Source organism: Pseudomonas sp. P39-UII1 (genome assembly GCF_039672635.1).
Lineage (GTDB): Bacteria > Pseudomonadota > Gammaproteobacteria > Pseudomonadales > Pseudomonadaceae > Aquipseudomonas.
The window spans coordinates 110849-216154 of the sequence record NZ_JBDFPP010000008.1 but is presented as its reverse complement, the minus strand read 5'-3'; the positions used below and the strand labels follow the sequence as shown (position 1 = coordinate 216154).

97 protein-coding genes and 1 other RNA gene are annotated in these 105306 nt (G+C 63.2%); 31 read left to right on the top strand and 67 right to left on the bottom strand.

Annotated features, from left to right (window positions below):
• Positions 1 to 354: 354 nt before the first annotated feature.
• Entirely contained in the window at positions 355 to 636 is a 282-nt protein-coding gene (locus ABEH27_RS13480) for a hypothetical protein (protein ID WP_346614061.1), read from the bottom strand.
• A 462-nt stretch (positions 637 to 1098) separates the two neighbouring features.
• On the opposite strand from ABEH27_RS13480, the gene ABEH27_RS13475 reads away from it, so the two are divergent.
• Positions 1099 to 1293 carry a hypothetical protein gene (locus ABEH27_RS13475; RefSeq protein WP_346614060.1) on the top strand — a complete coding sequence of 65 codons (195 nt, stop codon included), beginning with the start codon at positions 1099 to 1101 and terminating at the stop codon, positions 1291 to 1293.
• A 286-nt stretch (positions 1294 to 1579) separates the two neighbouring features.
• Here ABEH27_RS13475 and ffs read toward each other — a convergent pair.
• From ffs to ABEH27_RS13450, 5 genes are all read right to left on the bottom strand, one after another.
• Positions 1580 to 1676: signal recognition particle sRNA small type (gene ffs, locus ABEH27_RS13470), an RNA gene on the bottom strand.
• A gap of 231 nt (positions 1677 to 1907) precedes the next feature.
• Positions 1908 to 4238, bottom strand: a complete 2331-nt coding sequence (ligA, locus tag ABEH27_RS13465) for an NAD-dependent DNA ligase LigA (protein ID WP_346614059.1) — start codon at positions 4236 to 4238, stop codon at positions 1908 to 1910.
• 100 nt (positions 4239 to 4338) lie between these two features.
• A complete protein-coding gene (gene zipA / locus ABEH27_RS13460) occupies positions 4339 to 5232 on the bottom strand; it encodes a cell division protein ZipA (RefSeq protein WP_346614058.1) in 894 nt (297 codons plus the stop codon).
• 204 nt (positions 5233 to 5436) lie between these two features.
• Positions 5437 to 8925 carry a chromosome segregation protein SMC gene (gene smc, locus ABEH27_RS13455; protein WP_346614057.1) on the bottom strand — a complete coding sequence of 1163 codons (3489 nt, stop codon included), beginning with the start codon at positions 8923 to 8925 and terminating at the stop codon, positions 5437 to 5439.
• A 3-nt stretch (positions 8926 to 8928) separates the two neighbouring features.
• A complete protein-coding gene (locus ABEH27_RS13450) occupies positions 8929 to 9588 on the bottom strand; it encodes a GntR family transcriptional regulator (protein ID WP_346614056.1) in 660 nt (219 codons plus the stop codon).
• Positions 9589 to 9856: 268 nt separating this feature from the next.
• Between ABEH27_RS13450 and xdhA the strand changes: the two genes are divergently transcribed.
• The 4 genes from xdhA to guaD all read left to right on the top strand — a co-directional run bounded on the left by xdhA (position 9857) and on the right by guaD (position 15982).
• A complete protein-coding gene (gene xdhA, locus ABEH27_RS13445; protein ID WP_346614055.1) occupies positions 9857 to 11311 on the top strand; it encodes a xanthine dehydrogenase small subunit in 1455 nt (484 codons plus the stop codon).
• Positions 11304 to 13700 (top strand): xanthine dehydrogenase molybdopterin binding subunit, encoded by a 2397-nt coding sequence (gene xdhB / locus ABEH27_RS13440; RefSeq protein ID WP_346614054.1) that lies wholly within the window; start codon positions 11304 to 11306, stop codon positions 13698 to 13700. Before xdhA ends, xdhB begins: the two co-directional genes overlap by 8 nt.
• Positions 13701 to 13821: 121 nt before the next feature.
• On the top strand, positions 13822 to 14667 hold the full coding sequence (gene xdhC / locus ABEH27_RS13435; RefSeq protein WP_346614053.1) for a xanthine dehydrogenase accessory protein XdhC: 846 nt from the start codon (positions 13822 to 13824) through the stop codon (positions 14665 to 14667).
• 10 nt (positions 14668 to 14677) lie between these two features.
• Positions 14678 to 15982 (top strand): guanine deaminase, encoded by a 1305-nt coding sequence (gene guaD / locus ABEH27_RS13430; RefSeq protein ID WP_346614052.1) that lies wholly within the window; start codon positions 14678 to 14680, stop codon positions 15980 to 15982.
• Here guaD and aqpZ read toward each other — a convergent pair.
• Complete coding sequence (aqpZ, locus tag ABEH27_RS13425; protein ID WP_346614051.1) at positions 15979 to 16677, bottom strand: aquaporin Z; 699 nt, start codon at positions 16675 to 16677, stop codon at positions 15979 to 15981. The two genes, guaD and aqpZ, sit on opposite strands and share 4 nt — an antisense overlap.
• A gap of 248 nt (positions 16678 to 16925) precedes the next feature.
• Complete coding sequence (locus ABEH27_RS13420) at positions 16926 to 17681, bottom strand: GntR family transcriptional regulator (RefSeq protein WP_054899986.1); 756 nt, start codon at positions 17679 to 17681, stop codon at positions 16926 to 16928.
• A 312-nt stretch (positions 17682 to 17993) separates the two neighbouring features.
• On the opposite strand from ABEH27_RS13420, the gene ABEH27_RS13415 reads away from it, so the two are divergent.
• Positions 17994 to 19313: an NCS2 family permease gene (locus ABEH27_RS13415; RefSeq protein WP_346614064.1), complete on the top strand. Its 1320-nt coding sequence runs from the start codon at positions 17994 to 17996 to the stop codon at positions 19311 to 19313.
• A 233-nt stretch (positions 19314 to 19546) separates the two neighbouring features.
• Here the strand turns inward: ABEH27_RS13415 and uraH are convergent, their stop codons facing one another.
• On the bottom strand, positions 19547 to 19900 hold the full coding sequence (gene uraH, locus ABEH27_RS13410; RefSeq protein ID WP_054884130.1) for a hydroxyisourate hydrolase: 354 nt from the start codon (positions 19898 to 19900) through the stop codon (positions 19547 to 19549).
• A gap of 376 nt (positions 19901 to 20276) precedes the next feature.
• Between uraH and puuE the strand changes: the two genes are divergently transcribed.
• The 7 genes from puuE to ABEH27_RS13375 all read left to right on the top strand — a co-directional run bounded on the left by puuE (position 20277) and on the right by ABEH27_RS13375 (position 27238).
• Entirely contained in the window at positions 20277 to 21203 is a 927-nt protein-coding gene (puuE, locus tag ABEH27_RS13405) for an allantoinase PuuE (RefSeq protein WP_346614050.1), read from the top strand.
• Entirely contained in the window at positions 21203 to 21718 is a 516-nt protein-coding gene (gene uraD, locus ABEH27_RS13400) for a 2-oxo-4-hydroxy-4-carboxy-5-ureidoimidazoline decarboxylase (protein WP_346614049.1), read from the top strand. Before puuE ends, uraD begins: the two co-directional genes overlap by 1 nt.
• A 57-nt stretch (positions 21719 to 21775) precedes the next feature.
• Positions 21776 to 22279, top strand: coding sequence for an ureidoglycolate lyase (locus ABEH27_RS13395; protein WP_346614048.1), 504 nt, complete (start codon positions 21776 to 21778; stop codon positions 22277 to 22279).
• A 43-nt stretch (positions 22280 to 22322) separates the two neighbouring features.
• The gene (locus ABEH27_RS13390; protein ID WP_346614047.1) at positions 22323 to 23648 is read left to right on the top strand and encodes a urate hydroxylase PuuD; all 1326 of its coding nucleotides are present in this window, start codon (positions 22323 to 22325) and stop codon (positions 23646 to 23648) included.
• Positions 23649 to 23821: 173 nt separating this feature from the next.
• On the top strand, positions 23822 to 25177 hold the full coding sequence (locus tag ABEH27_RS13385) for a nucleobase:cation symporter-2 family protein (RefSeq protein ID WP_346614046.1): 1356 nt from the start codon (positions 23822 to 23824) through the stop codon (positions 25175 to 25177).
• A gap of 138 nt (positions 25178 to 25315) precedes the next feature.
• On the top strand, positions 25316 to 26101 hold the full coding sequence (locus ABEH27_RS13380; protein ID WP_346614045.1) for an outer membrane protein OmpK: 786 nt from the start codon (positions 25316 to 25318) through the stop codon (positions 26099 to 26101).
• 354 nt (positions 26102 to 26455) lie between these two features.
• The gene (locus ABEH27_RS13375) at positions 26456 to 27238 is read left to right on the top strand and encodes an outer membrane protein OmpK (RefSeq protein ID WP_346614044.1); all 783 of its coding nucleotides are present in this window, start codon (positions 26456 to 26458) and stop codon (positions 27236 to 27238) included.
• A gap of 129 nt (positions 27239 to 27367) precedes the next feature.
• On the opposite strand, the gene ABEH27_RS13370 is transcribed toward ABEH27_RS13375, so the two are convergent.
• Complete coding sequence (locus ABEH27_RS13370; RefSeq protein ID WP_346614043.1) at positions 27368 to 28282, bottom strand: DUF808 domain-containing protein; 915 nt, start codon at positions 28280 to 28282, stop codon at positions 27368 to 27370.
• Between the two features lie 132 nt (positions 28283 to 28414).
• Here ABEH27_RS13370 and ABEH27_RS13365 point away from each other — a divergent pair, with 132 nt between their 5' ends.
• The gene (locus ABEH27_RS13365; protein ID WP_346614042.1) at positions 28415 to 29026 is read left to right on the top strand and encodes a TetR/AcrR family transcriptional regulator; all 612 of its coding nucleotides are present in this window, start codon (positions 28415 to 28417) and stop codon (positions 29024 to 29026) included.
• A 135-nt stretch (positions 29027 to 29161) separates the two neighbouring features.
• Here the strand turns inward: ABEH27_RS13365 and ABEH27_RS13360 are convergent, their stop codons facing one another.
• Positions 29162 to 29602 (bottom strand): heme-binding protein, encoded by a 441-nt coding sequence (locus ABEH27_RS13360; protein WP_346614041.1) that lies wholly within the window; start codon positions 29600 to 29602, stop codon positions 29162 to 29164.
• A 257-nt stretch (positions 29603 to 29859) separates the two neighbouring features.
• Here ABEH27_RS13360 and gcl point away from each other — a divergent pair, with 257 nt between their 5' ends.
• The 9 genes from gcl (at position 29860) to ABEH27_RS13315 (ending at position 41594) form a co-directional block, all read left to right on the top strand.
• Positions 29860 to 31635, top strand: a complete 1776-nt coding sequence (gene gcl / locus ABEH27_RS13355) for a glyoxylate carboligase (protein WP_346614040.1) — start codon at positions 29860 to 29862, stop codon at positions 31633 to 31635.
• Between the two features lie 54 nt (positions 31636 to 31689).
• On the top strand, positions 31690 to 32472 hold the full coding sequence (gene hyi / locus ABEH27_RS13350) for a hydroxypyruvate isomerase (protein WP_346614039.1): 783 nt from the start codon (positions 31690 to 31692) through the stop codon (positions 32470 to 32472).
• 139 nt (positions 32473 to 32611) lie between these two features.
• Positions 32612 to 33508: a 2-hydroxy-3-oxopropionate reductase gene (locus ABEH27_RS13345; protein WP_346614038.1), complete on the top strand. Its 897-nt coding sequence runs from the start codon at positions 32612 to 32614 to the stop codon at positions 33506 to 33508.
• A 124-nt stretch (positions 33509 to 33632) separates the two neighbouring features.
• Positions 33633 to 34907, top strand: a complete 1275-nt coding sequence (locus ABEH27_RS13340; protein ID WP_346614037.1) for a glycerate kinase — start codon at positions 33633 to 33635, stop codon at positions 34905 to 34907.
• Positions 34904 to 36319, top strand: a complete 1416-nt coding sequence (pyk, locus tag ABEH27_RS13335) for a pyruvate kinase (protein ID WP_346614036.1) — start codon at positions 34904 to 34906, stop codon at positions 36317 to 36319. The genes ABEH27_RS13340 and pyk overlap by 4 nt, the downstream gene beginning before the upstream one ends.
• A 208-nt stretch (positions 36320 to 36527) precedes the next feature.
• Entirely contained in the window at positions 36528 to 37403 is an 876-nt protein-coding gene (locus ABEH27_RS13330; protein ID WP_346614035.1) for an urea transporter, read from the top strand.
• A gap of 44 nt (positions 37404 to 37447) precedes the next feature.
• Positions 37448 to 38272 (top strand): ion transporter, encoded by an 825-nt coding sequence (locus ABEH27_RS13325; RefSeq protein WP_258713983.1) that lies wholly within the window; start codon positions 37448 to 37450, stop codon positions 38270 to 38272.
• 91 nt (positions 38273 to 38363) lie between these two features.
• Positions 38364 to 39362 carry a sulfate ABC transporter substrate-binding protein gene (locus ABEH27_RS13320; RefSeq protein WP_346614034.1) on the top strand — a complete coding sequence of 333 codons (999 nt, stop codon included), beginning with the start codon at positions 38364 to 38366 and terminating at the stop codon, positions 39360 to 39362.
• 207 nt (positions 39363 to 39569) lie between these two features.
• A complete protein-coding gene (locus tag ABEH27_RS13315; RefSeq protein ID WP_346614033.1) occupies positions 39570 to 41594 on the top strand; it encodes a mechanosensitive ion channel domain-containing protein in 2025 nt (674 codons plus the stop codon).
• A gap of 109 nt (positions 41595 to 41703) precedes the next feature.
• Here the strand turns inward: ABEH27_RS13315 and ABEH27_RS13310 are convergent, their stop codons facing one another.
• Both ABEH27_RS13310 and ABEH27_RS13305 read right to left on the bottom strand, forming a co-directional pair.
• Positions 41704 to 42630, bottom strand: a complete 927-nt coding sequence (locus tag ABEH27_RS13310) for a class I SAM-dependent methyltransferase (RefSeq protein WP_346614032.1) — start codon at positions 42628 to 42630, stop codon at positions 41704 to 41706.
• Positions 42631 to 42661: 31 nt separating this feature from the next.
• On the bottom strand, positions 42662 to 43558 hold the full coding sequence (locus tag ABEH27_RS13305) for a DMT family transporter (RefSeq protein WP_346614031.1): 897 nt from the start codon (positions 43556 to 43558) through the stop codon (positions 42662 to 42664).
• Positions 43559 to 43690: 132 nt separating this feature from the next.
• Here ABEH27_RS13305 and ABEH27_RS13300 point away from each other — a divergent pair, with 132 nt between their 5' ends.
• From ABEH27_RS13300 to ABEH27_RS13290, 3 genes are all read left to right on the top strand, one after another.
• Positions 43691 to 44149, top strand: a complete 459-nt coding sequence (locus ABEH27_RS13300) for an Lrp/AsnC family transcriptional regulator (RefSeq protein WP_346614030.1) — start codon at positions 43691 to 43693, stop codon at positions 44147 to 44149.
• 429 nt (positions 44150 to 44578) lie between these two features.
• Entirely contained in the window at positions 44579 to 46111 is a 1533-nt protein-coding gene (locus ABEH27_RS13295; RefSeq protein WP_346614029.1) for an NCS1 family nucleobase:cation symporter-1, read from the top strand.
• A gap of 16 nt (positions 46112 to 46127) precedes the next feature.
• Positions 46128 to 46856, top strand: a complete 729-nt coding sequence (locus ABEH27_RS13290; protein ID WP_346614028.1) for an aspartate/glutamate racemase family protein — start codon at positions 46128 to 46130, stop codon at positions 46854 to 46856.
• Between the two features lie 64 nt (positions 46857 to 46920).
• Here the strand turns inward: ABEH27_RS13290 and ABEH27_RS13285 are convergent, their stop codons facing one another.
• From ABEH27_RS13285 to ccmA, 16 genes are all read right to left on the bottom strand, one after another.
• Positions 46921 to 48114, bottom strand: coding sequence for a D-amino acid dehydrogenase (locus ABEH27_RS13285; protein WP_346614027.1), 1194 nt, complete (start codon positions 48112 to 48114; stop codon positions 46921 to 46923).
• A 45-nt stretch (positions 48115 to 48159) separates the two neighbouring features.
• The gene (locus tag ABEH27_RS13280; protein ID WP_346614026.1) at positions 48160 to 48822 is read right to left on the bottom strand and encodes a histidine phosphatase family protein; all 663 of its coding nucleotides are present in this window, start codon (positions 48820 to 48822) and stop codon (positions 48160 to 48162) included.
• Between the two features lie 233 nt (positions 48823 to 49055).
• Positions 49056 to 49571 (bottom strand): hypothetical protein, encoded by a 516-nt coding sequence (locus ABEH27_RS13275; RefSeq protein WP_346614025.1) that lies wholly within the window; start codon positions 49569 to 49571, stop codon positions 49056 to 49058.
• Positions 49572 to 49879: 308 nt separating this feature from the next.
• Entirely contained in the window at positions 49880 to 50218 is a 339-nt protein-coding gene (locus ABEH27_RS13270) for an FKBP-type peptidyl-prolyl cis-trans isomerase (RefSeq protein ID WP_346614024.1), read from the bottom strand.
• A 73-nt stretch (positions 50219 to 50291) separates the two neighbouring features.
• Entirely contained in the window at positions 50292 to 50699 is a 408-nt protein-coding gene (locus ABEH27_RS13265) for a GFA family protein (protein WP_346614023.1), read from the bottom strand.
• Positions 50700 to 50801: 102 nt separating this feature from the next.
• Positions 50802 to 51740, bottom strand: a complete 939-nt coding sequence (locus tag ABEH27_RS13260) for a 2-hydroxyacid dehydrogenase (RefSeq protein ID WP_346614022.1) — start codon at positions 51738 to 51740, stop codon at positions 50802 to 50804.
• A 156-nt stretch (positions 51741 to 51896) separates the two neighbouring features.
• Positions 51897 to 52319, bottom strand: coding sequence for a hypothetical protein (locus ABEH27_RS13255; protein WP_346614021.1), 423 nt, complete (start codon positions 52317 to 52319; stop codon positions 51897 to 51899).
• A gap of 12 nt (positions 52320 to 52331) precedes the next feature.
• Positions 52332 to 53522 (bottom strand): c-type cytochrome biogenesis protein CcmI, encoded by a 1191-nt coding sequence (gene ccmI / locus ABEH27_RS13250; RefSeq protein WP_346614020.1) that lies wholly within the window; start codon positions 53520 to 53522, stop codon positions 52332 to 52334.
• Complete coding sequence (locus ABEH27_RS13245; RefSeq protein ID WP_346614019.1) at positions 53515 to 53991, bottom strand: cytochrome c-type biogenesis protein; 477 nt, start codon at positions 53989 to 53991, stop codon at positions 53515 to 53517. The genes ccmI and ABEH27_RS13245 overlap by 8 nt, the downstream gene beginning before the upstream one ends.
• Positions 53988 to 54524, bottom strand: a complete 537-nt coding sequence (locus tag ABEH27_RS13240) for a DsbE family thiol:disulfide interchange protein (protein ID WP_346614018.1) — start codon at positions 54522 to 54524, stop codon at positions 53988 to 53990. Before ABEH27_RS13240 ends, ABEH27_RS13245 begins: the two co-directional genes overlap by 4 nt.
• Positions 54521 to 56509: a heme lyase CcmF/NrfE family subunit gene (locus tag ABEH27_RS13235; RefSeq protein ID WP_346614017.1), complete on the bottom strand. Its 1989-nt coding sequence runs from the start codon at positions 56507 to 56509 to the stop codon at positions 54521 to 54523. The genes ABEH27_RS13240 and ABEH27_RS13235 overlap by 4 nt, the downstream gene beginning before the upstream one ends.
• Positions 56506 to 56961 (bottom strand): cytochrome c maturation protein CcmE, encoded by a 456-nt coding sequence (gene ccmE, locus ABEH27_RS13230; protein ID WP_346614016.1) that lies wholly within the window; start codon positions 56959 to 56961, stop codon positions 56506 to 56508. The genes ABEH27_RS13235 and ccmE overlap by 4 nt, the downstream gene beginning before the upstream one ends.
• Positions 56958 to 57134, bottom strand: a complete 177-nt coding sequence (gene ccmD / locus ABEH27_RS13225) for a heme exporter protein CcmD (protein WP_346614015.1) — start codon at positions 57132 to 57134, stop codon at positions 56958 to 56960. The genes ccmE and ccmD overlap by 4 nt, the downstream gene beginning before the upstream one ends.
• Positions 57134 to 57898 (bottom strand): heme ABC transporter permease, encoded by a 765-nt coding sequence (locus ABEH27_RS13220; protein ID WP_346614014.1) that lies wholly within the window; start codon positions 57896 to 57898, stop codon positions 57134 to 57136. The genes ccmD and ABEH27_RS13220 overlap by 1 nt, the downstream gene beginning before the upstream one ends.
• A gap of 46 nt (positions 57899 to 57944) precedes the next feature.
• The gene (gene ccmB / locus ABEH27_RS13215; protein ID WP_012273477.1) at positions 57945 to 58613 is read right to left on the bottom strand and encodes a heme exporter protein CcmB; all 669 of its coding nucleotides are present in this window, start codon (positions 58611 to 58613) and stop codon (positions 57945 to 57947) included.
• On the bottom strand, positions 58610 to 59242 hold the full coding sequence (gene ccmA / locus ABEH27_RS13210; protein ID WP_346614013.1) for a cytochrome c biogenesis heme-transporting ATPase CcmA: 633 nt from the start codon (positions 59240 to 59242) through the stop codon (positions 58610 to 58612). Before ccmA ends, ccmB begins: the two co-directional genes overlap by 4 nt.
• A 269-nt stretch (positions 59243 to 59511) precedes the next feature.
• On the opposite strand from ccmA, the gene ABEH27_RS13205 reads away from it, so the two are divergent.
• The 4 genes from ABEH27_RS13205 (at position 59512) to ABEH27_RS13190 (ending at position 65939) form a co-directional block, all read left to right on the top strand.
• Entirely contained in the window at positions 59512 to 61104 is a 1593-nt protein-coding gene (locus tag ABEH27_RS13205; protein WP_346614012.1) for a hypothetical protein, read from the top strand.
• A 126-nt stretch (positions 61105 to 61230) separates the two neighbouring features.
• Positions 61231 to 62787, top strand: coding sequence for a flagellar hook-length control protein FliK (locus ABEH27_RS13200; RefSeq protein WP_346614011.1), 1557 nt, complete (start codon positions 61231 to 61233; stop codon positions 62785 to 62787).
• Positions 62784 to 63122: an EscU/YscU/HrcU family type III secretion system export apparatus switch protein gene (locus ABEH27_RS13195; RefSeq protein WP_346614010.1), complete on the top strand. Its 339-nt coding sequence runs from the start codon at positions 62784 to 62786 to the stop codon at positions 63120 to 63122. The genes ABEH27_RS13200 and ABEH27_RS13195 overlap by 4 nt, the downstream gene beginning before the upstream one ends.
• A gap of 66 nt (positions 63123 to 63188) precedes the next feature.
• Positions 63189 to 65939 carry a DUF6543 domain-containing protein gene (locus tag ABEH27_RS13190; protein ID WP_346614009.1) on the top strand — a complete coding sequence of 917 codons (2751 nt, stop codon included), beginning with the start codon at positions 63189 to 63191 and terminating at the stop codon, positions 65937 to 65939.
• A 177-nt stretch (positions 65940 to 66116) separates the two neighbouring features.
• Here the strand turns inward: ABEH27_RS13190 and ABEH27_RS13185 are convergent, their stop codons facing one another.
• The 38 genes from ABEH27_RS13185 to ABEH27_RS13000 all read right to left on the bottom strand — a co-directional run bounded on the left by ABEH27_RS13185 (position 66117) and on the right by ABEH27_RS13000 (position 104119).
• Positions 66117 to 66512, bottom strand: a complete 396-nt coding sequence (locus tag ABEH27_RS13185) for a DUF2802 domain-containing protein (RefSeq protein WP_346614008.1) — start codon at positions 66510 to 66512, stop codon at positions 66117 to 66119.
• Between the two features lies 1 nt (position 66513).
• On the bottom strand, positions 66514 to 66993 hold the full coding sequence (locus ABEH27_RS13180; RefSeq protein WP_003254393.1) for a chemotaxis protein CheW: 480 nt from the start codon (positions 66991 to 66993) through the stop codon (positions 66514 to 66516).
• Between the two features lie 42 nt (positions 66994 to 67035).
• Positions 67036 to 67905 (bottom strand): CheW domain-containing protein, encoded by an 870-nt coding sequence (locus tag ABEH27_RS13175; protein ID WP_346614007.1) that lies wholly within the window; start codon positions 67903 to 67905, stop codon positions 67036 to 67038.
• Positions 67902 to 68693 carry a ParA family protein gene (locus ABEH27_RS13170; RefSeq protein WP_346614006.1) on the bottom strand — a complete coding sequence of 264 codons (792 nt, stop codon included), beginning with the start codon at positions 68691 to 68693 and terminating at the stop codon, positions 67902 to 67904. Before ABEH27_RS13170 ends, ABEH27_RS13175 begins: the two co-directional genes overlap by 4 nt.
• Before the next feature lie 148 nt (positions 68694 to 68841).
• Positions 68842 to 69699: a flagellar motor protein MotD gene (gene motD, locus ABEH27_RS13165; RefSeq protein ID WP_346614005.1), complete on the bottom strand. Its 858-nt coding sequence runs from the start codon at positions 69697 to 69699 to the stop codon at positions 68842 to 68844.
• Positions 69700 to 69702: 3 nt separating this feature from the next.
• Positions 69703 to 70443 carry a flagellar motor protein gene (locus ABEH27_RS13160; protein WP_346614004.1) on the bottom strand — a complete coding sequence of 247 codons (741 nt, stop codon included), beginning with the start codon at positions 70441 to 70443 and terminating at the stop codon, positions 69703 to 69705.
• Positions 70443 to 71594, bottom strand: coding sequence for a chemotaxis response regulator protein-glutamate methylesterase (locus ABEH27_RS13155; RefSeq protein ID WP_346614003.1), 1152 nt, complete (start codon positions 71592 to 71594; stop codon positions 70443 to 70445). The genes ABEH27_RS13160 and ABEH27_RS13155 overlap by 1 nt, the downstream gene beginning before the upstream one ends.
• Positions 71595 to 71640: 46 nt before the next feature.
• On the bottom strand, positions 71641 to 73854 hold the full coding sequence (locus tag ABEH27_RS13150; RefSeq protein ID WP_346614002.1) for a chemotaxis protein CheA: 2214 nt from the start codon (positions 73852 to 73854) through the stop codon (positions 71641 to 71643).
• 12 nt (positions 73855 to 73866) lie between these two features.
• The gene (locus ABEH27_RS13145; RefSeq protein ID WP_346614001.1) at positions 73867 to 74655 is read right to left on the bottom strand and encodes a protein phosphatase CheZ; all 789 of its coding nucleotides are present in this window, start codon (positions 74653 to 74655) and stop codon (positions 73867 to 73869) included.
• Between the two features lie 18 nt (positions 74656 to 74673).
• Complete coding sequence (locus tag ABEH27_RS13140) at positions 74674 to 75048, bottom strand: chemotaxis response regulator CheY (protein WP_346614000.1); 375 nt, start codon at positions 75046 to 75048, stop codon at positions 74674 to 74676.
• Between the two features lie 104 nt (positions 75049 to 75152).
• Positions 75153 to 75893 (bottom strand): RNA polymerase sigma factor FliA, encoded by a 741-nt coding sequence (gene fliA / locus ABEH27_RS13135; protein ID WP_346613999.1) that lies wholly within the window; start codon positions 75891 to 75893, stop codon positions 75153 to 75155.
• Positions 75890 to 76723 (bottom strand): flagellar synthesis regulator FleN, encoded by an 834-nt coding sequence (gene fleN, locus ABEH27_RS13130; RefSeq protein WP_054900044.1) that lies wholly within the window; start codon positions 76721 to 76723, stop codon positions 75890 to 75892. The genes fliA and fleN overlap by 4 nt, the downstream gene beginning before the upstream one ends.
• A gap of 93 nt (positions 76724 to 76816) precedes the next feature.
• Positions 76817 to 78124, bottom strand: coding sequence for a flagellar biosynthesis protein FlhF (flhF, locus tag ABEH27_RS13125; RefSeq protein WP_346613998.1), 1308 nt, complete (start codon positions 78122 to 78124; stop codon positions 76817 to 76819).
• A gap of 11 nt (positions 78125 to 78135) precedes the next feature.
• Positions 78136 to 80265, bottom strand: coding sequence for a flagellar biosynthesis protein FlhA (gene flhA / locus ABEH27_RS13120; protein WP_346613997.1), 2130 nt, complete (start codon positions 80263 to 80265; stop codon positions 78136 to 78138).
• A gap of 153 nt (positions 80266 to 80418) precedes the next feature.
• Entirely contained in the window at positions 80419 to 81561 is a 1143-nt protein-coding gene (flhB, locus tag ABEH27_RS13115) for a flagellar biosynthesis protein FlhB (protein ID WP_346613996.1), read from the bottom strand.
• Between the two features lie 2 nt (positions 81562 to 81563).
• Entirely contained in the window at positions 81564 to 82340 is a 777-nt protein-coding gene (gene fliR / locus ABEH27_RS13110; RefSeq protein WP_346613995.1) for a flagellar biosynthetic protein FliR, read from the bottom strand.
• Positions 82341 to 82347: 7 nt separating this feature from the next.
• Positions 82348 to 82617, bottom strand: coding sequence for a flagellar biosynthesis protein FliQ (gene fliQ, locus ABEH27_RS13105; RefSeq protein ID WP_346613994.1), 270 nt, complete (start codon positions 82615 to 82617; stop codon positions 82348 to 82350).
• A gap of 21 nt (positions 82618 to 82638) precedes the next feature.
• On the bottom strand, positions 82639 to 83394 hold the full coding sequence (gene fliP / locus ABEH27_RS13100; RefSeq protein ID WP_346613993.1) for a flagellar type III secretion system pore protein FliP: 756 nt from the start codon (positions 83392 to 83394) through the stop codon (positions 82639 to 82641).
• A complete protein-coding gene (fliO, locus tag ABEH27_RS13095; RefSeq protein ID WP_346613992.1) occupies positions 83394 to 83837 on the bottom strand; it encodes a flagellar biosynthetic protein FliO in 444 nt (147 codons plus the stop codon). The genes fliP and fliO overlap by 1 nt, the downstream gene beginning before the upstream one ends.
• A gap of 12 nt (positions 83838 to 83849) precedes the next feature.
• A complete protein-coding gene (fliN, locus tag ABEH27_RS13090; RefSeq protein WP_346613991.1) occupies positions 83850 to 84314 on the bottom strand; it encodes a flagellar motor switch protein FliN in 465 nt (154 codons plus the stop codon).
• A gap of 47 nt (positions 84315 to 84361) precedes the next feature.
• Positions 84362 to 85330, bottom strand: coding sequence for a flagellar motor switch protein FliM (fliM, locus tag ABEH27_RS13085; RefSeq protein WP_054900051.1), 969 nt, complete (start codon positions 85328 to 85330; stop codon positions 84362 to 84364).
• Between the two features lie 9 nt (positions 85331 to 85339).
• Entirely contained in the window at positions 85340 to 85837 is a 498-nt protein-coding gene (gene fliL, locus ABEH27_RS13080) for a flagellar basal body-associated protein FliL (protein WP_346613990.1), read from the bottom strand.
• Between the two features lie 541 nt (positions 85838 to 86378).
• The gene (locus ABEH27_RS13075; protein WP_346613989.1) at positions 86379 to 87671 is read right to left on the bottom strand and encodes a flagellar hook-length control protein FliK; all 1293 of its coding nucleotides are present in this window, start codon (positions 87669 to 87671) and stop codon (positions 86379 to 86381) included.
• Positions 87672 to 87742: 71 nt separating this feature from the next.
• On the bottom strand, positions 87743 to 88090 hold the full coding sequence (locus tag ABEH27_RS13070) for an Hpt domain-containing protein (RefSeq protein ID WP_346613988.1): 348 nt from the start codon (positions 88088 to 88090) through the stop codon (positions 87743 to 87745).
• A gap of 60 nt (positions 88091 to 88150) precedes the next feature.
• Positions 88151 to 89842, bottom strand: coding sequence for a fused response regulator/phosphatase (locus tag ABEH27_RS13065; RefSeq protein WP_346613987.1), 1692 nt, complete (start codon positions 89840 to 89842; stop codon positions 88151 to 88153).
• An 8-nt stretch (positions 89843 to 89850) separates the two neighbouring features.
• Positions 89851 to 90156, bottom strand: coding sequence for an STAS domain-containing protein (locus ABEH27_RS13060; protein WP_346613986.1), 306 nt, complete (start codon positions 90154 to 90156; stop codon positions 89851 to 89853).
• Positions 90157 to 90233: 77 nt separating this feature from the next.
• Positions 90234 to 90686 (bottom strand): flagellar export protein FliJ, encoded by a 453-nt coding sequence (gene fliJ / locus ABEH27_RS13055; protein ID WP_346613985.1) that lies wholly within the window; start codon positions 90684 to 90686, stop codon positions 90234 to 90236.
• Positions 90687 to 90689: 3 nt separating this feature from the next.
• Complete coding sequence (gene fliI / locus ABEH27_RS13050) at positions 90690 to 92051, bottom strand: flagellar protein export ATPase FliI (RefSeq protein WP_346613984.1); 1362 nt, start codon at positions 92049 to 92051, stop codon at positions 90690 to 90692.
• Positions 92041 to 92805 (bottom strand): flagellar assembly protein FliH, encoded by a 765-nt coding sequence (gene fliH / locus ABEH27_RS13045; protein ID WP_346613983.1) that lies wholly within the window; start codon positions 92803 to 92805, stop codon positions 92041 to 92043. Before fliH ends, fliI begins: the two co-directional genes overlap by 11 nt.
• A 144-nt stretch (positions 92806 to 92949) precedes the next feature.
• Positions 92950 to 93969 carry a flagellar motor switch protein FliG gene (gene fliG, locus ABEH27_RS13040; RefSeq protein WP_346613982.1) on the bottom strand — a complete coding sequence of 340 codons (1020 nt, stop codon included), beginning with the start codon at positions 93967 to 93969 and terminating at the stop codon, positions 92950 to 92952.
• The gene (gene fliF, locus ABEH27_RS13035) at positions 93962 to 95740 is read right to left on the bottom strand and encodes a flagellar basal-body MS-ring/collar protein FliF (protein WP_346613981.1); all 1779 of its coding nucleotides are present in this window, start codon (positions 95738 to 95740) and stop codon (positions 93962 to 93964) included. Before fliF ends, fliG begins: the two co-directional genes overlap by 8 nt.
• A 15-nt stretch (positions 95741 to 95755) precedes the next feature.
• Complete coding sequence (gene fliE / locus ABEH27_RS13030; protein WP_346613980.1) at positions 95756 to 96088, bottom strand: flagellar hook-basal body complex protein FliE; 333 nt, start codon at positions 96086 to 96088, stop codon at positions 95756 to 95758.
• 106 nt (positions 96089 to 96194) lie between these two features.
• Positions 96195 to 97571 (bottom strand): sigma-54 dependent transcriptional regulator, encoded by a 1377-nt coding sequence (locus tag ABEH27_RS13025; protein WP_346613979.1) that lies wholly within the window; start codon positions 97569 to 97571, stop codon positions 96195 to 96197.
• Entirely contained in the window at positions 97571 to 98785 is a 1215-nt protein-coding gene (locus ABEH27_RS13020; protein ID WP_346613978.1) for an ATP-binding protein, read from the bottom strand. The genes ABEH27_RS13025 and ABEH27_RS13020 overlap by 1 nt, the downstream gene beginning before the upstream one ends.
• Positions 98786 to 99354: 569 nt before the next feature.
• Positions 99355 to 100215 (bottom strand): HlyD family secretion protein, encoded by an 861-nt coding sequence (locus ABEH27_RS13015; RefSeq protein ID WP_346613977.1) that lies wholly within the window; start codon positions 100213 to 100215, stop codon positions 99355 to 99357.
• A gap of 10 nt (positions 100216 to 100225) precedes the next feature.
• Positions 100226 to 100426 (bottom strand): DUF1656 domain-containing protein, encoded by a 201-nt coding sequence (locus ABEH27_RS13010; RefSeq protein ID WP_008097766.1) that lies wholly within the window; start codon positions 100424 to 100426, stop codon positions 100226 to 100228.
• Positions 100416 to 102593: an FUSC family protein gene (locus tag ABEH27_RS13005; RefSeq protein ID WP_346613976.1), complete on the bottom strand. Its 2178-nt coding sequence runs from the start codon at positions 102591 to 102593 to the stop codon at positions 100416 to 100418. The genes ABEH27_RS13010 and ABEH27_RS13005 overlap by 11 nt, the downstream gene beginning before the upstream one ends.
• Positions 102590 to 104119 (bottom strand): efflux transporter outer membrane subunit, encoded by a 1530-nt coding sequence (locus tag ABEH27_RS13000; protein ID WP_346613975.1) that lies wholly within the window; start codon positions 104117 to 104119, stop codon positions 102590 to 102592. Before ABEH27_RS13000 ends, ABEH27_RS13005 begins: the two co-directional genes overlap by 4 nt.
• Before the next feature lie 180 nt (positions 104120 to 104299).
• Between ABEH27_RS13000 and ABEH27_RS12995 the strand changes: the two genes are divergently transcribed.
• A complete protein-coding gene (locus ABEH27_RS12995; RefSeq protein ID WP_346613974.1) occupies positions 104300 to 105247 on the top strand; it encodes a LysR family transcriptional regulator in 948 nt (315 codons plus the stop codon).
• Positions 105248 to 105306: the final 59 nt, after the last annotated feature.

The following is a 105306-nucleotide window of genomic DNA, read 5'->3' as shown; positions in this document are numbered from 1 at the left end:
TTGCGCGGCGATGCGCAAGCTGCTGCACCTGGTTTACGGGGTGGTGAAGTCGGGGATACCGTTTGATCCCAAAATCGCTCTTGCAGGGTGAGGGTCAAGACGGTATCTACATTTGTTGCAACGTGCCGTTCCAGCCAGGCCATGGTTGTTCGCCTTGGCGCATGGCTGAAGACAGGTGAGGCGCCGGCAGCGTCAGCCGAAAAATCGCGGCGTGCCAACAAGGCTGACAACTATGGCCTATCAGGCCATGGCACGTTGCAACAAATGTAGGAGCGGCTTTAGCCGCGATGCGCCGCGCGGGCGGCGCTCGATCTTGAAAACGGCATACACCTCAAGGCAAGCGCCTGTCAGCCATTACGCTGATCCAACCTGCCGCTCAACCGCCATCGCCACCGCATCGGCCTGGCCCCAGGCAATCTGCATCGCTCGCAACCCATGCTCCAGCTGCTGCCGCGTCTCTTCATCTTCGATCCGCTCAAGCGCCCGCCGGCTGTCGCTGTAGGCGAACATCAGGTAATGGGTGACATTCATCATCACGAACTCAATCGGCACGATGCCGTCACTGATGGCGCGGGAGAGGGATTTGCCGGGAGGAAGTTCGAAAGCGTGTGGCGGATCAGGGACAATTTTTTTCATAACAGCTCCACGTTATCTGAGCTGCGCCCGCCTGCTTCCACGCATGAGGGGTGGCAGCTGTACACGGGGTGGAAGACCAGGCACGTGGGAAACCCAGCAGGTACGAATACCTCCCGCGCACAGCTGCCATAAACGACAACTGCCCGACGTGACCGCTTCCAGGCTTCCACACCCGATCGCTGAACCGACAGCGACCGCAAAAGGCTATAGGGCGAGGTTTCCAGAGACAATCAGAAGGGTGTCGACAGAGTACGTAGGATAATTCGTCAGCAAATGCATGGTTGTAGGAATGATCCTGTTTTTATGTAAGGGGCTCCCCATACACCCCTTCAAAGCCAAGATGGACCACTTGATGCACAGGCTGGGACTACGACTCCAACAGAAGTGAACGATTTCCATACGAGTACACAAGGCCCAGAATACCCGCACCAAGGCCTATGCCGTCACCCGGTAAGGTGGCTTATGCTTCAAGATGATCGAGAAAACCTGGAACTGGACAAGCTGCACCTGGAAAATCGCAAGCTCGTGGCAGAAGCTAATAAACTGAGCGCGGAGGCCCGCAAATTGGCACGAGAAACGCGCTGGTATCCCATAGTGGCAGGGTCAGCTATTGCTACAGCCGCCGGAGGCATCTTAGGCCTGATCATCAAGCTATGAGCGCTCTCCCGCCATCCAGACTAGAGGGGAAATCATGTCCGCTCCACACCAAGAAAACATCAAGCGAATACAGCGGGACATAATTGAGGCACTTGACGAAGATCTGCGTCGAACAAATAGCTCCTCTCTGTGGGAAGAGTTTCTACTATTTAGCCTTGGGGCAGGATTCACCATTGCCTTGCTGGTCGGCGGCATTCTGCTGCTAGGTTAGCATTGGCGCTGGGGAGATGAGACCAAGAGCCAAGCGCGTATGCACATGGTTTTCCGACCCCAGAAATGGAGGCGGCCCCACCAGCCACACCCCGGCACTCGATGTTCCCGCTATGGCTGCTCCCTTCCGGGCCTGACCAGGTTAACGGGTAATCAATGCGGGGGGACCGGTGGGGCCACCACTACGCGGCTCGCTGAACAGCGAGTGGCGCCATTGTACCGGTCTGGGGAGCAGATACAACCTCTGGGGGAGAAAAAGTCATCATTTCTCAATGACTTGTCCAAATCGAGGGTGTCTGGGCCGGCCTCTTCGCGGGCAAGCCCGCTCCCACAGGGACCTCACTGAGCCTGAGGGCAGTGCAATACCCGTGGGAGGCGGCTTGCCGGCGATGAGGCCGGAACTGTCAGACGCTGATGCCCTGCTCGCCCAGGAACACCACAAACGCATCCTCGTCAAGCACCTTCACCCCCAGCTCGCTCGCCTTCGCCAACTTGGAGCCGGCACCGGGCCCAGCGACTACGCAGTGGGTCTTGCCGGACACCGAACCGGCCACTTTTGCACCCAGGCCTTCCAGCTTCTCCTTGGCGATGTCGCGGCTCATGCGCTCCAGGGTGCCGGTCAGCACCCAGGTCTGGCCAGCCAGCGGCAAACCTTCAGCCACCTTCTTCTCGCTGTTCCAGTGCATGCCGAACGCCAGCAACTGCGCCTCGATATTACGGGCCAGCTGCTGGTTGGCCTCGTCCTTGAAGAACTCACGCACCGCATCAGCCTGCTTGGCCGCCAGGGCCTGGCGCAAGTCGATACCGTCGGCGGCGATGATCTTGTCCAGGCTGTCGAGCTTGGCGACCAGCTTTTGCGCACCGGTAGGCCCCACCGAGGCAATGTCGAGCTTGGCGATCATCCCGGCCAAGGTGGCACTGGCGGCAAATTCGGCGGCCAGCTCCCCCTCGTCCTGCAGCTGCATGCCGCTGGCCAACAACTGCTCGATCACCTGCTGGTTGTGCTCGTCTTCGAAGAAATTGTGGATCTCGTACGCCACTTCAAGGCCGATGTCCGGCAGGTAGGTCAGTACTTGCGGCAATGCCTGCTGCACCCGCGCCAGGCTGCCCAACGAGCGGGCCAGAACCTTGGCGGTCTCCTCGCCTACATCCGGGATACCCAGGGCGTAGATGAAACGCGCCAGGCTCGGGCGCTTGCTGGTTTCGATGGCATCCAGCAGCTTCTTGCTGGAGACTTCGGCAAAGCCTTCCAGGCCGACGATCTGATCGAATTCCAGCTTGTAGAGGTCCGCCGGCGAACGGATCAGGCCTTCGTCCACCAGTTGCTCGACGCTCTTCTCGCCCAGGCCGTCGATGTCCATGGCCCGGCGCGACACATAGTGGATGATCGCCTGCTTGAGTTGGGCGCCACAGGCCAGGCGGCCGACGCAGCGGTACATCGCGCCTTCGCTGGTGGTCTCCTTGCCCTTGCTGCGCTTGACCAGCTGGGTACGCTCGACCTGCGAGCCACACACCGGGCATTCGCTTGGCACCTGCACCGGGCGGGCCGCCTCAGGGCGGCGCTCGAGCACCACCTGCATCACCTGCGGGATCACGTCACCGGCCCGACGGATGATCACCGTATCGCCAATGCGCAGGCCCAGGCGGGCAATTTCGTCCATGTTGTGCAACGTGGCGTTGGACACGGTCACACCCGCCACCTTGACCGGCTTGAGGCGTGCCACCGGCGTTACCGCACCGGTGCGGCCGACCTGAAACTCGACGTCCAGCACCTCGGTGAGTTCTTCCATGGCCGGGAACTTGTGGGCGATGGCCCAGCGCGGTTCGCGGGCGCGGAAACCCAATTCGCGCTGGGCCGCCAGGCTGTTGACCTTGAACACCACGCCATCGATTTCGTACGGCAGGCTGTTACGCCGCTCGCCGATGTCACGGTAGTACTCCAGGCACTCTTCGATACCGGCGGCATGCCTGAGCTCGCGACTGATTGGCAGGCCCCACGCCTTGAGCTGTTCGAGAATACCGATGTGGCTTTCGCCGATGCTGGCCGAGACCTGCCCTACGCCGTAGCAGCAGAATTCCAGCGGGCGGCTGGCGGTAATCTTCGAGTCCAGCTGGCGCAAGCTGCCAGCTGCGGCGTTGCGCGGGTTGGCGAACGTCTTGCCACCGGCTGCGGCCTGGGAGGCGTTGAGGCGGTCGAAACCGGCCTTGCTCATGAATACTTCACCGCGCACTTCGAGCACCGCAGGCCAGCCCTCGCCTTGCAGCTTGAGCGGAATATTGCGCACGGTGCGCACGTTGGCGCTGATGTCTTCGCCGGTGGTGCCATCGCCACGGGTGGCGCCCTGCACCAACTGGCCATCGCGATACAGCAGGCTTACCGCCAGGCCGTCGAGCTTGGGCTCACAGCTGTAGTCCACCGCACCGGGTTGGTCGAGCCCCTCCACCACACGGCGGCCGAACTCGCGCAGGTCGGCTTCCTCGAAGGCGTTACCGAGGCTGAGCATGGGCACTTCGTGACGGACCTGGCTGAAGGCGGCCAAAGCGGCGCCGCCGACACGCTGGGTTGGCGAGTCTGGCGTCACCAGGTGCGGGTGCTCGGCTTCGAGGGCCTTGAGCTCGTTGAACAGGCGGTCGTATTCGGCGTCCGGCACACTCGGCTCGTCGAGCACGTAGTAGCGGTAGTTGTGCTGGTCGAGCTCAGCGCGCAAGGCGTGGATTCGGGATTCGGCGTTCATTCTTCAGGTTCTCTTGCAAAGCAAAAGAGCAGCCCTAGGCTGCTCTTGCGCTTGAAACGAAGCGAGCAGGACCGGGGCAAGGTCCGCTCGCTCAATGACATCAGCGTTTCTGGGTCAGCGCACGGCGCTCGAACTCAACGATGCGCTGGCGGTAATGCTCGATGGTCTGCGCGGTCAGCACGCTGCGCTGGTCGTCCTTGAGCTCGCCATTGAGCTCGTGCGCCAGTTTGCGTGCCGAGGCCACCATCACGTCGAAGGCCTGCTTCGGGTGACGCGGGCCTGGCAGGCCGAGGAAGAAGCTCACCGCACGGGTGCTGAAATGGTCGATGTCGTCCAGGTCGAAGATGCCCGGCTTGACCGCGTTGGCCATGGAGAACAGCACTTCGCCGTGGCCGGCCATGCTCTCGTGACGGTGGAAGATGTCCATCTCACCGAAACGCAAGCCGCTTTCAAGAATGTTCTGCAGCAGCGCTGGGCCCTTGAAACCACCTTCGTCGCGAGAAATGACGCTGATCACCAGCACTTCCTCGACCGGCGGCAGCTCTTTGGCGGCGGCATTGCCATTGGCCGTGAACCCGTTGTTGCGGTTGTTGTCGGCGGCAAAGTCTTCGTCGCTGTCAGCGAACAGGTCTGGCTCACGCTGCTCGGCCACCAGGTCCAGGTCGCCCTGCGGCTGCACTTCGGCGGCGCGCTTGGCTCGCTTGCTGGCTTTGGCCGGCTTTTGCTCGCGCTCGCGCTCGCGTTCACGCGCCGGTGCACTGAGCGACGGCAGATCGCTTTCGTCCAGCTCTGGCTCCTTGTGGTTATCCAGCACCCGCGACGGGCCGAGCACTTCAGCGCTGCCCTCTTCGTCGGGCACGTTGGCGTAGCTGCGGTCCAGACGGAATTTCAACTTGCCTTTCCCGCCGCGCATGCGGCGCCAGCCGTCGAAAAGAATACCGGCAATGACAATGATGCCGATGAGGATCAGCCACTCGCGCAGACCGATTTCCATGTAATCCCGTGCCTCTATAAAAATATGCTTGAAAACAAAGGCTTCAAAGCCCTTTAACACGTGGCGCCAACTCTATGTTCTGACAGGCGTTTTACCCACGCAAAAAACGAGTGACATTAAGCTAGCACGACCAAAGACAACTTTACACCGTCTGTCGCACATGACGGGGGCATTTACCTACAGAATCCGCCCAATCTTCCTTCATCAGGCATCAACCATGGCCAGGGCCTCCTCCACATCAACTGCAACAAGACGTGAGCAACCGGGCTCGTGCATGGTCACCCCCATCAACTGATCCGCCATCTCCATGGCGATCTTGTTATGGGTGATGTAGATGAACTGCACCGTTTCACTCATTTCCTTCACCAGCCGCGCGTAACGCCCGACGTTGGCATCGTCCAGCGGAGCATCGACCTCGTCGAGCATGCAGAACGGTGCGGGGTTCAGCTTGAAGATGGCAAACACCAGCGCCAGGGCGGTCAGTGCTTTCTCGCCGCCGGACAGCAAATGGATGGTGCTGTTCTTCTTGCCCGGCGGGCGCGCCATGATCGTCACCCCTGTATCGAGTAGATCTTCGCCCGTCAGTTCCAGATAAGCGCTGCCACCACCGAAAACTTTTGGGAAAAGTGCCTGTAATCCGGCATTTATCTGATCAAAGGTATCCTTGAAGCGGTTTCGGGTTTCCTTGTCGATCTTGCGGATGACGTTTTCAAGGGTGTCCAGCGCCTCCACCAGGTCGGCATCCTGAGCGTCGAGGTAGCGCTTGCGCTCGGACTGCTGTTCGTATTCCTCGATCGCCGCCAGGTTGATAGCACCGAGGCGCTGGATGCGCGCATCGATCTGCTCCAGTTCCTGCTCGGTGCCCTGCTCGCTGGCATCGGGCTCGACAGTGGCGAGTACCCCTTGCAAATCGTAGCCGTCGGCCAGCAATTGTTCCTGCAGGGTTTTACGTCGCACATCCAGCCCCTGGTTTTCCAGGCGCAGCTGCTCCAGTTGCCCGCGCAGCAGTTGCGCCTGTTGCTCGGCCTGGGTGCGGCGCTTTTCGGCCTCGCGCAGCGCGCGGTCGGCTTCGTCCATGTGCAGGCGGGCCAGGCGCATTTCCTCGTCGACGCTCATGCGCCGCTCCAGCAGTTCTTCAAGCTTCAGGCGCAGTTCTTCTTGCGGCGCCTCGCCCTCTTCCAGGTTCAGGCTCAGTTGCTCCTGACGCTCGCTCAGGCGCGCGGCCTGTTGCTCCAGGCGCTCCAGGGCCTGGCGCGTGGAGTCGTGCTGGGCGCGCAGCGAGCCCAGGCGCACGGCCAACTGGTGGGCGTGGTCCTTGTGCTGGCGAGCTTCCTGGCGGATGCGGTCGAGGCCTTCGCGCAACGTGTCGCGCCGGGCCATCAACTGCTCGCGCTGCTCGGTGTCCTGGGCCATCAGGTCCAGGGCGTCCTGCAATATCAGGCGCGCCTCGCCCAGCTGTTCATGCTCCAGGGCGCGCTGTTCCTGGAGTTCGCTCAATTCTTCATGCAGGCGGCGACGGCGCAGCTCGACCTGCTCGGCGCGGGCACGGCTGGCACTGAGGCTGGCCTTGAGTTCGCCATGCTGACGGCTTTCGTCCTGGGTGCGCCGGCGCAGCTGTTCGCGCTGCTCTTCAAGGCCCGACTGCTGCTCGCGCAGTACCTGCAGCTGTTGCTCCAGCTGCTCCAGCGCGGCCTCCAGCTCCAGCTGCTCCTGGCCAAGACGCTCGATTTCCTGCCCGCGGGCCAGCACGCCGCCCTGGGCGTCGCCACCACGGCTAACGCGCAGGAAATGCCGGCCCACCCAATAGCCGTCACGGCTGACCAGGCTCTGCCCATCGGCGAGGGCGGCGCGCAGGGCCAGCGCCTGGGCGAGGTCTTCGACCGGTTTTACCTGGGCCAGCCACGGCGCCAGGTCGACAGGCCCCTCGACCTTGTCGAGCAGGCTGCCCGCCTGGCGCGGCCCTTCCCCGCCGGCCAGCAGCAAGCGCAATTCCCCCTGTTCCAGGCCGGCAAAGTCGAGACTGTCGAGTTCATCCAGCAGCACGGCCTGCAGGTCGGCGCCCAGCACCGTTTCCACTGCCAGCTCCCAACCCGGCTCCACCCGCAACCCTTCGGCCAGCCGCGGCCGTTGCTCCAGGCCTTGCCCGCGCAGCCAGTCGGCGGTCCCTGCGCCTGGCTCCAGCGCGGCTTGCTGCAGTGCCTCCAGCGAGGCCAGGCGGCCACCGAGGCGCTGCAGGTCGCCCTGCTGTTGCTGTTGCGCGTGGACCGCCTGCTGCAGCTGCGCGCGCAGGCCTTCAAGGCCCTCGACCACCTGTTCCTCCGACAGCTGCAACGCCTCCAGCTGCATCTCGCTGGCGGCCAACTGCTCGGAGAGCTCGAGCATCGCGTCACCCTGCGGGTCGGCGCCGAGCTGGTCGCGCTCCTCGCCAAGCTTGCGCTGGCGCTCGGCCATGCGCTCTAGGCTGGCTTCAAGTTGCTGCAGGCGCGATTGCTGCACTTCGGCCTGGCGGCGCGGCTCGGCGGAGCGGGTGTTGAAGCTGTCCCATTGCTCTTGCCAGCCGTGCATGCCCAGTTCCGCTTCCTCGAGGGTGGCAGCGGCCTCTTCTGCAGCGGCCAAGGTCATTTCCTGCTCCGGCTCGAGCATGGCCAGCTCTTCGCCAAGGGTGGCCAGCAGGGTACGGTCGTGCCCCAGGTGCGACTCGGTCTCGAGGCGCGTGCGTTCGGCTTCCTTGAGGTCATCCTGCAACTGGCGCAGGCGCTGCTGGCCGTGCTGGATGCTCTGCTCGACGCGCGCGATATCACCGGCCACCGAATAGAAGCGGCCTTGAACCTGGTTGAAACGTTCGGACAGTTCGTGATGGCCATCACGCAGGCGCTCGATGCTGGCATCGGCATTGCGTTGCTCGGCGACCAGCGCCTCATGGGCGACATCCTGGTCGCCGATCACCGACTCGCGTTGACGCACGCGCTCATCCAGGTCGCGCCAGCGCAGGGCCGACAAGCGCGCCTTCAGCTGGCGCTCCAGAGCCTTGTACTCACGGTATTTTTCGGCAGCCTGGGCCTGGCGGTGCAGGCGTTCGAGCTGGCGCTCCAGCTCTTCGCGCAGGTCGGTCAGGCGCGCCAGGTTCTCCTGGGTACGGCGGATGCGGTTCTCGGTCTCGCGGCGGCGCTCCTTGTACTTGGAGATACCCGCCGCCTCTTCGATGAAGTTGCGCAGTTCTTCGGGCTTGGCTTCGATCAGCTTGGAGATCATGCCCTGTTCGATGATCGAGTAGCTGCGCGGCCCCAGGCCGGTGCCGAGGAAGATGTCGGTGATGTCACGCCGGCGGCACTTGGTGCCGTTGAGGTAATAGGTGTTCTGCCCGTCGCGGGTGACCTTGCGCCGGATGGAAATTTCCGCGTAGGCGGCGTATTCGCCCAGCAGCGTCGTTTCGCTGTTGTCGAAGACCAGCTCGATGCTGGCCTGGCTCACGGGCTTGCGGCTGGTAGAACCGTTGAAGATGACGTCGGTCATCGACTCGCCGCGCAGGTTTTTGGCCGAGCTTTCGCCCATCACCCAGCGCACGGCATCGATGATGTTGGACTTGCCACAGCCATTGGGGCCGACCACGGCCGCCATGTTGCTGGGGAAGTTGACCGTGGTGGGGTCGACGAACGACTTGAACCCAGCCAGGCGAATGCACTTGAGGCGCATCGGTCAGCCTCGGGCCAGCGCCGCCAGCACCAGCTCGCAACTGCGCTGGCAATAGGCGGTGAGTACCTCGCGGATGCGCGGCAGGTCACGGGCGACCACGGCGTCGAGCAGGCGGGCGAACAGGTCCAGGTAATCGAGCATGTTGGCCTGGCGCTGGTCCAGGGCCAGGTAGTAGGCACGGCTCATGGCCGGCTGCAGGTTTTCGACGGTCTCCTGCAGGTAGGGGTTGTCGGCGAACGGATAGGCGGCGCGCATCACCGCAAAACTGTCGCCGACAAACGCCTTGATGTCGCCCAGCTCGCGGGCCTGCTGAAGGCGCTGCTGGATGTCCAGGAACGGGCGCAGGTCGTTGTCGGTGCGCCATTTTTGCGCAACGGCATTGCCCAATAGAATGTAGAACTCGCCCATCAGGGTGCACAGGCTGCGCACGCTGCGTTCGTCCAGCTTGGTCACATGGGCGCCACGGCGCGGCAAGATCGCGACCAGATGGCGACGTTCGAGGATCAACAGCGCCTCGCGCACCGAGCCACGGCTGACGTTCAGCGCCTGGGTGACCTTCTGCTCCTGGATGCGCTCACCCGGCACGAGCTCGCCGCGGATGATGCGTTCGGCCAGGTAGTCGGCAATTTGCTCGGAGAGGCTGTCCGGCGCCTTGAACGTCATGGTTTTCCTTCAAAATCATTGAACTGGGCACAAGTTGGCGATTGTAGCGCACTTGGTCAGCCCACGCGCAGAGGGGCAGCAGGCTTTATTTGACTCGCCAGATAGCCGCGTGCGCGGCCCGATCTATGCTTTGAATATGGGCAACCTGGGCGGCCAGATTCTCCTGCGGAGAATTTCTTGACCCTTAAGTCAGAAAATTATTGACCAGCGTGTCAGCTCTGCTTATTGTCCGCCCAACAACAATAAAACCATTGCGAGGCCATCCCCCGTGATCCAGTTTCTCGTCAACCAGGAGCTGCGTAACGAGCACGCCCTGGACCCGAACATGACGGTGCTGCAGTACCTGCGCGAGCACCTGGGCAAACCCGGCACCAAAGAAGGCTGCGCCAGCGGCGACTGCGGCGCCTGCACCGTGGTGGTCGGCGAGCTGACCCAGGATGACGACGGCCAGGACAGCTTGCGTTATCGCAGCCTCAACTCCTGCCTGACCTTCGTCTCGTCACTGCACGGCAAGCAACTGATCAGCGTCGAGGGCCTCAAGCACCAGGGCGCACTGCACAGCGTGCAACAAGCCATGGCTGACTGCCACGGCTCCCAATGCGGGTTCTGCACGCCAGGTTTCGTCATGTCGCTGTTCGCCCTGCAGAAGAACAGCCAGGGCCACGACCTGCACCAGGCCCAGGAAGCCCTTGCTGGCAACCTGTGCCGCTGCACCGGCTACCGGCCGATCCTCGATGCCGCCGAACAGAGCTGCCGCCTGCCCTGCCGCGACCAGTTCGACGCCCAGCAGGCGCAGACCATCAGCCGCCTGAAGGCTATCGCACCGACCCAAACCGGCGAACTCAACAGCGGTGACAAGCGCTGCCTGGTACCACTGACCGTCGCCGACCTGGCCGACCTGTACAGCTCGCACCCCGAGGCACGCCTGCTGGCCGGGGGCACTGACCTGGCGCTGGAAGTCACGCAGTTCCACAAGACCTTGCCGGTGATGATCTATGTCGGCCATGTGGCAGAACTCAAGCGCATCGACAAGACCGCCAACCACCTGGAAATCGGCGCTGCCACCCCGCTGACCGACTGCTACGGCGCACTGAACGAGGAATACCCCGACTTCGGCGACCTGCTGCACCGCTTCGCCTCGCTGCAGATCCGCAACCAGGGCACCCTGGGCGGCAACATCGGCAACGCCTCGCCGATCGGCGACTCGCCACCCTTGCTGATCGCACTGGATGCGCAGATTGTCCTGCGCCAAGGTGACCGCCAGCGCAGCATGGCGCTGGAGGATTACTTCATCGACTACCGCATCACTGCCCGCCAGGACAGCGAGTTCATCGAGAAGATCATCGTGCCACGTGCCAGCAACGACTGGGCCTTCCGCGCCTACAAGGTGTCCAAACGCCTGGATGACGACATTTCGGCGGTATGTGCAGCCTTCAACCTGAGCATCGAAGACGGCGTGGTCAGCGGCGTGCGCATCGCCTTCGGCGGCATGGCCGCCATCCCCAAACGTGCCCGCGCCTGTGAAGCGGCCCTGCGCGGCAAACCGTGGAACCAGGCCAGCATCGAGCGTGCCTGCCAGGCCTTGGCCGAAGACTTCACGCCACTCAGCGACTTCCGCGCCAGCAAGGAATACCGCCTGCTGACCGCGCAGAACCTGCTGCGCAAGTACTTCATCGAACTGCAAACGCCGCACATCGAAACCCGGGTGACCGACTATGTCTAACCATCACGCCGTCAAGAGCCAGGCCGAGATGGCCGCACTGTTCAGCCAGGACCTGACCACCGGGGTCGGCCGCAGCGTCAAGCACGACAGCGCCGACAAGCACGTGGCCGGTGAGGCCGTGTACATCGACGACCGCCTGGATTTCCCCAACCAGCTGCATGTCTACGCGCGTACCGCCGACCGCGCCCACGCGCGCATTTTGCGCATCGACACCACGCCATGCTATGCCTTCGAAGGTGTGCGTATCGCCATCACCCACGAAGACATCCCAGGCCTGAAAGACATCGGCCCAGTGGTCGCCGGTGATCCGCTGCTGGCCATCGACAAGGTCGAGTTCTTCGGCCAGCCAGTGCTCGCCGTGGCCGCTCGCGACCTCGACACCGCACGCCGTGCGGCGATGGCCGCAATCGTCGAATACGAAGACCTGGAGCCGGTACTGGACGTGGTCGAGGCGTTGCGCAAGAAGCACTTCGTGCTCGACAGCCACACCCACCAGCGGGGTGATTCCGCTGCAGCGCTGGCCAGCGCCCCACACCGGCTGCAAGGCACCTTGCACATCGGTGGCCAGGAGCACTTCTACCTGGAGACGCAGATCTCCTCGGTGATGCCCACCGAAGATGGCGGCATGATCGTCTTCTGTTCCACGCAAAACCCCACTGAAGTGCAGAAGCTGGTCGCCGAGGTGCTCGACGTGCCGATGAACAAGGTGGTGCTGGACATGCGCCGCATGGGCGGCGGTTTTGGTGGCAAGGAAACCCAGGCCGCAAGCCCTGCCTGCCTGTGCGCGGTGGTTGCCCGCCTGACCGGCCAGCCGACCAAGATGCGCCTGCCGCGTGTCGAAGACATGATGATGACCGGCAAGCGTCACCCGTTCTATGTCGAGTACGACGTTGGCTTCGATGACACGGGCCGCCTGCACGGCATCAACTTCGACCTGGCCGGCAACTGCGGCTACTCGCCCGACCTGTCGGGTTCGATCGTCGACCGCGCCATGTTCCACTCCGACAACGCCTACTACCTGGGCGATGCCACCGTGCATGGCCACCGCTGCAAGACCAATACCGCTTCCAACACCGCCTACCGTGGCTTTGGCGGCCCGCAGGGCATGGTCGCCATCGAGCAGGTCATGGACCACATCGCCCGCCACCTGGGCCGTGACCCGCTGGCTGTGCGCAAGGCCAACTACTACGGCAAGACCGAGCGCAACGTCACCCACTACTACCAGACCGTCGAGCACAACATGCTCGACGAAATGACCGCAGACCTGGAAGTTAGCAGCGACTACGCCGAGCGCCGTGAGTCGATCCGCCGCTTCAACGCCAACAGCCCGGTGCTCAAGAAGGGCCTGGCGCTGACCCCGGTCAAGTTCGGCATTTCGTTCACCGCCACCTTCCTCAACCAGGCCGGTGCGCTGATCCATATCTACACCGACGGCAGCATTCACCTGAACCATGGCGGCACCGAAATGGGCCAAGGCCTGAACACCAAGGTCGCGCAGGTGGTGGCGCAGGTATTTCAGGTCGACTTCAACCGCATCCAGATTACCGCCACCAATACTGACAAGGTACCCAACACCTCGCCAACGGCGGCGTCCAGCGGTGCCGACCTGAACGGCAAGGCCGCGCAAAATGCTGCCGAGATTCTCAAGAAGCGCCTCACCGAGTTCGCCGCGCGGCACTATCAGGTGACTGAAGAAGACGTCGAATTCCGCAACGGCCATGTGCGCGTGCGCGACCAGATCGTAAGCTTCGAGCAGTTGGTGCAGCAGGCGTATTTTGCCCAGGTGTCGCTGTCGACCACCGGCTTCTACCGCACGCCGAAGATCTTCTACGACCGTAGCCAGGCACGTGGCCGGCCGTTCTACTACTACGCATTCGGCGCCGCCTGCGTGGAAGTGATCGTCGACACCCTGACCGGCGAGTACAAGATGCTGCGCGCCGATATCCTGCATGACGTTGGCGACTCGCTGAACCCAGCCATCGACATCGGCCAGGTGGAAGGCGGCTTCATTCAGGGCATGGGTTGGCTGACCACCGAAGAGCTGGTGTGGAACGCCAAGGGCAAGCTGATGACCAACGGCCCGGCCAGCTACAAGATCCCGGCCGTGGCCGACATGCCGCTGGACCTGCGGGTGAAGCTGGTGGAAAACCGCAAGAACCCGGAAGACACCGTGTTCCACTCCAAGGCCGTCGGCGAGCCGCCGTTCATGCTCGGCATCGCTGCCTGGTGTGCAATCAAGGACGCCGTGGCCAGCATTGCCGACTACCGCGTGCAGCCGAACATCGATGCCCCGGCGACGCCGGAGCGGGTGTTGTGGGGGTGTGAGCAGATGCGCAAGGACGTGGCCGCGGCGCAGCCGGCACAGGAACTGGAAACCGTCACTCACTGACACTGTATTACCCTGTGGGAGCGGGCTTGCCCCGCGAATACGATGGTGCGGCCACTGCCGCATTCGCGGGACAAGCCCGCTCCCACAGGAGACGGAGTCAGCCTTCAAGAGAGGTTGAATCATGCACCAATGGATCAACGCCCTCGCCGACCACCAGGCCCGCGGCGAACCCTGCGTGCTGGTGACCATCATCGAGGAACGCGGCTCGACGCCGCGTAACGCCGGCTCGAAAATGGTCGTCAGCACCAGCGGCCTGTACGACACCATCGGCGGTGGCCACCTGGAGTTCAAGGCGCTGCACATCGCCAGGCAGATGCTGGAAGAACACCGCACCACCCCACACCTGGAGCGCTTCAGCCTCGGGGCCAGCCTGGGCCAGTGCTGTGGCGGCGTGACCGTGCTGCTGTTCGAGTCGATGACTGCCGTGCAGGCACAGATCGCAGTGTTCGGCGCGGGCCATGTCGGCCGGGCTCTGGTACCCTTGCTCGCCGCGCTGCCCTGCCGGGTGCGCTGGATCGATTCGCGTGAACAGGAATTCCCCGAGCTCATCCCCAACGGGGTGACCAAGGTGGTCAGCGAGGAGCCGGTCGACGAAGTGGCCGAGCTGCCTGCCGGTTGCTACTGCATCGTCATGACCCACAACCACCAGCTCGATCTGGAGCTGACCGCCGCCATTCTCAAGCGCAACGATTTCACCTGGTTCGGCCTGATCGGCTCGAAGACCAAACGGGTCAAGTTCGAGCACCGCCTGCGCGAGCGCGGTTTCGATGACGCCGTGATGGCGCGCATGCGCTGCCCGATGGGCCTCGCCGAGGTCAAGGGCAAGCTGCCGATCGAGATCGCCGTGTCCATCGCCGCCGAAATCATCGCCACCTACAACGCCTGCTTCGGCCAGCACGACGCTGGCGTCAATGCCGGCCCCATTGCCCAGTTGCTGCCGCCTTCCCGGCGCAGCCAAGCCATTTGACGAGTGAGTTATGACTGTTACCCGCAAAGCCTACCGTGCCGCCATCCTGCACAGCATCGCCGACCCGGCCGAGGTGGGCCTGGACGCTTCCCATGAGTACTACGAGGACGGCCTGCTGGTGATCGACAATGGCCGCATCAGCGCCCTTGGCCACGCCAGCGAGCTGCTGCCGACCCTCGATGCCGACATTGAGGTGGTGCATTATCAGGACGCCCTGATCACCCCAGGCTTCATCGACACCCACATCCACTTCCCGCAAACCGGCATGATCGGTTCCTACGGCGAACAGCTGCTGGATTGGCTCAATACCTACACCTTCCCCTGCGAAAAGCAGTTCGCTGACAAGGATCACGCCGACAAGGTGGCGAAGATCTTCCTGCAGGAACTGCTGCGCAACGGCACCACCACTGCGCTGGTGTTCGGCAGCGTGCACCCGCAGTCGGTCAATGCCTTGTTCGAAGAGGCCGAGCGCCTGGACCTGCGCCTGATCGCCGGCAAGGTGATGATGGACCGCAACGCACCGGACTACCTGACCGATACTGCCGAAACCTCTTACACCGAGAGCAAGGCGCTGATCGAGCGCTGGCACGGCAAGGGCCGGTTGCACTATGCGGTAACCCCACGCTTCGCGCCGACCAGCACCCCGGAGCAACTGGCACTGGCCGGCCAACTGCTCAAAGAGCACCCGGGCGTGTACATGCACACCCACCTGTCCGAGAACCTCAAGGAAATCGACTGGGTCAAGGAGCTGTTCCCCGAGCAGAAGGGTTACCTGGACGTGTACGACCACTTCGAGCTGCTCGGTGAGCGCTCGGTGTTCGCCCACGGCGTGCACCTGTGTGACGACGAATGCCAGCGCCTGTCGGAAACCGGCTCGGCCATTGCCTTCTGCCCTACCTCCAACCTGTTCCTCGGCAGCGGCCTGTTCAACCTGCCGCAAGCCGAGAAATTCAAGGTCAATGTGGGCCTGGGCACCGACGTGGGGGCCGGCACCAGCTTCTCGCTGCTCAACACCCTGAACGAAGCGTACAAGGTGATGCAATTGCAGGGCGCACGCCTGCACCCGTACAAGTCACTGTACCTGGCCACCCTCGGTGGCGCCCGTGCGCTGCGCCTGGACGACCGCATCGGCAGCCTGCGCCCTGGTAACGATGCCGACTTCGTGGTCCTCGACTACAAGGCGACGCCGCTGCTGGACTACCGCATCCAGCAGTCCAGCAGCATCGAAGAGACCCTGTTCGTGCTGACCACCCTGGGCGACGACCGCACAGTGCGTGAAACCTACGCTGCCGGGCGTTGCGTGCACCAGCGCTAAGGCTGTTTCGCCAGGCCGCGGTACAGCGCGCCGCCGATCGCCGCCCCGATCAGCGGCGCCAGCCAGAATAGCCACAGCTGCTGCAACGCCCAGCCACCGACAAACACTGCCGGCCCCGTGCTGCGCGCGGGGTTGACCGAGGTGTTGGTCACCGGGATCGAGATCAGGTGGATCAGCGTCAGCGCCAGGCCAATGGCGATTGGCGCGAAGCCTGCCGGGGCACGGGCGTCGGTGGCGCCCATGATCACTACCAGGAACATCGCCGTCATCACCACTTCGCTGACAAAGCCGGCGCCCAGCGAATAGCCCCCGGGGGAATGGTCGGCATAGCCGTTGGACGCCAACCCTGCCGACAACTCGAAACCCGCCTTGCCGCTGGCGATGAAGTAAATCACCGCTGCGGCAATGACCGCGCCGATCAGTTGAGCGATGACATAAGGGAGTAATTCTTTGGCGGGGAAGCGCCCACCCACCACCAACCCGAAGGAAACCGCAGGGTTGAGATGGCAGCCGGAGATATGGCCGATGGCGAATGCCATGGTCAGCACAGTGAGGCCGAAAGCGAAAGCGACACCGAGAACGCCGATGCCGAGCGGGGAACTGGCTGCGATTACCGCACTGCCACAGCCGCCAAGTACCAACCAGAAGGTGCCGACCAGTTCGGCACCCATGCGCACACCCAAAGACGTCGACATGAACCTTTCCTCATGTAGTTGAACGCAGGGGACTGCGCAAGCCCAACTACTTGATGAAGGTTTGCCCACAAGAATTTAGCAGACCCGGGAACAATGGCCAGTAATAAAGAAGGGCCGCTTCGCGCCCCATCGCCGGCAAGCCGGCTCCCACAGGGACAGCGCCAGCCTCATGGGCTGCGCGGTACTTGTGGGAGCCGGCTTGTCGGCGATGGGGCGCGAAGCGGCCCCTTGTTCAGCCAGGCAAACGATCAACCCTTGGCCGACACCTTCGGCTTTTTCAGCAGGTGCGAGAACACCGCATGCAGGTCGTCCGAGGCGCTCTCCTCGTCCAGGTTCAGCTTGCTGTCGATGTGGTCCATGTGGTGCATCATCAGGCTCACCGCCTGCTCGGCGTCACGCGCCTCGATGGCATCGATCAATTGCATGTGCTCGTCGTACGAGCAGTGCGAGCGGTTGCCGCTTTCGTACTGGGCAATGATCAGTGACGTTTGCGAGACCAGGCTGCGCTGGAAGCTGACCAGCGGTGCATTGCCAGCCGCCTCGGCGAGCTTCAGGTGGAACTCGCCGGAAAGCCGGATGCCAGCGCCGCGGTCGCCACGCGAGAAGCTGTCGCGCTCTTCACGCACCATCTGCCGCAGTTCGTTGAGCTGCTCCAAGGTGGCGTGCTGCACGGCCAGCTCGGTGATGGCGCGCTCGACCATACGCCGCGAGAAAAACACCTGGCGCGCCTCTTCGACCGTGGGGCTTGCCACCACCGCACCGCGATTGGGCCGCAGCAGCACCACGCTTTCATGGGCCAGGCGCGACAAAGCACGACGAATGATGGTGCGGCTGACGCCAAAGATCTCGCCCAGCGCTTCCTCGCTCAACTTGGTGCCCGGCGCGAGGCGCTGCTCGAGTATCGCCTCGAAGATATGCGCATAGACGATGTCGTCCTGGGTACCACTGCGGCCAGCCTTGCCGACGCGTGCAGGTTTCTTCAGAGGTTGCAGCTGTTCGTTCATGAGCTCTCGAAGCACGAAGGAAAGTATGGCGCCATTGTACACAGGCTGAGCCGTTTCTGCAGGTGGGCTTTTACCTATATAGCCGATGCGCGGCGGATTGTGCGCACAAAACATAAAACATTATTTGCTTTCTTTGTACACAAAAGCATAATCCATCGGGCAACATCTTGACCCGTGAGTCAACAAACGCGTCAGACGTCTGCCATCCCTCGCGGAGCCACCAAGTGCATTGCGCAGGTCACTGGCTCCAAGAACAACAAGAAAGACTTGAGGAGTATCGCTGTGGAAAGCCGCAAATCCGACGCACCTACGCTGGATCTCGCTCCACCGCTCGAAACGAGTTGGCTGGAACGGATTTTCAAACTCAAGCAACACGGCAGCACGGTCAAAACCGAACTGATTGCCGGGGTGACCACCTTCATCACCATGGCCTACATCATCTTCGTCAACCCCAACATCATGGCCGACGCCGGCATCGATCACGGTGCGGCGTTCGTCGCCACCTGCATCGCCGCCGCGCTCGGCTGCCTGCTGATGGGCCTGTACGCCAACTGGCCGGTGGGCCTGGCGCCGGGCATGGGGCTGAACGCCTTCTTCACCTATACCGTGGTCGGCACCATGGGCTACAACTGGGAAACAGCCCTGGGCGCGGTGTTCGTCTCGGGCGTGCTGTTCATGTTCCTGACCTTGTCGAAAGTGCGCGAATGGCTGCTCAACAGCATTCCAGTCAGCCTGCGCCATGCAATGGGGGCTGGCGTCGGATTGTTTCTCGGGCTGATCGGCCTGAAGACTGCTGGCATCATCGTCGACAGCCCGGCCACGCTGATCAAGCTGGGCTCGCTGCACGAGCCCGGCCCGTTGCTGGCAGCGGTGTGCTTCCTGCTGATCGCCATCCTCAGCTACAAGCGCGTGTTTGGCGCGATCCTGATCAGCATCATCGGCGTCACTCTGGCGGGCTGGGGCCTGGGCCTGGTGAAGTTTGGCGGGGTGATGTCGATGCCGCCGAGCCTGGCACCGACCTGGATGGCGATGGACGTGGCAGGCGTGTTCAACGTCAGCATGATCAGTGTGGTGCTGGCGTTCCTCTTCGTGCACATGTTCGACACTGCCGGCACCCTGATGGGTGTGGCGCAGCGAGCCAACCTGGTGGCGCCGGATGGGCGTATCGAGGGCTTGTCGCGCGCGTTGAAGGCTGACAGTGCTTCCAGCGTATTCGGCGCCGTGGTTGGCGTGCCGCCGGTTACCAGCTATGTAGAGAGCGCCGCGGGTGTGGCCGCTGGCGGGCGTACCGGCCTTACGGCAGTAGTGGTCGGCTTGCTGTTTGTCGCAGCGATGTTCTTCGCCCCGCTGGCCGGGATGATTCCGGCCTATGCCACTGCGGGTGCATTGATCTACGTGGCCATGCTGATGATGGGCAGCATGGCGCACATCCACTGGGACGAAGCCACCGACAGCATTCCGGCGATCGTCACGGTGATCATGATGCCGCTGACCTTCTCGGTGGCCGATGGTATTGCCCTGGGCTTTATCAGTTATGTGGCATTGAAGGCGGGTACCGGCAAGTACAAGGAAATCTCGGCCAGCCTGTGGGTACTGTGCGCGATCTTCATTGCCAAGTTCGTGTTCCTCTGACACCCACTTGCACCAACAAAGGGCGCCTCGGCGCCCTTTTGTCTTTTGTGGTGCCTGTAGTGGCCCTATCGCCGGCAAGCCGGCTCCCACAATGTCCAACGTCGCTGCGGTACCTGTGGGAGCCGGCTTGCCGGCGATAGGGCCAGCACAGGCAACACAAAAAGAGCAGACGAAAAAAAGCCCGCCAGTGTGAGAGCGGGCCAAGGACCTACGAAGATTCTTCTAGCGACCAACTAGCTCCCGCGATAGGTCGAATAGCTGTACGGCGAGATCAGCAGGGGCACGTGGTAGTGCTCCTGCTTCTCGTCGATGCCAAAGCGCAGCACAACAACATCCAGAAACGCCGTGTCGGGCAGCTGTACGCCGCGAGCACGGTAGTAGGCGCCAGCACTGAACTGCAGCTGGTAAACGCCGGTACGGTAGTCATCGCCCTGCAGCAGCGGCGCGTCGACGCGGCCATCGCTGTTGGTCAGGGCAGTGTTCACCAGCTCCAGCTGCTGGCCTTCGACACGGTACAGCTCGACTTTGATCGAGCTGCCCGGGCAGCCGTGAGCAGCATCCAGTACGTGTGTAGTCAAACGTCCCATTGCTTGTCGCCTCTTGTTCAATCTGTGGGCAAAAAATACACAGCCATCGGCACGGCAAAGGGCCTGCGATGGGCGGGAATGGCGTTATTAAGACATTTCAGCTCAGGATTGTACACAATTTTTTAAGCCCATCTGTCGCGGCCCTGCAATCGATGCACGTTGCCGCCAAATCAGGCCCTGTGCAGACCCTCGTCGCATTAACTGACCAACTAGGCAGGTTTCTTGCAACCGATTCTCAGGCGACAAAAGGGAAGAAATGCGGAAAAACAGGCTTACAAAAGATTTCAGAAGTTGTATACAATCAGCCCATCCGGTGGTGCGACATCCCGACGCGGCCCGCCCACCCCCGCACAAACGCACAAGAAGGAAGACTGCAGTGAGCGCTGACTACCCTCGCGACCTGATCGGTTACGGCAACAACCCTCCTCACCCGCAATGGCCGGGCAACGCTCGCATCGCGCTGTCCTTCGTGCTGAATTACGAGGAAGGTGGCGAGCGCAACATCCTGCACGGTGACAAAGAGTCCGAAGCGTTCCTGTCCGAGATGGTCGCCGCCCAGCCGCTGCAGGGCCAGCGCAACATGAGCATGGAGTCGCTGTACGAGTACGGCAGCCGCGCCGGTGTGTGGCGCCTGCTCAAGCTGTTCAAGGACAGTGGCGTCCCCCTCACCGTGTTTGCCGTGGCCATGGCCGCACAGCGCCACCCGGATGTGATCCGCGCCATGGTCGAAGCCGGCCATGAGATCTGCAGCCACGGCTACCGCTGGATCGACTACCAGAACATGGACGAGGCCCAGGAGCGCGAGCACATGCTCGAGGCCATCCGCATCCTCACCGAACTGACCGGCGAGCGCCCGGTAGGCTGGTACACCGGCCGCACCGGCCCGAACACCCGCCGCCTGGTCATGGAGGAAGGCGGCTTCCTCTATGACAGCGACACCTACGACGACGACCTGCCCTACTGGGAGCCGAACAACCCGACCGGCAAGCCGCACCTGGTGATCCCGTACACCCTCGACACCAACGACATGCGCTTCACCCAGGTGCAGGGCTTCAACTGCGGCGAGCAGTTCTTCCAGTACCTCAAAGACGCCTTCGACGTGCTGTACGAAGAAGGCGCCGAGGCACCGAAAATGCTCTCCATCGGCCTGCACTGCCGCCTGGTCGGCCGCCCGGCGCGCCTGGCCGCGCTGAAGCGCTTCGTCGACTACGCCAAGAGCCACGACCAGGTCTGGTTCGCCCGTCGTGCGGACATCGCCCGCCACTGGCACGCCACCCACCCGTACAAGAAAGAGAACGCCTGATGACCGCCTTCAAGACCCTCAAGCCATCGACCCTGGACCGTGACGCCTTCGTCAAGGCCTTCGCTGACATCTACGAGCACTCGCCGTGGGTCGCCGAAAAAGCCTATGACCTCGGTCAACTGGGCGAGCTGGACGAGATCGAGGCGCTGCACCAGCGCATGAGCGACATCCTGCTCAGCGCCAACCACGCAGACCAGCTGGCACTGATCAACGCTCACCCGGACCTGGCCGGCAAAGCCGCCGTGCAGGGCGAGCTGACCGAATCGAGCACCAACGAGCAGGCCGGCGCCGGTATTCACCAGTGCACCGCCGAAGAGTTCGCCCGGTTCACCGAGCTGAACGATGCCTACAAGGCCAAGTTCCAGTTCCCGTTCATCATGGCGGTCAAGGGCAGCAACCGGCACCAGATCCTCGCCGCTTTCGAAAAACGCATTCACAACGACGCGGATGCCGAGTTCAAGGAAGCCCTGGCGCAGATCAACCTGATCGCCCTGTTCCGCTTGCTGCAGCTGTAATCGCCACAGCAACGAAAGAGCCTTATCCAGAATAACGAACATAGAAGAGATAACCGCATGCGCACCCTGATGATCGAGCCCCTGACCAAAGAAGCCTTCGCCGCCTTCGGTGACGTTATCGAAACCGATGGCAGTGACCACTTCATGATCAACAATGGCTCGACCATGCGCTTTCACAAGCTCGCCACGGTCGAGACCGCCGAGCCTGAAGACAACGCGATCATCAGCATCTTCCGCGCCGACGCGCAGGACATGCCGCTGACCGTGCGCATGCTGGAACGCCATCCGCTGGGCAGCCAGGCTTTCATCCCGCTGCTCGGCAACCCCTTTCTGATCGTGGTCGCGCCGGTTGGCGATGCACCTGTATCAGGCTTGGTCCGTGCCTTCCGCAGTAATGGCAGGCAGGGCGTCAATTACCATCGCGGCGTTTGGCACCACCCGGTGCTTACGATCGAAAAGCGGGATGATTTCCTGGTGGTTGATCGCAGTGGTTCTGGCAACAACTGCGATGAGCATTACTTCACCGAGGAACAGATGCTGATCCTCAATCCCCACCAATAAGAAAAGGTCGGTCATCGTTTGGTGACTGGCAGAGGTACATACTGTGGAAGCACACCTTCACGAATGGCTGAACCTGAGCATTCGCTGGGTTCACATGATCACCGGGGTCGCCTGGATCGGTGCATCGTTCTACTTCGTCTGGCTGGAAAACAACCTGAACCGGAGCAATCCGCGTGACGGGCTGTCGGGTGACCTCTGGGCCATCCACGGCGGTGGTATCTACCACCTCGAGAAATACAAGCTGGCGCCGCCGAAGATGCCCGAGAACCTGCACTGGTTCAAATGGGAAGCCTACTTCACCTGGATGTCTGGTATCGCGCTGCTGTGCGTGGTGTTCTACTGGAACCCGACCCTGTACCTGCTGGCCCCTGGCAGCACCCTGAGCGGTGCCGAGGGCGTGGCCATCGGTATCGGTTCGCTGGTGGCCGGCTGGTTCATCTACGACCTGCTCTGCGATTCGCCATTGGGCAAACGCCCGGCGCTGCTTGGCGGCGTGCTGTTCGTACTGATCATCGCCGCGTGCTGGGGCTTCAGCCAAGTGTTCAGCGGCCGTGGCGCGTACCTGCACACCGGCGCCATCATCGGCACCATCATGGTCGGTAACGTGTTCCGCATCATCATGCCTGCCCAGCGCCAGCTGGTAGCCGCGATCGAAGCCAACACCACCCCCGACCCACGCCTGCCGGCCAAGGGCCTGCTGCGTTCGCGTCACAACAACTACTTCACCCTGCCGGTGCTGTTCATCATGATCAGCAACCACTTCCCGAGCACCTACGGTAGCCAGTACAACTGGCTGATCCTGGCCGGCATTGCTGTAGCTGCGGTACTGATCCGCCACTACTTCAACACCCGCCACGACAGCGCCAAGTACGCCTGGACCCTGCCTGTCGGTGCCCTGGCGATGATCTGCCTGGCTTACGTCACCGGCCCCAAGCCGATGGCTGTTGCACCTGAGCAGGCGGCGGCGAAGGTTGAGTACCAACCACTGCCGGCGACCGCCGTGGGTGGCAAGACCGCTGCCGAGCAGCGCGCCGAGGACGCTGCCAAGGCAGCTCAAGCCCCAGCAGCAACCGAGGCTCCGGCCCAGGCCACTGCCCAGGTAGGCGGCGATGCCTTCGACAAGATCCACACTGTCATCCAGGAACGCTGCACCGTGTGCCACTCGTCCAAACCGACCAGCCCACTGTTCAGCGCCGCACCTGCCGGCGTGATGTTCGACACCCCGCAACAGATCCAGGCCCAGGCCGCGCGCATTCAGGCGCAAGCGGTTGCCAGCCAGATCATGCCGCTGGGCAACATCACCCAGATGACCGCCGAAGAGCGCAAGCTCGTCGGTGACTGGATCGCCAAAGGCGCTCAAGTCAACTGATACACCTCTCCTGCCGGGCGTCCGCGCGCCCTGGCAGGGGCGGCCTTGCGCCGCAAACAGGGCCGGCACTGCCGGCCCGAATTACAAGCAATACGCAACAAGCAAGCATCGAGCGCCCAGGCCAACCGCCTGGCGCTTGGATCCGAGAATAAAAACAAAACTCGAGGTGCTGCATGTCCGAGTCACGCAAGGCGTACATTCCTGTTGCGCCGCCGCGAGAGCCTCTGCCCCTGTTCCAACTGATCCTGGTTGGCCTGCAACACGTTCTGCTGATGTACGGAGGGGCGATTGCCGTGCCTTTGATCATTGGCCAGGCTGCCGGATTGTCCCGTGAAGAAGTCGCTTTCCTGATCAACGCCGACCTGCTGGTCGCAGGCGTCGCCACCATCATCCAGTCGTTCGGTATCGGCCCGGTAGGGATCCGCATGCCGGTGATGATGGGCGCCAGTTTCGCTGCCGTCGGCAGCATGGTGGCCATGGCTGGCATGCCTGGCGTGGGCCTGCAGGGGATCTTCGGGGCGACCATCGCCGCCGGGTTCTTCGGCATGCTCATCGCGCCGTTCATGTCCAAGGTCGTACGCTTCTTCCCACCGCTGGTCACCGGCACCGTCATTACCTCGATCGGCCTCTCGCTGTTCCCGGTTGCGGTCAACTGGGCCGGTGGCGGCCATGAGGCAGAAGCCTTCGGCTCGCCGATCTACCTGATGGTGGCGGGCCTGGTGCTGGCCGTGATCCTGCTGATCAACCGCTTCATGCGTGGCTTCTGGGTCAACGTGTCGGTGCTGGTGGGCATGGGCCTGGGCTACATCCTGGCGGGCTCCATCGGCATGGTTGACCTGTCCGGCCTGAACGAAGCACCGTGGCTGCAAGTGGTCACGCCACTGCACTTCGGCATGCCGACCTTCAGCCTGGCACCGATCCTGTCGATGTGCCTGGTGGTGGTGATCATCTTCGTCGAGTCCACCGGCATGTTCCTCGCCCTGGGCAAGGTGACCGATCGTGAAGTCACCCCTGGCATGCTTCGCCGTGGCCTGCTGTGCGACGCCGGTGCGTCGTTCATTGCCGGGTTCTTCAACACCTTCACCCACTCCTCCTTTGCGCAGAACATCGGCCTGGTGCAGATGACCGGGGTACGTTGCCGCTTCGTCACCATCGTGGCTGGCGGGCTGCTGATCCTGCTCAGCCTGCTGCCCAAGGCCGCCTTCCTGATTGCCTCGATCCCGCCTGCGGTACTGGGCGGCGCGTCCATCGCCATGTTCGGCATGGTCACCGCCACCGGGATCAAGATCCTCCAGGAAGCGGACATCGGCGACCGTCGCAACCAGCTGCTGGTTGCGGTCAGTGTGGGCTTCGGCCTGATCCCTGTGGTGCGCCCGGAGTTCTTCGCGCAGATGCCGCAATGGATGGAACCCATCACCCACAGTGGCATCGCCATGGCCACGGTCAGTGCCTTGGTGCTGAACGTGCTGTTCAACATCCTCGGTGGCGCTGATCGCGCGGCGCATAACGACGCCTGCCACCAGCATTGAGTTGCAGGGCGGCGCAATGCCGCCCTTTCTCGTCTTTCGCTACAACCGCTGTGCCGTCGGCCCGCCGGAATGGGCTGCCCGGGGCGCCTGCGCGCCGAAAACACCGCCAACAAAAACAATAAGTCCGGGAATCACAACATGAAGCGCATCGCATCAAGCCTGTTGCTGGGCAGCAGCCTGCTGGCCACCCTCCCCGCGCACGCAGGCGAATGGCTGCTGTGGCATGGCGAAAGCCTGACCTATCTGTACGGCAAGGACTTCAAGGTCAACCCTGATATCCAGCAGACCATCACGTTCGAGCACGCCAACAAATGGAAGTACGGCGACACCTTCCTGTTCGTCGACAAGATCTTCTACAACGGCAAGCCCGACGCCAGCAAAGGCGTGACCACCTACTACGGTGAATTCAGCCCGCGCCTGTCGTTCGGCAAGATCTTCGACCAGAAGCTGGCCTTCGGCCCGGTCAAGGACGTGTTGCTGGCCATGACCTACGAGCGCGGCGAAGGCGACAACGAGGCCTACCTGATCGGCCCCGGCTTCGACCTGGACATTCCCGGCTTCAACTATTTCACCCTGAACTTCTACGTGCGCAACACCGAAGGCGGCCGCCCCGGTGACAACGTCTGGCAGATCACGCCCGGCTGGTCCTACACCATCCCCGTCGGCCGGTCGGACATTCTGATCGACGGCTACATGGACTGGGTACCCGACAACGACCAGAACCGCCGCGGCACCTACCACGCCAACCTGCACTTCAACCCGCAGGTCAAATACGACCTGGGCAAGGCGCTTAACCTGGGCGCCAAGCAGCTGTATGTCGGCTTCGAATACAGCTACTGGAAGGACAAATATGGCATCGACAGCCGCGGCAACCTGGAGAGCAACCAGAGCGTTGCCAGTGCACTGATCAAGGTGCATTTCTGAAAACTTGATCAAACGCCCAAGTTTGATTCACTGTGCTCCAGGACGGAGCACTTGAGGCCCGGCGCGCAAGCCAGTAATCTGCGCGCCCCCTCGATCAGGGCAGGACGGATCCTGCCCGCGTTTGCTGACCGCTCAGTCAATGAATTCGGGCGGTTAGCCAACGTGTTGCCAGCCTGAAATACCCATTTTCAACCGTTCGGAACGAGTCGAGCAGGAAGGTTGTAGCTAACCCGGGAAAGTTGGCGCAGCTCTTGCCAAATAGCTGTGGCCTATCGAAAAAAGCTGACTCAAAAGACAAAAACAGCGCCACCACCGAGCGCTGACAACAGATCAATCAAGGGAGCGACATCTGCAATGCGTACCATCAACAGCCTGATTCTCGCGGGCGGCCTGCTGGCCTGCGGCACCACCTATGCCGACGACCTGCTGCAGTGGCAGAACAACAGCCTGACCTACCTGTGGGGCAAGAACTTCAAGGTCAACCCGGCAATCCAGCAAACCGTGACCTTCGAGCACGCCGATGGCTGGAAGTACGGCGACAACTTCATCTTCGTCGACAAGATTTTCTACAACGGCAAGAAGGACGCCGGTAACGGCGACAACACCTATTACGGCGAGATCAGCCCGCGCTTGTCGTTCGGCAAGATCTTCGACCAGAAGCTGGCCTTCGGCCCGGTCAAGGACGTGCTGCTGGCGATGACCTACGAGTTCGGCGAAGGTGATACCGAGTCCTACCTGATCGGCCCGGGCTTCGACCTGGATATCCCAGGCTTCGACTACTTCCAGCTGAACTTCTACCAGCGCACTACCGATGGCAGCCGCGCCGGTGACAATGTCTGGCAGATCACCCCGGTGTGGTCCTACACCATCCCTGTAGGCTCGTCCGACATCCTCATCGACGGTTTCATGGACTGGGTGGTCGACAACGACGAGAACCGCCGTGGCGAATACCACGCCAACCTGCACTTCAACCCGCAGGTCAAATATGACCTGGGCAAGGCGTTGCACCTGGGTGACAAGCAGCTGTACGTGGGTTTCGAGTATGACTACTGGAAGAACAAGTACGGTATCAAGGATTCCGACGGGTTCACCACCGACCAGAACACGGCGAGCTTCCTGGTCAAGGTTCACTTCTGATAACCGGGCTGCTCTGCAGCCCATCGCCGGCAAGCCGGCTCCTACAGAGACAGCGCCGCGCCTGAGACAGGTGGGGTACCTGTGGGAGCCGGCTTGCCGGCGATCCGGGGCCTGCCCCGGCCATACGCATCAGGTGGCTGGCTTTACCGCCCGCCACAGCTTGCCGGCCAGCGCTACGACAGCAAGCACCGCGGCACCCGCAACAATCCCCACACCGCCGTTGAGCAACGCCCCGGTCAACGCCCCGCCCCGCCCTTCACTGAACGCCTCGATGGCATGATGCAGCGGCGCAACCCCGTGCACCAGAATCCCGCCACCGACCAAAAACATCGCCGCAGTGCCGATCACCGACAGGCTCTTCATCATGTACGGCGCGGCCCGCAGGATGCCGTTACCCACCGCTTGGGCCACCCTGGAAGCCTTCTGGGTCATCCACAAGCCCAGGTCATCGAGCTTGACGATACCGCCTACCAGCCCATACACACCCACGGTCATGACAATAGCGATGCCCGACAGCACGATGATCTGCTGGGTCAGCGGCGCGTCGGCCACCGTGCCCAGGGTAATGGCGATGATTTCGGCCGAGAGAATGAAGTCGGTGCGCACCGCGCCCTTGATCTTGGTTTTCTCATAAGCCACCAGGTCAACGTTCGGGTCTGCCACCGCCTCACTGTGCGAGCTGTGCTGCTCGGCGTCTTCCTTCTTGCTATGCAGGAACTTGTGCGCGAGCTTTTCAAAGCCCTCGAAACACAGGTATGCGCCACCGATCATCAGCAACGGGGTCACTGCCCAAGGGATGAACGCGCTGATCAGCAGCGCCGCTGGCACCAGGATCGCCTTGTTGACGAACGAGCCCTTGGCTACCGCCCACACCACCGGGATCTCACGCTCGGCACGCACGCCGGTTACCTGCTGGGCATTGAGCGCCAGGTCGTCGCCCAGCACGCCCGCGGTTTTCTTCGCCGCGACCTTGGTCATCAGCGAAACGTCATCGAGCACCGTGGCGATGTCGTCGATCAGTACCAGTAGACTGCTTCCTGCCATGTTTGCCTGTTTCCCGTGAAGTGAGTGGGCCGGAGTCTAGCCGAAAGTCGCTGCCTTGAGCGCCCCTCGGGCCCGGTGCTACCATGCCCGATCCCTCTTAGAGGTGGCCAGACACGAGGAAGATCCCTGACCATGAGCACCATTCGCGAGCGCAACAAGGAACTGATCCTGCGCGCGGCCAGCGAGGAATTCGCCGACAAGGGCTTCGCCGCCACCAAGACCAGCGATATCGCGGCCAAGGCCGGCCTGCCCAAGCCCAACGTGTACTACTACTTCAAATCCAAGGACAACCTCTACCGCGAGGTCCTGGAGAGCATCATCGCGCCGATCATGCAGGCGTCGACGCCGTTCAATGCCGACGGTGACCCCAAGGAAGTATTGAGTGCGTACATCCGCTCGAAGATACGCATCTCGCGCGACTTGCCCCATGCCTCCAAGGTTTTCGCCAGCGAGATCATGCACGGCGCACCGCACCTTTCGCCCAACCAGGTGGAGCAGCTCAACGAGCAGGCACGCCATAACATCGAATGCATCCAGCGCTGGATCGAGCGTGGGCAAATTGCCAAAGTCGATGCGCACCATCTGATGTTCAGCATCTGGGCGGCGACCCAGACCTATGCGGATTTCGACTGGCAGATTTCCGTGATCACCGGCAAGGCCAAGCTGGCCGACAGTGATTATGAAGCAGCAGCCGAGACCATCATTCGGCTTGTGCTCAAGGGCTGTGAGCCCGAGGCCGCCTGACAGGGCCCAAGGGGCTGCTCTGCAGCCCTATCGCCGGCAAGCCAGCTGCCACAGGTACTCCACACTATCTGGTAGCGGTGGTGTACCTGTGGGAGCCGGCTTGCCGGCGATGAGGCCAATACAACCTATAGAGATTTAGGCCGCTACACCCGCATCCGCCTTCAACCCCACCTCTTCGATCGCACTGATCGCACACTGCTCGTCGATATCCGACGTATCCCCGCTGATCCCCACCGCACCCAGCACTTTACCGTCCTGATCGCGAACCAGCACGCCACCCGGCGCTGGCACCACCGGCCGTTCACCCAAACCATTCAACGCCGCGAAAAACGCCGGCCGCTGCTGCGCATCCAGCGCCAGCAGCCGCGAGCCCTTGCCCAGGGCAATCGCCCCCCAGGCCTTGCCTGTGGCCACTTCAGGGCGGATCAGGCTGGCGCCATCTTCGCGCTGCAAAGCCAGCACATGCCCACCGGCATCCAGCACCACCACGGTCAACGGCGCTGCATTGATCTTGCGGCCTGCCGCCAGTGCGGCGTTTACCAGGCTGACAGCGACTTTGAGGTTCAAAACGTTCATGGAAAGGTCCTCTTCTTGTTGTGAGAAGCCCTGAGGGCAGTTGAAAATCGATCAACCAAATAGAACACAACTGCAATGACTTTTGTATACAATAAATTGAAACGATCGTATGCGATGACGCAAATCGCCGTTTTCCTGGGCGCTCGGACGAAAGCAACCTCCCCCGATGAAAACCCATTGACCTGAACCGCCAGGCGTGAATACACTCTGGCACAAAGCAAGTTGTATACAATTACAAAATCGATGAGGCACAACCCATGAGCAAAATGAGAGCAATCGATGCAGCCGTTCTGGTCATGCGCCGTGAAGGTGTAGATACCGCGTTCGGCATCCCAGGGGCTGCCATCAACCCGTTGTACTCGGCCCTGAAGAAAGTCGGTGGCATCGATCACGTCCTCGCTCGTCACGTTGAAGGCGCCTCGCACATGGCCGAGGGTTACACCCGCGCCAACCCAGGCAACATCGGCGTGTGCATCGGCACCTCCGGCCCAGCCGGCACCGACATGGTCACCGGCCTGTACAGTGCATCGGCCGACTCCATCCCGATTCTCTGCATCACCGGCCAGGCCCCGCGTGCACGCCTGCACAAGGAAGACTTCCAGGCGGTCGATATCACCAGCATCGTCAAGCCGGTGACCAAGTGGGCGACCACTGTTCTGGAGCCAGGCCAGGTGCCTTACGCCTTCCAGAAGGCCTTCTATGAAATGCGCACCGGCCGCCCAGGCCCTGTGCTGATCGACCTGCCATTCGACGTGCAGATGGCCGAAATCGAATTCGACATCGACGCCTACGAGCCGCTGGCCGTCAACAAGCCATCCGCTACCCGCGTGCAGGCTGAAAAAGCCCTGGCCCTGCTCAACGACGCCGAGCGCCCACTGCTGGTGGCCGGTGGCGGCATCATCAACGCCGACGCCAGCGACAAGCTGGTCGAGTTCGCCGAACTGACCGGCGTACCGGTTATCCCGACCCTGATGGGCTGGGGCACCATCCCGGACGACCATGAACTGATGGTCGGCATGGTCGGCCTGCAGACTTCGCACCGCTATGGCAACGCCACCCTGCTGAAATCCGACCTGGTGTTCGGTATCGGTAACCGCTGGGCCAACCGCCACACCGGTTCGGTAGATGTCTACACCGAAGGCCGCAAGTTCGTGCACGTCGACATCGAACCGACCCAGATCGGCCGCGTGTTCACCCCGGACCTGGGTATCGTTTCGGACGCTGGCAAGGCGCTGGACGTGTTCCTCGAAGTGGCCCGCGAGTGGAAAGCCGCCGGCAAACTGAAGTGCCGCAAGGCGTGGCTGCAAGACTGCCAGGAACGCAAGTCGAGCCTGCAGCGCAAGACCCACTTCGACAATGTGCCGGTCAAGCCGCAGCGCGTGTACGAAGAGATGAACCAAGTGTTCGGCAAGGACACCACCTACGTCAGCACCATCGGCCTGTCGCAGATCGCCGGTGCGCAGTTCCTGCACGTGTACAAGCCACGTCACTGGATCAACTGCGGCCAGGCCGGCCCGCTGGGCTGGACCATCCCTGCAGCGCTGGGTGTGGTCAAGGCCGACCCGAAACGCAAGGTCGTCGCACTGTCGGGTGACTACGACTTCCAGTTCATGATCGAAGAGCTGGCCGTGGGCGCGCAGTTCAACCTGCCGTATGTCCATGTACTGGTGAACAACGCCTACCTGGGCCTGATCCGCCAGGCGCAGCGTGGCTTCGACATGGATTACTGTGTACAACTGGCGTTCGAGAACATCAACTCCACCGACGCCGCCACCTACGGTGTCGACCATGTCGCCGTGGTCGAAGGCCTGGGCTGTAAGGCCATCCGCGTGTTCGAGCCTGGCCAGATCGCCCCTGCCCTGCTCAAGGCACAGAAAATGGCCGAAGAGTTCCGCGTGCCGGTGGTGGTCGAAGTGATTCTCGAGCGTGTGACCAACATTTCCATGGGCACCGAGATCAACGCGGTCAACGAGTTCGAAGACCTGGCCCTGGTCGGTAACGACGCGCCAACCGCCATCTCGCTGCTGGACTGATCGCCTGACGCCCCCAGGCACGCCCTGGGGGCCTTCAACGCAAGGAGACAACTCATGCCTCGCTTCGCTGCCAACCTGTCCATGCTGTTCACCGAACAGGACTTCCTGGCCCGCTTCAAGGCTGCCGCCGATGCTGGTTTCAGCGGCGTCGAATACCTCTTCCCGTATGACTTCAGCGCGGCTGAAATCAAACAGCAGCTCGATGCGCACGGCCTGACCCAGGTGCTGTTCAACCTGCCGGCCGGCGACTGGGCCAAAGGCGAGCGTGGCATCACCTGCCACCCCGACCGCGTGGAAGAGTTCCGCGCCGGTGTCGACAAGGCCATCGAATACGCCAAGGTGCTGGGCAACACCCAGGTCAACGCCCTGGCCGGTATCCGCCCGCAAGGCTTGCAGTGCGCCGACGTACGCAAGACCTTCGTCGACAACCTGAAGTTTGCCGCCGAAAAATTGAAAGCCGCAGGGATCCGCCTGGTCATGGAAATGATCAACACCCGCGACATCCCAGGCTTCTACCTGAACACCACCCAACAGGCGCTGGAAATCCAGGCCGAAGTCGGCAGTGACAACCTGTTCCTGCAGTACGACATCTACCACATGCAGATCATGGAAGGTGACCTGGCGCGCACCATGGAAGCCAACCTGCAGCTGATCAACCACATCCAGCTGGCCGACAACCCGGGCCGCAACGAACCGGGTACCGGCGAGATCAACTACCGCTTCCTGTTCGAGCACCTGGACCGCATCGGTTACCAGGGCTGGATTGGCGCGGAGTACAAGCCGCTGACCACGACCGAAGCCGGTCTGGGCTGGCTGAAAACCCATAACGCAATCTAAAGGCTAGAACATCGAACCTGTGGGAGCGGGCTTGCCCGCGAATGCAGTAGTGGCTTCACAGCCGCTTTCGCGGGCAAGCCCGCTCCCACAAGGTCCGGGTTGCACTTGAGATTCAATAATTACAAAGAGGCAAATTCTCATGGCTAAAATCGGTTTCCTCGGCACCGGCATCATGGGCAAACCCATGGCCCAGAACCTGCAAAAAGCAGGTCACAGCATCTTCGTTTCCACCCACCACGACGCCGCCCCGGCAGACCTGATCGCCGCTGGCGCAGTGGCCCTGGCCAACCCGAAAGAGGTTGCCCAGGAAGCCGAGTTCATCATCATCATGGTCCCGGACACCCCGCAGGTCGAAAGCGTCCTGTTCGGCGAAAACGGCGTGGCCGAAGGTGTCGGCCCGAACAAGGTGGTGATCGACATGAGCTCGATCTCGCCGACCGCCACCAAGGCCTTCGCCGAGAAGGTCAAGGCCACTGGCGCCGCCTACCTGGACGCCCCGGTGTCCGGCGGCGAAGTCGGTGCCAAGGCCGCGACCCTGAGCATCATGGTCGGTGGCTGCCCGAAAGCCTTCGAGCGCGCCCTGCCGCTGTTCGAAGCCATGGGCAAGAACATCACCCGCGTCGGCGGCAACGGCGACGGCCAGACTGCCAAGGTGGCCAACCAGATCATCGTCGCCCTGAACATCCAGGCCGTCAGTGAAGCCCTGCTGTTCGCCGCCAAGAACGGCGCCGACCCAGCCAAGGTCCGTGAAGCACTGATGGGCGGCTTCGCCTCGTCGAAAATCCTCGAAGTGCATGCCGAGCGCATGATCAAAGGCACCTTCGACCCAGGCTTCCGCATCAACCTGCATCAGAAGGACCTCAACCTGGCCCTGCAAGGCGCCAAGGAACTGGGCATCAACCTGCCCAACACCTCCAACGCCCAGCAAGTGTTCAGCACCTGCGTGGCACTGGGCGGCGGCAACTGGGACCACTCGGCGCTGATCAAAGGCCTGGAACACATGGCCAACTTCTCGATCCGCGGCGAAGGCAAATAAGCTGAATTCGGGGGCTGTTGCGCAGCCCCCGCACCGAGCAACACCCGCCCCTGGTTCGGCCTGCACGGAGGCAGTTCCAGGGGCGTTTTCGATTCTGCAGAACAACAATAATTGGGAGCCTGCCATGTCGGTCGATCCGCAAAAACTTCTCCGCGACCTGTTCGACACAGCCATCGCCGCCGCCCACCCACGCCAAGTCCTCGAACCCTACCTGCCCGCCGACCGTAGCGGCCGGGTCATCGTCATCGGCGCCGGCAAGGCCGCAGCCGCCATGGCCGAAGTGGTCGAAAAAAGCTGGCAGGGCGAAGTCTCCGGGCTGGTGGTCACCCGTTACGGTCATGGCGCCAACTGCCAGAAGATCGAAGTGGTCGAAGCCGCCCACCCGGTCCCTGATGCCGCCGGGCTGGCCGTGGCCAAGCGCGTGCTGGAACTGGTCAGCAACCTCAACGAAGACGACCGCGTCATCTTCCTGCTTTCCGGCGGTGGTTCCGCCCTGCTGGCGTTGCCAGCCGAAGGCCTGACCCTGGCCGACAAGCAACACATCAACAAGGCGCTGCTCAAGTCCGGCGCCACCATCGGCGAGATGAACTGCGTGCGCAAGCACCTCTCGGCGATCAAGGGCGGCCGCCTGGCCAAGGCCTGCTGGCCGGCCACCGTCTACACCTATGCCATTTCCGATGTGCCTGGCGACCTGGCCACAGTCATCGCATCCGGCCCCACCGTGGCCGACCCGAGCACCTCGGCTGACGCCCTGGCGATCCTCAAGCGCTACAACATCGAAGCGCCCAGGGCGGTCATCGACTGGCTCAACAACCCGGCCTCGGAAACCGTCAAGGCCGACGACCCGGCCCTGGCCCGCAGCCATTTCCAGCTGATCGCCAAGCCCCAGCAATCGCTCGAGGCCGCCGCGGTAAAAGCCCGCCAGGCCGGCTTCAGCCCGCTGATCCTCGGTGACCTGGAAGGCGAATCGCGCGAAGTGGCCAAAGTGCATGCCGGCATCGCCCGGCAGATCGTCCTGCACGGCCAGCCGCTCAAGGCGCCTTGCGTAATCCTGTCTGGCGGCGAAACCACCGTCACCGTGCGCGGCAATGGCCGTGGCGGGCGCAACGCCGAGTTTTTGCTCAGCCTCACCGAAAGCCTCAAGGGCCTGCCGGGCGTGTATGCCCTGGCCGGTGACACCGACGGCATCGACGGCTCGGAAGAGAACGCCGGCGCCTTCATGACGCCCTGCAGCTACGCCCGCGCCCAAGCCCTGGGCCTGTCGGCCAGCGATGAGCTGGACAACAACAACGGCTACGGCTACTTCGCCGCGCTCGATGCGCTGATCGTCACCGAACCGACCCGCACCAACGTCAACGACTTCCGCGCCATCCTGATCCTCGAGACTGCACAATCATGACGCCTGATAAAAAAGTCAAAATCCTCGCCACCCTCGGCCCTGCGATCAATGGCATCGATGACATCCGCCAGCTGGTCGAAGCCGGGGTGAACATCTTCCGCCTCAACTTCAGCCACGGCGAACACGCCGACCACGCCCTGCGCTACCAGTGGATCCGCGAAGTCGAGCAGCAGCTGAATTACCCGCTGGGCATTCTGATGGACCTGCAGGGGCCGAAACTGCGCGTTGGCCGCCTGGCCGAAGGCAAGGTGCAACTGCAGCGCGGCCAGTCACTGCGCCTGGACCTGGACGCGACGCCCGGCAACAACGAGCGGGTCAACCTGCCCCACCCGGAAATCATTGCCGCGCTGCAGCCCGGCATGGACCTGCTGGTGGACGACGGCCGCCTGCGCCTGCGGGTGACCGCCAAGCACGCCGACGCTATCGATACCACCGTGCTGAACGGCGGTGAGTTGTCCGACCGCAAGGGCGTCAACGTGCCGCAAGCGGTGCTGGACCTCTCCCCGCTCACCGAAAAGGACCGCCGCGACCTGGCCTTCGGCCTGGAGCTGGGCGTGGACTGGGTGGCACTGTCGTTCGTGCAGCGCCCGGAAGACATCCTTGAGGCGCGCCAGCTGATCGGCGACCGCGCCTACCTGATGGCCAAGATCGAGAAGCCATCGGCGGTCGAGCAGCTGCAGGCCATCGCCGAGCTGTCCGACGCCATCATGGTGGCGCGGGGCGACCTGGGCGTGGAAGTACCGGCCGAGAGCGTGCCGCACATCCAGAAAAGTATCATCGGCACCTGCCGCCAGCTGGGTAAACCGGTAGTGGTCGCCACGCAGATGCTCGAGTCGATGCGCTTCTCGCCGGCACCCACCCGTGCCGAAGTCACCGACGTGGCCAACGCCGTGGCCGAAGGCGCCGATGCGGTGATGCTGTCGGCCGAAACGGCCTCGGGTGACTACCCGCTGGAAGCCGTGCAGATGATGAGCAAGATCATCCGCCAGGTGGAAAATGGCCCGGACTACCAGGCCCAGCTCGACGTTGGCCGGCCGAAGGCCGAGGCCACCGTGTCGGACGCCATCAGCTGCGCGATCCGCCGTATCAGCGGCATTCTGCCGGTAGCCGTGCTGGTCAACTACAGCGAGTCGGGCGCCTCGACCCTGCGCGCTGCACGCGAGCGGCCACGCGCACCGATCCTCAACCTGACGCCAAACCTGATCACCGCCCGCCGCCTGAGCGTGGCCTGGGGCGTGCACTCGGTGGTCAACGACCGCCTGCGCCAGGTCGACGAAATCTGCTCGACCGCGCTGGAGATCGCCCAGGCACAAGGCATGGCCAGCCGTGGCGACACGCTGCTGATCACCGCCGGCGTGCCTTTCGGCAAGCCGGGTTCGACTAATACGCTGCGGATCGAGACCTTGGTCTGAGATTGTTGGGGGCGCTCTGCGCCCCTTTCGCCGGCAAGCCGGCTCCCACCGGTACTCTGCTGCTCTTGAAAGCGCCGCTGTACCTGTGGGAGCTGGCTTGCCAGCGAATGGAGGGCAAAAGCCCTCACCTTGTACCCATTACAAAACCCTGCGGAAAACCGAGGCCCAAAGAGGCCCACCGCTCATCAATCAACCTTACCGACTGCCCATGTACAGCAAAAATTTCGTCAACCCGTGCCCCGACTGGGCCACGGCGCTGCTCAACGGTTTCAGCCAGGTGCTGCTGCTGCGCAACCCCCTGTGCGGCCTGTGCTGCCTGCTGGCCATCCTGCTGACCGCTCCCAACCTGGTCGGCGGCGCCCTGCTCGGTGCCCTCGCCGGCTTGCTGACGGCCCAGCGCCGCGGCTACGACCGCGCCGACCGCCAGGCCGGGCTGTACTGCTACAACGGCGTACTGATCGGCATCCTGGTCAGCGCGGTGCTGCCGTGGTCGGCAATCATGCCGCCGCTGATCATCGCGGCCGGCGGCCTGTCCAGCATCATCACCCACCAATGGCGCAAGCGCGGCGGCAAGTTGCTGATCGCTTATACCGCGCCGTTCGTGCTACTGGGCTGGGGCACCCTGCTGATCGCTGCACCCTCGACTGCCATGTTTGCCGAGCCAGACCCGCTGTACGCCCTGGCGCGCGGTGTCGGCCAGATTTTCCTGCTTGATAATCCATTGGCCGGGCTGCTGATTATCGTCGGCATGTTCATTGCCAACCCCTATGCGGCCATGTGGGCCGTGATCGGCTCGGCCATCGGCGGCGGCGTGGCGTTGCTGGCTGAGCAGACACAGGCTGCCTGGATGGGGCTGTACGGGTTCAACGCGGCGCTGGCGGCGCTGGCGTTCAGCCGGCAAGGCGAACGGCCATGGGTCACCCTGCTGGCCATCGCTCTGGCGCTTGTGCTGCAGCCGCTGTTCAAACTGCTGCCTGTCGCCGGGCTGACCGCACCCTTCGTGGTAGCCTGCTGGCTGATGCACTTTGGCAATCATCTGGCGTCGCTCAATCAGCGCGGCGACGCAAGCCGCTTGCACAGCTGAAAGCCAGCCCCTAGGCTCAGCCCATCGCCCTGTGGACCGAGCCCATGAACAACCCAGCGAGCCTGCGCGAAAGGCTCTACATCATCGTCTTCCAGACCGACACCGTAGCCGGCCGCCGCTTCGACAAGACCCTGCTGCTGATCATCCTGGCCAGCCTGGTCACGGTGATCCTCGACAGCATCGACGCGGTGCACCAGGGCTACGCAGGCCTTCTGGCCGGGATCGAGTGGGGCTTCACCGCAATTTTCCTGGCCGAATACCTGACACGCCTGTACTGCTCGCCAAAGCCGCTGCGTTACGCCTTCAGCTTTTACGGCCTGGTCGACCTGCTGGCGATCGTCCCGGGGGTCATCGCCATTTACTACAGCGACGCGCAGTACCTGCTGATCATCCGTGTCATCCGCATGCTGCGAATCTTCCGCGTGCTCAAGCTCGGCCAGTACCTCAAGCAGGCCAACTACCTGATGGCGGCGCTGCGCGGCAGCAAGCAGAAGATCATCGTCTTTCTGGTCACCGTATCCACCCTGGTGACCGTGTTCGGCACCTTGATGTACGTCATCGAAGGCCCGGAGCACGGGTTTACCAGCATTCCCAAAGGCATCTACTGGGCGATCGTCACCCTGACCACGGTGGGCTTTGGCGATATCGTGCCGAAGACCCCGCTCGGCCAGGTGCTGTCGTCGCTGGTGATGATCACCGGTTACTCGATCATCGCTGTGCCCACCGGGATTTTTACCGCAGAGCTGGCCAACGCCATGCGCGGGGAACAGTTGCAGCATGACTGCCCAACCTGCCGCAAAAACAGCCACGAACATGGCGCGGCCTTCTGCTCGCGGTGTGGCAATGCGCTGTTTCCCAAGCGGGAATAACCAAAGCGTTTTTTGTTCTTTAAACAGCTGCAGGGCACCCGCTATAGTCGCTGGCACTCTGCCCATAACTGTTCAAGAACAAGGAAGCATCGTGAAAAAACTCTTCAGCGCCTCGCTGCTCGCCGCAGGCCTCGCCCTGGGCAACCTCGCCCAAGCCGCCCCGACCCTGCTCAACGTTTCCTACGATGTGATGCGCGACTTCTACAAGGACTACAACTCGGCGTTCCAGAAGCACTGGGAAACCGAACACAACGAGAAGGTCAACGTGCAGATGTCCTTCGGCGGTTCGAGCAAGCAAGCGCGTGCGGTGATCGATGGCCTGCCGGCCGATGTCATCACCATGAACATGGCCACCGACATCAACGCCTTGGCCGACAACGGCAAGCTGGTGCCGGACAACTGGGTGACGCGCCTGCCGAACAACAGCGCGCCGTTCACCTCGGCCACCGTGTTCATCGTGCGCAAGGGCAACCCCAAGGCGCTGAAGGACTGGCCGGACTTGCTCAAGGAGGGCGTGCAAGTGATCGTGCCCAACCCGAAAACCTCGGGTAACGGCCGCTATACCTACCTCTCGGCATGGGGCTATGTGCTCAAGCAAGGCGGTGACGAGGCCAAGGCCCGTGATTTCGTCGGCAAGCTGTTCAAGCAGGCACCGGTGCTGGATACCGGTGGCCGCGCCGCCACCACCACCTTCATGACCAACCAGATCGGCGACGTGCTGGTAACGTTCGAGAACGAAGCCGAGATGATCGCCCGCGAGTTCGGCCGCGACCAGTTCGAAGTGATCTACCCAAGCGTATCGGCCGAAGCCGAGCCGCCGGTGAGCGTGGTCGACAAGGTCGTGGCCAAAAAGGGCACCCAGGCCGTGGCCGAGGAATACCTGAAGTACCTGTGGTCGCCGGCAGCCCAGGAAATCGCCGCGCAGAACTACCTGCGCCCGCGCGATGCAACCGTGCTGGCCAAGTACACCGACCGCTTCCCGAAAGTCGACTTCCTGTCGGTTGAGAAGACCTTTGGTGACTGGCGCACCGTACAGAAAACCCACTTCAATGACGGTGGCGTGTTCGACCAGATCTATACCGGCCAGTAATCGATCCAGGCAGTACCGGCCCTATCGCCGGCAAGCCGGCTCCCACTGGATGACCACAGGCCCGGGCGTTGCTCGGGCCCAGTGGGAGCCGGCTTGCCGGCGATGGGGCCCGCGCCGACAACACACCGCATCGAACTTTTTACCCCCCTCACCCCTCAGTTCCTTGAGTAACCCTGCACCGCTCATCCCGGCCCAAGGAGTACTCCAGTGCTGCGCTACCTCTCCACCCTGTTGCTCGGCTGCCTGCTGAGCACCCACCTGCTCGCCGCAGACCCCGCCCCCGCCGACGAACAACCCGCCGAACCGGAACCGGTCCTGCAAGGTGGCTTGCTCGGCGCCCTGGCCGACGGCCTGGACAGCGCGGCCCAGGAGCTGGACCTCGACGCCCATCTGGTCGACGCCTGGCGCCTGCGCACCGACCGCGCCGCCAAGGAAATGGAACGCCTGGTCGATCGCCACTCGGCCAGTGATTCGCTGCAACTGGCTGGCAACTTCATCCTGCTGACGCTGACCTGGGCCGCGAGCTTCGCCGTGCTGACCAGTCTCGGCCGCTGGTGCAGCAAGCGCGCCACCGCCACACCCTGGCTGCGCCAGCGGCAACGCGCCAGCAGCCTGCTCGGCTACCTGCTGCCGTATACCTTGCCCGCGCTGGCCAGCCTGCCATTGACGCTTTACGTCAGCCGCTTTCTCGACCCATCGATCGCTCGCGCACTGGGGCTGAGCCTGGCCTACGCCACCAGCAGCGGCCTGTTCTCCACCTCGATCATCCTGTGCCTGGTCACCGTGTTCGATGCCGGCCACAAGCGCCCCGCCGTGGCCGTGATCAAGCGCCTGGCGCCGCGACCGCTGTTTCTCATCGGCTTCCTGGCGGCCTGGAGCGATGCCTTGACCAGCCCGCAGATCGCCCGCCAGCTGGGCGGCAACATCACTGCCAGCGTCGCAGTGTTCACCGGCCTTGCCGCCACGATCATCTTTGCCAGCCTGGTGATCCGCCTGCGCCGCCCGGTGGCGCACCTGATCCGTAACCGCGCCTTCAAGGACCGCGTGCAACACCGCGCCGTCCAGGAAACCCTGCGGATCTTTTCGGTGGTGTGGTACTTGCCGATCCTGCTGATGATCCTGGTCTCGGCCATCCACCTGATCGGTGCCGGCGAAGAAAGCCAGAAGGCCCTGCAGAACGCACTGCTGACTACAGTATTGCTGGTCAGCACGGTGTTTCTCAGCACCTTGCTGCAACACCTGCTGGCACCGCGCGAAGCCGACCCCGGGCAACGGGTGCGGCCCTACAAGGAGCTGCTGCGCAGCCTCGCCCACGCACTGCTGCGCATTGCCATGGCGGTGGCCTTCATCGAGCTGCTGGGGCGCATCTGGGGCGTCTCGGTGATCGGCTTCGCGTTGAGCAACAGCCTGGGGCAGGCCATCAGCAACTCGCTGTCGAGCATCGGCCTGATCCTGCTGGTCACCTGGCTGCTGTGGGTGGTGCTCGACACCGCCATCCAGGAGGCCCTCAAACCTCCCGCCGGGCGGCGCGCCGCGCGCCAGCCCAGTACCCGGGTGCGGACCATCCTGCCCATGCTGCGCAACGCCATCAAAGTCATCCTGGTGGTCATCTGCACCATTACCACCATGGCCAACCTGGGCATCAACGTCGCGCCCCTGCTGGCCGGTGCCGGGGTGATCGGCCTGGCCATCGGTTTTGGCTCGCAGCAACTGGTGCAGGATGTGATCACCGGGCTGTTCATCCTGATCGAGGACACCATCTCGATCGGCGACTGGGTAGTGCTCGACTCCGGCCACGCCGGCACCGTCGAGAGCCTGACCATCCGCACTTTGCGCCTGCGTGATGGCAAGGGCTTCGTGCACTCGGTACCGTTCGGGCAGATCAAGGCGGTCACCAACCAGTCACGGCAATTCGCCTATGCGTTCTTCTCGGTGCAGTTCACCTATGACAGCGATGTGGATGAATCGCTGGCGTTGATTCATGAGGTGGGGCAGTCGATCAGCGACGACCCCATGCTGCGCATCAACCTGCAGGGGCCACTGCAGGTGTTCGGGGTGGATCGCATGGACTTGAACGGGTTTGTGCTGACGGCGCAGTTCCGCACCATTTCCGGCGGGCAGTATGCGGTGAGCCGGGCGTTCAACGAGCGGCTGAAAAAGCGTGTGGACCAGACCGAAAATGTGTTTTTTGCTCAGGTGTATCCGCTGCCCGTGCGTGGGGTTACAGCTTGATGCAGGCAGGTCCGGCCCTATCGCCGGCAAGCCGGCTCCCACAGGGTTATGCAGCGCGGCAGTCAATGTGGGAGCCGGCTTGCCGGCGATGGGGCCAGTGGGAACAGCATCAACCCTGGCGGAATACCAAAGCCTTCAAGCCCCCCGCCGGGTCCGCATCAGGAAACTCCGGCGGGTTTTTCAATCGCTCGATGAAGGCCAACGTTGGCGCCTGCTCCGCCATCCCCTCGATCAGAAACTCCGGCCCAATCCCCGGATCATTAACACACGCCAGCACCGTCCCCCCCTCGCTCAACAATTCCGGCAACCGCCGCAAGATCTTCGCGTAATCCTGGGTCAGCACGAAACTGCCCTTCTGGAAGGTCGGTGGGTCGATGATGATCAGGTCATACGGCCCATACTTGCGCACCTTGCCCCACGACTTGAACAGCTCATGGCCCAGGTACGCCACCCGCGAGGCGTCGTGGCCATTGAGCCGATGGTTGTCGCGGCCACGCGACAGTGCCGACTTGGCCATGTCCAGGTTGACCACCTGTTCGGCGCCGCCCGCGATGGCCGCCACCGAAAAACCACAGGTATAGGCAAACAGGTTGAGCACCCGCTTGCCCACTGCCTGCTCGCGCACCCAGCGCCGGCCATAGCGCATGTCCAGGAACAGGCCGTTGTTCTGCCGCACGCCGAGGTCGAGCAGGTAGGTCAGGCCATCTTCGATCACCTCGCGCTGCTGGCACGGCTCGCCCCACAGCCACTGGCCCGGGCTGTCCGGCAGGTAGCGGTGCTGAATGAGGATGGCTTGGCCACCCCATAGCGGGCGCTCGGCCAGGTTACGCAGCATGGCCTCCAGCTCCGCCAACTGACCTTGCGGCGGTTCGCGAAACAGCGCCACCGACAACACGCCTTGCAGCCAGTCGACGGTGACCTGCTCCAGCCCCGGCCAGCAGCGACCGCGCCCATGGAACAGGCGGCGGGTTTCCTGCGGGGCGGGGTCGAGGGCGGTGAGCAGGTGCTGTTCGAGGGTCTGAATCGGCGAAGTCATGGCGGGTCGCAAGCAGATAAAAGGGAGCATTCTACCCTTTGGCTGCAAGCTGCGCCGAGCGGAACCACCAACCCTGCTGCATCCCCGCCGCTGCCAGCAGGATCAGGGCAACGCCGAGCCACTGCAATGGCACCAGTCGGTGGCCGAACGCCACCCAGTCGACCAGAATCGCAGCGATCGGGTAGATGAACGACAGCGCACCGGTCAGCGCTGTGGGCAGCCGCTGAATGGCGCTGTACAGCAGCACGTACATCAACCCGGTGTGGACCATGCCCAGAGTCAACAAGCTGGCCAGTGCTGACGGCTCGCCAGGCAGCCCGCCAAGCTTGACCCAAGGCGCCAGCAACAGCACGCCGGTGGCTACCTGGACCAAGGCAATCAGGTGCGGGGGTGTGCCTTTCAGGCGCTTGATGATGAGTGCGGCGATGGCATACAAGAGCGCCGCGCCCAGGGCCAGGCCGATGCCCAGCAGGTAGTCCTCACCGCTGCCCTGCCCCGCACCATGGGCGCTGACAATCGCCAACATGCCGAGGAAGGCCACGCTCAACCAGGTGACCTTGGACGCCGTGATCTTCTCGCCCAGAAAGATCGCCGCCAGCCCCACCAGCATGAACGGTTGAACGTTGTACACCGCCGTACCGATGGCAATCGATGCCCGCGAATAAGAGGCGAACAGCAACACCCAGTTGCCGACGATGGCTACACCGCTGACGATGGCCAGCAGAAAGGCAGTACGGCTGATCATGCCCGGCTTGAGGAAGCCGAAGGCGGCGCAGATCACCAGCAACGTGCCAGTACCGAACACGCAGCGCCAGAACACCACCTCCAGCACCGGCTGCCCGGACACCAGCACGAACCAGCCGATAGTTCCAGAAATCAACATGGCAGCCACCATTTCCAGCGAGCCGCGGCGCAATGAACTGTCCATCCCACACCTCCCATTGACGATGGCCACAGTATGAAAGGGGCGCGCAGCAGTCTCCAGCGGATAACCAAGGCCATTTGCCGAACTAGCCTTTACTATCAAGGCAGACCACTGGTTCTACCTGACGAGGCGAAAATGACCGATACGATCGACCAATTGCTGATCAATGCCTTGATGGAAGACTCCCGCCGCTCGCTCAAAGCGCTGGCGCAGATTAGCGGGCTGTCGGCCCCCAGCGTCAGCGAGCGCCTGCGCCGCCTGGAGGAGCGCGGTGTGCTGCGCGGTTACACCGTGGATGTCGACCCCCGCAGTTTCGGCTACCAACTGCAGGCCATCGTGCGCATCCGCCCGCTGCCTGGGCAATTGCAGGAGGTGGAACGGCAAATCGTCGCCATCCCGGAATTCACCGAGTGCGACAAGGTAACGGGCGAGGACTGCTTCATCGCCCGCCTGCATGTGCGTTCGATGGAGCAGCTCGACACCCTGCTTGACCGCATCAATGTACTGGCCGAAACCAACACGGCGATCATCAAGAAAAGCCCGGTCAAGCGGCGCCTGCCACCTATGAACGAAGGGCCAGGAAAACCTGACTAATTTTTGTACACACGAATGTCACCTTAGGTGCCATTTTTGTGTGCACAAGTGCTAGCAATGCCCCAATACGTTACACCACTTTCGCAACTAATTTTGACCAAATGATCAACTAATTCATCCACTGAAAATTTAAACCTGTTCATTTGGTCAACTTATACTTCATTTATTTCATTCACTTATGTTTCAGCTCTATAGATTCAAAATAGTGGCTAGCTGAGCACTGGTTTATGCCTGGCATGGAACTCGCTTTTGTGTGTTCGTGTTTTGTATACACGTTAAACAAAACATAAATACACAAGAACCCGCGACGCCGGCCCAACCCCGGCCGCCGCGCCCAGAACCCAGTGATGCCAACGCTGCACCGACGAGATGGCGAGCCCGTGCGCATGCCCGCTCATCGCAGTCCACGTGCATCAGGAGCCTGCCGGAATGCGTACCAGCCTCGAACTCGCGCCTGAACAATCCGTCGCAAGCAGCACCCCCTCATCCACCCTCGCCGGCCATGCGCCCCCACTTGAACTGAGCCCCCGCCTGCACAACCGCGACCTCGCACCGACCCGCCTGGAGGGCCGGCGCTGGGGGCGCTACAGCATCTTCGCGTTGTGGACCAATGACGTTCACAACATCGCCAACTACTCCTTCGCCATGGGCTTGTTCGCCCTGGGTCTGGGTGGCTGGCAGATATTGATGTCATTGGCGATCGGCGCAGCGCTGGTGTACTTCTTCATGAACTTGTCCGGCTACATGGGGCAGAAGACCGGGGTGCCGTTCCCGGTCATCAGCCGCATTGCCTTTGGTATCCATGGCGCGCAGATCCCGGCGCTGATCCGCGCCGTCATCGCCATCGCCTGGTTCGGTATCCAGACCTACCTGGCCTCGGTGGTGCTGCGGGTGCTGCTCACGGCTGTGTGGCCGCAACTGGCCAGCTATGACCACAACAGTATCCTGGGGCTTTCGAGCCTGGGCTGGGTGTGCTTCGTGGCCATCTGGCTGGTGCAACTGGTGATCCTCGCCTACGGCATGGAGATGGTGCGCCGTTACGAGGCCTTCGCCGGCCCGGTGATCCTGCTGACCGTGGCCAGCCTGGCGCTGTTCATGTACTTCAAGGCCGATGCGCGCATTGCCTGGTCGGTGGCCGAACCGCTGACCGGTTACGAGATGTGGCGCAATATCTTCGCCGGTGGCGCGCTGTGGCTGGCGATCTACGGCACCCTGGTGCTCAACTTCTGCGACTTCGCCCGCTCCTCGCCCTGCCGCAAGACCATCCGGGTCGGTAACTTCTGGGGCCTGCCAGTGAACATTCTGGTGTTCGCCATGATCACCGTGGTGCTGTGCGGCGCGCAGTTCAAGATCAACGGCCAGATCATCGACAGCCCGACGCAGATCGTTGCCAGCATCCCCAGCACCGCATTCCTGGTCCTGGGTTGCCTGGCGTTCCTGATCGTCACCGTGGCGGTGAACATCATGGCCAACTTCGTCGCCCCGGCGTTCGTGCTCAGCAACCTGGCGCCGCGCCACCTGAACTTCCGCCGCGCCGGCCTGATCAGCGCCACCCTGGCGGTGCTGATCCTGCCTTGGAACCTCTATAACAGCCCGGTGGTGATCGTGTACTTCCTGTCCGGCCTGGGTGCCCTGCTCGGCCCGCTGTACGGGGTGATCATGGCCGACTACTGGCTGCTGCGAAAAGGCTGCATCAACGTGCCGGAGCTGTACAGCGAACACCCGGCCGGAGCCTATCACTACAGCAAAGGCATCAACCTGCGCGCTGTCGCCGCCTTCGTGCCTGCAGCGCTGTTGGCCATCGTCCTGGCACTGGTGCCCAACTTCCATGCCATCGCGCCGTTTTCCTGGCTGATCGGCGCTGGCATCGCTGCGGCGGTGTACCTGCTGATCGCCCCGCGCAACCGTCAATACGCTGATGTCAGCGGCGAGTGCATCGCCGTCGACCACAGCAGCCACTGATCAAGGAGCAGTACCCATGCGTATTCTGATCGCCAACGTGAACACCACCGAAGCCATTACCGAAGCCATCGCCGAACAGGCGCGCAGCGTGGCCTCGCCCGGCACCGAAATCGTCGGCCTGACCCCCTGGTTCGGCGCCGAATCGGTGGAAGGCAACTTCGAGAGCTACCTGGCCGCCATCGCCGTGATGGACCGTGTACTCGCCTACGAAGGCCCGTACGATGCGGTCATCCAGGCCGGTTACGGCGAACATGGCCGCGAAGGCCTGCAGGAGCTGCTGAACGTGCCGGTGGTGGACATCACCGACGCCGCAGCCAGCACCGCGATGTACCTGGGCCACGCCTACTCGGTAGTGACCACGCTCGACCGAACCGTGCCGCTGATCGAGGACCGCCTGAAACTGTCGGGCTTGTATGAACGATGTGCCTCGGTACGCGCCAGCGGCCTGGCCGTGCTGGAGCTCGAGGCCGACCCGCAGCGTGCCGTGCAGGCCATCGTCGAACAGGCCGAACGCGCGGTGCGCGATGACAAGGCAGAAGTGATCTGCCTGGGTTGTGGCGGCATGGCCGGGTTGGATGAGCAGATCCGCCAGCGCACCGGGGTGCCGGTGGTAGATGGTGTAAGTGCAGCGGTGACCATTGCCGAGTCGCTGGTGCGAATGGGGTTGAGCACGTCGAAAGTGCGGACCTATGCCACGCCGCGGGCGAAGAAGGTGGTGGGCTGGCCGATGCAGTTCGGGCGCTAGGTCAAGATCGGCCTCATCGCCCTACCCTGTAGGAGCCGGCTTGCCGGCGATGAGGCCGGTGCAGTCAACCCATCATCCTGGCCAACCGCTGCGCACTGCCACAGGCCAAGGTAAACCCCAATGCGCCATGCCCCACGTTCAGCCAAAGGTTTCGGTAGGCCGTAGCGCCGATAATCGGCACCCCGGTAGGCGTGGCCGGCCGCATCCCCGCCCACTCCACCGCCTGCCCATAATCCGCCGCGTCCGGCAACGTATCGCGCGCCAACCGGCGCATGCTTTCAAGCCGGCGCGCATCCACCGACTCGTCGAAACCGACGATATCGACCATCGCCGCCACCCGCAGTTGCCGATCCAGGCGCGCATAGACGATTTTGCGCTCGTAATCGGTAATGCTGACCTCAGGCGCCCGATGCTCCGCGCCGATCGGCGCAGACAGGCTGTAGCCCTTCAAAGGATAAACCGGCAGTTTCAGGCCCGGCAGCGCCAGGCCGGCACTGCGATGACCTGCGCACACTACCAGGCGCTGCACATCGATCCGCTCACCTCCCAGCTGCAGCGCGACGATCTGGTCCTGGTGCTTGTGCAGCTGAGTCACTGGCTTGCCTAGCAAGAACCGACACTGCCCAGATGCCTGCAGGTGCGCGGCCAGGCGTTCACAGAAGCGGTGACAGTCGGCGACTTCCTCATCGGGCGTCAATACGCCCCCCACGAACGGCACCTCGGCCAAGGCGGGCTCCAGGCTCCTGAGTTCGTTGGCATCGAGCACCCGTTGGCCCTGCGGGTCAAGCAAACGCTCACGCCCATGGGCGAACGCCCGTGCACTGCGGAAGGCGACCAATTTGCCGTTACGTCGCCAGGCAAAATCGGTGATGCCATCGTCCTCGCGCCAGCGGGCTAACGTGGCCTGGCTTTGCAGTGCCAGCGCGAGCAACTGTGCGCCGTTGCGACGGTTGACGCTGCTGCGGCAGGCGAGCATGAACCCCATCAACCAGCGCCACTGCGCCGGGTCCATGCGCAAGCGCAAACGCAGCGGTGAATCCCCCTGCAGCATCCAGCCCAATGCCTGCCACGGCACACCGGCATCGGCCAAGGGCGCGACATAGCGGTATGACAGCTGCCCGCCATTGGCGAAACTGGTGGCAGACGCCAGGCTGTCGCGCGCCTCGACCAGGTCTACCGACATCCCCTCGCGCACCAGCGCATAAGCGGTTGCCAGGCCAATCACCCCACCACCAATGACCGTCACGTGCTGCTTCATGCATTGCCCCTGTTTCGGCTTCCGTACCTAGACAGTAACAGTGGATCAGGTCGGGCAGCTATGCTCGCCGCCATTCAAGCCCTGGCGCACGTTACGGCTCAGCAGGCTGGCCTTGCCGTCGTGCCAGGTCAGGGTCAGCACATACAGGGTGTCGAAGTCATCGCCGTTCCAGTCCTCGGTGATCACCCGCTCATCGCCCAGCGCCTTGCCGGCCACGGTATTGATGAGTTCGGGCAGGTAGCCATGGGACCAGGCCGTGTAGACGGTGGCGTTGCGGTATTTTTCGCTAAGCAGTTCGTCTGCAAGATCATCCGTGTCGTTGGCGCCGTAATCGATGTTCACCGGCAAGCCCAGACGGATGGCGCTGGGGGTGATGGTCATCAACGGGCGGATGTAGCTGTAACTCTGGTCGGTACTGCCTTCTTCGACATGCCGCGTGGGGTTGGCAGCAAACACGTAATCGGCCTTGCCGAAACGCTCAGGCAGCAGCGTGGCCAGGTCCAGCGCTCGATTCAACCCTTGGCAGTTCAACTGCCCCAACCCTTCACCGGGCTTTTCGGCATGGCGCAGAAACACCAGCGTCTGGGTACCGTCCACCGGTTCAGCGCGGCTTTCGACCACCTCCAGTGCCAGTGGCACGGCCGCAGCGACGAGGGCCAGGCTCAGCAGCAGGTGGCGTCGACGTCGAAGGAAAGTTGGCAACTTCATGTAAGCAGGCTCTTGTGGCGATGAGTATCGGGTTGACCCGCCACATTGCCCATGGCTGAAGCGCCCAGGCGTCCCTGTAGTGAATGCCATCCCTGGCAACGAGTAGGGGTCAGAGTGCCCTCAACCCGTTTGGTTCCTCCTTGAGCGTGAATGCCGTTCCGTGGGCAACGCTTAAACTAAGGCATGGGTGTTGCTGAATTATTTCTGGAAAGGTGAATATCCGGACCTCGTTTTCATTGCAGCGAGGGTAGCTGGGCGGAGTCTTGCGTGGAAACGGTATTGATGATGGTCACGTCGAAAACCTGCTCGATCACCTGTTTCGGGCCTTGATTCAGGCTCCAGGTGAAAAACACAAGGAAGCCGAGCATGAACACGAACAGAACAGAACCCACGAGGCTCTGTGCCACCCCAAGCCAAAAGCCCGGTTTGGCATTCCTGATCTCACTGCTGGCCTTGTCGGAATAGTACTGTTGGAGCTCCATCGCCTGTGTAGAGATAGATGCATCGAGAAAGCCCTGAGCTAGCTGGCTGGCCTGGTTACGGTAGCTTTCAAGTTGGGTTTCACTATTGCTCACATCGTGGAACGGCGTCAGGTCGTCGTCCTTTGGCTCCCTGCCGTACTTGACCTTGAATGTTTTGATGTATTCGATCTTCTGCCGTTTATACAACGAATACGCAATGACCCCCAATGTGTCCTGCTCATTCTCTACAAGGACCGAATAAATGTGGTTGTAACAACCGTCGGCCATCAGGCTGTTACCCCTTTTGTATCCGAGAGTAGGCGGCCTCGAACGCAGCCTTCAACTCCGAGCGTGTTTTTCTCGTGCTGCTGACAATGCCTGTCAATTCTCGCGGCAGCTCAATTTCCATTCGTGCCCCCGACGCGACCAGCAAAGCGTTTGCCTCACGCACTGCGCGCGAGGAAAAATACGATTTCATGGATTTACCCCTTCACTTAACCTGTTTGCAAGGGTAGCCATACCGGATTCACCTCTCAATCAGACGCGGGTCAACAGGGCATGTAGTACTTTTCGACCTTGCGCAGGAAGTGGACTACTCAATCATCCCGCGTCAGCACTTCCAGCAGCTGGATCTCGAACGTCAGGTCCGAATTCGGCGGTATCGCCCCCACGCTGCGCTCGCCATAGCCCAGGTGCGCTGGCACCTGCAGTTTGCGCTTGCCACCCACGCGCATCCCCATCAGGCCCTGGTCCCAGCCCTTGATCACGCGGCCGGTGCCGATCACGCACTGGAAAGGTTTGCCGCGCGACCAGGAGGAATCGAACTCGCTGCCATCGGCCAGCCAGCCGGTGTACTGCGTGGTGATGAGGGCACCTTTGACGGCGGCTTTACCCTCGCCTTCGACGAGGTCGGTGATCTGCAGTTCGCTGCTCATGGGCATCCTCCAACGGTGAAATTCAAGGCCGCCCTTTTCTCAGGAATCCACGTTTTTGGCAAGCAGGCGCCGCTCAACCCAGCTGCTCGAACGCCTGCTCGCCGGTCAGCTCGGTGGTCTGGTTGGCGAAGCAGTACCAGGCGGGTTTCTGTTCGACGAAGATCTGCAAGTCGAAATCCCAGGCTTCATCGCCGTCGAGCAGGCCCACCGGCACCGCATAGGCGTCATTGGCCTTGAGCCGGTAATAAAGATGAGTACCGCAGCGCCCGCAGAAGCCGCGCTGGGCCCAGTCGGAGGAGTCATAGACGCTGGGCGTGCGCCCCTCGACCTGCGGCGCCTGGCTGCAATGGACGACCAGCAACGGCCCACCGGTCCATTTGCGGCACATGCTGCAATGGCAGGCACTGATGCGGGTGTTGTCGACAGTGACGTGCATCCGAGTGTCGCCGCAGAGGCAACTGCCGTGCTTTTCCAAGGTCATGGTGGGGCTCCTCGCATTGGCTGGGAGGGCAAGTATAGATCGCCCCCGCACAATGGCTCACAGCCCCAGCGGGCCAGCGCCGGCCTGGGTCAAAAGCGAGGGTTACGATTTGACTGGGGTGAGCACCGGCTCGCCGGCAAAAAAGGCCTGCAGGTTGCGCAGCACCAGGGCGACCGTGTCACGCGCAGCCTCCGGCGACTGGCCGGCGACATGGGGCGTGAGCACGGTGTTGTCGAGGGCCTTGAGGGCATCGGGAACGGCCGGTTCGTCATCGAACACGTCCAGCGCCGCGCCGGCGATCTGGCCACGCTCCACTGCCTCGACCAGCGCCTGGGTGTCCACCACGCTGGCGCGGGCGATATTCACCAGGTAGCCCTGGGTACCCAACGCTTGCAGCACCTGCGCATCGACCAGATGACGCGTATTGGCACCGCCAGGGGTGGCCACAACCAGGATGTCGACGGCGCCAGCCAGCTGCACAGGGCTCTCGCACCAGGTGTAAGGCACGTCCTGGCGTGGTGTTCGGCTGTGGTAACTGACGGTCATGTCGAAGCCGAGATTGGCACGTTTGGCAATGGCCAGGCCCACTGCGCCCAGGCCGAGAATGCCGAGGCGCTTGCCGCTCACAGAGGGGCTGATCACCCGGTTCCACTCGCCCCGCCGTGTGCTGGCATCGGCACGCGGGATGTCGCGCAGCAGCGCCAGCAGCATGGCCAGGGTGTGATCAGCCACAGCCGCGGCATTGGCGCCGGCGCCGTTGGTAACGGTGATGCCGCGGGCAGCGGCGGCGGCCAGGTCTACTTGTTCGTAACCGGCGCCGATCACGCAGATGATCTGCAGCTTGGGCAAGGCTTCGATTTCGGCAGCGGTCAGGCCCAATGGGCCGCGAGTGAGCACGGCATCGATTTCGGCGGCGTGGCGCTGGATGGCGTCGGCGCGCAGTTGCGGGGACGGGGCGCGGATCAGGCGGTAGCCGGCCTGCTCCAGCAGGGGCAGGTAATCGTCGACGGTCTCCACCAGTACCAGGACTGTTTTCCTCATGCTCACCCTCCGGCTCGAATTCGAAGGGGCATTATGGGGAGTCTGTGAGCGCTTGCCGATGTTTTTGTGTGGCCCTTGAGATCCAGCGCCGCCCGCGCGGCGCTCGATCTCAAGGGCCACACAAAAACATCGACGAGCACTTACAAGCCCACACGTTTACTGCGCGAACGCCCGCCCAAGCCCGCCCGGCACGCCACTGCTGTCGGTTTCCTGCCACGGGCCATCCGGGCTCAGCGACCAGCTCCAGCCACTGTTTTCATAGCGGTAATAGGTGCGCTGCCGGTAGAAGGTGTTGGGCTTTTTCTCCAGCACATACACACCCAGCTTAGGGTCCCAGTGGCTGGCCCCACCCGGTGGCGGGGCAAAGCTTGCGGACGTGCGCGGCATCGGTTTGGGGATCGCCGCAGGCTTGCTCGGCTGGGTGGAAGGCTGGCTGCCCGGCAACGGCTTGACCACCGGCCCCTTTTGCGGCGGCACCGTCTCGATCGGCGGTGCCGGCTGCTCGTACGGCTCACGCACCGTACACGCGGACAAACCCAAGGCCAGGGTAATCAGGGTCAGGCGGACGGCGTTTCGCATGGCAGTGTTCTCTTACAGGTCGGGGCTGTCGATGGTCAGGTGCTGAAGGGCCTGGGTAGTGTTGGCCAGCGGTGCGCCCTGGCCGATCCACTCGCCATGGGTGGGCTGGCCCGCGCGCGATACGCGTCCAACCAGTTGGACTTCGGCAAAGTCGGACAGTTTCATCTGCGGCATCATCGCATCGGCGTCGGACAACTCGACTTCCAGTGGCAACTGCGCCACGGTCACTCGCTTGGCCGCCAGCGGCATGGGCGGGCCGTTGCTGGCACGGGCGAAGATGAACACGGTGTCGTCGGGTTTGACCTTGTCCTTCAGGGCGGCTGCCAGTTCAACCCGCACTTTCAGGCGCGCAGCCACCGCTACCGAAGGCTTGGCACCGGTGCTGCCCAGGCGTTCAGCCGCGCGGTCGATGCCGCCTTGCAGCGCTGCCCGCGAGGCATCGCCTTCAGGCAGTTGCGCCAGCAGGCGCTTCCAGTAATCGATGGCCTCCTGATAACGCTCGCCCTCGAATGCGGCGATGCCACGCAGGCCAAGGCTGGTGACTTCGTTCGGGTCGGCCTTGAGCGCCTCGTCGGTCAGCGCCTGCACCTGCGGGCTCCATTGCTTGTTGGCGGCAAAGTACTGAGCCTGGGCCCACTGGCCCAGCAACTCGGGCTGGCGGCCGGCCAGGGCCACGGCGCGCTCGTAGGCCTTGGCGGCATCTGCCGGGCGCTGCTCGGCCATGTAGGCGCGGCCAAGGAAGTACAGGCCCTCGGCGGAGTCCGGCTGGGCCTGAACGGCGCGCTCCAGGCGCGTGGTCATCTCTTCCATCGACTTAGGCGCTGCGGCGAACTCCTGCGTCAGCTCGACCTTGTCAGCGGCGCCAAAGTGCAGGTACAAGCCAAGCGCCATGGCTGGCACCAGCACCGCGGCCAACAGGGGCAGCACCTTGCCCAGGTGGCCCTGGCGAGGCGCCTCGGCACCCTCGGTGTCGGCCAGCAGCTCACGCGCAGCTTCATCGCGGCCGTTGGCCAGTTGCGTTGCGTCCAGTACACCAGCGGCCTGCTGGGCCGCCAATTCGGCGACACGCTCCTGATATAGGGCAACGTTCAATGCGGTGCGGTCTTCTTCCTGCTGGCGGCTCCGGCCACGCAGGATCGGGATCAGCAGAAAGCCGAGGGCGGCGAGCAGCAAGAGGCCCGCGCTTAGCCAGAATTCAGTCATGGTTCTGTTCTTTATCCAGCAGTTTGGCGAGACGCTCGCGTTCTTCGACGGACAGCTCATGCGAGCCTTGGGCAGCCGGCACGCGACGCCGACGGACAATGACCGCCAGCGCCACGAAGCCCCCCACCAGCAGAATGCCCGGGCCGAACCAGAGCAACCAGGTACGGCCACTGAGCGCCGGCTTGTAGCGCACGAAGTCGCCATAGCGGTCGACCATGAAGTCGACGATCTGCTGGTTGCTCTTGCCTTCCCCAAGCATGCGGAAGATCTCGCGGCGCAGGTCGGCGGCTATCGGCGCGTTGGAATCGGCGATGTCCTGGTTCTGGCATTTGGGGCAGCGCAGTTCCTTGGTCAGTTGCTGATAGCGCTCGCGCTCGGCGTCGTCGCGGAACTGGTAGGTATCGATGGCCGCCCTGGCCATGCCAGCCACACTCAGGCCGAGCACGGCAGCAGCAAGCCAGCGCTTCATGGCTTGGCCTCGTCCACCAGGCCCTGGTACAGCGGCGCCAACTGCTCGCGCCACACCGTGGCATCGACGATGCCGACGTGCTTGTAGCGGATGATGCCCTTGGCGTCGATCAGGAAGGTTTCCGGCGCACCGTATACCCCCAGGTCCAGGCCCAGGCCGCCCTGCTCGTCGCGGATGTCCAGCTGGTACGGGTTGTGGAACTCGGCCAGCCACTTCACGGCGGCGGCGTTGTCGTCCTTGTAGTTGATGCCATGGATCACCACGCCCTGCTGGGCCAGTTGATTCAGGTACGGGTGCTCGACCTTGCACGACGGGCACCAGGTGGCCCATACGTTGACCAGCGCCGGGCGGCCGAGAAGGTCGGCCTGGGTCAGGTTGCGATCGCCTTGAGTCGAGGCGAGGGAGAACGCCGGGAACGGCTTGCCGATCATTGCCGACGGCAACTCATCCGGCTTGAGAAACAGCCCTTTGTAGAGGAAAACCGCCATCAGCAGGAATACTGCCAGTGGCACCACCATGATCCAACGCTTCATGCAGCTGCTCCAGACACGCCCAGGACATCACGCACCCGGGTCTTGACCTTGACGCGGTAGCGCCGGTCGAAGGCCGCCAGCAAACCGCCCAGGCCGGTCAGCAGACCACCCAGCCAGATCCAGCGGACATAAGGCTTGATATGCACACGTACGGCCCAGGCGCCGTTTTCAAGCGGCTCGCCAAGGGCGACGTACAGGTCACGGGTGAAGCCGGCATCGATGCCCGCCTCGGTCATCATCGACTGCTGCACGGTGTACAGGCGCTTTTCAGGGTGCAGCGTGGTCACTTCACGGCCGTCACGGCTGACTACAACGGTGCCCTTGTCGGAGATGAAGTTCGGGCCTTCGAAGTGCTTGGCCCCCTGGAACAGGAACTGGTAACCACCCAGCTCGACGCTTTCGCCCGGTGCCAGGCGCAGGTCACGCTCGGCACTGTTGTTGCTCGACAGCACCACGCCCAAGGCGCACACCGCCAGGCCCAGGTGCGCCAGCTGCATGCCCCAGTAGCTGCGGGTAAGGCCACGCACGCCCTTGGCCAGGCCCTTGTGGCGGGTTTTGTCGAGCACGTCGCGCAGCCCGCTGAGCACCACCCAGGCCGCCAGGGCGAAGGCGGTCAGGGTCGGCCAGTCGAAGTCATCGACGATGAAGCCTGCCACGGGCGCCAGCACGGCGCTGCCGATCAGCACCGGGGTCAGCATGCTGGCCAGCCATTTGCCGGGGGTGTCCTTCCAGCGCACCACCACACCCACGCCGAGCACGATCATCAGCAACGCCATCAGCGGCAGGAACAGCGCGTTGAAGTACGGCGGCCCCACCGACAGCTTGGCGCCGGTGAGCGCATCGAGCACCAACGGGTAGAGGGTGCCGAGCAGGATCATCGAAGCCGCCACCACCAGCACCAGGTTGTTGGCCAGCAGCAGCGTTTCGCGGGACCACAGGGCAAAGCCGACCTGGCTTTTCACCACCGGGGCGCGCAGGGCGAACAGGGTCAGCGAGCCGCCGACCACAAACAGCAGGAAAATCAGGATGAACACGCCGCGCGACGGGTCGGCAGCAAACGCATGCACCGAGGTCAGCACGCCGGAGCGCACCAGGAAGGTGCCCAGCAGGCTCAACGAGAACGCGGCAATCGCCAGCAGCACGGTCCAGCTCTTGAACACGCCGCGCTTTTCCGTCACCGCCAGCGAGTGGATCAGCGCCGTGCCCACCAGCCAGGGCATGAACGAGGCGTTTTCCACCGGGTCCCAGAACCACCAGCCGCCCCAGCCCAGCTCGTAATAGGCCCACCAGGAGCCCAAGGTGATGCCCACGCCGAGGAACGCCCAGGCGACGATGGTCCACGGCCGCGACCAGCGGGCCCAGGCCGCATCCAGGCGCCCGCCCAGCAAGGCGGCGATGGCGAAGGCGAAGGCGACGGAAAAACCCACGTAGCCCATGTACAGCATCGGCGGGTGGACGATCAGGCCGAAGTCCTGCAGCAATGGGTTGAGGTCGCGGCCATCGGTCGGCACTTGCGGCAACAGGCGCTGAAAGGGGTTGGAGGTGATGATCAGAAAGCTCAGGAACCCCACGCTGATCATGCCCATCACCGCCAGCACCCGCGCCAGCATCACTTGCGGCAACTGGCGCGAGAACACCGAGACGGCGAAGGTCCAGCCACCCAGGATCAACGCCCAGAGCAGCAACGACCCCTCGTGCGCGCCCCACACGGCGCTGAACTTGTAGTACCAGGGCAAGGCGCTGTTGGAGTTGCTGGCCACATAGGCGACCGAGAAGTTGTCGGTCATGAAGGCGTGGGTGAGGCAGGCGAAGGCAAACGCCAGGAAGGCAAATTGCCCCCAGGCGGCCGGGCGTGCCAGGCTCATCCACAGGCTGTCGCCACGCCATGCGCCGAGCAACGGCACCGTGGCCTGAACCACGGCAAAGCAGATGGCCAGAATCATCGCCAACTGGCCGAGTTCAGGGATTACCAGCGCTGCGTTCATGGCTTGGCCTCCGTACCGGTGGCCGCCTGGCCGCTTTCCTTCAGGGCTTTGGTGACTTCCGGCGGCATGTACTTTTCATCGTGCTTGGCCAGCACTTCATCGGCCACCACCACGCCCTCGGCATTCAGCTTGCCCAGCGCGACGATGCCCTGCCCTTCGCGGAACAGGTCGGGGAGGATACCGCGGTAAGTGATCGGCACCGACTTGTTGAAGTCGGTGACCACGAAGCGCACATCGAGCGAATCGGCCGAGCGCTCAAGCGAGCCCTTCTCGACCATGCCACCGGCGCGAATGCGCGTGTCCAGCGGCGCTTCGCCATTGGCGATTTGCGTCGGGGTATAGAACAGGTTGATATTCTGCTGCAGGGCGCTCAAGGCAAAGCCGACGGCAACCGCGACCCCGACCAACAGGCCGAGAATCAGGAACAGGCGTTTCTTGCGCTGCGGATTCACTGGTTGTTCTCCCGGCGCAAACGGCGCGCCTCTTCTTGCAGATAGCGACGGCGGGCCAGCAATGGCGCGGCGACATTGAGCGCCAGCACCGCCAGGCAGATGCCGTAGGCCGACCAGACGTACAGGCCATGGTGGCCCATGGCGAGAAAATCGCCGAATGAAGAAAAGCTCATCACGCGGCCCTCCGACCCAGGCTGTTCAACACCTCTTCCCTGACCCAGCTGGCGCGCGCTTCGCGCTTGAGCACTTCAAGGCGCATGCGCAGCAGCAGCACGGCGCCGAAGAAGCAATAGAAGCCCAGCGCCGTGCACAACAACGGCAGCCACATCTCGGCGGGCATGGCGGGCTTTTCGGTCAGGGTGAAGGTGGCGCCCTGGTGCAGGGTGTTCCACCATTCAACCGAATACTTGATGATCGGAATGTTGATCACCCCGACGATGGCCAGCACCGCGCAGGCCTTGGCCGCGCTGTCACGGTTACTGATCGCCTGGCCCAGGGCGATGATGCCGAAGTACAGGAACAACAGGATCAGCATCGACGTCAGCCGCGCATCCCACACCCACCAGCTGCCCCAGGTCGGCTTGCCCCAGATGGCCCCCGTGACCAGCGCCACGGCGGTCATCCAGGCGCCAATGGGCGCAGCGCACTGCAGGGCAACATCGGCCAGCTTCATCTTCCACACCAGCCCCACCACCCCGGCGACCGCCAGCAGCACGTAGCAGGACTGCGCCAGCATGGCGGCCGGCACGTGGATATAGATGATGCGGAAACTGTTGCCCTGCTGGTAATCCTCAGGGGCAAACGCAAGGCCCCAGACCACCCCGGTGGCCAGCAGCAGGATGGCGGAGACGGTCAGCCACGGCAGCATGCGGCCGCTGATGGCATAGAACCATTTGGGGGAGCCCAGTTTGTGGAACCACGTCCAGCTCATTTTCATCAGGGTACATCCAGGGTATTAGCCGGGCTTGAGAGCCCGGGACTCGTTATTCACCGACGCTGATCTTCAGGCCGGCCGCTATCGCAAAGGGTGCCAGTGTGACTGCCAGGGCCGTGAGGCTGGCCAGCCAGAGCAGATGGCCGGTGGCCGGCATATTCTGCAATGCCGCCTGCAACGCACCACTGCCCAGGATCAACACAGGGATATATAACGGCAGAATCAGCAACGCCAGCAGCAACCCGCCGCGCTTCAGGCCCACCGTCAACGCCGCACCAACCGCGCCCAGCAGGCTCAACACCGGCGTGCCCAGCAGCAGCGAGCCGAGCAACACCGGCAGGCAATGGCTCGGCAGCCCCAGCATCAATGCCAGCAGTGGCGCCAACAATACCAGCGCCAGCCCGGAAAAGATCCAGTGTGCCAGGACCTTGGCCAGCACCAGCAGCGCCAGCGGGTGCGGTGACAACACCCATTGCTCCAGTGAGCCGTCCTCGAAATCGCTGCGGAATAGCCCGTCCAACGACAGCAGCACGGCCAGCAAGGCCGCGACCCAGACCAAGCCTGGCGACAAGGTTTGCAACAATTGGCTTTCCGGGCCAACCGCCAGCGGGAACAGCGCCACCACGATGGCGAAGAACACCAGTGGGTTGGCCAGCTCTGCCGGCCGGCGGAACAACAGCCGCGCTTCGCGGCGCAGCAACAGAATGAATACGCTCATGCCGCCCATTGCCCCAGGTTCAATTCGCGGTAGCCGGAAGGCTTGCGATCGAGACTGTGATGGGTGGTCAGCACCACGGTGCCGCCCTGCTCGCAATGGGCCGCCAGGTGCGCTTCGAGCTGAGCCACGCCCTGCTTGTCGAGGGCCGTGAACGGCTCGTCGAGAATCCACAGTGGCGGGCTGTCCAGGTACAGCCGGGCCAATGCCACCCGGCGCTGCTGGCCGGCAGACAGGGTATGGCAGGGTACGTCTTCGAAACCGCGCAGGCCGACGGCCGCCAGCGCAGCCCAGATCACCTCGGTGCTGGCCGGCTGGTGCAGCGCGCACAACCACGCCAGGTTTTCCTCGGCGGTGAGCAGGTCCTTGATGCCCGCAGCATGGCCGATCCACAGCAGGATACTGGCCAAGGCATGCCGTTGTTCGGCCAATGGCTTGCCGCCCAGCAGGATCTGCCCGGCGGTCGGCTGCATCAGCCCGGCCAACAGGCGCAGCAGGCTGGTCTTGCCGCTGCCGTTGGGGCCACTGATCTGCAGCATGTCGCCCGGGCGCAACTCGAAATCGAGGTGCTCGAACAGCAGGCGCCAGTCGCGCTCGCAGGCCAGGCCTGCGGCTTGGAGGTGAAGGGTCACGGATTCGCCTTATGCAAATTGAACGAACGGTCGATGCATTTACCTGCGCTTGCTTCTGGGCTGAGAAGGGCAGCACGCATTATTACATCCATGGCAACGCTGCCAAGCGATAGATCCGCATGATTGTATACAGTCATGCCTGAGATCAACAAAACCATTCGTTGCACCAGGCATGCGCAACAAGCACAGCCTGACCTGACAATTCTGACAGTTGTGCCGTTTTTTTGCGCCGGTCATGCTCGAACTGGGCCATTCATCGGAGAGACGAAATGAACTCGGTACCTCAGCAGACTGCGGATGACATCATCAACTGGGCGCAGGGCCGTCCTTCGGAAGGAAGCTTTCTCAGGGGCAGTATGGCAATAGTTGCCTACGACACCGATACGCTTAACCTTCTACTGACAAGGCTCCAGGAATCCCAGCACGATTGGCCGGAAAAAGTGATCAACGGCATCGACACGATTACCCCAGGGCAAACCTGGCGAGCCGTTTCTTCGACGCTCGGCCGGGGCCGTCTGATCGTCGACAAAACGACGCTGGCGGACACCATACTGACCATACGCGAACCGATCACCTGGCGTATGGAGACGGAGCTGTCTCGATCGGATGGCCATCCTTTGCGAACCCCCTTCAAGATCACGATTCTTCCCAGCGGGGGTCAGTATCTCAATACCGAATACTACGCAGCTGAAAACAGCGCCATCCTTGCGGAGGATGGTGCCATAAGCCTGGGCTGGGGCCACGCACCACGTTTTTTCCTCAGCGATGCGCAAGGCAGTAATCGTGACGAGGAGGGTGCAAGGGGCCTGGCCACACACTTGCGCCATGCCCCTGACCAGACGTTCACGCTGAAGAAAGGCCGACCCTTTGCCGGCGTGAAACCCGTGAACCTTTTCATACGCACGCATCGGGCCAGCGCAGACGCCCACCAGACACTGGTACATGTGGCCGCACCCGACGCCAATCCCACGCTACCTGACCCTAACGGCCAGAAATACCTTATCGTTACCAAGAATCTCTTAATTCCATGGCGGCTCCCCTACCTGGCTACCACGTTTTTCTCCACGTCCCAGATGCGTGCGTCAGGTTTCAGCACGGAAGGTATTGAGTACCTGTGCGACCTGTTGGCTGGGGGCATGGTCGAGTCATTCAAGCTTGCTGAAAGGGATACCGCTGTTAGGCAAGAAAGTGTGGGCATTTACGCATATTCTGAGTCACTCCTTGAGAGTAACACCCGGCGGCGCGCGGATTATGCTGCCAATCCTGTCTTCATCGTACACAATGAAGGCGCCGGGGCCTATAAACTGGAGACTTTCCCTCCCACCGATTCAGCGACTTGGGAATTGCGCAATCCAGCAGTGGGAACCTTGCTGAATACTGATAAGCAATGGAAGTACGTTCCGCCTGCTCCCAACGCTTCGACGGCTTACGACGAGGGTAAAACCAACGTGCCCTGCGCACTTAAAGCCAGTCTCCCGGAGCTTCCCCTGAGCGTCGACACCCTGGTATGCAAAGTCGGCCAGGAGCCATCTCTTTGCTATCACACGGTGTTGCATACCGCACCGACCCACTTCTTTCAAGCCGACGAACATCAGGGCAACTTGCGTTTATCAATGTTCTATCACCCGCGCGGTGGGGGGAATCCAGTGGTGGTGGACCCCGCTACCATTGAATGGACGTTTCTCGTCGGTGAAGGCACAGTCGATGAACGAGGCGTCGTCAGCCTTTCCGACAGCGCAGCTACTCGCTTGACGGTGCTGGCGGCCATTGAACCTGACGAACGTAAATGGTACTGGTGTTGGATAGTAATCCCGGCCCAGTTCAGCGTGAGTGAACTCATCGAACTGTACAAGGGATCGTGACCTATCATCACTCTCCCAAGCAACGCTTCAAGTCATCGATCTTGCTGCCGTTACCCTGACAAGAATGCTCCAGATTCGTGGGGTCGCCGCTTGGCCGCCCCACTCGACAAATTGCGGTAAGCAAAAATGACTGACATCAATGGCCTCAACGCATCAACCGCCATCGGTCACCAGGCGGTCAAGGTCGCAATGGCCGGTGAGTTGTTAAGGTTGTCCCAGGCCCAACCCGGCCTGCTGAAACCCGGTGAGACGGCGCAGGCCGAAGTGCTGACCTTGCGTCAGACCGGTAGCACCTTCCAGCTGGTGCTGCAGGTGATCCAGGCCAATGGCACCCAGACCCAGGTCCAGGCCAATGCCAGCCAGCCGATTGCGCCAGGCAGCCAGATCACCGTCAGCCAGCCGCAAAGCAACCGCCTGGCGGTGATGGTGCAACAGGCCAGCGCCAGCAATGTCGCCACCCTGGTCCAGCTCGATACCAGCAAGGTCCCAGTGGGCACCTTGCTGCAGGGCAAGGTCCTGACCAACCAGCCGTTGCCGCAAAACCCAGGGCAAGCTGCCAGCTTCCGCTCGCTGGTGAGCCTGCTCAACACCGCCCAGGCCGGCGCCACACTGACCATCGACAGCCCTCGCCCGCTGCCGGTCGGCAGCCTGCTCAGCGCCCTGGTGCAAGGCGACCAGTCGCTGCGCTTCATGCCGCTCAGTGGGCGCCAAGGCCAGTTGAACATCGCCCAGCAGTTGCTCACCCAGCAAGGCCGCCAGGCGTCCCTGCCCGGCCTGCTCAACGCCCTGCAGCAGCTTGCCAGCAGCGCGAGCAGCGATGGCGAACTGCGCAGCAGCGCCAACAGCCTGCTGGCAAGCCTGCCGGATGCTCGCCAGCTCAGCGACGGTAGAGCACTCGCCCAGGCCCTGAACAACAGTGGCGTTTTCCTTGAGGCCAAGCTGCTCGGCGGCTTCAGCGCCGACATGGCCAGCGACCTCAAGTCTCAACTGCTGCGGCTGGTGGCCCAGGCCTCGGCGAACGCGCCGAGCAACCCGCTGACCGCCTCCGCCACCCTGGCCCAGGCCTTGCCGGCCATGGCCCGCAACGCGCTGGGCATGCTCGACCGGGTCAGCCCGCGGACACCGTCCGGGGCCTTTCCGCTGCCCTCGCGGCTGCTGCAGGCCATGGAATACGAAAGCGATCTGCAGCAACTGTTGCGCCTGGCCGCTGCTGCGATTTCGCGCCTGCAAAGCCACGCCCTGAGCAGCCTGCAGCAATCAGGCACGCTGGATAACGGCAATCTGCAGACTACCTGGCAGACGGAGATCCCGGTACGCCACGGCCAAGACTTCATCCCCTTGCAGATGAAGTTGCAGCGCGAACAAACGCCAGAGCAGCAGGCCGAGCGCAAGCGCGGGCGACAAGACCCACTGCAGGCGCTGTGGCGCATCGACCTTGCCTTCGACCTGGCTCCGCTTGGCCCCCTGCAAGTCCAGGCGCAACTGAGCCAAGGGCGGTTGTCGGGCCAGCTGTGGGCTGAACGTGAACAGACCGCGCAACTGATAGACAAACAGCTCGGTGAACTGCGTGGATGCCTGCTGGCTCGCGGCTTGGTGGTCGGTGACCTGGAGTGCCATGCAGGCATCCCACCGCAGGGCCCGCACACCCGGGTGGAACAACGCTGGGTGGACGAAACCGCATGAGTGACACCACACTGCGCCAGGCCATCGCCTTGAGCTACGACGGCCAACAGGCGCCAACGCTCACCGCCAAAGGCGACGACGATCTGGCCGAGGCCATCCTCGCGATCGCCCGAGAGCATGAAATTCCAATCTATGAAAACGCCGAGCTGGTTCGCCTGCTGGCGCGCCTTGAGCTGGGCGAGCAGATCCCCGAGGCACTGTACCTGACCATCGCCGAGATCATCGCCTTTGCCTGGCGACTGCGCGGCAAAGTGCCGGTCGGCTTCGACGATGCGCCTGCAGCCGAGCGCGATATCACCCCGGCACCGCCGCTGCTGCCTGGCGCTGGGCTTTAACTATCTACCGCCAGCCGGTACTGCCATGCGCCCACCCTTGTCAGCCTCGCAGACAAGGTGACCGCCATGATCGACAGCAAAATCAACGCCGACGGCGTGCAGTTCGTAGTAGACCATCTGGCCAATGTGCCACGCCCGGACCGTGAAGCCAGCCGCCTGATCCGCCAGTGGCTGGCCGGGCAAGATGTGGATATCGACCCCGATCAGGTCGATGTGGTCACCCTCCATTACCGGCCCGATGAACAGGGCTACCTGGCAACGGTCCAGCAGGCCCAGAGCATGACCCAGGCCCTGCTCGGCAACTGGCAGGGCGAATCCGCCAACAACCTGTTCGGCGCCTTGTTCGCAGCGCCGTGGGCTGGGGCTTTTCCGCAAGGGCCGCTGAGGCTGGTCGAGCGCCTGCCGGCGCCGAGCTTCAGCTATCAGGGTGCTGCATTCGAAGTCTACAACGGGCTGTTCAAGCGCACCGAGCCCGCCCGTTACGATGCCTCGACGCACGTGCAGATCCCGGCCGAAGCCTTCCAGCGCTTCATCGAGCAACTGGATTTTCATGGCCCGTTCAAAGCCATGCTCGACACCTACTGGCAGCAGCACAAGGACAATCATCGCCTGGCCGGTAAGCTCAATTTCATCGCGGCCTGCAACGCCCAGGTCAGCCAGGGCCGCCTCAGCGATGCCGCCCGCAAACTGGCCTGGCGAGCCGCCGGGCTCATGCCGCGACGCCGCAAAATTCGGTTGAGCACGCTGAACATCTATGGCTACACGGCCACCGATCTGTTGTACATCAATGACCCCGACAGCGATCTGACCCTGCTGTACATGCCAGGTAACAGCTCGCCTTTGCTTGAATTCGAAAGCGAAAACCTACTCAAGGACTGGGTGGGCGATCAGTGCAAGGACCCTACCCGGCGCGAGGCACTCAAGCAGCACTTCAGGCTCGCCGACCGCCCCCCAGGCCTCGATTTCAGTGGTCTGGACACGGCCCTCGAGGGCCTTGGCGATTATCCAAACCGGCACCGACTGCCGCCTGAACATGGCTTTTTCAACGATGATGGTGTCTGGGCACCCAGAACCTATGTGAACTACAAACCTGGCAAATACAACCCCAAACTGACCGGGGATATGTTCGCGGCCTTGACCGAGCGCCAGCGCCAGCGCAGTTACGACGATGCAGACTTCGTCATTACCACCGATAGCCAGGTAACCAAGGGCAAATGGCGTGGCTACCTCACCAATACCCTCAACCTGCTGGCACCCCTGTGCCTGGTAGTTCCAGGGCTGGCACCGCTGCTGGCGATCGGAGGCATTGCCCAGCTGGGCCTGGGCCTGGACCAGGTGATCAATGGCGGCAGCCTGAAAGCCAAGCAGGACGGTGTTGGCGACATAGCCTGGGGGCTGTTCAACGCCGCACCGCTGGCGATAGAAGGTACGGCAAGCATCAAGGCACTGTTCGAATTCAAAAGTGACGGTTTTGTCATGCCACGCGAGGTCAACGGGCAGTTCGGCTATCCGTTGAGCCCGACCAGTCCACCGCGGCTACCAGAGCCAGAGGGAGCGGTCTATTTTCACAACCACTACCCCATCGCGCCGCTTGCCGAAGGCGACCCGGATATTGCCGGAGCAGTGGTACGTGTACCGCGCTACGATGGCGAACTCGATACCCTCGACGCCAGCATCGAGGGCTACAACGCGCATGTGGTCTACGACCTGGAGCGGGATGCATTCATTCGCGAGGGCGACCTGAACGACGTCAACCCGCCAGCATTCATCGCCGTCCCCAACAGCCGCGACCTGGTCGCCCTCAAAATGCCCCGCCCAGTGACCGACGCCATGCGCACCCGCAGCCTGCGTGCCATGGGTATCGATTTGCCGCTGCCGGTGCATGTCCCGACACTGGCGCCAGAAAGCGCGCCAATTCCCAAACGGATATCCAGCCTGTGGGTCGGCGACAACGTCATCAGCGAACCATTACTGGCGAACCTTGCCGCCAACGCTGAGCGCCTCAGCGACAGTGAATACAGCCTACGGCTGTTCCTGTCGAAGGCCTCGCCTACAGCCTATGAACAAAATGCAAGCCTGCTGGCAGCCCGGGCGCCAGGCCTGCAGGTGCTTCCACTTGAAGAGCAGGCTTTCTTCCGAGCGTTTCGCCAGAGCCGCTATCACGCGCAATACGAGGCAGCACTGGATGGCAATGGGGGCATTGCGACCAACTACGCCTCGGCCTCCGATGTTCTGCGTTATCCGATGCTGCATCACGAAGGCGGTTTGTACATGGATGTCGACGACTCGTTGCTGGCAGCCGGGGAGCACCCCGAGATCATCAATGGACAGCCGGTAGGGCAGCCCAGCGAATCGATCGATCAGGTGGCGCTGCACACCGGGCCCAGTGGCCTGCTGCTGGCACCCCCCATGTCCAACGAGAAAATGAGCATGAACTGCCTGTACAACACCAGCCTCATCGGCAGTCACCCAGGCAACCCAGTGCTCGAGGCGATTTCCGAGGAAATGCTCGCACGTTATCAGACCGCCACAGACTTCTACGACAGCCGCCCGAGCCTGGCGCAGGACCCGGCGGGTTTTTACCGCTATGCCAGCAAACTCAGCTATATGACCGGCCCAGCGCTGGTCACCGAGGTCGTCGACCGCCACCTGCCGGGCCTGCGTACCCTGCGCCAGATCATCAACCTGCACACCATGCCGCGTATCAATACCTATAGCTTCATCGACGTTGCACAGGCCAACGCAGCGCTGAGAAAGCTCCTGCCCCTGAACCGTTTTGCCAAGGTCGGCGGCAACCACTCGTGGGTGAATAACTGAGATGACGTCCGTAACGCTTCCCTCCACCCCCTCGTCAGCGATTGGCCAGGCAGGCGTACGTCATGTCACGTCGCTGCTCAGCCGTGTGCCCCGTCCCGATCGTCAAGCCGGCGCTGCAATAGGCGCGGGGCACGACAGCAGAACCTCGACCTGGACCCCGATACCTCCCAACCGCCGTCAAGGAGCCCGGTGCAGCTTGCTCATCAGCTCCGCCTCGGCCTGGGTCAGCCCGCAGGTTTCGGTCAGTTCCGAAATGCTCGCGCCCATGCCCACCAGCTTGGCTGCCTGGCTGAAGGTGACATTGCTCGGGTCACGTTGCTCCAGGCGCTCCAGCCGGTCGGGCACAGTGGCCACCTCGGTGCGCAATGCGTGGATGGCTTCGCCCATGCGCACGGTGCCGTTCTGGTAGTCATCCAGGCGCTTGGCCAGGTCCTTGATGCGCTGGTCACGCAGCGCATCACCCTGGGCCTGCTGGGCAGCCAGCTCGCGCTGGCGCTTGCTGTAGTTGAGGAAAAACCACAGGCTCAGCGCCCACAGCAGCGCCAGGAAGATGACAGCAACCTCGAAAATCAACTCAGATGTTCTCCAGCTCGGACCACTCTTCCTCGGTCATCATCTTGTCCAGCTCTACCAGGATCAGCAGCTCGCCGTTCTTGTTGCACACGCCCTGGATGAACTTGGCAGACTCTTCATTACCCACGTTCGGCGCAGTCTCGATCTCCGACTGGCGCAGGTAGACCACCTCGGCCACGCTGTCGACCAGGATGCCGACCACTTGCTTGTCGGCCTCGATGATGACGATACGGGTGTTGTCGGTCACCTCGGTGGGCATCAGGCCGAAGCGCTGACGGGTATCGATCACCGTCACCACGTTGCCACGCAGGTTGATGATGCCCAGCACGTAGCTGGGCGCGCCCGGTACCGGGGCGATCTCGGTGTAACGCAGCACTTCCTGCACCTGCATCACATTGATGCCGTAGGACTCATTGTCCAGCCGGAAGGTTACCCACTGCAGGATCGGATCTTCAGAACCCTGTGCAGACGACTTTTTCATTCCCCTAGCCCTCAAAATCCGCCAATGGCGGTGTGTTCGCAGTTATTTGTGTTTGGCATGCAGCTGCTTGACCGCGCCACTGGCGATCAGCTCGGCCAGTTCGGCGACGTCCAGCAGCGCACACATGTGTTCGATCACCGTGCCGGCCAGCCACGGGCGCTGGCCACGCTGGCTGCGCCACTTGATCTCGGACGGGTCCAGGCGCAGCGAGCGGCTGACCTGGTGCACCGCCAGCCCCCATTCATAGCCCTGGACGGAAATCACGTAATGCAGGCCCTGGCGAAAATCGTCGCGGTAGCGGTCGGGCATCACCCAACGTGCGGTGTCCAGCACCTTCAGGTTGCCCGCCTGGCAGGTCAGGATGCCGAGAAACCAGTCAGGCTGGCCGAACAGCGGCGTCAGCTCCTGGCCTTGCAGGCTGTAGATCGAACCCAGGCACACCAGCGGCACCGCCAGGGTCAGCCCGGCGACGTCGAACAGCAGGCACTCGAACGGCTCGGCAGCCCAGGCCGGTCGACCGTCGAGCGTGGCGGGCGGTGCTGGCACATCCGGCGCAGGCAGGTGCACTTCGACCAGCGGCGCGACCGGTTCAGGGGCCTGGACCTCAGTCAGGACGGGGATGCTGGCCTCGGCCACCACCTCGGCCTCGACCACCGCCACCACCGGCTCTTCGACAGGCAAAACCGTTGGCAGAACCTTCAGCTGCGGTTCGGCGAAAGGCTTCGCAACGCTGCTGGCAACAGGGGCCTGCTGGCGCACATCGCGGGCCTGCTCTTCGCGCACGGCGGCGGCAAACTCGTCGCTCGCGGCGGGCAGGTCAAGTATGTCCTCAGCCTCGGTGGCTTCCTGCAGCAGGCCATCGAGATACGATTGCAGCGCCAGTTGCGGCCGGGTGCCGGTCTTCACGGTCATGACGCCACCTGCACGGCAGTCTTGTAGGTGAGCAGGTGCTTGAGCAGCGCCCGGTAGGCGATCACGCCGCGGCTCTTGCCATCGAACTGTGACGGCGTGACGCCGTTGCGGCTGGCATCGCGCAAGCGTGTGTCGACCGGGATATAGCCCTGCCACACCTGCTGTCCATAGGTATCGCGCAGCACCTTGAGGGTGCCCAGCGAGGCCTGGGTACGGCGGTCGAACAGGGTCGGCACGATCTGGTACGGCAAGGCCTGCTTGCGCGAACGGTTGATCATGGCCAGCGTGCCGATCATCCGCTCCAGGCCCTTGACTGCCAGGAACTCGGTCTGTACCGGGATCACCAACTGCTGGCTGGCAGCCAGGGCATTGACCATCAGCACGCCGAGCAGCGGCGGGCTGTCGATCAAGGCAAAGTCGAAATCCTGCCACAACTGCGCCAGACTCTTGGCGACCACCAGGCCCAGGCCACTCTGCCCGGGCGACTGACGCTCCAGCACCGCCAGTGCGGTGCTCGACGGCAGCAGCGAGATGCGCTCGTGGCTGGTAGGCAGCAGCAGTTGCCCGGGCAGGCCGTCAGGCACCTGGCCCTTGTGCAGGAACAAGTCGTAGCAGCTGTGCTCCAGGGCATCGGGGTTGTGCCCGAAATAGCTGGTCATCGAGCCGTGGGGGTCGAGGTCGACGACTACCACGCGCTTGCCCGCCTCGGCCAGCAGGCCGGCCAGGGCGATGGTGGTGGTGGTCTTGCCGACCCCGCCTTTTTGATTGGCTACTGCCCAGACTCTCATAGGACAACTCTTGATTCATTGATGCCGCGGCCCCCTGTGGGAGCCGGCTTGCCGGCGATCACCGGCAGCGCCGGTGCCACACACCGCGTTGCCTGCATCGCCGGCAAGCCGGCTCTCACCGGGTATGGGGCGACAGAGAATTGACGAGTCACTGCCCCGCCGTCGTTACTGGCGTTGCCGGTGCACTTTGTGTGCCAGCACGGCGCAAGGCGGCGTCCGGGGTGGCGTTGGCGCTGCCGGAGCCGGTCAAACTGCGGCGTACTTCGAGGTTGCGGGAAATCACCAGCACCACCCTTCGGTTGCGCGCACGGCCTTCGGCCGTGTCGTTGCTGGCCACCGGCTGATATTCGCCATAACCTACCGACGCCATGCGCCCGGGGTTCACCCCTTCCATCGCCAGCAGGCGCACGATGCTCGCTGCACGCGCCGACGACAACTCCCAGTTGGTCGGGTACTGCGCCGTGCGGATCGGCAGGTTGTCGGTAAAGCCCTCGACGTGCACCGGGTTGGCGAACGGCTTGAGGATGTTCGCGACCTTTTCGATGATGTCGAACGCCTTGTCGCTGGGCATGGCATCACCGCTGCCGAACAGCAACGACGAGTTGAGCTCGATCTCCACCCACAGCTCGTTGCCGCGCACGGTCATCTGGTCGGACTTGATCAAGTCGCCGAACGCATCGCGCACGTCGTCGCTGATGGTTTTCAGTGGGTCCACGCTGTTCTGCGCAAGGCCCGCATCAATCTGTTCGCTGTCCTTGATCAACGGCTCGGCCGGCTTGACGCTAAGCGGCTGCTCATCGCCGATGGGGATCGGCTTCATGCTCCGCTCAGGGTCGTTGAACACCCCCAGCAGCGCTTGCGAGATGACCTTGTACTTGCCCTCGTTGATCGAGGAAATCGAATACATGACCACGAAAAAGGCGAACAGCAAGGTGATGAAGTCGGCGTACGACACCAGCCAGCGCTCGTGGTTTTCGTGTTCCTCGGTATGACGACGGCGACGCATGGGTTACTCCATGAAGCCTTGCAGCTTCAGCTCGATCGAGCGCGGGTTTTCACCCTCGGCAATCGACAACAAGCCCTCAAGCAGCATCTCGCGGTAGCGCGACTGGCGAATGACGATGGCCTTGAGCTTGTTGGCGACGGGCAGCAGGATCAGGTTGGCGCTGGCTACGCCGTAAATGGTGGCAACGAAGGCCACGGCAATGCCGTTACCCAGCTGAGAAGGGTCGGCCAGGTTGCCCATCACATGGATCAGGCCCATGACCGCACCGATGATACCGATGGTCGGCGCGTAGCCGCCCATGCTTTCGAACACTTTGGCTGCCTGGATATCGCGGCCTTCCTGGGTGAGGAAATCCACCTCCAGGATGCTGCGGATCGATTCGGGCTCGGCGCCATCGACCAGCAACTGCAAGCCCTTGCGCGCGTACGGGTCGGGCTCGGCATCCGCCACGCCCTCCAGGCCCAGCAGGCCCTCCTTGCGGGCCGTCAGGCTCCAGTTCACCACCCGGTCGATGCCGCCAGCCAGGTCCACCCGCGGCGGGAAGATGATCCAGCGCAAGATCTGCAAGGCACGCTTGAACGACGCCAGCGGCGACTGCAACAGCGCCGCTGCCAAGGTACCGCCAAGCACGATCAACGCCGCCGGACCATTGAGCAGCGCACCCACGTGCCCGCCTTCGAGGAAGTTGCCGCCGACAATGGCAACGAACGCCAGAATCAGGCCAATCAGGCTCAAAACATCCATCAGACGCAGGCCTCGACCAGGTGCTTGCCAATTTCATCCAGGCTGTACACCGCATCGGCCAGGTTGGCCTTGACGATGGCCATGGGCATGCCATAGATCACGCAGCTGGCTTCATCCTGGGCCCACACGGTGCTGCCGCCTTGCTTGAGCAGGCGCGCGCCTTCCCGGCCGTCGGCACCCATGCCGGTGAGCACCACCGACAGTACCTTGTCGCCGTACGACTTGGCCGCCGAGCCGAAGGTGATGTCCACGCACGGCTTGTAGTTCAGGCGCTCGTCACCGGGCAGGATCTTCACCGTGCCACGCCCATCGATCATCATCTGCTTGCCGCCGGGCGCCAACAGGGCCAGGCCCGGGCGCAACACGTCGCCATCCTCGGCTTCCTTGACGCTGATCCTGCACAGCTTGTCGAGGCGCTCGGCAAATGCCTTGGTGAACGCCGCCGGCATGTGCTGGATGAGCACGATCGGCGCCGGGAAGTTGCCAGGCAGCTGCGTCAGCACCCGTTGCAGGGCGACCGGGCCGCCGGTGGACGTACCGATGGCCACCAGCTTGTAGGGCTTGCGCTTGGGCGCTGGCGAATGCGTTGGCGAATGCGTTGGCGAGTGTGCGGGTGCCGGGGCCGTTGCACGGGCTGGCGCTGCCGCACGCGCCGGGGCGTGGCTGGCAAGGCTGCTGGCCGGGGCGTGGGCTACGCTGGCCGGGGCTGGCGCGGTGACCGGCGCGGGGCTTGCGTAACCGCCAAAGCGGCGGTTGCTGCGCGAAAGGGTATGTACCTTTTCGCACAGCATCTGCTTGACCTTTTCCGGGTTGCGCGAAATGTCTTCGAAGTTCTTCGGCAGGTAATCCACCGCACCGGCATCCAGCGCGTCGAGGGTTACCCGGGCGCCTTCGTGGGTCAGCGAGGAGAACATCAACACCGGCGTCGGGCAGCGCTGCATGATGTGCCGCACGGCGGTGATGCCATCCATCATGGGCATTTCGTAGTCCATGGTGATGACATCAGGTTTGAGCGCCAGTGCCTGGTCGATCGCTTCCCTGCCGTTGGTCGCGGTACCCACGACCTGGATCGTCGGGTCCGCCGAGAGGATTTCCGAGACGCGGCGGCGGAAGAAACCGGAATCATCCACCACCAGGACCTTGACTGCCATAAACACTCCATTAGGTGGCGCAGCCCGCCAGGGCGCGCCACCGAAATCAAATACGCCGCGCCGCGTAACGCTTGAGCATGCTCGGTACGTCGAGGATCAGCGCAATGCGACCGTCACCGGTGATGGTGGCGCCGGACATGCCCGGGGTGCCCTGCAGCATCTTGCCCAGCGGCTTGATCACTACCTCTTCCTGGCCCACCAGCTGGTCGACCACGAAGCCGATACGCTGGGTACCGACCGACAAGATCACCACATGGCCCTCGCGCTGTTCTTCATGCACCTGGCCCTGGACCAGCCAGCGCTTGAGGTAGAACAGCGGCAGCGCCTTGTCGCGCACGATCACCACTTCCTGGCCGTCGACCACGTTGGTGCGCGACAGGTCGAGGTGGAAGATCTCGTTGACGTTGACCAGCGGGAAGGCGAACGCCTGGTTGCCCAGCATCACCATCAGGGTCGGCATGATCGCCAGGGTCAACGGCACCTTGATGACGATCTTCGAACCCTGGCCCTTGGCCGAGAAGATGTTGATCGAGCCGTTGAGCTGGGAAATCTTGGTCTTCACCACGTCCATGCCGACACCACGGCCGGACACGTCGGAAATTTCCGTTTTGGTCGAGAAGCCTGGGGCGAAGATCAGGTTGTAGCAGTCCGACTCGCTCAGGCGCTCGGCGGCGTCCTTGTCCATCAGGCCCTTTTCCACGGCCTTGGCACGCAGGATGTTCGGGTCCATGCCCTTGCCGTCGTCCGAGATCGACAACAGGATGTGATCGCCTTCCTGCTCGGCCGACAGCACCACACGGCCCGTGCGCGCCTTGCCCGAGGCTTCACGCTCGTCAGGCATTTCGATGCCGTGGTCGACCGCGTTGCGCACCAGGTGCACCAGCGGGTCGGCCAGGGCCTCGACCAGGTTTTTGTCCAGGTCGGTTTCTTCGCCGACCAGCTCCAGGTTGATCTCTTTCTTGAGCTGGCGAGCCAGGTCACGAACCAGGCGCGGGAAGCGGCCGAAGACTTTCTTGATCGGCTGCATGCGGGTTTTCATCACCGCGGTCTGCAGGTCGGCAGTGACCACGTCGAGGTTCGACACGGCCTTGGACATGGCCTCGTCGCCGCTGTTCAGGCCCAGGCGCACCAGGCGGTTACGCACCAGCACCAGTTCGCCGACCATGTTCATGATCTCGTCCAGGCGCGCGGTGTCGACGCGTACCGTGGTTTCCGCTTCGCTGACCGCATGCTTCTCGGCCGCCGGTGCCGGGGCACGGGCGGGTGCGGCGGGCTTGGCTGCAGCGGCAGGTGCCGGTTTGGCCACGGGCTGGCTGTGCGGCTTGGCAGCCACGGGGGCAACAACGGCAGCTGGCGCCTCGGCGGCGACGGTGTCGCCGGAGAACTTGCCTTTGCCGTGCAACTGATCGAGCAGCGCTTCGAACTCGTGCTCGCTGATTTCTTCGCTGCTGGCAGCCGCCGGCGCATCGCTTGCCACCGCTGCGCTGGCGGCCGGCAACGCATCGGCCTGGAACGTGCCTTTGCCATGCAGCTGGTCGAGCAGCGACTCGAATTCTTCGTCGGTGATCTCGTCACTTGCCGGGGCGCTGGCAGTGACCACCACCGGCTCGCTGGCGACGACCTCGGGCGAGAACTGGCCTTTGCCATGCAATTGGTCGAGCAGCGATTCGAACTCGGCGTCGGTGATCTCATCGCCGGCGCCGGTCAGGGTTTCGCCCTGCAGCTGCTGTTCGGCAGCGGCGGCTTCGGCCTTGACGGCGTCAAGCGAGTCGAGCAGCTGTTCGAATTCGGTATCGGTAATATCCGCCTCGGCGGCAGGCTCCGCCTGCACAGGTGCAGCCTCCACCACCGGCGCAGCGGCCTGGGCACTGCCCGGCTCAGCGAGCCGCGCCAGGGCTGCCAGCAACTCGGGCGTGGCCGGGGTCACTTCGCTGCGTTCGCGCACCTGGCCGAACATGCTGTTGACCGTGTCCAGTGCTTCGAGCACCACGTCCATCAGTTCAGCGTCAACCCGGCGCTCACCCTTGCGCAGGATGTCGAATACGTTCTCGGCGATATGGCAGCACTCCACCAGCTCGTTGAGCTGGAGGAAGCCGGCGCCCCCTTTTACAGTGTGGAAACCGCGAAAAATGGCATTGAGCAGGTCGGCATCGTCGGGCCGGCTTTCCAGCTCGACCAGTTGCTCGGACAGTTGCTCAAGTATTTCGCCGGCTTCTACCAGGAAATCCTGAAGGATTTCTTCATCGGCGCCGAAGCTCATCAAAGGTGCTCCTTAAAAACCCAGGCTGGACAGCAGATCATCGACATCGTCCTGACCGGACACGACGTCTTCACGCTTATCGGCATGAATCTGCGGACCTTCACCCCGAGCCGGATATTTTTCTTGATCTTTTTCAGCACGCAGCTGTTGGTGGTCATGTTCGATACCGGCAAAACGGTCGACCTGACTGGCCATCAGCACGAGCTTGAGCAGATTGCTTTCGACTTCGGTCACCAGCGCAGTCACGCGCTTGATCACCTGCCCGGTCAGGTCCTGATAGTCCTGGGCGAGCAGAATGTCATTAAGGTGGCCAGCGACCTTGCGGTTACCTTCGGCGCTGTGCGTCAGGAAACTGTCGACGCGTTTGACCAGCTCACGGAATTCCGGCGCGGCGACCTCGCGGCGCATGAAGCGCTGCCAGTCGACGCTCAGGCTCTGCGCCTCAACGGCCAGGTCTCCCAGCACAGGCGTGCTTTCCTCCACCAGGTCCATGGTGCGGTTGGCAGCCCCTTCGGTGAGCTTGACCACATAGGACAAACGCTCGGTGGCGTCGGTAATCTGCGAAACTTCCTCGGCCTGCGGCATGTGCGGGTCGATCTGGAAGCTGACGATCGCGCTGTGCAGCTCGCGGGTCAGCTTGCCGACTTCCTGGTACAGGCCACGGTCGCGGGTCTGGTTGAGCTGATGAATCAGCTGCACCGCCTCGCCGAACCGTCCCCGCTCCAGGCTTTCGACCAACTCCTGGGCATGCTTCTTCAGGGTCGATTCGAACTCCCCCAAAGACGTTTGTGTTGATTCCATGGCGCCCCCTGACCGGACTCAGCCGTTGACGCGTTCGAAGATCTTCTCGATCTTTTCTTTGAGCACCTGAGCGGTGAACGGCTTGACCACGTAACCATTCACCCCGGCCTGGGCCGCTTCGATGATCTGGTCGCGCTTGGCTTCGGCAGTCACCATCAGCACTGGCATGGCCTTCAGGCGCTCGTCCGCGCGCACCTTGCGCAGCAGGTCGATGCCGGACATGCCAGGCATGTTCCAGTCGGTCACCAGGAAGTCGTAATGCCCGGCCTGCAGCATCGGCAGCGCCGTGGTGCCGTCATCGGCTTCGTCGGTATTGGTGAAGCCCAGATCACGCAGCAGGTTCTTGATGATCCGCCGCATCGTCGAAAAGTCGTCAACGATGAGGATTTTCATGTCTTTGTTCAATTAGACCTCCAAGCAGTCTCAAACGCGCTCGGCCCCGAGCGCGCATTCAATCAATTCGGTACAACGTGAAAACGACTGCAACGACCCCGGGCTCAGCGCGCCCGCCATTCCCCCAGGCGGCTGCGCAGGCGCGCGGCGCACTGGCTGTGCAGCTGGCTGACACGCGACTCGCTGACGCCCAGGACCTCACCGATTTCCTTGAGGTTCAGCTCTTCGTCGTAGTACAGCGCCAGGACCAGCCGCTCCCGCTCGGGCAGGTTGGCGATGGCATCGGTCAGGGCAGCCTGGAAGCGCTCGTCTTCCAGGTCGCGCGACGGCTCGACCTGGCCACTGGCGCCGTCCTCGTGCAACCCTTCATGCTCGCCGTCCTGCAACAGGTCGTCGAAACTGAACAGGCGGCTACCCAAGGTATCGTTCAAAATCCCGTAGTAATCATCGAGACTCAACTGGAGTTCGGCAGCAACTTCATGATCTTTAGCGTCGCGGCCGGTTCTGGATTCCACGGCGCGCATCGCGTCGCTGACCATGCGGGTGTTGCGGTGCACCGAACGCGGTGCCCAATCACCCTTGCGCACCTCATCGAGCATCGCCCCGCGGATGCGGATACCGGCGTAGGTCTCGAAGCTGGCGCCCTTGCTGGCGTCGTACTTGTTGGCGACTTCCAGCAAACCGATCATGCCGGCCTGGATCAGGTCTTCGACCTGCACGTTGGCCGGCAAACGCGCCAGCAGGTGATAGGCAATGCGCTTGACCAGCGGGGCGTAGCGTTCGATCAGTTCGTACTGGGCGTCCTTGGACGCCTTGCTGTACATCTTGAAACCGCTCGCACTCATAGCACTGGCCCTGCACTGGTGGGTTGCACCAGGCGCTCGACGAAGAACTCCAGGTGCCCGCGCGGGTTGGCCGGCAATGGCCAGCTATCGACCTTCTGCGCAATCGCCTTGAAGGCCAGCGCGCACTTGGAACGCGGGAACGCCTCATAGACTGCCCGCTGCTTCTGCACCGCCTTGCGCACGCACTCGTCGTACGGCACGGCGCCGACATACTGCAGGGCGACGTCAAGGAAACGGTCGGTGACCTTGGTCAACTTGGCGAACAGGTTGCGCCCTTCCTGCGGGCTTTGCGCCATGTTGGCCAGCACGCGGAAACGGTTCATTCCATAGTCGCGGTTGAGCAGTTTGATCAACGCGTAGGCGTCGGTGATCGAGGTCGGCTCGTCACACACCACCAGCAGCACTTCCTGCGCCGCGCGGACGAAGCTGACCACCGAATCGCCAATGCCTGCCGCGGTGTCGATCACCAGCACATCAAGGTTGTCGCCGACTTCGCTGAATGCCTGGATCAGCCCGGCATGCTGGGCCGGGGCCAGGTGCACCATGCTCTGGGTGCCGGAGGCGGCCGGCACGATGCGCACACCGCCCGGCCCCTGCAACAGCACATCGCGAAGCTCGCAGCGCCCTTCGATGACATCGGCCAGGGTGCGTTTCGGGGTCAGGCCCAGCAACACGTCGACATTGGCCAGGCCCAGGTCAGCGTCCAGCAGCATGACCCGGCGGCCGAGCTCAGCCAGCGCCAGGGACAGGTTCACTGAAACGTTAGTCTTGCCGACGCCACCTTTACCACCGGTTACGGCGATCACCTGTACGGGATGCATGCTACCCATGTTCGTTGTTTACCTTGTCTCGCTTGGACCCAAGCCACACGAGGGGGATTACTGCAGCCCCCTTGGTGTAGGTATTTTGCAAACGCTTCATCATCAACCCGCTCGTCGTGGGTTGTGATAGAGATCAGCGAACATATCGGCCATGGCCTCTTCGCTGGGCTCGTCCTGCAACTGCACATTCACCGCCCGCGTCACCAACTGGTGCGCCCGCGGCAGGTGAAGGTCGTCAGGAATGCGCGGGCCATCGGTGAGATAGGCCACGGGCAGTTCATGACTGATGGCCAGGCTCAGCACATCGCCGAGGCTTGCCGTTTCATCAAGTTTACTCAGGATGCAACCGGCCAGGCCGCAGCGTTTGTAGCTGTGGTAGGCCGCGGTCAGCACCTGTTTCTGGCTGGTGGTGGCCAGCACGAGGTAGTTCTTCGAGGCAATGCCTCGGCTGGCCAGGCTTTCCAGTTGCATGCGCAGGGCCGGGTCGCTGGCCTGAAGGCCTGCGGTATCGATCAGCACCACGCGCTTGCGCAGCAGCGGCTCGAGCGCCTGGGCCAGCGACTGGCCCGGGTCGACATAGGTCACCGGCACATTGAGGATGCGGCCCAGGGTCTTGAGCTGTTCCTGCGCGCCGATGCGGAAGCTGTCCATGCTCACCAGGGCCAGGTTCTGCGGGCCATACTTGAGCACATAACGCGCCGCCAGCTTGGCCAGTGTGGTGGTCTTGCCCATGCCGGCGGGGCCGACCATGGCGATCACACCACCCTCTTCGATCGGCTCGATCTCGGGCACTTCGATCATCCGTGCAAGGTGCGCCAGCAACATGCGCCAGGCCTGGCGCGGCTCTTCGATCTCGGCGGTGAGCTCGAGCAGTTCGCGGGCAATCGGCCCGGACAGGCCGATGCGCTGCAGCCGGCGCCAGAGGTTGGCCTGTGCCGGCTTGCTGCCTTGCAGCTGGTTCCAGGCCAGTGAGCCGAGCTGCACTTCGAGCAGTTCGCGCAGGCCCGACAGTTCAGAGCGCATGGCGTCGAACAGGCGCGGGTCGACCGGGGCCGGGGCAGCGGCAGCAGCAGCGGCCGGCGCCTCCACGTGCGGCTCGATCAATGGCTCCGAGGCGGTCAGCGATTGCCCGGCAAACAATTGGCGGTCGCCTTCACTGGCCTCGCTGCGGTTGTCCAGTTCGGCCTGGGCAGTGGCGATGCGAGTCTGGGTCTTGCGCAGCTCTTGTTCGAGCTCGGGGTTGGGCACGCGCGGGGCCAGGGCGGACAGCTTGTAGTCCAGCGCGGCCGTCAGCTCGACACCGCCGGCGATGCGGCGGTTACCGATGATGGCGGCGTCGGAGCCCAGCTCATCACGAACCAGCTTCATGGCCTGACGCATATCGGCGGCGAAAAAACGCTTAACTTGCATAACCCACTACCTCAGCCGTTGGGGCCCACGGTGGCAACGATGGTGACTTGCTTGTTATCCGGTATTTCCTGATACGCCAGAACATGCAAATTCGGTACAGCCAGGCGACCGAAGCGCGACAGCATGGCGCGGATCGGGCCTGCGACCAGGAGGATGGCCGGTTGGCCTTGCATCTCCTGGCGCTGGGCGGCTTCGATCAGCGAACGCTGCAGCTTTTCGGCCATGCTCGGTTCAAGAAGAACACCGTCTTCCTGACCTTGCCCGGCCCTTTGCAGACTATTGAGCAAAATCTGTTCCAACCTTGGCTCAAGGGTGATCACAGGCAGCTCGGACTCAACGCCGACAATGCTTTGCACGATGGCGCGACACAATCCGACGCGCACTGCCGCCACCAGCGCGGCGGTATCTTGACTCTTGCCGGCATTGTTAGCGATAGCCTCGGCAATGCTGCGGATGTCGCGCACCGGCACTTGCTCGGCAAGCAACGCTTGCAGGACCTTGAGCAGCCCCGACAAGGAAATGACACCCGGCACCAGCTCTTCAGCAAGTTTAGGCGATGCCTTGGACAGCACCTGCAGCAATTGCTGAACCTCTTCGTGGCCGATCAGCTCGTGACAGTGCTTCTGCAGGATCTGGTTGAGGTGCGTGGCGACCACAGTGCTGGCATCGACCACGGTATAGCCCAGCGACTGCGCCTGGGCACGCTGACCGATGTCGATCCACACCGCTTCCAGGCCGAACGCCGGGTCACGTGCAGCGATGCCGTTGAGGGTGCCAAACACCTGGCCTGGGTTGATCGCCAGCTCCCGGTCCGGGTAGATCTCGGCCTCAGCCAGGATCACGCCCATCAGCGTCAGGCGGTAGGCGCTGGGCTGCAGGTCGAGGTTGTCCCGAATGTGCACGGTGGGCATGAGGAAGCCCAGGTCCTGGGAGAGCTTCTTGCGCACCCCTTTGATCCGCGCCAGCAGTTGGCCACCCTGGTTGCGGTCGACCAGCGGGATCAGGCGGTAGCCGACTTCCAGGCCGATCATGTCGATCGGCGTCACGTCGTCCCAGCCCAGCTCCTTGGTGTCCATCGCGCGCTGTGGCGAGGGCAGCAGGTCCTGCTGGCGCTGCGCTTCCTGCAGCGCGTCGGCCTTGGCCTTCTGCTGCTTCTTCCACACCAGGTAGGCGCCACCACCAGCCAGCAGGCCGAGGCTGAGGAAGGCGACGTGCGGCATGCCCGGCACCAGCCCCATGACGATCATCAGCCCCGCGGACACCGCCAGCGCCTTGGGCGAGTCGAACATCTGCCGGTTGATCAGCTTGCCCATGTCTTCGGAGCCCGAAGCACGGGTGACCATGATTGCAGCGGCGGTAGACAGCAGCAGTGATGGCAATTGCGCCACCAAACCGTCACCGATGGTCAGCAGGGCATAGACCTTGCCCGCATCGCTGAACGACATATTGTGCTGCAGCATGCCGATGAGCATGCCGCCAATCAGGTTGATGAACAGGATCAGCAAGCCGGCGATGGCGTCGCCGCGCACGAACTTGCTGGCACCGTCCATCGAACCGTAGAACTCGGCCTCCTGGGCCACCTCGGCGCGGCGCGACTTTGCCTGCGCCTGGTCGATCAGGCCGGCATTGAGGTCGGCGTCGATGGCCATCTGCTTGCCGGGCATGGCGTCGAGGGTGAAGCGCGCGCTCACCTCGGAAATACGCCCGGCACCCTTGGTCACTACCACGAAGTTGATGATCATGAGGATGGCGAACACCACCGCACCGACGACGTAGTTACCGCCGATCACGACCTCACCAAAAGCCTGGATCACCTTACCTGCGGCGCCATGCCCCTCTTGACCGTGCAGCATGACCACCCGCGTGGACGCCACGTTCAGCGCCAGGCGCAGCAATGTTGCCACCAGCAGGATGGTCGGAAACGCGGCGAAATCGAGCGGGCGCAGTGCGTACACGCAGACCAGCAGGACCACGATCGACAGGGCGATGTTGAAGGTGAAGAACACGTCGAGCAGGAACGGCGGTATCGGCAACATCATCATTGCCAACATCACCAGCAGCAACAGCGGCACACCCAGGTTGCCCCGACCGAGGCCGGCCAGGTTATGGCGCGCGTTGCTGATTAACTGAGTGCGATCCACCGCGATTCCTCTTCATGCAAAACTTTGACGCCCAAGGGGCGCTTGGGCGTGGCTCTGCAAGAAGCTTTCCAACTTTGTGTATGGCTCGGAATCTTGGGTGTTCTTGCGATCGACATAGAACCACCGCCAGGCCCACAACATACACCGCAGCCCTCAACTATCACGCCGCAAATCCGGCGGAATCGGCAGTTCATCCTTCAACGGCTCCGGCCGCTTGCCCTTGCCCGCCCGGTACTGCCGGATCTGGAACACATAAGCCAGCACCTGCGCCACCGCCAGGTACAGCCCCGCGGGGATCTCCTGTTCAATTTCGGTGGAGTAGTAGATCGCCCGCGCCAGCGCCGGCGACTCGAGGATCTGCACCTTGTGCTCGACGCCGATCTCGCGAATCTTCAAGGCAATGAAGTCGGTACCCTTGGCCAGCAGCAACGGCGCCGCCCCACCCTTCTCGGGGTCGTACTGCAGGGCCACGGCATAGTGCGTCGGGTTGGTAATGATCACATCCGCCTCGGGCACTGCGGCCATCATGCGCCGCTGCGATACTTCGCGCTGCAGCTGACGAATACGTTGCTTGACCTCGGGCTTGCCCTCGCTGTCCTTGTACTCGTCCTTGACCTCCTGCTTGGTCATCTTCAGCTTCTTGTGGGTCTGATACAGCTGGAACGGCACATCTGCCGCCGCGATGATCAGCAGCCCTGCCGCCATCCACAGCGCACTCCAGCCCACCACCTGCACACTGTGGATGATCGCCTGCTCCAGCGGCTCGTTGGCGATGGCCAGCAATGCCTGGCGATCGTTGCTCAGCACAACCAGCGCAACGATCAGAATCATGAAGAACTTGGCCAGCGCCTTGAGCAGCTCGGTCAATGCGTTCATCGAAAACATCCGCTTGATCCCCGACAATGGGTTCATGCGGCTGAATTTTGGCTGCAGCAGGCTGCCCGAAAAGATGAACCCACCTAGCGCGATGGGCGAGATCAGCGCAATGAAGAACAGCAGCACCAGGATCGGCTGCGTTGCCCAGATCGCCATCTTGCCCGAGGCGAGCAGGAACTGGCCCATGGAGCGCTCATCGGTCAGCACCTCGCGGGTTAGCGAAAAGTTCAGGCGCATCAGCGCCAGCAGCGTCTCGGCCAAGTGCCCACCAAAGGCCAATAACGCACCCGCACCGGCCAGCGTCACTGCCACCGTATTCAGCTCCTTGGAGCGGGCAATCTCACCTTTTTCGCGCGCATCGCGCTTGCGCTTGTCGGTGGGGTCTTCCGTCTTGTCGGCACCGCTCTCGCTCTCTGCCATGTTCAGCGCGCCCTTGCCAGATCACGCAGCCATTGCAGCGCCTCACTGGCCAATGCCTGGTAGTGGGAAAGCACATCGGCCAGGCCCACCCAGAAAATGCCCAGGCCCAGCACCAGGGTCAGCGGGAAGCCGATGGAAAAGATGTTCAACTGCGGCGCGGCACGGGTCATCACGCCGAAGGCAATGTTCACCACCAGCAGCGCTGCAATCGCCGGCAGGATCAGCAGCAGACCGGCGCCGAACACCCAGCTCAGGCGCCCGGCCATCTCCCAGAAATGGTTGACCACCAGCGCATTGCCGACCGGCAAGGTGGTAAAGCTCTCGGTCAGTACCTCGAACGCCACCAGGTGGCCGTTCATGAGCAAGAACAGCACGCTGATCAGCATGGTCATGAACTGGCTGACCACCGCCACGTTGACACCGTTGGCCGGGTCGACCATCGAGGCGAAGGCCATGCCCATTTGAATCGCGACGATTTGCCCGGCGATGACAAAGGCCTGGAACAGTAACTGCAATGAGAAGCCGAACAATGCCCCGACAATTATCTGCTCGCCACACAACAACAGGCCGCGCAGGCTTAGCGGGTCGAACTCGGGCAATGGCGGCAAGGCCGGCACGATCACCACGGTGATAGCCACCGCCGCGTACAGGCGAATGCGCGCCGGCAGCATGCGGGTGCCAAAGATCGGCATGGTCATCAGCACCGCGGTCACCCGGAACAGCGGCAGCATGAAGGTGGCGACCCAGGTGCCGATCTGCGCGTCGGTCAGCTCCAGCATGGCTGCTTCAACCGATCAGCTGCGGGATGCTGGTGTACAGGCCGGTGATGTACTCCATGAACTTCTGCGTCAGCCACGGCCCGGCAACGATCAGCGTCACTAGCATCACCAGCAGGCGTGGCAGGAAGCTCAACGTCTGTTCGTTGATCTGCGTGGCGGCCTGGAACATCGCCACCACCAGGCCGACCAACAGGCTCGGCACCACCAGCACGGCCACCATCAGCGTGGTCAGCCAGAGGGCGTCGCGGAACAGGTCGACGGCTACTTCAGGTGTCATGCAAGGCTCTCCTTGGCAGCGTCAGACGCCGCCGAAACTGCCGGCCAAAGTGCCCATGATCAGCGCCCAGCCATCGACCAGGACGAACAGCATGATCTTGAACGGCAGCGAGATGATCAACGGCGACAGCATCATCATGCCCATGGCCATCAGCACGCTGGCGACCACCATGTCGATGATCAGGAACGGGATGAAGATCATGAAGCCGATCTGGAACGCGGTTTTCAGCTCCGAGGTGACGAACGCTGGCACCAGAATGGTCAGCGGCACCTGCTCGGGCCCGGCGATATCGGTGCGCTTGGACAGGCGCATGAACAGGTCCAGATCGCTCTGGCGGGTTTGTGCCAGCATGAAGTCCTTCAGCGGCCCCTGGGCCTTGTCGATGGCCTGCTGGGCCGTCATCTGCTCCTTCAAATACGGCTGCACGGCGTCCTGGTTCACCCGGTCGAACACCGGCGCCATGATGAACAGGGTCAGGAACAGCGCCATACCGGTCAACACCTGGTTCGACGGGGTCTGCTGCAGGCCCAGCGCCTGGCGCAGGATCGAGAAGACGATGATGATGCGGGTGAAGCTGGTCATCAGGATGACGAACGCTGGAATGAAACTCAGCGCCGTCATGATCATCAGGATCTGCAGGCTGACCGAGTATTCCTGCTGCCCGTCCGGCCCATTGGACAGGGTAATGGCCGGGATCGACAGCGGGTCGGCGCCCAGGGCCAACGGCGCGGCCAACAGCAGCGCCAGGGTGAACATGATGCGCAGCGCGCCGATCATCACTTCTTGTCCTTCTGATCCTTGCCCATCAGCTCCATCAGCCGCTGGGCGAATTCCGGCGTCGCCTGACGGGCGCTGGCGGCTACTTCCACAGGTTCGGCCATGACGTGCAAGGCCTCGATGCTGCCAGGGGTATGGCCGATGAGAATCTGCTCCTTGCCGACCTGCACCAGCAACAGCCGGTCGCGCGGGCCAAGGGCGCGGCTACCGACGATCTCGATCACCTGGCCTCCCTTGGGCGCAGCGCCCTGCATGCGGCGCAGCAGCCAGGCCAGGAAGAAGATCAGGCCCACCACCAGCAGCAGGCCGAACACCATCTGCGCCAGCTGCCCACCCAGGCTGCCGGGTGTGCCTGGCGGTGGCGTTACCGGCACCGCCGGTGCGGCAGCGGCAATCACCGCTTCGCTGGCGAGCAGCGTGGCCAGGGCCGTCAGGGCCCGCATCGTACCCTTCACTCAGCGCAGCTTCTTGATACGTTCGCTGGGGCTGATCACGTCGGTCAGGCGGATGCCGAACTTCTCGTTGACCACCACCACTTCGCCATGGGCGATCAGCGTGCCGTTGACCAGCACGTCGAGCGGCTCACCGGCCAGGCGGTCGAGCTCGATGACCGAACCCTGGTTGAGCTGCAGCAGGTTGCGGATGTTGATTTCGGTGCTGCCCACTTCCATGGAGATGTTCACCGGAATGTCCAGGATCACGTCCAGGTTCGGGCCTTCGAGGCTGACGTTTTCCTTCGGCCGCGGCGAGCTGGCGAACTCTTCCATCGGCAGCCGGCCAGCGCCGGCATTGCCGCTGTCGCCGCCCAGCAGCGCATCGATGTCAGCCTGGCCGGCATCACCGGTTTCTTCCAGCGCCGCGGCCCATTCGTCGGCCAGGGCCTGGTCTTCTGGGGAGGTGATCTCGTTTTCGTTAGCCATGATGTCCTCGACAGGCATTCAATTCGTAGTGAGCGACCGGCACGCCGTCAGCGGCGTTCGATCGGGTCGATGATCTGCAGCGCCAGGTTGCCCTTGTGCGAACCCAGGCGCGCCTTGAACGACGGCACGCCGTTGGCGCGTAGCACCAGGTGCTCCGGCAGCTCCACCGGGATCACGTCGCCAGGCTGCATGTGCAGCACATCGCGCAGTTTCAGCTGGCGGCGGGCAACCGTGGCGCTCAGCGGCACAGAGACGTCCAGCACGTCCTCGCGCAGGGCCTTGACCCAGCGCTCGTCCTGGTCGTCCAGGTCGGACTGGAAACCGGCATCGAGCATTTCGCGCACCGGCTCGATCATCGAGTACGGCATGGTCACGTGCAGGTCGCCGCCGCCGCCGTCCAGTTCGATATGGAAGGTTGACACCACCACCGCCTCGCTCGGCCCGACGATGTTGGCCATGGCCGGGTTGACCTCGGAGTTCATGTACTCGAAGTTGACCGGCATGATCGCCTGCCAGGCTTCCTTGAGGTCGACGAAGCACTGGTCCAGCACCATGCGCACCACCCGCAGCTCGGTGGGGGTGAATTCGCGGCCTTCGATCTTGGCGTGACGCCCGTCACCGCCGAAGAAGTTGTCCACCAGTTTGAACACCAGCTTGGCGTCGAGGATGAACAGCGAGGTGCCGCGTAGCGGCTTGATCTTGACCAGGTTGAGGCTGGTCGGCACGTACAGCGAATGCACGTACTCGCCGAACTTCATCACCTGCACGCCGCCAACCGCCACGTCCGCCGAGCGGCGCAGCAGGTTGAACATGCTGATGCGGGTATAGCGCGCGAAACGCTCGTTGATCATCTCGAGGGTCGGCATGCGACCGCGCACGATCCGATCCTGGCTGGTCAGGTCGTAGCTTTTGATGCTGCCAGGCTCGGCAGCGCTCTCGGTCTGTACCAGCCCATCATCGACGCCGTGCAACAGGGCATCGATCTCATCCTGGGACAGCAGGTCCTGTACGGCCATAACGGACTCCTACTGCAATACGAAATTGGTGAACAGCAGCTGGTCTACCACCGGCTTGCCGACTTCCTTCTGCGCCACTTCCTGCACCACTGCGGTGGCTTTCTGGCGCAGCATTTCCTGGCCCACGGGGCTGCTGGCCAAGGTGTCGAAGCCTTGCCCGGAGAACATCATCACCAGGTTGTTGCGAATCACCGGCATGTGCACCTTCAGGGCGTCCATGTCAGCCTGGCTGCGGCCTTGCAGGGTGATGCTCACCTGCATGTAGCGCTGGCGACCGTTCTGGTTGAAGTTGACCACAAACGCCGGGGACAGGGCCTCGTACAGCGCCGCTGGCTTGACGTTCGCTGCTGCCGGGTCGGTCTGTGTGGCGGGTTCGCTCTTGTGCATGAAGAACCAGGTAGCGCCCACCGACAGGCCGACCGCCAGCAACAGGGCCAGTACCAGCAGCAGGATCAGCTTGAGTTTGCCTTTAGTGGCGGGGTCTTTCACTGCGTCGCTCTTCGCCATGCCAATAATCCGTCGTCCATCTGGGTTTCAAAGGAGGATGACGTGGCTTGAGCAAGTGTTATGCCAGGTTTGTGGGCGCATGGCATGTATGTTGTGGCGACGGTGAGACGAGCGCCGCCCGCGCGAAGCGCTTGCCTTGAGATCTTTAGCGCCCTTGAGATCGAGCGCCGCCCGCGCGGCGCATCGCGAAGCGCTTGCCTTAGGATCTTTAGCGCCCATGAGATCGAGCGCCGCCCGCGCGGCGCATCGCGGGCAAGCCCGCTCCCACATTTGTTGCAACGTGCCATTCCAGTCAGGCCATGGTTGTCCGCCTTGGCGCATGGCTGAAGACAGGTGGGGCGCCGGCCGCGCCCACCAAAAAATCGCGTCGTGCTAACAAGGCTGGCAACTATGGCCTATCAGGCCATGGCACGTTGCAACAAATGTAGGAGCGGGCTTGCCCGCGATGCGCCGCGCGGGCGGCGCTCGATCTCAAGGGCGCTGAAGATCCCAAGGCATGCGCTTCGCGAAGCGGCGCTCGATCTCAATCCCACCACACCCTTCAAGCGTAAAAATCTACCGCACTGTCACCAATCACTACCTGCTGCTCGACCGGACGAGCGGCATCGGCAAGCTCACCCTGCTCGCCACCGGCACCACCTTGGGCCCGCCGCGCCGCCACCCCGGACAACTGCGAGCCGTCCGGCTGCGCCTGCTGCTGTTGCTGCCCGCGCGACTGATCGGCGACGTTGACGTCCGGCTGCGCCAGCCCCTGCTGGGCGAACAGTTCGCGCAGGCGATGCACCTGGCTGTCCAGCGCATCACGCACACCCGCGTGGCCGCTGATGAAGGTCACCTGGGTTGCCTGGTCCGCCGCCAGATTGACACGAATGTCCAGCCGCCCGAGCTCGGCCGGCTCCAGCTGGATGTCGGCCGACTTGAGGTTTTGGCTGGACAAGTACATGACCCGGTTGACCAGGCCTTCGGCCCAGGCGTTCTGGTTCATCGGCAACGGCTGATGCAACGGGTTGCTGCTCACCGGTACGGCATTGGCGGTCTTGGCCGTGGCAGCCTGGGTCAGGCTGGCCAGGCGGTTGGCGAAATCGTCGATACGGGTATCGCTGCCCGCGCTCTTGGTGTCTTTGAGGCCGTCGTCCAGCAGTGCACCGAATGCCTTGTCACCAGTCTCCGACTGCCCCGCCTCGGCTTCGATCTTGTCCATCAGGGTCGCCAATGGATTGACGGCGGCTTGGCCATCGTCGGCTTGCGCAGGGTCGGTGGCATGGGCCGAGGTCGTGCCTTTGGCCTGGGCGCTTTGCTCCAGCGCCAGGCGCAGGGCGGGCATATTGGCCAGGGCGTCTGCGTCGGGGTCGAAGGTTTGCGCCGCCGGTTCTTCCGGCAACGCCTCGCTGATGGGCTGCTGGACAGCCGCCAGCACTGGGGCTACCGCTTCGGCCTGAGCCTGCAGCAGTTGCGCCCCCGGCTGCGCATCAGTGACCTGCCCCGCCACCAGGTTGGCGTCGAGGGAAGTGGATTCTTCGCCCGCTGCAGCATCCGTGCTGGCCTGGGCCTGATCGTCTGCTGGCAATTTCTTGCCGTCATCGGCAACCGTCGGTTTGTCGACAGCCTCCTTCTTGCCGGCTTGGGCAACGTCGGGCTTGTCCTTGGGCTTGGCCTGAGCGACCTTGTCATCGCGCCCCACGCCTTTGTCACGCCCCTGCCCGGCCATGACCTGGTCGAAGCCGCCGCCCTGCCCGCCCGCCGCCTGCAGGGGCTTGTCCACCAGCGAGGAACCCGCACGCGACGGCTTGCTCAGCGTGTTGGCTTGCAGTAATGGATTGGGTGCGACAGGCATTGATGGGTCTCCGCGCCAGAAACTGGAATATCGTCTGGACACAGACAGGCAAAAGTCACGCCAACTACGCGTCAGCCTGCAGAAACCCGCGCGCGCTCACCCCGGTAGAACCGCTGTACCTCCAGGTATTCCTGGTCGATCCGGTTGATCAGGTCCTCGATGCCGTACAGTGGCCGCTCCTTGACCCGCTCTTCGAGCTGATGACACAGCTGCGCCAGGCCAACCGCACCCATGTTGCTGCTGCTGCCCTTGAAGCTGTGCGCGGCCATGCCGAGCTCATCGGCATTCCTGGCACCGTGCAACTGGCTCAGGCGCCGCTCGGAATCTTCCAGAAAGGTTTCCAGCAATTGCAGGTAGCCATCTTCCATGACCTCCTGCAGGTCACTGAGCACCTTGTGGTCAATATGCATGTCAGTCACTTGTTCACTCCTTGATCAAGCCGGATTATGCCTCAACCGCCAAACTGCCGGCCAGGCGGCCTACCAGTCGAACTGCACCCAGGCGCAACGGCCGCCTTCGCGCCAACCGGCATCGCTGCCAAGCTGCCCTACGAGTTTCAGGCCGCGACCGCTCAAGCCTTGCTCGCGGGCGGGACGCGACAGCACCTGCTGCACATCGAACCCCGCACCACTGTCGCGAACCTCGATGATCAGACGCCCACCTGAAGCCAGCGGTTCCACTTTCAGGTCGATGCGCACGAAACCGTCGACCAAGGCATCCAAACGCCGGGCGCGCTCCTGATAGTAGTCGGCAAAGCCATGCGCATCACGCTTGAGCCGCGAATCCAGGCCCAACACGCCATGTTCCAGGGCATTGGAGTACAACTCGCTGAGCACGCTGTGCAAGGCGCCGGTAAGCGGCCGCAGGCCATGGATTTCCTGCAGCAACTGCACAAGGTAAGGCACCGGGTTGAAGCGCTTCAGGCTTTCGCCGCGCAACGCGAACCCCAGCGACCAGTCCAGCGGACTGGAGCGCCCACTGTCAGAATAGAGGGTCGGCGCCGGCACGCGCTCCTCGACGGTGAACATGCGAATGTCGCACAGGCTGATGTCATCCCGCGGGGTCCCGCCAAAGCGTTCCAGCGCCTGCATCACCTCGTCGAACAGCTGCACCGGGTCGCGGTTGGCCGCCAGCACCGCGCGCAGGCGCTCGACACCGAACAGGCGCTCCTGTTCGTCCGCCGTATCCACAACACCGTCGGACAACAGCAACAGGCGCTCGCCCGCCGCCAGTGGCAGCACTTCGGTGCTGTCATCGAAGCGCTCCGCCGCCAGGACGCCCAACGGCAAATGGCGTGAGGCAAGGCTTGCAATCACTTCGCCGTCGGCCGACAGCCGGTAGCCATCCGGCATACCACCGTTCCACACCTCCACGGTGCCGCGCTGCACGCTCAAGTTGAGCAACAGCGCGCAGCAGAACATGTCCACCGGCAGGATGCGCTTGAGCTTGGCGTTCATCTCGCGAAGCATGTGCGCCAGGCCGTAGCCCTTTGCGGTCATGCCGTAGAACACCTCCGCCAGCGGCATGGCGCCGACTGCGGCCGGCAGCCCATGGCCGGTGAAATCCCCGAGCAGCACATGCATGTCGCCCGACGGGGTAAACGCCGCTAGCAGCAGGTCACCGTTGAACAAGGCATAGGGCGATTGCAGGTAACGAATGTTCGGCGCCGTGATGCAGCCAGAATGGGCGACCTTGTCGAACACCGCCTTGGCCACGCGCTGCTCGTTGAGCAGGTGATGGTGATGCCGGGTGATCAGGTCGCGCTGTGCCAGCACGGTCGCCTGCAGCCGCCGCAGGCGGTCCATGGCGCGAATCTTGGCGGCAAGAATCACCGCACTGTACGGCTTGGCCATGAAGTCGTCGCCGCCAGCCTCCAGGCAGCGCACCAAGGCCTCCTCTTCGTTCAGCGAGGTGAGGAAGATGATCGGCACCAGCGCTTCGCCGGCCAGTGCCTTGATCTGCCGCGCCGCTTCAAAACCGTCCATCACTGGCATCAAGGCATCGAGCAGCACCAGCTGCGGGCGCTTTTCGGCAAACAGCGCCACCGCCTGTTCGCCGTTTTCGGCGGTGAACACCTGATGGCCCTGGCGCCGGACGATTTGCGCCAGCAACAGGCGATCCGTGGCGCCATCTTCGGCCACCAGCACGGTCAGCGGCTGCTCAGCCGACATCGGGGCGCTCAACTGATGTCGAACAGTTTTTCAAAATTGGAGATAGCGAGGATCTTGCGCACGTCGGAGCTGGCGTGCACCACGCGCACGTCCGAATTATCGCCGCCCGCGTGATCGCGCAACAGCAGCAACATGCCCAGCGCCGAGCTGTCCAGGTAGGTGGTGTCCTTGAGGTCGACGACCACCGAGTCTGGCCGCCTGGGCTGGCTTTCATAAGCATCGCGAAACTCCTGATGCTTGCCGAAATCGAAGCGCCCCTTGATCTTGATCGTGAGCTTTTTCCCGTCCTGCGAAAAATCAGTTTCGACTGCCATGCTAGCGATTCCTTCGATGATGGCGAATGCAACTCTTCAAGGTTTAGCAGGCAGCCGGGCCAGCTGCAAGCTTGCAGCTAGATGTGGCCCTGCCTGGGCAACCGCTGCGACAACTCATCCAGCAAGCGCTGCTCGCGCTTGTCTTCCGCGCGCCGCGCCTCGTCCAGGTAACGCTGCACCAGCTTGCGCAGCCCTTCCACCCGGGCGTAGGCCTGCTGCCAGGTACCACGGGCGTTCTTGAGGTTGTTCTGGTGCCAGGTCAGGCTCTGGCGCTGTTGGGTCATGGCCGTTTCCAGCTGGGCCAGAAACCGCTGGTAGTTGAGCAGCCAGCTACCATTGACGCCCTGGCCACCGCGGCTGATCCACTGCGCCTGGTAGCCCTCGCGAAACGACTCCAGCTCCGCAAGCTTGGCCTGCGCCTGCACCACCAACTGCTGAAAATGCCCCACGCGCTGCGCCGCCTTGCGCTCGGCTTCCTCGGCCATGTTCACCACCGGCACCAAGCGCGCGGCACGGCTTTGCACGCTCATGGCTTAGCCGCCGTTCGACGGGGGCATGAAGATCGCCCCCAGCTGCTGACGGCTCTGGCCCATGCCGACGTTCTCATCGAGCGCCTGGCGCAGGAAGTCCACCAGTTTTGGCTGCAGGGCAATGGCCAGGTCGGTTTCCGGATCGCCGCCGGCCACATACGCACCCACACTGATCAGGTCGCGGCTTTGCGACAACCGCGACCACAACTGCTTGAACTTCTGAGCCTGGCGCAAATGGTCGGCATCGACGACTTGGGGCATGACCCGGCTGATCGACGCTTCGATGTCGATCGCCGGATAGTGGCCTTCCTCAGCCAACCGGCGTGACAGCACGAAGTGGCCATCGAGCACACCCCGCGCGGCGTCGGCAATCGGGTCCTGCTGATCGTCGCCTTCGGACAGCACGGTATAAAACGCGGTGATCGAACCACCACCCGGCTCGCCGTTACCGGCACGCTCCACCAGCTTGGGCAGCTTGGCGAACACCGACGGTGGGTAGCCACGGGTGGCCGGCGGCTCACCGATGGCCAGGGCGATTTCACGCTGGGCCTGGGCAAAGCGGGTCAGCGAGTCCATCAGCAGCAGGACATTTTTGCCCTTGTCGCGAAAGTACTCAGCGATACGCGTGCAATACATGGCGGCACGCAAACGCATCAGCGGCGCATCGTCAGCCGGCGATGCGACCACCACGGAGCGCTTGAGGCCTTCTTCACCCAGGATGTGCTCGATGAATTCCTTCACCTCACGGCCCCGCTCACCGATCAGGCCGACCACGATGATTTCGGCTTCGGTAAAGCGGGTCATCATGCCCAGCAGCACCGACTTGCCCACACCGGTACCGGCAAACAGGCCTAGGCGCTGGCCCCGGCCGACCGTCAGCAGGCCGTTGATACTGCGGATGCCCACGTCCAGCGGCTGGCTGATCGGGTCACGGTTGAGCGGGTTGATGATCGGGCCGTCCATCGGCACCCAGTCCTCGGCCTTCATCCCGCCCTTTCCGTCCAGGGCGCGACCGGCGCCGTCCAGCACCCGGCCGAGCATGCTCATGCCCATCGGCAGGCGACCGCTGTCATCCAGCGGCACCACCCGTGCGCCGGGTGCGATGCCGGCAATGCTGCCGACCGGCATGAGGAAAATCTTGCTGCCAGCGAAGCCCATGACTTCGGCCTCGACCTGCACCGGGTGGTACGTGTCGTCGTTGATCACCAGGCAGCGCGCGCCTACGGCGGCGCGCAGGCCCTCGGCCTCCAGGGTAAGGCCGACCATGCGCAGCAGGCGGCCTTCGACCACCGGCTGCACCGGCAACTTGATCGCCTCGGCGTAGCCGCCCAGGCGTTTGCCGAAGCTGGTACGGTCAAGGCGCATCGTTGGCGCCCAGCTCGATCGAGACATCCGGCGCTGCCGGGTGCAGGGCCTGGTCGTGCAACTGGTCGAACAGCTGTGCCACGGCTTTTTCGATGCGCGTTTCCATGGTGGCGTCGATGCGGCTGTGCGCCGTCTCGATACGGCAACCACCTGGCAGCAGGGCGTCATCCTCGAGCAGCTTCCAGCTTTCCTCATGGCGCTCGCGCAAGGCCTTGGCCAGCTCGAAGTCCTGCGGGTTGAGGTGAATGCGGATGTTGTCCGCGCCCATCGGCAGCAGCTTCAGGGCTTCACGCAGCACGTGGGTGATCTGGCTGGAATCGCTGCGCAATTCGCGGCCGATGACCTGGCGGGCCATGTGCGCGACCAGGTGCACGAGGGTCTTTTCAATCTGCGTGTCCTGCTCGGCGATGGGCTCGAGCAGGTGCGCCATCAGCTGTTCAAGGCCGGCGAGCTTGGCAGCAAGGGCCTCTTCGGCCTCCTGGCGAACTTTGAGCTGGGTGCTGTGAAAGCCTTCGCGCTCGCCCGTGGCGAAGCCTTCGTTGTAGGCCTCCTGGCGAATCGCTTCGAGTTCTTCGAGGGTCAGCGGCTGGACTTCCTCCAGCGGCACTTCCTCGACTTCTTCTTCGATGATTTCCGGCTCAGGCTCGGGTACCGGCTCGGGCTCGGGATCGAAGCTGGGCAGCGTCCAGATGTCGACACCTTCGAGGTCGCGGGCACGGATCAGGTCGCTGGGGTGGGATTCTTTGGTGGGCATGTTCTCAGGTACTCAACAACTGCCGATGCAGTGTTTGTGGGCGCGGGCTTGACCCGCGAACACCGGCAATGCCGGGGCCATTCACCGCGGCGCCTACTTCGCGGGGCAAGCCCGCTCCCACAGGAGGGCGCATTGCCCGATGAATCAGATCATTTCCTCGGCGCCCTTGCCACCGAGCACGATCTCGCCGGCCTCGGCCATGCGTCGGGCGATGGTGAGGATTTCCTTCTGCGCCGTTTCCACGTCGCTGACGCGCACCGGGCCCTTGGCTTCGAGGTCGTCGCGCAGCAGCTCGGACGCACGCTTGGACATGTTCTTGAAAATCTTGTCCTTGACCCGCTCGTCGGCGCCCTTGAGCGACACCACCAACACATCGGAAGACACTTCGCGCAGCAACGCCTGGATGCCACGGTCGTCGACGTCGGCCAGGTTGTTGAAGACGAACATCAGGTCTTCGATCTGCTCGGACAAGTCGTTGTCGATTTCGCGGATCGAGTCCATCAGTGCACCTTCCACAGAGCTGTCGAGGAAGTTCATGATGTCGGCGGCACGCTTGATGCCACCCAACGTGGTACGGGCAGCATTGGAGTTGCCCGAGAACTGCTTCTCGAGGATCTGGTTCAGCTCCTTCAGCGCCGCCGGCTGCACGGTATTGAGCGACGACACGCGCAGGATGATGTCCAGGCGCACCTTGTGGTCGAAGTTGCTCAGCACTTCACCGGCCTGATCGGGGTCCAGGTACGCCACCACGATGGCCTGGATCTGTGGGTGCTCGTAGCGGATGACATCGGCCACGGCACGCGGCTCCATCCACTTGAGGCTGTCCAGGCCGCTGGTGTTGCCCCCCAGCAGGATGCGGTCGATCAGGCCGTTGGCCTTGTCCTCGCCAAGGGCCTGGTTGAGCATCTTGCGGATGTAACCGTCGGAGCCCACGCCCAGGCTGGTCTGGTCGCCGACAATTTCGACGAACTCGCTCATTACCTGCTGCACCTGTTCACGGTGCACGTTGCCCATCTGCGCCATGGCCACGCCAACCCGCTGCACTTCTTTCGGGCCCATGTGGCGCAACACCTGGGCGGCATCGGTCTCACCCAGCGAGAGCAGGAGAATCGCCGCTTTGTCAGTGCGGCTCAGCTTGGCGGTAACGGCTCGGTTGTCACTCATCGGCGTTGATCCACTCTTTCACGACCTGGGCCACGCGGCCCGGGTCTTCGGCCACCAGGCCTTTGATTGCGTTGAGCTGTGCCTCGTAACCCTCGCTCGGGCTTGGCAACAGAATGCTTGTAGGGCCACCCAGGCTGACGCGGTCGTTGGCCAGTTCGCCATCCAGACCGATCATGCCGCCCAGCTCCATGTCGCTGTCCGTCGCAGCAGCTTGCTTGCCGCCGCCAGTGATGTTGTTGAGTACCGGGCGCAGCACGCCGAACACCAGTACCAGGATGAACACCACGCCCAACACTTGCTTGACGATGTCCCAGAACCACGGCTGCTGGTAGAAGGCGATGTCGGCGATTTCTTCGCCACGGTCGGCGGCGAACGGCACGTTGATCACCGTGACGCTGTCGCCACGGCTGGCATCGAAGCCCACGGCGTCCTGCACCAGGCGGGTAAAGCGTGCCAGGTCTTCGGCGCCCCATGGCGCGCGGGTAGCTTCACCGCTGGCGTCGAGCTTGACCTGGTCATCGACCACCACCGCGACCGACAGGCGGGTCAGGCGACCCTGCTGCTGGCGGGTATGGCTGATGGAGCGGTCCAGTTCGAAGTTCTTGGTGGTCTGCACGCGCTTGTCGGCCGGGTATGGCGCAAGCATCGGCTGGCCGGTGGCCGGGTCCATGATCTGTTGGCCGTTGGCATCCACCAGCGGCTGGCCTGGCTGGACGGCACCGGCGGCAGGGGCTGCGGCGGTGGCATTTTCCGGCGCTGCTGCACCTGCCGGCGGTTGGTTGCTCAGGGCACCGGGCACGCCTTGCGGGCCGGAGCTGCTGGCACGCTGTTCGTTGACGGCCTGCTCGCTGCGCAGCGCCGGCTGGTCCGGGTTGAACTGCTCGGAGGTGGATTCCACCGCACTGAAGTCCAGGTCGGCGGACACTTCGGCCTTGTAGCGGTCGTTGCCCAGCACCGGCTGCAGAATGTTGTGCACACGTTGGGTCAGCATGCCCTCCATGCGCCGGCTGTAGTCGAACTGCTTGCCGGCCATGGTCAGCGCAGTGTCCTGCAGCTGCTCGGAGAGCAGGTTGCCCTTCTGGTCGACCACGGTGACTTGCGACTTGTCCAGCTCCGGCACACTGGTGGCAACCAGGTTGACGATCGCCATTACCTGGCCGGCTTCCAGGGCGCGGCCCGGATACAGCTCGACCAGTACCGAGGCGCTTGGCTTGCGCTCGTCACGCACGAACACCGAGCTTTTCGGGATCGCCAGGTGCACGCGGGCCGCCTTGACGTTGTTCAGGCTGGAAACGGTGCGCGCCAGCTCGCCTTCAAGGCTGCGGCGGTAACGGGTAGCCTCCATGAACTGGCTGGTACCCAGGCCCTGTTCCTTGTCGAGCAGCTCGAAACCGACATTGCCGTCGCCTGGCGCCACGCCCGCAGCTGCCAGCTTCAGACGGGCACGGGAGAGGTCGTCGGCCTTGACCAACAGGGCACCGGAATTGGGCTCGACGTTGTAGGGGATGTCTGCAGCGGCCAGGGTATCCATGACCTGCTTGGTGTCCATGCCGGCCAGGCTGCCGTAGAGCGGCCGGTAATCAGGCTGCTGCGACCACAGCACCACGGCGAAGCCGATCGCCACGCTCGCAGCCAACCCGACCAGCAGGCCGACCTGACGCAGCATGGGCATCTGCGAGATGTTTTCCAGGAACGACATGCCGAACAGCGGCGGCTTGGACGCTGGCGGGCCACTCTTGGCGGGTGCGTTATCGACGACTGCTTCAGCCATGGTTTACATCCGTCCTCAAACCGGCATCTGCATGATGTCTTGGTACGCCTGGACCAGCTTGTTGCGTACCTGGGTCAGCGCCTGCATCGAAACGCTGGCTTTCTGCGAAGCAATCATCACGTCGGTGAGGTCGACACCGCTCTTGCCGATTTCGAAGGCATTGGCGAGCTGGGTCGACGCCTGCTGGGTTTCATGGACCTTGCCGATGGCCTGGCCAAGCATGTCGGCAAAGCTGCTCTGGCCAGGCGCCAGTTCAGGCGCAGCAGTGGCTTTGGGCAACGACATGGCATCGGCCTGCATGGCCCGCATGTCCAGCATCAGACGATTGAATTCAACACCTTGGCTCATGACCTTCTCTCTCCGGCGGCCGCATTTTTTTGACACTCATGCGGCGGATAGCCCTGAGCTAGCAACAAGAGTGCCAGCCCGCCCCGCGATCGGTTAATTCAATGCATCAGCCGTACAGGCTGGCTTCCACATCAAGCCCCGCATCGCGCATTTGCGCCAGCTTGTAGCGCAGGGTTCGGGGGCTGATACCCAGGCGCTCGGCAGCCTCCTTGCGGCGGCCGCGCTCGGCACGCAGGGTGTCGATGATCATCTGGAATTCATGGCGGCGCATGTCATCACCCAGGCCAGCGGAATCACCTGCATCCTCGACCACCGCAGGCGTGACCGCGGCGGGCGCAACCGCCGACAACGGAATGGCGCCGGCCAGACAAAAATCTGCCGCCTCGACCACCCCGCCCTGCTGCAGGATCAACGCACGCTGCAAGGCGTTATCCAGTTCGCGCACGTTGCCCGGCCAGGCATAGGCCTGCAGGCAGGCCTGCGCCGCAGCCGAAAGGCGCACAGGTGCGTGCTTCATCTTCTCCACATGCCGCGCCAGCAAGCGCTCGGCCAGCGGCAGAATATCGCCACTGCGTTCACGCAGCGGCTGCCAGGCCAGGGGGAAGACCGAAAGGCGGTAGTACAGGTCTTCGCGGAAGCGCCCCGCCGCCACCTCGCCAGCCATGTCGCGGTTGGTGGTGGCCAGCACGCGAATATCCAGGGCAATCGGCTTGCGCCCACCTACCCGCTCAACCTCACGCTCCTGCAGCACGCGCAGCAGCTTGGCCTGCAGGCCGAGGGGCATTTCGGAAATCTCGTCGAGCAGCAAGGTACCGCCTTCGGCCTGCTCGAATTTGCCGGCCTGCGCGGCAATGGCACCGGTGAAGGCGCCCTTCTCGTGGCCGAACAACGTGGCCTCGAGCATGTTGTCAGGGATCGCCGCGCAGTTGATGGCAACGAACGGCTGCGTGGCGCGTGGCGACTGCTGGTGAATGTAGCGCGCCAGGACTTCCTTGCCCGTGCCCGATTCACCCGAGATAAGCACGGTCGAATCGCTGCGTGCGACCCGTGCGGCCAGCTCCAGCAACTGTCGGCTGGCCGGCTCGCAGGCCACCGGCCCCTCGTCGTCGGATGCGCCCAGGCGCCCGGCGGCGTGGCGCTCGACCAGGCTCAAAAGGGCCTTGGGCTCGAAAGGCTTGACCAGATAATCGGCAGCGCCCTGGCGCATGGCCTCCACCGCGCGCTCCACGGCAGCATGGGCGGTCATCAGCAGTACCGGCAAGTGCGGGTGGTGGCGGCGCAGCCGGGCCAGCAACTGGTGCCCGTCCATGCCCGGCATGTTCACGTCACTGACCACCAGGCTGTACGCGTCGTCGTCCACAGCCTGCAACGCCTCCTCGGCACTGCCCACGGCATGATAGGCAAAGCCGCCGATTTCCAGGGTGTCGCCCAACGCCTGGCGCAATACGCGGTCATCCTCGACCAGCAGCACCTTGATGACCATTACAGCGCCTCCGTCTGGCCGCCGATCAGCGGCAACTCAACCGTCACACAGGTGCCACGCCCCACCTTCGAACGCAACCGCAGCGTGCCCTGGTGCGCACGCACCACGGCTTTGACCACAGCCAGGCCCAGCCCGGTGCCGGTGGCCTTGGTGGTCAGAAAGGGTTCACCCAGCCGCCCCAGCAGATCGGCATCGATACCGCTGCCGGCGTCGCTGACGCACAAATGCAGGGTGTGCTCGCGGCGGAACAGGTGCACCTTGAGCCGGGCCGGGCCATCGCTGGCCTGCAGGGCATTCTCGACCAGGTTGAGCAAGGCACCGACCAGGGTGTCGCGGTTGCACAGCAGCTCACCCAGGCGGCTGTCGCACTGCCAGCGCACGGCGTGCCCCTGAACATGGGGCTGGGCAGCCTGCTGCAACGCCTGGAACAGGCTCTTGGGGGTCAAGCGGTCACCCAGCGGCAGCTCGCCGCGGGCGAATACCAGCATGTCGCGCACCTGATGCTCCAGTTCGTGCAGGCGCTCCTTGAGGCTGCCAGCGAACCGCTGGCGGGTTTCTGGCGCAAGCTCGCGTTCGCTATCGGCCAGGTGGCTGGCATAGAGCATGGCCGCCGACAGCGGCGTACGGATTTGGTGGGCCAGCGAGGCGACCATGCGCCCCAACGACGACAGGCGCTCATGGCGTGCCAACTGGTCCTGCAGGCGACGGGTTTCAGTCAGGTCATTGAGCAGCACCAGCTGGCCGGGTTCGGCATCCAGCGAACGGGTGGCGATGGACAGGCGCCGGCCGTCGCGCAGCGATACCTCATGCCCGTCATCCTTGCGCGGCGCAAAGCTGCGGGCGATCACCTGGCGCCACAGCTGGCCGAGCAAGGGCTCACCGAGCAGCTCGCAGGCCGCCGGGTTGGCTTCGCGCACCAGGCCCTGACCATCGATCACGATCACACCACCGGGCAGCAGGTCGAGCAGGTTCTGCAGGCGATTGGCCAGGCGCTCCTTCTCGTTCAGCTCGGCCATGCGCTGGGCGCCGACCACCGCCAGCTCACCTTTCAGCTCGCTGACGCGGGCTTCGAGCATGCTGTAGGACTGGTTGAGCTGGGTGGATACCTGGTTGAACAGGGCGAATGCCTGCTCCAGCCCCTGTCGACTCTCCTGTTCGACCGGGGTACGCCCCTGCGGATCAGGGACTCGGGAAAAGTGGGCGGCCTGGGGCATCGTGCTCTCTCGCGTGGCTGACCGTCATAAAAACGGTGTGGTGCCAGCGGTGTAGCAATAGCCGTGCCGGGGATGGGGGTTTTAGCTTTCGGGGGATTGGGCGCTTGTCTTGAGGGTTGCAGTGATGCGCAGATCGAGCGCCGCGCGGGCGGCGCGAAGCGCTTGCCTTGGGATCTTCAGCGCCTTTGAGATCGAGCGCCGCCCGCGCGGCGCATCGCGAAGTGCTTGCCTTGGGATCTTTAGCGCCTTTGAGACCGAGCGCCGCCCGCGCGGCGCTTCGCGGGGCAAGCCCGCTCCCACATTTGTTGCAACGTGCCATGGCCTGATAGGCCATAGTTGCCAGCCTTGTTAGCACGACGAGGTTTTTCGGCTGGCACTGCTGCCGCCTCACCTGTCTTCAGTCATGCGCCAAGGCGGACAACCATGGCCTGACTGGAACGGCGCGTTGCAACAAATGTAGGAGCGGGCTTGCCCGCGATGCGCCGCGCGGGCGGCGCTCGATCTCAAGGGCGCCACACCCCTCACGACATGCTCCGCCAGCCCCAACGCAACCCCAACGCAACCCCAACTCACCCCTCGCCAGGCGTCACCACCACCGTACAGGTCGTCCCCGCCGCCAGCAAAAACCCATCTGGCACTTCATCGATGTGTATCCGCACCGGCACCCGCTGCGCCAACCGCACCCAGTTGAACGTCGGGTTCACATCGGCAATCAACTCGCGGCTTTGCGGGTTGTCGCGGTCGTAGATGCCGCGGGCAATGCTCTCCACGTGCCCCTTGATGCGCTCGCCGCTCATCATCTGCAGCTCGGCCTGGTCACCCACCTTCACGTGGGGCAACTTGGTCTCTTCGAAGAAGCCGTACACCCAGAATGAATGCTCGTCGACCACAGCCATCACCGCTTCACCGGTGCGGGCATAGTCGCCCTTGTGGATGTTCAGGTTGGTCACGTAGCCATCGACCGTGGCGACGATATGGGTGCGCTTGAGATTCAGCTCGGCCGCCGCCAGTTCGGCCTGGGCCTGTTGGTAATCGGCCAGCGCAGCGTTGGCGATGTTGCTGGCGTCGTCGCGGTTCTCCTTGGAGATCACCAGGTTGTCCATGTCGGCGCGGCGCCGGGCGTTGACCTTGCGCATTTCCCAGGTGGCCTTGCGCGAGGCGACCAGCGCCTTGGCCTGGTTGACCGCCAATTGGTAATGCTCGGGGTCGATCTGGATCAACAGGTCGCCCTTCTTCACCCGCTGGTTGTCCTTGACCGGTACGTCCACCACATAACCGGGTACGTCGGCGGCAACGTTGATGATGTCGGCCCGCACCCGGCCGTCACGGGTCCACGGTGTGGTCATGTAATGCAGCCACAACTGGCGGCCGATCACCACGGCAGCGGTCAGCACCAGCAAGGTGGCGATCAGGCTGAAGAACTTTTTCATCGAAGGATTCTCACCAGTAGAGCGACAGCGCCAGGGCGCCGAACAGGCAGACGAACAGGGAAAGGCGCAGCAGCGCCGGGTGCCAGAAGAAGCGATAGCCATCATGGCTGGCGATGAACCGGTCCAACCCCCAGGCCAGGCCCAGGGCGAACAGGAACATCAGGGTCATGGTGGGCATGTACACGCCATGGAAAGCGATCTCACGGGGCATGGTGCAGTCCTTTCGCTGGGGCCAGTGGCGACTGTGGGTCGAGCAGGGAGGAACGGATGAAGTGCAGGTAGCTTTGCGCGCGGCGCAGCACCGAGGTGTCGAAGTGCCGGGCGAAGGGTTCGTCGGTGGCCTGCACGCGGCTGATGGCGTGGTCCACCGCCACCAGCGCGCGCTCGTGGTTGCTGGCGCTGGGCTGCAGGAACAGCCGCGCCAGGGCACGGCCCATGACGCGGATGGCCTGGCGCCAGGGCTGCGACTCGGCATAGGCCGGGTGCACCGGGGCACGGGCCTGCTCCTTGCGCAGCTCGATGATCGCATGGCCGATTTCCAGCACGGTGAACATCCAGCCCATCAGTTCGCTCTGCACCTGTGGCTTGCCGGCGGCCAGGCCATAGGCCTGGTGCAGCAGGTCGCGGGTGCGGCTTTCGAAGGCCGAGCCCAGGCCACGCAGGCGCCCGCTGATGGCGAACAGCACCTGCTCGCGCAGCGCCTGCTCCAGGCGGCTCCACAGCCAGCGGCTGTTGGGCGGCAGGATGATCGCCCCGGCTGCGGCGCAGACGAACATGCCGATGACCATGCCGATGTAATCGTTGATAAAGGTGTAGGGGTCGTAGACCGTCAGGTTGTTGGGCACCGAACCGATGGCGAAGAACACCAGCAGGCCAATACCGTAACCCGCGTAAGCCGGCCGCGACGACAGGAACGCGCCGAGCACGAACACCGGCGCCAGCACCATGCACAGCAGCGGGAAGCCGTCGATCCAGGGGAACACGAAGAAGGTTTCGAAAAACCCGATGAAGGCACCGATGGCCGTGCCGCACGCCATCTGGAACGACATGCGCTTGGGGTTCGGCGAGGCCGCCGACAGGCCTACGGTGACGGTGGCGATCAAGGTCATCATCGCGCCACTGGGCCAGTCGCTGAGTAGCCAGTAGCTGCCCAGCAGCAACAATACCGCCGAGGCGCGCACACCGGCGGCCAGCGACACCAGCCAGCTGGTCTGGGCCACGTAAGGCTCGTCCCACTGCTCGCGCTCATGCTTGTGTGCGGCCAGCGAGGCATGGGTTTCGGCGTAGCTGTACATCTCGTCGACGAAGCGATAAAGCAGCTCGAAGGCGGTATGGAAGTCGAGCAGGTCGGCCTCGCTGGGCGCGGTTTGCAGGTACGCGTTGCGCAGGCCGCGCACCTGCGATTGCAGGCCCTCTTTGTAGGCAGCCAGCTCCAGCGTGAGGCGCAACGCGTCGGCATCGGTGAGTGCCCGCCCGACATACGGCTGCAGCAGCTCGACCAAGGTATTGAGCCCCGGCTCGATGGCCCCGACGATCTGCAGCGGGCCACGGGCGCGCAGGCGTTCCAGCAAGCGGTGCAAGGCGTTGAAGCGCGTGGTGATGGCCATGAACTCGCTGTTCATGCGCACCAGCCGGCCCGAGCGCCGGCGCATGTGCGGGTCTTCGAACGCCGTCACGTTGCGCAGGCTTTCAAGGCCAACGGCCTCGGCAACGAAACGCACGTTGCTGGTTTCGAAGCGGTCGCGCTGGCTGTCGCCGCGCAAGGCTTCAACCACCACCCCGGCGAATATGCCAAAGCGCTGGTACAACGCGTTGCGCATGGCCGCACTGGCCGATTGCGGCAGGATGGCAGCACTGACGAAGGTCGAGACCAGAATGCCCAAAGCAATCTCCAGCACCCGCCATACAGCCGCCATGAACGCCTGATCAGGGTGTTGCAGCACCGGCAGGCCGATCATCGCCGCGGTGTAACCGGCCAGCACGAAGCCGTAGGCGCGGAACGTGCGGTAGCGCATGGCGCCCGCCGAGCACAGGCCCACCCACAGCGCCAGGCTGGGCAGGAACAGCTCGGTGTTCTGCGGAAAGAGCGCAATCAGCGCAACCATCATCGCCGAGCCTGCCAGGGTGCCGAGCACCCGGTAGAAGCTCTTGGCGAACACGTGGCCGCTTTGCGGCTGCATGACGATGAACACGGTGATCATCGCCGTGCGCGGTTGCGGCAGCTCCAGGCGCATGGCCAGCCACAGGGTGATGAACGCGGCGGCCAGCACCTTGAAGATGTAGACCCAGGTCACCCCGTCGGTGCGCGCCCAGGCAAAGAAGCCCCGGCGCCATTCCAGGCTGTGCAGCCAGCGCAGCGGCAGGCTCGATGTGCTCATTCGGCGTGTTCCGCCTTGCGGTCGAAGATGGCCAGGGTGGCCGGGGTTTTCGGCGCGGCCTGGCGCCCGTCCTCAGGCACATCCTTGCCGGCCTGCAGGCCGCCACCCAGTGCGGTCACCAGCTCGGCGTGGGCAATCAGGCGCGCGGCCTGCACTTGCTGTTGCACCTGCTGCTGGCGGAACAGCAAGGTCTGTGCGTTGAGCACGTTGAGGTAATCGGTGAGCCCGCGCTGGAAGGCGACCGTGGCGATGTCGTAGGTTTTTTGCGCGGCGGCCACCGATTCGGCGGCGAAATGCGCCTGCTGCTTCATCGACTCGCGGCGGATCAACTGGTCGGAGATGTTTTTCAACGCGCCGATCACGGTCTGGTTGTACCGCGCCACGGCCACGTCATAGCCCGCTGAGGCCACGCCCAGTTGCGAGCGCAGGCGACCACCGTCGAAGATCGGCAGGCTGATGGCCGGGCCGACGTTGTAGTTGAACTTGCGCCCGGTGAGGAATTCCAGCGGCCCGCCGCCGGTGGCCATGAAGCCGAGGCTGCCGACCAGATCGACGTTGGGGAAGAAGCCGGCGTGAGCGACGTCGATGCCCCGCGCCTGGGCAGCCACCTGCCAGCGGCTGGCGACCACGTCGGGGCGCTGGCCGACCAGTTCGGCGGGCATGGCCGACGGCAGTTTCAGCGGCGCTGCAAGTGCCAGACCAGGGCGCTGGATCTGTGCGCCCTCCCCTGGCCCCTTGCCCGCCAGCGCCGCCAGTTGGTTGCGGGTCAGGGCGATTTCTTCATCGAGGCTGTCGAGCTGGCGGTGGGTTTCAGGCAGTGGCGCTTCGGCCTGGCTGACCTCGAAATGGGTGCCGATGCCGCCGTCGAGGCGGCGCTTGGCCAATGCCAGGATCTGTTCCTGCTGCTCAAGCTCTGCCTTGACGATGTCACGCTGGGCGAAGTGCAGGCTCAACTGAATGTAGGTGCGCACCACGTTGTTCTGCAGCTCGAGCTGCGCCTGGCGCGCTTCGGCGACGCTCATGTGCGCCTGGTCCACGGCCTGTTCGCTGGCGTTACGCTCGCGGCCCCAGAGGTCGAGGGCATAGCTGAAGCCAATGGCGGCGTTGTTGTCCCAGGTGTTGGCACCCGACAGCGCGCCAGGGCCGTAGAACTGATCTTCTGGCCAGTTGTGGCGCTTGAGCGTTGCCTGGCCGTTGGCCTGGAGTTTTTCTGCCGACTCGACCACACCGGCCATGGCCTTGGCCTCGCGCACCCTCGCCGCCGCCATGGCCAGGCTTGGGCTGCCGGCCACGGCCAGGGCAAGCCACCGGTCCAGTTGCGGGTCGCCATAAGCGTGCCACCACTGTTGGTCGGGCCAGCGGGCGTCGCTGGCGGCTTCGCGAATGGCCGCGTCGGTGGTCAAGGTATTGGCTGGCAGCGTCTTGCTTTGCGGGGCAATACCCCAGGTTCCGATACAGCCGCTCAAGGTGAGGCTAAGGGCACAGGCACTGAACGCTTGAAGCGTTCTGATGATGCGACGCGGCACAGCTGCGATTTCCCGAGGATGAGGTGGAGGGGCCGAGCAATTCTAGGGGGCCGCTGCACTGGCGATAAGCGCAGATTCCTGCGAATCTTTGTTACCGAAACAGCGATAATCCGGCTTTGGTCGAAGGCACATTTAAGTTACTTCGTGACACAATTTCGTCCTCTACCTTGAGAGTGACCCATGGACACCCTGCAAAACATGCGTGCTTTCAGTTGCGTAGCCCAGCTCGGCAGTTTCACTGCCGCCGCGGCGCAACTGGACACGACCACCGCGAACGTGTCGCGGGCGGTCTCCAACCTGGAAGCCCATCTGCAAACCCGGCTGCTCAACCGTACTACCCGGCGCATCGCCCTGACCGAGGCGGGCAAGCGTTACCTGATGCGCTGCGAACAGATTCTTACCTACGTCGAAGAAGCCGAGGCTGAGGCCAGCGACGCCCATGCCCGGCCTGCCGGGCAGTTGAAGGTGCACTCGATGACCGGGGTCGGCCAGCATTTCGTGGTCGACGCCATCGCCCGTTACCGCGAATCGCACCCGGACGTGACGTTCGACCTGACCATGGCCAACCGCGTACCGGACCTGCTCGACGAGGGCTACGACGTGTCCATCGTGCTCGCCACCGAGCTGCCGGACTCGGGCTTTGTCTCGCAGCGGCTGGGCATCACCTACAGCATCGTCTGCGCCTCCCCGGAGTACGTGGCCAAGCATGGTTTCGCGCACAAGCCGATCGACCTGCTCAAGCATGCCTGCCTGCGCATGGTCAGCCCGGTGATCCCGCTGGAGAAGTGGCTGTTCGACGGCCCGGAGGGCCAGGAATTGGTCAACATCACCAGCTCGCCGTTCCAGGTCAACTCGGCCGACGCGATGAAAACGGCGATCCGCTGCGGCATGGGCATGGGTGTGCTGCCGATCTACTCGGCCATCGATGGCTTGCGTGATGGCAGCCTGGTGCGGGTGATGCCGGACTACCGGCTGCAGGAGCTGAACCTGTATGCGATCTACCCGTCGCGCCAGTACCTGGATGCCAAGATCAAGACCTGGGTCGAGTACCTGCGCAACTCGTTGCCAGAAATCCTCGCCGCCCATGAGGCGGACCTGAAAACCCACGAGTTGCTGATCGCCACCTGAAAAAGCTGCTGCAGTGCGCGGGTGGACAATGGTAGGTTGCTAATCAATGCCGGCCCTTT

What these genes read in the sequence shown, in the direction of transcription:
- ABEH27_RS13370 (WP_346614043.1), bottom strand. Translation starts at nt 28,282, where the DNA reads ATGGCAGGAAGCAGTCTACTGGTACTGATCGACGACATCGCCACGGTG.
- ABEH27_RS13220 (WP_346614014.1), bottom strand. Translation starts at nt 57,898, where the DNA reads ATGAAAATGAGCTGGACGTGGTTCCACAAACTGGGCTCCCCCAAATGG.
- ABEH27_RS13275 (WP_346614025.1), bottom strand. Translation starts at nt 49,571, where the DNA reads ATGGCCGACGGTTGTTACAACCACATTTATTCGGTCCTTGTAGAGAAT.
- ABEH27_RS12995 (WP_346613974.1), top strand. Translation starts at nt 104,300, where the DNA reads ATGGACACCCTGCAAAACATGCGTGCTTTCAGTTGCGTAGCCCAGCTC.
- ABEH27_RS13160 (WP_346614004.1), bottom strand. Translation starts at nt 70,443, where the DNA reads ATGGATGTTTTGAGCCTGATTGGCCTGATTCTGGCGTTCGTTGCCATT.
- ABEH27_RS13395 (WP_346614048.1), top strand. Translation starts at nt 21,776, where the DNA reads ATGCGCACCCTGATGATCGAGCCCCTGACCAAAGAAGCCTTCGCCGCC.
- fliA (WP_346613999.1), bottom strand. Translation starts at nt 75,893, where the DNA reads ATGAGTGCGAGCGGTTTCAAGATGTACAGCAAGGCGTCCAAGGACGCC.
- ABEH27_RS13385 (WP_346614046.1), top strand. Translation starts at nt 23,822, where the DNA reads ATGTCCGAGTCACGCAAGGCGTACATTCCTGTTGCGCCGCCGCGAGAG.
- ABEH27_RS13260 (WP_346614022.1), bottom strand. Translation starts at nt 51,740, where the DNA reads ATGAGGAAAACAGTCCTGGTACTGGTGGAGACCGTCGACGATTACCTG.
- ABEH27_RS13295 (WP_346614029.1), top strand. Translation starts at nt 44,579, where the DNA reads ATGCGTACCAGCCTCGAACTCGCGCCTGAACAATCCGTCGCAAGCAGC.
- ABEH27_RS13205 (WP_346614012.1), top strand. Translation starts at nt 59,512, where the DNA reads ATGAACTCGGTACCTCAGCAGACTGCGGATGACATCATCAACTGGGCG.
- ABEH27_RS13330 (WP_346614035.1), top strand. Translation starts at nt 36,528, where the DNA reads ATGTACAGCAAAAATTTCGTCAACCCGTGCCCCGACTGGGCCACGGCG.
- ABEH27_RS13290 (WP_346614028.1), top strand. Translation starts at nt 46,128, where the DNA reads ATGCGTATTCTGATCGCCAACGTGAACACCACCGAAGCCATTACCGAA.
- ABEH27_RS13175 (WP_346614007.1), bottom strand. Translation starts at nt 67,905, where the DNA reads ATGACCGTGAAGACCGGCACCCGGCCGCAACTGGCGCTGCAATCGTAT.
- ABEH27_RS13255 (WP_346614021.1), bottom strand. Translation starts at nt 52,319, where the DNA reads ATGCGAAACGCCGTCCGCCTGACCCTGATTACCCTGGCCTTGGGTTTG.
- ABEH27_RS13195 (WP_346614010.1), top strand. Translation starts at nt 62,784, where the DNA reads ATGAGTGACACCACACTGCGCCAGGCCATCGCCTTGAGCTACGACGGC.
- ABEH27_RS13340 (WP_346614037.1), top strand. Translation starts at nt 33,633, where the DNA reads ATGTCGGTCGATCCGCAAAAACTTCTCCGCGACCTGTTCGACACAGCC.
- ABEH27_RS13005 (WP_346613976.1), bottom strand. Translation starts at nt 102,593, where the DNA reads ATGAGCACATCGAGCCTGCCGCTGCGCTGGCTGCACAGCCTGGAATGG.
- uraH (WP_054884130.1), bottom strand. Translation starts at nt 19,900, where the DNA reads ATGGGACGTTTGACTACACACGTACTGGATGCTGCTCACGGCTGCCCG.
- ABEH27_RS13060 (WP_346613986.1), bottom strand. Translation starts at nt 90,156, where the DNA reads ATGGCAGTCGAAACTGATTTTTCGCAGGACGGGAAAAAGCTCACGATC.
- ccmI (WP_346614020.1), bottom strand. Translation starts at nt 53,522, where the DNA reads ATGACTGAATTCTGGCTAAGCGCGGGCCTCTTGCTGCTCGCCGCCCTC.
- ABEH27_RS13155 (WP_346614003.1), bottom strand. Translation starts at nt 71,594, where the DNA reads ATGGCAGTCAAGGTCCTGGTGGTGGATGATTCCGGTTTCTTCCGCCGC.
- ABEH27_RS13170 (WP_346614006.1), bottom strand. Translation starts at nt 68,693, where the DNA reads ATGAGAGTCTGGGCAGTAGCCAATCAAAAAGGCGGGGTCGGCAAGACC.
- fliM (WP_054900051.1), bottom strand. Translation starts at nt 85,330, where the DNA reads ATGGCCGTACAGGACCTGCTGTCCCAGGATGAGATCGATGCCCTGTTG.
- xdhC (WP_346614053.1), top strand. Translation starts at nt 13,822, where the DNA reads ATGCACCAATGGATCAACGCCCTCGCCGACCACCAGGCCCGCGGCGAA.
- ABEH27_RS13235 (WP_346614017.1), bottom strand. Translation starts at nt 56,509, where the DNA reads ATGAACGCAGCGCTGGTAATCCCTGAACTCGGCCAGTTGGCGATGATT.
- ABEH27_RS13245 (WP_346614019.1), bottom strand. Translation starts at nt 53,991, where the DNA reads ATGAAGCGCTGGCTTGCTGCTGCCGTGCTCGGCCTGAGTGTGGCTGGC.
- guaD (WP_346614052.1), top strand. Translation starts at nt 14,678, where the DNA reads ATGACTGTTACCCGCAAAGCCTACCGTGCCGCCATCCTGCACAGCATC.
- ccmD (WP_346614015.1), bottom strand. Translation starts at nt 57,134, where the DNA reads ATGAGCTTTTCTTCATTCGGCGATTTTCTCGCCATGGGCCACCATGGC.
- fliH (WP_346613983.1), bottom strand. Translation starts at nt 92,805, where the DNA reads ATGCCCACCAAAGAATCCCACCCCAGCGACCTGATCCGTGCCCGCGAC.
- zipA (WP_346614058.1), bottom strand. Translation starts at nt 5,232, where the DNA reads ATGGAAATCGGTCTGCGCGAGTGGCTGATCCTCATCGGCATCATTGTC.
- ABEH27_RS13280 (WP_346614026.1), bottom strand. Translation starts at nt 48,822, where the DNA reads ATGAAGTTGCCAACTTTCCTTCGACGTCGACGCCACCTGCTGCTGAGC.
- pyk (WP_346614036.1), top strand. Translation starts at nt 34,904, where the DNA reads ATGACGCCTGATAAAAAAGTCAAAATCCTCGCCACCCTCGGCCCTGCG.
- flhB (WP_346613996.1), bottom strand. Translation starts at nt 81,561, where the DNA reads ATGGCAGAGAGCGAGAGCGGTGCCGACAAGACGGAAGACCCCACCGAC.
- ABEH27_RS13020 (WP_346613978.1), bottom strand. Translation starts at nt 98,785, where the DNA reads ATGCCCCAGGCCGCCCACTTTTCCCGAGTCCCTGATCCGCAGGGGCGT.
- ABEH27_RS13010 (WP_008097766.1), bottom strand. Translation starts at nt 100,426, where the DNA reads ATGCCCCGTGAGATCGCTTTCCATGGCGTGTACATGCCCACCATGACC.
- fliI (WP_346613984.1), bottom strand. Translation starts at nt 92,051, where the DNA reads ATGCGCCTTGACCGTACCAGCTTCGGCAAACGCCTGGGCGGCTACGCC.
- motD (WP_346614005.1), bottom strand. Translation starts at nt 69,699, where the DNA reads ATGCGTCGCCGTCGTCATACCGAGGAACACGAAAACCACGAGCGCTGG.
- ABEH27_RS13270 (WP_346614024.1), bottom strand. Translation starts at nt 50,218, where the DNA reads ATGAGCAGCGAACTGCAGATCACCGACCTCGTCGAAGGCGAGGGTAAA.
- ABEH27_RS13375 (WP_346614044.1), top strand. Translation starts at nt 26,456, where the DNA reads ATGCGTACCATCAACAGCCTGATTCTCGCGGGCGGCCTGCTGGCCTGC.
- ABEH27_RS13075 (WP_346613989.1), bottom strand. Translation starts at nt 87,671, where the DNA reads ATGCCTGTCGCACCCAATCCATTACTGCAAGCCAACACGCTGAGCAAG.
- ABEH27_RS13480 (WP_346614061.1), bottom strand. Translation starts at nt 636, where the DNA reads ATGAAAAAAATTGTCCCTGATCCGCCACACGCTTTCGAACTTCCTCCC.
- fliR (WP_346613995.1), bottom strand. Translation starts at nt 82,340, where the DNA reads ATGCTGGAGCTGACCGACGCGCAGATCGGCACCTGGGTCGCCACCTTC.
- fleN (WP_054900044.1), bottom strand. Translation starts at nt 76,723, where the DNA reads ATGGGTAGCATGCATCCCGTACAGGTGATCGCCGTAACCGGTGGTAAA.
- fliJ (WP_346613985.1), bottom strand. Translation starts at nt 90,686, where the DNA reads ATGAGCGTGCAAAGCCGTGCCGCGCGCTTGGTGCCGGTGGTGAACATG.
- ccmB (WP_012273477.1), bottom strand. Translation starts at nt 58,613, where the DNA reads ATGAGCGTATTCATTCTGTTGCTGCGCCGCGAAGCGCGGCTGTTGTTC.
- ABEH27_RS13015 (WP_346613977.1), bottom strand. Translation starts at nt 100,215, where the DNA reads ATGAAAAAGTTCTTCAGCCTGATCGCCACCTTGCTGGTGCTGACCGCT.
- ligA (WP_346614059.1), bottom strand. Translation starts at nt 4,238, where the DNA reads ATGAACGCCGAATCCCGAATCCACGCCTTGCGCGCTGAGCTCGACCAG.
- ABEH27_RS13150 (WP_346614002.1), bottom strand. Translation starts at nt 73,854, where the DNA reads ATGAGCTTCGGCGCCGATGAAGAAATCCTTCAGGATTTCCTGGTAGAA.
- ABEH27_RS13305 (WP_346614031.1), bottom strand. Translation starts at nt 43,558, where the DNA reads ATGGACAGTTCATTGCGCCGCGGCTCGCTGGAAATGGTGGCTGCCATG.
- ABEH27_RS13450 (WP_346614056.1), bottom strand. Translation starts at nt 9,588, where the DNA reads ATGACGTTCAAGGCGCCGGACAGCCTCTCCGAGCAAATTGCCGACTAC.
- fliQ (WP_346613994.1), bottom strand. Translation starts at nt 82,617, where the DNA reads ATGACACCTGAAGTAGCCGTCGACCTGTTCCGCGACGCCCTCTGGCTG.
- ABEH27_RS13365 (WP_346614042.1), top strand. Translation starts at nt 28,415, where the DNA reads ATGAGCACCATTCGCGAGCGCAACAAGGAACTGATCCTGCGCGCGGCC.
- ABEH27_RS13475 (WP_346614060.1), top strand. Translation starts at nt 1,099, where the DNA reads ATGCTTCAAGATGATCGAGAAAACCTGGAACTGGACAAGCTGCACCTG.
- ABEH27_RS13300 (WP_346614030.1), top strand. Translation starts at nt 43,691, where the DNA reads ATGACCGATACGATCGACCAATTGCTGATCAATGCCTTGATGGAAGAC.
- ABEH27_RS13420 (WP_054899986.1), bottom strand. Translation starts at nt 17,681, where the DNA reads ATGAACGAACAGCTGCAACCTCTGAAGAAACCTGCACGCGTCGGCAAG.
- fliP (WP_346613993.1), bottom strand. Translation starts at nt 83,394, where the DNA reads ATGATCGGCGCGCTGCGCATCATGTTCACCCTGGCGCTGCTGTTGGCC.
- ABEH27_RS13285 (WP_346614027.1), bottom strand. Translation starts at nt 48,114, where the DNA reads ATGAAGCAGCACGTGACGGTCATTGGTGGTGGGGTGATTGGCCTGGCA.
- ABEH27_RS13190 (WP_346614009.1), top strand. Translation starts at nt 63,189, where the DNA reads ATGATCGACAGCAAAATCAACGCCGACGGCGTGCAGTTCGTAGTAGAC.
- smc (WP_346614057.1), bottom strand. Translation starts at nt 8,925, where the DNA reads ATGCGCCTCAAGTGCATTCGCCTGGCTGGGTTCAAGTCGTTCGTCGAC.
- fliG (WP_346613982.1), bottom strand. Translation starts at nt 93,969, where the DNA reads ATGAGTGACAACCGAGCCGTTACCGCCAAGCTGAGCCGCACTGACAAA.
- ABEH27_RS13380 (WP_346614045.1), top strand. Translation starts at nt 25,316, where the DNA reads ATGAAGCGCATCGCATCAAGCCTGTTGCTGGGCAGCAGCCTGCTGGCC.
- fliL (WP_346613990.1), bottom strand. Translation starts at nt 85,837, where the DNA reads ATGGCGAAGAGCGACGCAGTGAAAGACCCCGCCACTAAAGGCAAACTC.
- ABEH27_RS13180 (WP_003254393.1), bottom strand. Translation starts at nt 66,993, where the DNA reads ATGAAAAAGTCGTCTGCACAGGGTTCTGAAGATCCGATCCTGCAGTGG.
- ABEH27_RS13025 (WP_346613979.1), bottom strand. Translation starts at nt 97,571, where the DNA reads ATGGTCATCAAGGTGCTGCTGGTCGAGGATGACCGCGTATTGCGCCAG.
- uraD (WP_346614049.1), top strand. Translation starts at nt 21,203, where the DNA reads ATGACCGCCTTCAAGACCCTCAAGCCATCGACCCTGGACCGTGACGCC.
- ABEH27_RS13310 (WP_346614032.1), bottom strand. Translation starts at nt 42,630, where the DNA reads ATGACTTCGCCGATTCAGACCCTCGAACAGCACCTGCTCACCGCCCTC.
- gcl (WP_346614040.1), top strand. Translation starts at nt 29,860, where the DNA reads ATGAGCAAAATGAGAGCAATCGATGCAGCCGTTCTGGTCATGCGCCGT.
- xdhB (WP_346614054.1), top strand. Translation starts at nt 11,304, where the DNA reads ATGTCTAACCATCACGCCGTCAAGAGCCAGGCCGAGATGGCCGCACTG.
- ABEH27_RS13145 (WP_346614001.1), bottom strand. Translation starts at nt 74,655, where the DNA reads ATGGAATCAACACAAACGTCTTTGGGGGAGTTCGAATCGACCCTGAAG.
- flhF (WP_346613998.1), bottom strand. Translation starts at nt 78,124, where the DNA reads ATGCAAGTTAAGCGTTTTTTCGCCGCCGATATGCGTCAGGCCATGAAG.
- ABEH27_RS13360 (WP_346614041.1), bottom strand. Translation starts at nt 29,602, where the DNA reads ATGAACGTTTTGAACCTCAAAGTCGCTGTCAGCCTGGTAAACGCCGCA.
- ABEH27_RS13240 (WP_346614018.1), bottom strand. Translation starts at nt 54,524, where the DNA reads ATGAAGCGTTGGATCATGGTGGTGCCACTGGCAGTATTCCTGCTGATG.
- ABEH27_RS13345 (WP_346614038.1), top strand. Translation starts at nt 32,612, where the DNA reads ATGGCTAAAATCGGTTTCCTCGGCACCGGCATCATGGGCAAACCCATG.
- ABEH27_RS13200 (WP_346614011.1), top strand. Translation starts at nt 61,231, where the DNA reads ATGACTGACATCAATGGCCTCAACGCATCAACCGCCATCGGTCACCAG.
- fliE (WP_346613980.1), bottom strand. Translation starts at nt 96,088, where the DNA reads ATGAGCCAAGGTGTTGAATTCAATCGTCTGATGCTGGACATGCGGGCC.
- fliN (WP_346613991.1), bottom strand. Translation starts at nt 84,314, where the DNA reads ATGGCTAACGAAAACGAGATCACCTCCCCAGAAGACCAGGCCCTGGCC.
- ABEH27_RS13140 (WP_346614000.1), bottom strand. Translation starts at nt 75,048, where the DNA reads ATGAAAATCCTCATCGTTGACGACTTTTCGACGATGCGGCGGATCATC.
- ABEH27_RS13265 (WP_346614023.1), bottom strand. Translation starts at nt 50,699, where the DNA reads ATGACCTTGGAAAAGCACGGCAGTTGCCTCTGCGGCGACACTCGGATG.
- hyi (WP_346614039.1), top strand. Translation starts at nt 31,690, where the DNA reads ATGCCTCGCTTCGCTGCCAACCTGTCCATGCTGTTCACCGAACAGGAC.
- fliO (WP_346613992.1), bottom strand. Translation starts at nt 83,837, where the DNA reads ATGCGGGCCCTGACGGCCCTGGCCACGCTGCTCGCCAGCGAAGCGGTG.
- fliF (WP_346613981.1), bottom strand. Translation starts at nt 95,740, where the DNA reads ATGGCTGAAGCAGTCGTCGATAACGCACCCGCCAAGAGTGGCCCGCCA.
- ABEH27_RS13325 (WP_258713983.1), top strand. Translation starts at nt 37,448, where the DNA reads ATGAACAACCCAGCGAGCCTGCGCGAAAGGCTCTACATCATCGTCTTC.
- aqpZ (WP_346614051.1), bottom strand. Translation starts at nt 16,677, where the DNA reads ATGTCGACGTCTTTGGGTGTGCGCATGGGTGCCGAACTGGTCGGCACC.
- ABEH27_RS13065 (WP_346613987.1), bottom strand. Translation starts at nt 89,842, where the DNA reads ATGTCGGCTGAGCAGCCGCTGACCGTGCTGGTGGCCGAAGATGGCGCC.